Source organism: Ruegeria sp. CDSB114 (assembly GCF_059611025.1).
In genome coordinates this window covers 848327-963669 of the sequence record NZ_JBXWOT010000001.1, presented here as the reverse complement: position 1 = coordinate 963669, position 115343 = coordinate 848327, and the positions used below count along the sequence as shown (strand labels likewise).

98 protein-coding genes (2 of these 98 running past the window's edge) are annotated in these 115343 nt (G+C 57.0%); 41 read left to right on the top strand and 57 right to left on the bottom strand.

Going from position 1 to position 115343, the window contains the following annotated elements; all coding sequences use genetic code 11:
• Both AC2FIP_RS04735 and AC2FIP_RS04730 read left to right on the top strand, forming a co-directional pair.
• A protein-coding gene (locus AC2FIP_RS04735) for a hypothetical protein (RefSeq protein WP_496785349.1) crosses the window boundary here: on the top strand, window positions 1-7435 show its 3' portion. Its footprint begins 134 nt before the window's first position; the window shows 7435 of its 7569 coding nt (coding positions 135-7569); its start codon lies off the left edge, out of view; its stop codon occupies window positions 7433-7435.
• A 192-nt stretch (window positions 7436-7627) separates the two neighbouring features.
• Complete coding sequence (locus tag AC2FIP_RS04730; RefSeq protein WP_496785348.1) at window positions 7628-8785, top strand: MFS transporter; 1158 nt, start codon at window positions 7628-7630, stop codon at window positions 8783-8785.
• A 44-nt stretch (window positions 8786-8829) separates the two neighbouring features.
• Here AC2FIP_RS04730 and AC2FIP_RS04725 read toward each other — a convergent pair whose 3' ends face one another.
• Window positions 8830-9096 carry a hypothetical protein gene (locus AC2FIP_RS04725; RefSeq protein WP_496703642.1) on the bottom strand — a complete coding sequence of 89 codons (267 nt, stop codon included), beginning with the start codon at window positions 9094-9096 and terminating at the stop codon, window positions 8830-8832.
• A gap of 545 nt (window positions 9097-9641) precedes the next feature.
• Between AC2FIP_RS04725 and AC2FIP_RS04720 the strand changes: the two genes are divergently transcribed.
• The 5 genes from AC2FIP_RS04720 to AC2FIP_RS04700 all read left to right on the top strand — a co-directional run bounded on the left by AC2FIP_RS04720 (window position 9642) and on the right by AC2FIP_RS04700 (window position 15784).
• Window positions 9642-10667 (top strand): AraC family transcriptional regulator, encoded by a 1026-nt coding sequence (locus tag AC2FIP_RS04720; RefSeq protein ID WP_496785346.1) that lies wholly within the window; start codon window positions 9642-9644, stop codon window positions 10665-10667.
• Between the two features lie 11 nt (window positions 10668-10678).
• Window positions 10679-12082, top strand: a complete 1404-nt coding sequence (locus AC2FIP_RS04715) for a 3-hydroxyacyl-CoA dehydrogenase (protein WP_496785345.1) — start codon at window positions 10679-10681, stop codon at window positions 12080-12082.
• The gene (locus AC2FIP_RS04710; protein ID WP_496785344.1) at window positions 12079-13263 is read left to right on the top strand and encodes an acetyl-CoA C-acyltransferase; all 1185 of its coding nucleotides are present in this window, start codon (window positions 12079-12081) and stop codon (window positions 13261-13263) included. Before AC2FIP_RS04715 ends, AC2FIP_RS04710 begins: the two co-directional genes overlap by 4 nt.
• A gap of 128 nt (window positions 13264-13391) precedes the next feature.
• A complete protein-coding gene (locus AC2FIP_RS04705) occupies window positions 13392-14411 on the top strand; it encodes an AraC family transcriptional regulator (RefSeq protein WP_496785342.1) in 1020 nt (339 codons plus the stop codon).
• Window positions 14412-14605: 194 nt separating this feature from the next.
• Entirely contained in the window at window positions 14606-15784 is a 1179-nt protein-coding gene (locus AC2FIP_RS04700; protein WP_496785341.1) for an acyl-CoA dehydrogenase family protein, read from the top strand.
• A gap of 178 nt (window positions 15785-15962) precedes the next feature.
• Here the strand turns inward: AC2FIP_RS04700 and AC2FIP_RS04695 are convergent, their stop codons facing one another.
• The 3 genes from AC2FIP_RS04695 to AC2FIP_RS04685 all read right to left on the bottom strand — a co-directional run bounded on the left by AC2FIP_RS04695 (window position 15963) and on the right by AC2FIP_RS04685 (window position 19116).
• A complete protein-coding gene (locus AC2FIP_RS04695) occupies window positions 15963-17783 on the bottom strand; it encodes a M3 family oligoendopeptidase (protein WP_281994761.1) in 1821 nt (606 codons plus the stop codon).
• Window positions 17784-17884: 101 nt separating this feature from the next.
• Complete coding sequence (locus tag AC2FIP_RS04690; RefSeq protein WP_496785339.1) at window positions 17885-18826, bottom strand: alpha/beta fold hydrolase; 942 nt, start codon at window positions 18824-18826, stop codon at window positions 17885-17887.
• Window positions 18826-19116: an SCP2 sterol-binding domain-containing protein gene (locus AC2FIP_RS04685; RefSeq protein WP_142634424.1), complete on the bottom strand. Its 291-nt coding sequence runs from the start codon at window positions 19114-19116 to the stop codon at window positions 18826-18828. The genes AC2FIP_RS04690 and AC2FIP_RS04685 overlap by 1 nt, the downstream gene beginning before the upstream one ends.
• Before the next feature lie 69 nt (window positions 19117-19185).
• Between AC2FIP_RS04685 and AC2FIP_RS04680 the strand changes: the two genes are divergently transcribed.
• From AC2FIP_RS04680 to AC2FIP_RS04660, 5 genes are all read left to right on the top strand, one after another.
• Entirely contained in the window at window positions 19186-19755 is a 570-nt protein-coding gene (locus AC2FIP_RS04680) for a tetratricopeptide repeat protein (RefSeq protein ID WP_416383904.1), read from the top strand.
• A gap of 22 nt (window positions 19756-19777) precedes the next feature.
• The gene (locus tag AC2FIP_RS04675) at window positions 19778-22597 is read left to right on the top strand and encodes a helicase-related protein (protein ID WP_496785337.1); all 2820 of its coding nucleotides are present in this window, start codon (window positions 19778-19780) and stop codon (window positions 22595-22597) included.
• Window positions 22598-22603: 6 nt separating this feature from the next.
• Window positions 22604-22969, top strand: coding sequence for an RNA-binding S4 domain-containing protein (locus AC2FIP_RS04670; RefSeq protein ID WP_271946509.1), 366 nt, complete (start codon window positions 22604-22606; stop codon window positions 22967-22969).
• Window positions 22970-23035: 66 nt separating this feature from the next.
• Window positions 23036-23374, top strand: a complete 339-nt coding sequence (fdxA, locus tag AC2FIP_RS04665) for a ferredoxin FdxA (RefSeq protein ID WP_085821728.1) — start codon at window positions 23036-23038, stop codon at window positions 23372-23374.
• Window positions 23375-23656: 282 nt separating this feature from the next.
• Window positions 23657-24175, top strand: a complete 519-nt coding sequence (locus AC2FIP_RS04660; RefSeq protein ID WP_142634416.1) for a CarD family transcriptional regulator — start codon at window positions 23657-23659, stop codon at window positions 24173-24175.
• An 83-nt stretch (window positions 24176-24258) separates the two neighbouring features.
• Here the strand turns inward: AC2FIP_RS04660 and cobS are convergent, their stop codons facing one another.
• Entirely contained in the window at window positions 24259-25071 is an 813-nt protein-coding gene (gene cobS, locus AC2FIP_RS04655; RefSeq protein WP_496785336.1) for an adenosylcobinamide-GDP ribazoletransferase, read from the bottom strand.
• Between the two features lie 31 nt (window positions 25072-25102).
• On the opposite strand from cobS, the gene cobT reads away from it, so the two are divergent.
• Window positions 25103-26116 (top strand): nicotinate-nucleotide--dimethylbenzimidazole phosphoribosyltransferase, encoded by a 1014-nt coding sequence (gene cobT / locus AC2FIP_RS04650; protein ID WP_496785333.1) that lies wholly within the window; start codon window positions 25103-25105, stop codon window positions 26114-26116.
• Window positions 26117-26144: 28 nt separating this feature from the next.
• On the opposite strand, the gene AC2FIP_RS04645 is transcribed toward cobT, so the two are convergent.
• Window positions 26145-28025 carry a monovalent cation:proton antiporter-2 (CPA2) family protein gene (locus tag AC2FIP_RS04645; protein WP_496785331.1) on the bottom strand — a complete coding sequence of 627 codons (1881 nt, stop codon included), beginning with the start codon at window positions 28023-28025 and terminating at the stop codon, window positions 26145-26147.
• A gap of 19 nt (window positions 28026-28044) precedes the next feature.
• Complete coding sequence (locus tag AC2FIP_RS04640) at window positions 28045-28500, bottom strand: Lrp/AsnC family transcriptional regulator (protein WP_142634408.1); 456 nt, start codon at window positions 28498-28500, stop codon at window positions 28045-28047.
• Between the two features lie 146 nt (window positions 28501-28646).
• On the opposite strand from AC2FIP_RS04640, the gene hppD reads away from it, so the two are divergent.
• Window positions 28647-29744, top strand: a complete 1098-nt coding sequence (gene hppD / locus AC2FIP_RS04635) for a 4-hydroxyphenylpyruvate dioxygenase (RefSeq protein ID WP_496785330.1) — start codon at window positions 28647-28649, stop codon at window positions 29742-29744.
• Window positions 29745-29787: 43 nt separating this feature from the next.
• Here the strand turns inward: hppD and AC2FIP_RS04630 are convergent, their stop codons facing one another.
• A complete protein-coding gene (locus AC2FIP_RS04630) occupies window positions 29788-31665 on the bottom strand; it encodes a hypothetical protein (protein WP_496785328.1) in 1878 nt (625 codons plus the stop codon).
• Window positions 31666-31829: 164 nt separating this feature from the next.
• Between AC2FIP_RS04630 and AC2FIP_RS04625 the strand changes: the two genes are divergently transcribed.
• Complete coding sequence (locus AC2FIP_RS04625; RefSeq protein WP_496785327.1) at window positions 31830-32525, top strand: SIMPL domain-containing protein; 696 nt, start codon at window positions 31830-31832, stop codon at window positions 32523-32525.
• Here the strand turns inward: AC2FIP_RS04625 and AC2FIP_RS04620 are convergent.
• The 3 genes from AC2FIP_RS04620 to AC2FIP_RS04610 all read right to left on the bottom strand — a co-directional run bounded on the left by AC2FIP_RS04620 (window position 32522) and on the right by AC2FIP_RS04610 (window position 35602).
• Complete coding sequence (locus AC2FIP_RS04620; RefSeq protein WP_496785326.1) at window positions 32522-33238, bottom strand: GNAT family N-acetyltransferase; 717 nt, start codon at window positions 33236-33238, stop codon at window positions 32522-32524. The genes AC2FIP_RS04625 and AC2FIP_RS04620 overlap by 4 nt on opposite strands.
• Before the next feature lie 3 nt (window positions 33239-33241).
• Window positions 33242-34534 (bottom strand): O-acetylhomoserine aminocarboxypropyltransferase/cysteine synthase family protein, encoded by a 1293-nt coding sequence (locus AC2FIP_RS04615; RefSeq protein WP_271946534.1) that lies wholly within the window; start codon window positions 34532-34534, stop codon window positions 33242-33244.
• A gap of 72 nt (window positions 34535-34606) precedes the next feature.
• Window positions 34607-35602, bottom strand: coding sequence for a GT-B fold glycosyltransferase domain-containing protein (locus AC2FIP_RS04610; protein ID WP_496690721.1), 996 nt, complete (start codon window positions 35600-35602; stop codon window positions 34607-34609).
• Between the two features lie 171 nt (window positions 35603-35773).
• Between AC2FIP_RS04610 and AC2FIP_RS04605 the strand changes: the two genes are divergently transcribed.
• From AC2FIP_RS04605 to preA, 3 genes are all read left to right on the top strand, one after another.
• Window positions 35774-36406, top strand: coding sequence for a cupin domain-containing protein (locus AC2FIP_RS04605; RefSeq protein WP_496700762.1), 633 nt, complete (start codon window positions 35774-35776; stop codon window positions 36404-36406).
• Between the two features lie 157 nt (window positions 36407-36563).
• The gene (locus AC2FIP_RS04600; protein WP_496785325.1) at window positions 36564-37898 is read left to right on the top strand and encodes an NAD(P)-dependent oxidoreductase; all 1335 of its coding nucleotides are present in this window, start codon (window positions 36564-36566) and stop codon (window positions 37896-37898) included.
• A gap of 45 nt (window positions 37899-37943) precedes the next feature.
• Window positions 37944-39248, top strand: a complete 1305-nt coding sequence (preA, locus tag AC2FIP_RS04595) for an NAD-dependent dihydropyrimidine dehydrogenase subunit PreA (protein WP_496695114.1) — start codon at window positions 37944-37946, stop codon at window positions 39246-39248.
• 252 nt (window positions 39249-39500) lie between these two features.
• On the opposite strand, the gene AC2FIP_RS04590 is transcribed toward preA, so the two are convergent.
• Window positions 39501-40109, bottom strand: coding sequence for a TetR family transcriptional regulator C-terminal domain-containing protein (locus AC2FIP_RS04590; RefSeq protein ID WP_142634388.1), 609 nt, complete (start codon window positions 40107-40109; stop codon window positions 39501-39503).
• Window positions 40110-40278: 169 nt separating this feature from the next.
• Here AC2FIP_RS04590 and AC2FIP_RS04585 point away from each other — a divergent pair, with 169 nt between their 5' ends.
• The 9 genes from AC2FIP_RS04585 to AC2FIP_RS04545 all read left to right on the top strand — a co-directional run bounded on the left by AC2FIP_RS04585 (window position 40279) and on the right by AC2FIP_RS04545 (window position 49171).
• Window positions 40279-41529, top strand: a complete 1251-nt coding sequence (locus AC2FIP_RS04585; RefSeq protein WP_496785323.1) for a Zn-dependent hydrolase — start codon at window positions 40279-40281, stop codon at window positions 41527-41529.
• Between the two features lie 93 nt (window positions 41530-41622).
• Window positions 41623-43077 (top strand): dihydropyrimidinase, encoded by a 1455-nt coding sequence (gene hydA, locus AC2FIP_RS04580; protein ID WP_496785321.1) that lies wholly within the window; start codon window positions 41623-41625, stop codon window positions 43075-43077.
• A gap of 54 nt (window positions 43078-43131) precedes the next feature.
• Window positions 43132-43926: an ABC transporter ATP-binding protein gene (locus tag AC2FIP_RS04575; protein ID WP_496785319.1), complete on the top strand. Its 795-nt coding sequence runs from the start codon at window positions 43132-43134 to the stop codon at window positions 43924-43926.
• Window positions 43919-44851, top strand: coding sequence for an ABC transporter permease (locus AC2FIP_RS04570; protein ID WP_142634380.1), 933 nt, complete (start codon window positions 43919-43921; stop codon window positions 44849-44851). Before AC2FIP_RS04575 ends, AC2FIP_RS04570 begins: the two co-directional genes overlap by 8 nt.
• Window positions 44848-45693 carry an ABC transporter permease gene (locus tag AC2FIP_RS04565; RefSeq protein ID WP_496687640.1) on the top strand — a complete coding sequence of 282 codons (846 nt, stop codon included), beginning with the start codon at window positions 44848-44850 and terminating at the stop codon, window positions 45691-45693. The genes AC2FIP_RS04570 and AC2FIP_RS04565 overlap by 4 nt, the downstream gene beginning before the upstream one ends.
• Window positions 45694-45753: 60 nt before the next feature.
• The gene (locus AC2FIP_RS04560) at window positions 45754-46743 is read left to right on the top strand and encodes an ABC transporter substrate-binding protein (protein WP_271946556.1); all 990 of its coding nucleotides are present in this window, start codon (window positions 45754-45756) and stop codon (window positions 46741-46743) included.
• Between the two features lie 153 nt (window positions 46744-46896).
• A complete protein-coding gene (locus tag AC2FIP_RS04555; RefSeq protein ID WP_496785318.1) occupies window positions 46897-47610 on the top strand; it encodes an ABC transporter permease in 714 nt (237 codons plus the stop codon).
• The gene (locus tag AC2FIP_RS04550; RefSeq protein ID WP_496785317.1) at window positions 47603-48337 is read left to right on the top strand and encodes an ATP-binding cassette domain-containing protein; all 735 of its coding nucleotides are present in this window, start codon (window positions 47603-47605) and stop codon (window positions 48335-48337) included. Before AC2FIP_RS04555 ends, AC2FIP_RS04550 begins: the two co-directional genes overlap by 8 nt.
• Before the next feature lie 18 nt (window positions 48338-48355).
• A complete protein-coding gene (locus tag AC2FIP_RS04545) occupies window positions 48356-49171 on the top strand; it encodes an ABC transporter substrate-binding protein (protein ID WP_496785315.1) in 816 nt (271 codons plus the stop codon).
• A gap of 2 nt (window positions 49172-49173) precedes the next feature.
• Here AC2FIP_RS04545 and AC2FIP_RS04540 read toward each other — a convergent pair whose 3' ends face one another.
• The 10 genes from AC2FIP_RS04540 to AC2FIP_RS04495 form a co-directional block, all read right to left on the bottom strand.
• Window positions 49174-50046, bottom strand: coding sequence for a substrate-binding domain-containing protein (locus AC2FIP_RS04540; protein WP_281972249.1), 873 nt, complete (start codon window positions 50044-50046; stop codon window positions 49174-49176).
• Complete coding sequence (locus AC2FIP_RS04535) at window positions 50047-50172, bottom strand: hypothetical protein (RefSeq protein ID WP_271946568.1); 126 nt, start codon at window positions 50170-50172, stop codon at window positions 50047-50049.
• Between the two features lie 13 nt (window positions 50173-50185).
• Window positions 50186-51448: a c-type cytochrome gene (locus tag AC2FIP_RS04530; protein WP_496785314.1), complete on the bottom strand. Its 1263-nt coding sequence runs from the start codon at window positions 51446-51448 to the stop codon at window positions 50186-50188.
• Window positions 51449-52630 (bottom strand): formate dehydrogenase subunit gamma, encoded by a 1182-nt coding sequence (locus tag AC2FIP_RS04525; protein WP_496785313.1) that lies wholly within the window; start codon window positions 52628-52630, stop codon window positions 51449-51451. It abuts the gene before it with no gap.
• A gap of 119 nt (window positions 52631-52749) precedes the next feature.
• Entirely contained in the window at window positions 52750-53343 is a 594-nt protein-coding gene (gene fdh3B, locus AC2FIP_RS04520; protein ID WP_085821701.1) for a formate dehydrogenase FDH3 subunit beta, read from the bottom strand.
• 11 nt (window positions 53344-53354) lie between these two features.
• A complete protein-coding gene (locus tag AC2FIP_RS04515) occupies window positions 53355-56249 on the bottom strand; it encodes a formate dehydrogenase subunit alpha (protein WP_496785311.1) in 2895 nt (964 codons plus the stop codon).
• Between the two features lie 107 nt (window positions 56250-56356).
• Window positions 56357-56545: a ubiquinol-cytochrome c reductase iron-sulfur subunit N-terminal domain-containing protein gene (locus tag AC2FIP_RS04510; RefSeq protein WP_142634359.1), complete on the bottom strand. Its 189-nt coding sequence runs from the start codon at window positions 56543-56545 to the stop codon at window positions 56357-56359.
• Between the two features lie 59 nt (window positions 56546-56604).
• A complete protein-coding gene (locus tag AC2FIP_RS04505; protein ID WP_271946579.1) occupies window positions 56605-57216 on the bottom strand; it encodes a TorD/DmsD family molecular chaperone in 612 nt (203 codons plus the stop codon).
• Window positions 57217-57220: 4 nt separating this feature from the next.
• Window positions 57221-57802: a DUF3306 domain-containing protein gene (locus tag AC2FIP_RS04500; RefSeq protein ID WP_496785309.1), complete on the bottom strand. Its 582-nt coding sequence runs from the start codon at window positions 57800-57802 to the stop codon at window positions 57221-57223.
• Window positions 57799-58353: a DUF3305 domain-containing protein gene (locus AC2FIP_RS04495; protein ID WP_142634353.1), complete on the bottom strand. Its 555-nt coding sequence runs from the start codon at window positions 58351-58353 to the stop codon at window positions 57799-57801. The genes AC2FIP_RS04500 and AC2FIP_RS04495 overlap by 4 nt, the downstream gene beginning before the upstream one ends.
• A gap of 230 nt (window positions 58354-58583) precedes the next feature.
• Here AC2FIP_RS04495 and AC2FIP_RS04490 point away from each other — a divergent pair, with 230 nt between their 5' ends.
• Window positions 58584-60536 (top strand): 4Fe-4S binding protein, encoded by a 1953-nt coding sequence (locus AC2FIP_RS04490; RefSeq protein ID WP_496785308.1) that lies wholly within the window; start codon window positions 58584-58586, stop codon window positions 60534-60536.
• Here the strand turns inward: AC2FIP_RS04490 and AC2FIP_RS04485 are convergent.
• A complete protein-coding gene (locus AC2FIP_RS04485) occupies window positions 60530-61258 on the bottom strand; it encodes a hypothetical protein (RefSeq protein WP_496785307.1) in 729 nt (242 codons plus the stop codon). The two genes, AC2FIP_RS04490 and AC2FIP_RS04485, sit on opposite strands and share 7 nt — an antisense overlap.
• A gap of 110 nt (window positions 61259-61368) precedes the next feature.
• On the opposite strand from AC2FIP_RS04485, the gene AC2FIP_RS04480 reads away from it, so the two are divergent.
• The 3 genes from AC2FIP_RS04480 to AC2FIP_RS04470 are packed head-to-tail and all read left to right on the top strand — an operon-like array spanning window position 61369 to window position 63601.
• The gene (locus AC2FIP_RS04480; protein ID WP_496785305.1) at window positions 61369-62430 is read left to right on the top strand and encodes an Mrp/NBP35 family ATP-binding protein; all 1062 of its coding nucleotides are present in this window, start codon (window positions 61369-61371) and stop codon (window positions 62428-62430) included.
• On the top strand, window positions 62427-63122 hold the full coding sequence (locus AC2FIP_RS04475) for a biotin/lipoate--protein ligase family protein (RefSeq protein ID WP_496785304.1): 696 nt from the start codon (window positions 62427-62429) through the stop codon (window positions 63120-63122). Before AC2FIP_RS04480 ends, AC2FIP_RS04475 begins: the two co-directional genes overlap by 4 nt.
• Window positions 63122-63601, top strand: a complete 480-nt coding sequence (locus tag AC2FIP_RS04470) for a DUF6505 family protein (RefSeq protein WP_496785303.1) — start codon at window positions 63122-63124, stop codon at window positions 63599-63601. The genes AC2FIP_RS04475 and AC2FIP_RS04470 overlap by 1 nt, the downstream gene beginning before the upstream one ends.
• Window positions 63602-63604: 3 nt before the next feature.
• On the opposite strand, the gene AC2FIP_RS04465 is transcribed toward AC2FIP_RS04470, so the two are convergent.
• From AC2FIP_RS04465 to acs, 8 genes are all read right to left on the bottom strand, one after another.
• Window positions 63605-64105 (bottom strand): flavin reductase family protein, encoded by a 501-nt coding sequence (locus AC2FIP_RS04465; protein WP_281994740.1) that lies wholly within the window; start codon window positions 64103-64105, stop codon window positions 63605-63607.
• 88 nt (window positions 64106-64193) lie between these two features.
• Window positions 64194-65606: a 3'-5' exonuclease gene (locus AC2FIP_RS04460; protein ID WP_142634338.1), complete on the bottom strand. Its 1413-nt coding sequence runs from the start codon at window positions 65604-65606 to the stop codon at window positions 64194-64196.
• 1 nt (window position 65607) lies between these two features.
• On the bottom strand, window positions 65608-66126 hold the full coding sequence (locus tag AC2FIP_RS04455) for a hypothetical protein (RefSeq protein WP_142634335.1): 519 nt from the start codon (window positions 66124-66126) through the stop codon (window positions 65608-65610).
• Window positions 66127-66152: 26 nt separating this feature from the next.
• Complete coding sequence (locus AC2FIP_RS04450) at window positions 66153-67976, bottom strand: DUF294 nucleotidyltransferase-like domain-containing protein (RefSeq protein ID WP_496785301.1); 1824 nt, start codon at window positions 67974-67976, stop codon at window positions 66153-66155.
• 111 nt (window positions 67977-68087) lie between these two features.
• Window positions 68088-69872 carry a sodium:solute symporter family protein gene (locus AC2FIP_RS04445; RefSeq protein ID WP_496749083.1) on the bottom strand — a complete coding sequence of 595 codons (1785 nt, stop codon included), beginning with the start codon at window positions 69870-69872 and terminating at the stop codon, window positions 68088-68090.
• A gap of 6 nt (window positions 69873-69878) precedes the next feature.
• The gene (locus AC2FIP_RS04440) at window positions 69879-70163 is read right to left on the bottom strand and encodes a DUF4212 domain-containing protein (protein WP_142634329.1); all 285 of its coding nucleotides are present in this window, start codon (window positions 70161-70163) and stop codon (window positions 69879-69881) included.
• A gap of 184 nt (window positions 70164-70347) precedes the next feature.
• On the bottom strand, window positions 70348-71031 hold the full coding sequence (locus tag AC2FIP_RS04435) for an adenylate kinase (protein WP_496749082.1): 684 nt from the start codon (window positions 71029-71031) through the stop codon (window positions 70348-70350).
• 7 nt (window positions 71032-71038) lie between these two features.
• Entirely contained in the window at window positions 71039-73003 is a 1965-nt protein-coding gene (gene acs, locus AC2FIP_RS04430; RefSeq protein WP_496785299.1) for an acetate--CoA ligase, read from the bottom strand.
• A 428-nt stretch (window positions 73004-73431) separates the two neighbouring features.
• Between acs and AC2FIP_RS04425 the strand changes: the two genes are divergently transcribed.
• The 3 genes from AC2FIP_RS04425 (at window position 73432) to AC2FIP_RS04415 (ending at window position 76550) form a co-directional block, all read left to right on the top strand.
• On the top strand, window positions 73432-74448 hold the full coding sequence (locus AC2FIP_RS04425; protein ID WP_496695146.1) for a C4-dicarboxylate TRAP transporter substrate-binding protein: 1017 nt from the start codon (window positions 73432-73434) through the stop codon (window positions 74446-74448).
• Window positions 74449-74513: 65 nt separating this feature from the next.
• On the top strand, window positions 74514-75143 hold the full coding sequence (locus AC2FIP_RS04420) for a TRAP transporter small permease subunit (protein WP_142634321.1): 630 nt from the start codon (window positions 74514-74516) through the stop codon (window positions 75141-75143).
• 3 nt (window positions 75144-75146) lie between these two features.
• Window positions 75147-76550 carry a TRAP transporter large permease gene (locus tag AC2FIP_RS04415; protein WP_496690699.1) on the top strand — a complete coding sequence of 468 codons (1404 nt, stop codon included), beginning with the start codon at window positions 75147-75149 and terminating at the stop codon, window positions 76548-76550.
• Window positions 76551-76620: 70 nt separating this feature from the next.
• On the opposite strand, the gene ocd is transcribed toward AC2FIP_RS04415, so the two are convergent.
• Genes ocd through rocF form a run of 3 tightly spaced genes read right to left on the bottom strand, consistent with a single transcriptional unit; the run spans window position 76621 to window position 79511 of the window.
• Window positions 76621-77661, bottom strand: coding sequence for an ornithine cyclodeaminase (gene ocd, locus AC2FIP_RS04410; RefSeq protein WP_142634317.1), 1041 nt, complete (start codon window positions 77659-77661; stop codon window positions 76621-76623).
• A gap of 9 nt (window positions 77662-77670) precedes the next feature.
• On the bottom strand, window positions 77671-78591 hold the full coding sequence (ctlX, locus tag AC2FIP_RS04405) for a citrulline utilization hydrolase CtlX (protein ID WP_496785297.1): 921 nt from the start codon (window positions 78589-78591) through the stop codon (window positions 77671-77673).
• Entirely contained in the window at window positions 78591-79511 is a 921-nt protein-coding gene (rocF, locus tag AC2FIP_RS04400) for an arginase (protein WP_282027450.1), read from the bottom strand. Before rocF ends, ctlX begins: the two co-directional genes overlap by 1 nt.
• A gap of 86 nt (window positions 79512-79597) precedes the next feature.
• Here rocF and AC2FIP_RS04395 point away from each other — a divergent pair, with 86 nt between their 5' ends.
• Window positions 79598-80026 (top strand): Lrp/AsnC family transcriptional regulator, encoded by a 429-nt coding sequence (locus tag AC2FIP_RS04395; protein WP_142634311.1) that lies wholly within the window; start codon window positions 79598-79600, stop codon window positions 80024-80026.
• 98 nt (window positions 80027-80124) lie between these two features.
• The gene (mprF, locus tag AC2FIP_RS04390) at window positions 80125-82734 is read left to right on the top strand and encodes a bifunctional lysylphosphatidylglycerol flippase/synthetase MprF (protein WP_496785296.1); all 2610 of its coding nucleotides are present in this window, start codon (window positions 80125-80127) and stop codon (window positions 82732-82734) included.
• Window positions 82735-82737: 3 nt separating this feature from the next.
• Here the strand turns inward: mprF and AC2FIP_RS04385 are convergent, their stop codons facing one another.
• The 6 genes from AC2FIP_RS04385 to AC2FIP_RS04360 form a co-directional block, all read right to left on the bottom strand.
• Complete coding sequence (locus AC2FIP_RS04385) at window positions 82738-84300, bottom strand: efflux transporter outer membrane subunit (protein ID WP_496785294.1); 1563 nt, start codon at window positions 84298-84300, stop codon at window positions 82738-82740.
• Between the two features lie 11 nt (window positions 84301-84311).
• Window positions 84312-85457 carry an HlyD family secretion protein gene (locus tag AC2FIP_RS04380; RefSeq protein WP_142634305.1) on the bottom strand — a complete coding sequence of 382 codons (1146 nt, stop codon included), beginning with the start codon at window positions 85455-85457 and terminating at the stop codon, window positions 84312-84314.
• Between the two features lie 21 nt (window positions 85458-85478).
• Complete coding sequence (locus AC2FIP_RS04375; protein WP_496690695.1) at window positions 85479-85841, bottom strand: DUF3302 domain-containing protein; 363 nt, start codon at window positions 85839-85841, stop codon at window positions 85479-85481.
• 34 nt (window positions 85842-85875) lie between these two features.
• Window positions 85876-86445: a disulfide bond formation protein B gene (locus tag AC2FIP_RS04370; RefSeq protein WP_496731702.1), complete on the bottom strand. Its 570-nt coding sequence runs from the start codon at window positions 86443-86445 to the stop codon at window positions 85876-85878.
• A gap of 9 nt (window positions 86446-86454) precedes the next feature.
• Window positions 86455-86610 carry a DUF5993 family protein gene (locus tag AC2FIP_RS04365; protein ID WP_271946630.1) on the bottom strand — a complete coding sequence of 52 codons (156 nt, stop codon included), beginning with the start codon at window positions 86608-86610 and terminating at the stop codon, window positions 86455-86457.
• 97 nt (window positions 86611-86707) lie between these two features.
• Window positions 86708-87490 (bottom strand): DeoR/GlpR family DNA-binding transcription regulator, encoded by a 783-nt coding sequence (locus AC2FIP_RS04360; protein ID WP_496785292.1) that lies wholly within the window; start codon window positions 87488-87490, stop codon window positions 86708-86710.
• Window positions 87491-87693: 203 nt separating this feature from the next.
• Here AC2FIP_RS04360 and glpD point away from each other — a divergent pair, with 203 nt between their 5' ends.
• Window positions 87694-89271: a glycerol-3-phosphate dehydrogenase gene (gene glpD / locus AC2FIP_RS04355; RefSeq protein WP_496700155.1), complete on the top strand. Its 1578-nt coding sequence runs from the start codon at window positions 87694-87696 to the stop codon at window positions 89269-89271.
• 37 nt (window positions 89272-89308) lie between these two features.
• Here glpD and AC2FIP_RS04350 read toward each other — a convergent pair whose 3' ends face one another.
• The 3 genes from AC2FIP_RS04350 to metG form a co-directional block, all read right to left on the bottom strand.
• Window positions 89309-92446 (bottom strand): efflux RND transporter permease subunit, encoded by a 3138-nt coding sequence (locus AC2FIP_RS04350; protein ID WP_496690692.1) that lies wholly within the window; start codon window positions 92444-92446, stop codon window positions 89309-89311.
• 3 nt (window positions 92447-92449) lie between these two features.
• Entirely contained in the window at window positions 92450-93628 is a 1179-nt protein-coding gene (locus AC2FIP_RS04345; protein WP_281972227.1) for an efflux RND transporter periplasmic adaptor subunit, read from the bottom strand.
• A gap of 288 nt (window positions 93629-93916) precedes the next feature.
• Window positions 93917-95635 carry a methionine--tRNA ligase gene (metG, locus tag AC2FIP_RS04340; RefSeq protein ID WP_496785290.1) on the bottom strand — a complete coding sequence of 573 codons (1719 nt, stop codon included), beginning with the start codon at window positions 95633-95635 and terminating at the stop codon, window positions 93917-93919.
• 256 nt (window positions 95636-95891) lie between these two features.
• Between metG and AC2FIP_RS04335 the strand changes: the two genes are divergently transcribed.
• Both AC2FIP_RS04335 and AC2FIP_RS04330 read left to right on the top strand, forming a co-directional pair.
• Window positions 95892-96608, top strand: a complete 717-nt coding sequence (locus AC2FIP_RS04335; protein ID WP_496785289.1) for an OB-fold-containig protein — start codon at window positions 95892-95894, stop codon at window positions 96606-96608.
• Between the two features lie 34 nt (window positions 96609-96642).
• Complete coding sequence (locus AC2FIP_RS04330) at window positions 96643-98313, top strand: flotillin family protein (RefSeq protein WP_496785288.1); 1671 nt, start codon at window positions 96643-96645, stop codon at window positions 98311-98313.
• 33 nt (window positions 98314-98346) lie between these two features.
• Here AC2FIP_RS04330 and AC2FIP_RS04325 read toward each other — a convergent pair whose 3' ends face one another.
• From AC2FIP_RS04325 to AC2FIP_RS04295, 7 genes are all read right to left on the bottom strand, one after another.
• A complete protein-coding gene (locus AC2FIP_RS04325) occupies window positions 98347-99570 on the bottom strand; it encodes an MFS transporter (protein WP_496785287.1) in 1224 nt (407 codons plus the stop codon).
• A 70-nt stretch (window positions 99571-99640) separates the two neighbouring features.
• Complete coding sequence (locus AC2FIP_RS04320) at window positions 99641-100237, bottom strand: YceI family protein (RefSeq protein WP_496785285.1); 597 nt, start codon at window positions 100235-100237, stop codon at window positions 99641-99643.
• A complete protein-coding gene (locus AC2FIP_RS04315) occupies window positions 100234-101448 on the bottom strand; it encodes an MFS transporter (protein ID WP_496695173.1) in 1215 nt (404 codons plus the stop codon). Before AC2FIP_RS04315 ends, AC2FIP_RS04320 begins: the two co-directional genes overlap by 4 nt.
• Window positions 101449-101509: 61 nt before the next feature.
• Entirely contained in the window at window positions 101510-102136 is a 627-nt protein-coding gene (locus tag AC2FIP_RS04310) for an ImuA family protein (protein ID WP_496704785.1), read from the bottom strand.
• A gap of 48 nt (window positions 102137-102184) precedes the next feature.
• Window positions 102185-102766, bottom strand: coding sequence for a retropepsin-like aspartic protease family protein (locus tag AC2FIP_RS04305; protein ID WP_142634277.1), 582 nt, complete (start codon window positions 102764-102766; stop codon window positions 102185-102187).
• Between the two features lie 40 nt (window positions 102767-102806).
• Window positions 102807-103427, bottom strand: coding sequence for a MarC family protein (locus AC2FIP_RS04300; RefSeq protein ID WP_496785283.1), 621 nt, complete (start codon window positions 103425-103427; stop codon window positions 102807-102809).
• Window positions 103424-105277: an ABC-F family ATP-binding cassette domain-containing protein gene (locus AC2FIP_RS04295; RefSeq protein ID WP_496785282.1), complete on the bottom strand. Its 1854-nt coding sequence runs from the start codon at window positions 105275-105277 to the stop codon at window positions 103424-103426. The genes AC2FIP_RS04300 and AC2FIP_RS04295 overlap by 4 nt, the downstream gene beginning before the upstream one ends.
• A gap of 106 nt (window positions 105278-105383) precedes the next feature.
• Between AC2FIP_RS04295 and AC2FIP_RS04290 the strand changes: the two genes are divergently transcribed.
• Window positions 105384-106586: a multidrug effflux MFS transporter gene (locus AC2FIP_RS04290; protein WP_496695179.1), complete on the top strand. Its 1203-nt coding sequence runs from the start codon at window positions 105384-105386 to the stop codon at window positions 106584-106586.
• A gap of 116 nt (window positions 106587-106702) precedes the next feature.
• On the top strand, window positions 106703-107125 hold the full coding sequence (gene ndk / locus AC2FIP_RS04285) for a nucleoside-diphosphate kinase (protein ID WP_142634270.1): 423 nt from the start codon (window positions 106703-106705) through the stop codon (window positions 107123-107125).
• 54 nt (window positions 107126-107179) lie between these two features.
• Here the strand turns inward: ndk and AC2FIP_RS04280 are convergent, their stop codons facing one another.
• The 7 genes from AC2FIP_RS04280 to AC2FIP_RS04250 all read right to left on the bottom strand — a co-directional run.
• Complete coding sequence (locus AC2FIP_RS04280; RefSeq protein WP_496687709.1) at window positions 107180-107527, bottom strand: TfoX/Sxy family protein; 348 nt, start codon at window positions 107525-107527, stop codon at window positions 107180-107182.
• Between the two features lie 74 nt (window positions 107528-107601).
• Window positions 107602-108972: a sensor histidine kinase gene (locus AC2FIP_RS04275; RefSeq protein ID WP_496785280.1), complete on the bottom strand. Its 1371-nt coding sequence runs from the start codon at window positions 108970-108972 to the stop codon at window positions 107602-107604.
• Complete coding sequence (locus AC2FIP_RS04270; RefSeq protein ID WP_142634264.1) at window positions 108965-109645, bottom strand: response regulator transcription factor; 681 nt, start codon at window positions 109643-109645, stop codon at window positions 108965-108967. The genes AC2FIP_RS04275 and AC2FIP_RS04270 overlap by 8 nt, the downstream gene beginning before the upstream one ends.
• A 183-nt stretch (window positions 109646-109828) precedes the next feature.
• Window positions 109829-111265 (bottom strand): Do family serine endopeptidase, encoded by a 1437-nt coding sequence (locus AC2FIP_RS04265; RefSeq protein ID WP_496785278.1) that lies wholly within the window; start codon window positions 111263-111265, stop codon window positions 109829-109831.
• A gap of 753 nt (window positions 111266-112018) precedes the next feature.
• Complete coding sequence (locus AC2FIP_RS04260; RefSeq protein ID WP_496785277.1) at window positions 112019-112618, bottom strand: nucleotidyltransferase family protein; 600 nt, start codon at window positions 112616-112618, stop codon at window positions 112019-112021.
• Window positions 112619-112649: 31 nt separating this feature from the next.
• Window positions 112650-115067 (bottom strand): GcvT family protein, encoded by a 2418-nt coding sequence (locus tag AC2FIP_RS04255; protein ID WP_496785276.1) that lies wholly within the window; start codon window positions 115065-115067, stop codon window positions 112650-112652.
• 93 nt (window positions 115068-115160) lie between these two features.
• Window positions 115161-115343: the 3' portion of an HlyC/CorC family transporter gene (locus tag AC2FIP_RS04250; protein ID WP_142634257.1), read on the bottom strand. The gene runs 1125 nt beyond the window's last position; only the last 183 of its 1308 coding nucleotides appear in the window; the start codon falls outside the window, past its right edge — the gene reads right to left on this strand; it ends in the stop codon at window positions 115161-115163.

Below are 115343 nucleotides of genomic sequence, written 5' to 3'. Positions count from 1 at the left end.
CTGGCGGTGTCAGGGCGATCTCACTTCGTTCAAAGAAGAAGATACGGACGGATCCGATACGGCAGGCGGTGACTACTATGGTATTCATATGGATCAGCAGACGGATTTCCTGACCAATGAATCAGACAGTGTGAACTATGGCCTCTGGTTTACGTCCACAGGCAAAGAAGGTGAGAACCACACTGACGACAGTACGAGCGGTCGCGAACTTGAGATCGTCGTTGACGGTCAAAACGGTGACGAGACTTATGGCATACAAGTGACCGGGAGCGTCGTTTACTCGACCAGCACAGGTGGAAAAGGGCACAGCGGAAACGACAATGGCAGCGACACCTCGACCTCAACTCATGAAGGTGGCGATGGACGCGACGGTGGAGCCGGTGGCCCGGTTTTGTTGTATTGGGATTCTGGTCTCATGTCGGGCACCGACGTTACCCTCGGGACCTATGGCGGAGATGGTGGAGAAGGCGGTTCGGGAAAGTCTGATCTAGGTAACGGCCATGGCGGTGAGGGTGGAGCCGGGGGAAGTGGTGAATCGATCACGCTCAGCATTGGAAAAACACAAGGCGTTGATACCGATATTCAACTTTTGTCGGTGACTGGCCAAGGTGGTGAAGGCGGCCATGGCGGTGAAGGCTTTAGCGTGTTAAAGACCGCAACCGGAGGTAAAGGCGGCGTCGGTGGGGCCGGTGCCGACATCGATTTCACGCTCTACAATTACCTGAACAACGAACAAACTGGTACGCAGACCTTTCTGGCCTTTTCATCCATCGGCGGCGAGGGTGGCCATGGTGGCAACGCAAGTGGTGATCTGGATGATAGCAAGGCTGGAAATGGTGGAACCGGTGGCGATGGCGGTGACATCAATTTCGATGCAAGCCAGGGGTATATCATATGGAATGATCACTATTCTGTTGAGCCGACTTTTCTCTTTAAGTCGCAGGCCGGGCACGGTGGGTCTGGTGGCGATGGAAGCAATGGTTACAAAGCTAGCGGAGGCGACGGAGCCGAGGGTGGTGTCGGCGGAAATGTGATTGTTGATCTAAGCAATAGCGGCAACCAAATTGAAAACTACCATCAACCAGTCATTGTGTTGCAATCATTGGGTGGCAGCGGCGGCGATGGGGGCGATGGCAGTGGCGGATTGTCGAGTGGGAAATCCGGTGGTGGCGGCGGCGGCGGCGGTGCCGGCAATGTCAGCCTGGATTTCAACGGATATCTAGGTGCTGGTTCCTCGGACAGCGAGGTCTATGGTTTGGTCTTGCAATCGGTCGGCGGGCTTGGTGGGGTAGGCGGCTCAAGCTCTGGCCTAGACACTTATGGAGCTAGCGGGCAGGCAGGAGGAGCATCCGCCGGAGCGAGTTTGACCCTCTATGATGAAGCGAACATTGTCACGAATTCTGACTATGGCGTTGCTGCTTATGTTCAATCGGTTGGCGGCGGAGGTGGCATCGGCGGCTCGGCCGACGGGATTGTCGCGCTAGGTGGCGATGGATCAGCTGGCGGTGACGGTGGCGCGGTGTCCTTCACCGGTCGTGGTGCCGTAAACACCAATGGTGACAACGCGGATGCGATAGTCTTGCAAAGCCAAGGCGGCTCCGGTGGAGCATCGGGATCTTCAACCGGACTTGTTGCCATTGGCGGCGATGCGGGTTCCGCCGGTGATGGCGGCGCGGTCACTATAGATCTTAACGGAACGATCGGGACCATAGGTGCATATTCTGATGCTTTGCACGCCCAGACAATCGGCGGCGGCGGTGGTCGAGGCCATTCTACCAGCGGAATGACCTCAATTGGCGGTACTGGCGGCGACGGTGGTAATGGTGGCACCATTAATGCCACCCTAAACATGGCCGTGGGGTCATCCGGTGGAGCGACTATCTCTTCCCAAGGCGAGGATTCCGACGGAATCTTTTTGCAGAGTGCCGGCGGTGGCGGCGGATCAGGGTCGAATTCGATCTCGGTCGGCGCAGAGTTCTCCTCTGCGATTGGTGGCAATGGCGGAGCTGGTGGCGATGGCGGGGCCATCGCCGTGGTCGGTACGGGAACCGGTGCTGTTGAAACCCAGGGTGACCACTCCACCGGCATTTACATGCAATCGATTGGCGGTGGCGGCGGAGATGGCGGATACGGCATTTCGGCCAGCGCAGGTGCAGTGATTGATATGTCCGTAGGTGCCGGTGGCGATGCCTCAGCTGGCGGTGACGGCGCTGCGGTGTCCTTTACCGGGGCGAATGGTGCCTCGGCCATGACAAGCGTGACAACTGCAGGAGATCATTCTGCAGGAATCCATGCCCAATCGGTCGGCGGTGGCGGCGGCACTGGTGGAATGTCCATTTCTTCTGCAAATTCTTCAAACATTGCGGCCAGTACGTCTATTGGCGGTGAGGGCGGAACCGGCGGTGACGCCAGCGCTGTGACGGTGAGCAGTGCCGGTAATGTGGCCACGTCCGGAGACAATTCCACCGGCGTAAAGGCACAGTCTGTAGGCGGCGGTGGTGGGTCGTCCGGCATCTCGATTGATGCCAATGCCGTTTCGGACATCAGCCTCTCAGCAGCAGTTGGACGTGCCGCAGGTAGTGGTGGATCTGCTGACACGGTTTCCGTGGATATCACTGGAACAGCTGCAATTTCATCCACGGGTGACGCCTCGGATGGTGTTTTCGCACAAAGTGTTGGCGGCAATGGCGGCAATGCGGCGCTCGTTGTCGCAGCAACTGGTTCGTCGACAGCTGATGCGGACTTGTCTATCGGCGGAGCCGGTGGCGCAGGTGGCGATGCTGGCAGTGTTTCGGTTTCCATGGATGATACCACTGCGGTTAGCACAGAAGGAAGTTCTGCAATCGGGATCAACGCGCAATCAATCGGTGGCGGTGGCGGCCACGGTTCGATGACAATTGCGGGATCCTTAACGAGTTCGGGTGCAGTGAACCTTGCGGTTGGAGGAACAGGTGGCGGCGGTGGCGATGCTGCGGATGTGACTTTGGGAATAGCCAGCACGGTCTCTACAGCTGGAGACAATTCCATTGGGATCCTGGCTAAGTCGGTTGGCGGCAGCGGAGGCAGCGGCGGTATCTCGATCGCAGGAGACGGTACATCGACCGGAGCAGCCACAGTATCAGTCTCAGGAAACGGTGGCGGAGGGCACAAGGCTGGGAATGTCTCTGTCTCCACGGACAACCTCGTGCAGACTGCAGGAGATCATGCAACTGCTGTCAAGGCTATGAGCGTTGGCGGCGGCGGTGGTAGCGCTACTGCCGCGATCTCGGGCACGACATCCTCGATGGGGCAGGCTCAGGTCACAGTTGGTGGTGAAGGTGGCGGCGGCGGAACCGGCGGAGATGTCTCGGTTGAACAGTCGGGCCAAGTGCTAACTTCAGGTGACTATGCGGATGCAATCATGGCTATGAGCCTTGGCGGCAGCGGTGGCCATGGTGCGTTCTCCGCGGCAGGTAGCCTGAGCGCGGGAGAATACTCTGCGCAAACCGGCGTTACTATTGGCGGTGCCGGTGGGGGCGGTGGTTCGTCAGGTACCGTTACGGTCGCAACTTCTACATCTACGGTAAACTCGTCGAACCTGATTACGACCTACGGCTATGCTTCACGGGGTATTCTTGCCTCGAGCGTTGGTGGAAATGGTGGATTCGGTGGTTCGTCCTATTCGGGTGCACTCACGCTCAGCTCTGACGCTGGAATGCAAGCCGATGTCACAGTTGGCGGGGACGGAGGATCAGGCGGCGTTGGCGATGATGTGAGCGTTGAAAACACGATCTCGATTGTCACCGCTGGCGCTTATTCTGACGGGATCATGGCAACTTCAATTGGTGGTGACGGCGGTTATGGTGGGAATGCTGTTGCTGCTGCGATCCAAATGGCCGAGAGCAGTAGCGCAAACTTTGAAGCTGCCGTAGGCGGGTCGGGTGCAGGGGGCGGAACTGCAGGTGACGTTTCCGTAACGAATTCGGCCGCCGTGACAACAAATGGTGTAGAGTCGCACGGCCTCTATGCCCAATCCGTCGGTGGCGGAGGCGGCCGCGCTGGAAACGCAGGGACTGCTATTTTCGATTATACCTCAAGCCAACAAGGCACCACCGACAAGACGGGTAGCGTCAATGTTGGGATCTCGGTTGGCGGCAAAGGAGGAAGTGGTAACCATGGCGGTGATGTCACGGTCAACAATACCGGCAGCATCAAAGTGGGTTACGAAGAATATGACGATGACGGTAACAAGGTGGCGGACCGCATTTCTTACGGTATTTTCGCGCAATCCGTTGGAGGTGGGGGCGGTGACGGAGGCTCCGTTTCGGGTTACAATCAAAGTGTTGTAGGGGCCTGCACCTTCGACAAGGCGGTGCTGCCAAGCTCGGTCACGTGTGCCTCCTCAACCGATGAGGATTCACCCAAAACAACCTATTCGGCATCAGCCAGTGTCGAGATCGGTGGCAACGGATCAAACGGCGGCGATGGTGGCGCGGTTGTCGTAGACAACGCTGCAACGATCGAGACAGAGGGCACTGAAAGCTACGGCATCTTTGCACAATCGATTGGCGGCGGCGGCGGCAATGGCGGCGGTGGTTCGCTCGGCCTTGAGTACGTTCTACCGGATGCCACGGCAGACGAAGTTCTCGGGTATATCTCGGCTGCAGCAGGTCAAGGCTTTAGCAACGTCCGTTCTTTCAGATCCGTTTCCGCGATAGTTGGTGGCCAAGGGGAAAGCGGTGGTGATGGTGACGCCGTTACTGTGACCAATTCCGGTTCGATCTCGACCGCAGGATTTGCAGCAGATGCAATCCTTGCGCAATCCATCGGCGGAGGCGGCGGCAATGGCGGCACCGCGTCGACGGGTGCGGGTAGTATTGGTGAGTTCGCCGTTGGTGGAACCGGTGGAAATGGCGGAAATGGCCATACGGTCGAGGTTGAGTCGACAGGTTACATCGCTACCACAGGAATTGATGCAATGGGCGTCTTCGCTCAGTCTGTAGGTGGCGGAGGCGGTCGCGCAGGCGCTGTTGCGCGTGCGTTGACTGGTGAATTTGGCGTTGATCTGAACGTTGGTATTGCCGTGGGGACAGCTTTGGTCGCGGGCGACGGTGGCGACGGCGGTGAAGTCGACGTTACAATTGGAAATGCAAGCAACGGGTCTGGGGGAATATCCACGACCGGCATTCGCGGACATGGCGTTTGGGCTCAATCGATTGGCGGTGGTGGCGGTGCGTCAAGCTGGGGCGGCTTGATTACCGATGCTGAAAGCGAAGCCATATCTTGGGCCGGTGGTGGAGCAGACAATGGTGCAGGCGGTGATGTGAATGTCACGGTGAATGCACCTATATCGGTCTCGGGTGCCGGTGCTGTGGGTGTTTTTGCTCAAAGTGCCAGCGGAGCGGATGTTGATGCCGGCTCCGCTGGTGGTCAGGATGCAGGTGATGTGACCTTGATCGTGAATAGCGATATCACCGCGACCGGAGTGGATGGCCGTGGCGTATTTCTGCAAAGCGATGGCTATGATGGCGATGGCGCGATCTCGTTAACGGTCAACGAGGGGGGATCGATCACCGCCAGCGAAGACACGACAGAAGCCATTCTTTGGGGAATGGGGAACAGTGACAACAGTCTTGTCAACCATGGCACCATAAAGCGGTCAGAAACATTTTCCTCGGAGGGTGTTACATATGGCTATGCGTTGAAGAACCATGATGGCGAAATGGCTGTGGACAACTACGGCATCTGGGAGGGCTCAGTATCGCTGGTTGCGACAAAGGGAAATGGTTCTGCCACCGAGAATGCGTTTAACAACTATGAGGACGCATCGCTTGGTCTTGGAATTGTTTTCGATTTAGGGACAAGCACGTCACAATTGACCAACGACGGCACTATGTCAGCCGGGTCAATCGGTAGCGTGGGAGGAACCCTGGGCGATGTGGCCACCACTCAGCTAACCGGTTCAATCACACAATCTGATACGGGATCTCTTTGGGTTGATTTCGACTTTGACAGCAACTCTGGCGATTTGATCTCTATTCAGGATGGCCCTGCGACCCTTGCAGGGACTGTCGTGGCCAACCCGGTTGATCATTTGCCTATCAATAGCGCGACAGGAAGCATTGAGATTGTCCACGGAGCAACTACTGTGGAAACCACCGATCTGACTGTTAGTGACACCGCTATTGTCACCTATAGTCTGGCAAAGACTACCAGCAATGGGGAAGATATTCTTTCGCTAAATTATGATGTTAACTATGCGGCCTGGGAATCTGAGCCGATAAGTTCTGGGGTGAATGACACCCGAGATACTACGCGTTCTCAGCCCAGCGTTTATGCCTCCAATCCAAACCTAAATTCGGTTGCAGGATACCTAGGTAGACTGGCAGACGCACGAAACACCGCTGTCGCGTCGGGCAGCGATGAGTTCGCAAATGTGGATGCATTTGTTTTCCCGTTACTTGCCGTCGAAACAGTTGAGGAAGTGGTCGAGATTTACGAGCATGTCGCCAGTGCAGATGTCTTACGTTTGTCGGACGCGTCATTGCGAAGCTCATACCGGTTTTCAGAGCGTCTGATGTCTTGCCCAGAAGCAAATGAAGACGGGCAGATTTCCTATTCGCATGAGGGAACTTGTTCATGGTTTTCCTTTGGTGGCCTGACGCGAAATGCGGACGCAAACAATGGCGATCTTTCATTTGATGAAAACACTTGGAGTATCGCAGGGGGTGCTCAGATTGAGGTCTCGGATGGATGGTTCTTGGGCGGTGCGTTGTCCTACGAAGGCGTGAACTACAGCACATCAATTTCTTCTGGCGATGGCGACCGATACAACGTCGGTGCGGTCCTCAAACGCGAAAACAAAAATCGTACCTATGCACTTTCGCTGTCAGGTGGACGGGGCGACTATAGCCTGACCCGAAATGGTCTAGACAGCTTCAGCGTGTCGCCGACTGAAAACGATATCTCCAATAGCTGGCTGGCGCTACATGGGCGTGTTTCGCAGCTCTTTGAACGGTCTGGTGGCTCATTCATCGAACCTTACTTCGACCTTGGCGTGACGTGGGTAGGACAAGATGGGAGCGAAATCGGTGGATCGCTGCCGTTCAGTCTTGATATTGGTTCTTCATCGACAACCAAGTACTCGATAGACCCAGGTGTCGAATTCGGATGGGATCTTGAAACCAAAAACGGCCCGATGGATATGCGCTTTGGCGTTGGCTACCTGGGCATTTTTGGCGATGACTTTGAAAGCGACGTCTCGGCAGTTGATCACGCCGCAACTGCGGGGACCTTCAGGTCGACATCGAATTATGACGATCAGTTCTTTGAGCTAAAGGCACGCATTGCAGGCCGGATTGGCAAGCAGACAACTCTGAAACTCTCGGTTGGCGCACTATTGGGTGAGAATGAACAAACATATGGTGGTGACTTGAGGCTTTCATACCTGTTCTGACTTGCTGATAGAGTATTGCGCCTTTTTCCGTCTGGGTGGATTGGAAAGGTATAAGGTGATCTTCGATCGTCTCGGCCATGAAGGAGTGCTACGAAAAGCACATGCTTACAACGAAAGCACTTGAACCAGTTATGCCTAGAGTTGAAGGTTGAGGGCGGTGGTTTTCGCATTTTCCAAAGAGTTTTGCTGCTTATGGTCGGATTGATTCAGCTCGCAGAGACGCGCCCTGCAATTGTTGCATTCGTAGCCCAAGGTATGTTGTGGGGAGCAATTGCGGCGATGGTACCCGGATTTGTCGAACTGACGGATCCTACGGACACCGAACTTGGGATCGCGTTTTTGATATCAGCCATTGGCGGTGTGGTTGGGATGCTGGCGGCACCTTTGGTCGATCAGAGGCTCAGAGCCTATTCCATGTCCATCACAACATGCTTGGCGGCACTGCTCCTGCTTATTCCCGGTCTGCTGACTTCGATATGGTGGCTGGCTGCAACGTTTTTCTTCATATCATTTTGGATTGGCCAAAGTGATGTGCTGTCGAACGCGCGTGTTTCCGAAGTTGAAGCACGTCGCGAGCAACCACTTATGGCGATGACCTGGTCATTCTATTCCTTTTCGTACGCAGTCGCCGCCTTCATGGCTGGTCTGGCTCGCGAAGCAGGGTATTCGACTTTTTCCATCTTGTTCGGGATTTGCGTTCTCATGTTAGCTTTGTCCTTTTGGATGCGCGCAGAACCTGCGAAAAAGATCAAGGATAGTGTGATTGGCCGTTCAAGGTTGGGACTTGTATTCGCAATGGCGTCAGCGATCATCTTTATTGAATACCTTGCCGGACAACCCACTAGCGACTGGTCAGCATTGTTTATTGAGCGGGATCTGGGCGGCGACCCAGGTGAAGGATCTTATGCTCCAGCACTGGCTGCTTTGGCCAACGGTATTGTACTGCTTACCGGGAATTGGCTAGCGCAACGAATAAAGTCGATTATCGTACTTGCTACCGCGGCTACTGCAGCGGCAATAGGCCTCGCGATCGCAGCAACCGCCTCTGTACCCACTCAAGCCTATGTTGGTTTTACGATGGCGTCACTTTCTCTTGCATTGATTTCACCCTTTGCACTTACCATCCTCGGGCAATACGTGTCCGACAATCACCGTGTCTTCGCGATTACCCGAGCTTCTGCAATAGGGAACATAGCTTATGTTGTTGGTCCAATACTCATTGGCTTCACATCTGACAGCATCAATCTAGCCTCGGCATTCTTGGGAATTGCAGGGCTGGTCACGCTCATCCCCTGCATCTTGGTTCCCTGCATAGCGCTGGGCGCAAAGACATCATCGCGGCAAGTGTAGTATTTTGGGCTATTAAAAGGCTCGAATGTGATGTTGAACTGCAGTCAAGACGTAGTCTCTGGCAACTCAAAACAGTTTTTTTCGGAATTGATATAGGCAACGGCCTCGTTAATCATCGCTTGCGCGTGCTCGGCACTCTTTGGCTCTACAATCAAAGTACCTGATATGTACTGGGCAAGCTGCGCCTCTAATTGATCTATCAGATCAGCTGCCAGCCAAATTGGATAGGCCTTAGGATCAGTTAAATCCAGGATGCCTAAGTTGTGCAACTCAACCGCGTGTTGCCGCAACCAATAGGTTGTTTCAGGCATGCATGGTTCTCCTACTTATGCACAAGCGGCTGCGGCTACAGTTGTGCGGTGTCTCCGGGATTCTCTAAGCTTCTTTTTTCACTGATTAACAAACGCACTGACCATCAAGCTTTTCACCCGGAGACAAGAAACATGTAGTGTAGTGCTATCGTGAATTCTTTGGAATCGTGGTCAATTTCTTTGCTGCTGTTGTCAGATTAGTTGACTGAAAATGGGATAGCTCCAATTCCAAGCGTTGACGATTTGAATGGTTTGCGCTGGACTACGGACTCCCGTGAAACAAAGAACAACCTAGTGAACATAGGGTAGGTCCGTTCCGGCCCGAGTTCATTGTCATCGGGTCTCAATCTTCGCAAATTCAAGATCTGGATGCCTCATTTTAGCGTTTTGCTCCTCGACTATTGTCTCCATTCGAAACAAGGATGGAACCGGGTTTGCCCAGCGGTGGCAGCCGAAGCGGGAATGAAAAAGCAGCTTATGTGCACTTAAGTAGGGAGGCTGCACCTTAGATGGATTTTTAGCGTTATGAGGTTTCGAGTCTAGAAATGGTAGCATCCCGACTTGATCAAGTACCTAGCTTTGGTGTGATCAGCATCGCAAAGAGCCTTAAGAACCGATCTGGCGATGTAAGTGCGGCGCTGGCAGCAGCGAAACTGCCGGATGATCTGCTGCAGTCTCCTCCGGCCTCTGTAAGTGTTTCCAGCGAAGCTACGCTGCTGGATATCGGAATGCAGCAGACCAAAGATGTGCTGTTTGCAGCTCGTTGTGGAAGTGACTTTCAATCTCGAAGTACAACACTCACCAGTCACATCGTGCACAACTCCGCAACTCTGAAGGAAGCATTGTCTAATGCTGTACGCTTTGCGCGCCTGATGCGCCCGAATGCAAAGCTCGTTGAGAAGTCAGACCACCTTGGGCACATGCTCGAAATCGGAACGGTTTCTTCAGAAGTACCTTTTCTGTCTTCGCATGCGGAATTTGTTCTCGCAGCGCTCGTTGCGACCATGAACTCACTCTCAATAGTATCAGCAATAAAGGTAGTGCGCTTCTCCCACGAACGACCCACAGAAACTGCTACAGGGTTGGCTAGTTTGCTGGGACACAAATTGCAAATGTCTTGTTCATCAACTGGTATTCTATTCGACTACTCAGCGCTGGCTTCGCCGATCCCTCAAGCTGATGCAACGCTACTACCCCATCTTACAATGCATGCCGACAGGCTTTTGCAGGAGTTGCCCGCTGTTTCCGGGGTGGTCAGTTCGCAGGTTCAGGAATTGATCTATCAAAACCTCAGAAACAACACATTTACGATCGACGCCGCCGCGGTAGAGCTTGGAATGAGCGTAAGCACACTTAGTCGGCGCCTCCGACAAGAGAGCAGCAGCTTCGGTCAGTTGGCTGAGAAAATACGCGTGAAAGAGGCGGATCGCTACCTCTTGGAAACCGGTTTAAGCATTGCAGAGATTGCTCACCGGCTCGGATACTCGGATCACTCGACGTTTTCTACCGCTTACCGGCGCTGGACAAATCAAACACCACGTACAACAAGAGCAAAACTCAAAACAGGTTGATCCTACATTCGATGTTCAAAGCGAGATGTTCGTTTCGTATTGTAAGTCATTCAAGAATAATCAACATCCTGTTTGGTCTATCAGCTTGGTTCGTAGTTCAGAATCCTACTTGGGTCGCTCAACTCGGTGAGCCTTGCTTCTCCGAGCCTACCCGTGCTGACCAACCACGTAGCATTTCATCGGTCGCCGTGATCGGTGCCGGAACAATGGGGCGCGGCATTGCCATCGCCTTTCTGCAGGCGGGGTATCCGGTCACGCTTCTGGAATCCACACAAACTGCGCTGGAACAGGGGCTGGAAAAGGTCCGGGAGCATTTCCAGCGTGCTGCTCAAAAAGGGCGGCTCAGTGCCGATCGGGCAGAGGCAATCTCCGCCAACGCCACCGGGACGCTCAGCTATGCAGGCCTTGCGAAGGCTGACCTGATCATTGAAGCGGCGTTTGAAAGCATGAATGTCAAACGCCAGATTTTCGAAGCGTTAGACCTACACGCCAAACCTGGCGCAATACTGGCTTCAAACACATCGACGTTGGATCTTGATGAAATCGCCACGGTCACGTCCCGCCCGGAGGATGTGATTGGTCTCCATTTCTTTAGCCCGGCGAACGTCATGCGCTTGCTAGAGGTGGTGCGGGGCGCCAAGACCGCTCCCGATGTCATTGCAACGGCAATCACGGTCGCAAAGAAGATCCGAAAGCTCCCTGTCACGGTTGGCGTGTGCTACGGCTTTGTTGGAAACCGGATGCTGGAACCATACTTCCGCGAAGGATCCCGTCTGCTTCTAGAGGGGGCGACGCCGAAACAGGTGGATGACGTCCTTGAAGGCTTCGGCATGGCCATGGGCATTCACGCGATGGCGGATCTGGCTGGGGCCGATGTGGGCGCCCGCGTGCGTCAGGAGCGGCGAAGTGAAATCGCGCATGACCCCACATACCAGGCCGTGCAGGACATGTTGTTTGAACTGGGCCGACTGGGTCAGAAAACCGGGCGAGGAAGCTATGTCTACGAGGGGCGGACACGGGTCGAAGACCCAGAGATGGTTCAAATCAGTTCCGAGCTGGCGGACCTGCATGGCGTGAAGCGCAGGGACATCGACGATCAGGAAATCCTTGAGCGTTGTCTGTTCCCCCTGATCAACGAGGGCTTCTTGATCCTTGAAGAGGGAATTGCAACGCGCCCGGGTGATTGCGACCTGATCTGGGTCAATGGCTATGGCTTCCCAAACTGGCGCGGCGGCCCAATGCACTATGCTGACGAGATTGGATTAAGTCAGATTATGGAACGCATGACCCACTATCGGCAGTCGCTAGGTGCCTATGGTGAGATGTGGTTCACGCCTGCGCCTTTGCTGGAACAACTTGCAACCTCGGGCGTGACACTTGACGCACATTTTGATGCCAAAAAGGAAAAATCATGAGAGAAGCCGTTATCGTCTCAACCGCACGAACCCCCATTGGGGTTGCCTTCAAAGGTGCGCTGAACAACATCAAGTCCCCTACCATGATGGGGCACGCCATGCAGCACGCGGTTGAACGTGCAGGCGTGGACCCCGGTTTGATCGAAGATGTTGTCATCGGATCGGTCCTGACTGCGGGAACAGCAGGCATGAATGTCGCTCGTTTGTCGGCGCTGGCTGCGGGCCTTCCCAATACGGTGGCAGGACAGACGATCGACAGGCAATGCTCCTCCGGGTTGATGGCCATTGCGACGGCTGCAAAGCAGATCATCGTGGATGGTCAGAACGTTGCCGTGGCTGGCGGGCAGGAGAATATTTCCGCCCTGCAGAATGCCTATCTGAAATGGGCGGGCGATGAGAAAGATCCAAACGTTATCGCCCAATCTGAGCATGCCTACATGCCGATGCTGATGACGGCGGAAAATGTGGCGCGGACCTATGGGATCAGCCGCGACGTCCAGGATGAATACGCCGCACTTTCGCAAGGTCGGACCGCCCGGGCTCAGGCGGCTGGCGCGTTTGAAGATGAGATCGTCCCGATCACTGCGATTAAGCGGGTCAAGAACCGCGAAACCGGAGAGGAAAACCTGGACGAGGTGACCTTGTCAAAAGACGAAGGCAACCGGCCGGGCACGACGGCCGAAACTCTTGGCCAGTTGAACCCGGTTGTCGAAGGAGGCGTGATTACTGCCGGAAACGCAAGCCAACTCTCTGACGGGGCCTCGGCTTGTGTGCTCATGGAAGGCAAAGTGGCTGAGCAGCAGGGCCTCACACCGCTAGGTATCTATCGCGGCATGGCTGTTGCAGGAAACGCACCGGAAGAGATGGGGGTCGGCCCGATCTTTGCAATTCCAAAGCTGCTGAAGAATGCAGGTCTTCGCATCGAAGACATCGGCCTTTGGGAGCTTAACGAAGCCTTTGCCTGCCAGGTTCTCTATTGCCGCGACCATCTTGGGATTGATCCCGAAATCTACAACGTGAACGGCGGTGCGATATCGATTGGCCACCCCTACGGCATGACAGGTGCGAGACAAGTCGGGCACGCTCTGCTTGAGGGGAGGCGTCGTGGCGTAAAATACGTGGTGACCTCCATGTGTGTTGGCGGAGGCATGGGCGCCGCAGCACTGTTCGAAGTCGCCTGACCACACTGAAATGAGTTCAAGCAGAGCGTTATCTGGTTGAGACATTGACATTCTGTCATCTGCGAAAGCCGCCATCTGCAAGCCTGCATTTCATGTCGACCGGAATTGGTGATACCTCCTGAGGCGTTATGACCAATGTCGCGCCAACGATCCTTTCCACGGTTTCCAGCCAGTTTGTCGATGACTGGCTGGCGGCGCTGCGTGCCCTGTGCCCAGAGGCGCAGATGGTGTCGCTGCTGAGCCGGTCCGGTCTGAACGCGGATACGCGCTCGCCGAATGGTCGCGTCACGCTGGATCAGATCGTTTGCCTCTATCAACTTGCTGCAGTTGAGACCGGCGATGAGATGATGGGGCTTTGGAGCAGGCCCGTGCGACCGCGTGCCCTGCAACACCTTCTGACGACAGTGCGCGAAGCCACATCCTTGCCATCTGCACTTTACCGGTTTTCGACCTTCTGGAATTTGCTGCTGGATGACTATCAGTTTGATCTGGATGACACTGACAGCGCCCTCACACTGAGCCTGAACCCGCAAACAGATGCGCCTGTACAACGGTTTGGCCACATGCTGATCCTCAAACTTGCCCACGGGCTCATGTCTTGGCTGGCAGGGCATGAGGTTCCGGTTAAAGCCGTTGATTTCGCGTTTGATCGCCCGGACTTTAATCAGGATTACGCGATTATCTTTCCCGCACCCTTTCAGTTTGGCCAACCCGCCACTGCGATCTCCTTCTCCCCGAACGCTCTGGGCCCTGTGCAAGCGCGTAGCACATCTGATCTTGACCGGTTTTTGCAAAACGCGCCCCGGGACTGGATTTTCACCTCTTCGCGCGAGCACACCCAATCGCTGCGGGTGCGCACTTATCTGGGCCAAACGGGATGGGACGCGGCGACCCTGACCCAGACAGCATCCGCAATGCACATGACCCCGCGCACCCTGATCCGCAGGTTGCAAGCGGATGGGACCTCGTTTCAGGCGATCAAGGATGCCCTGCGGCGCGACATCGCGATCCGCGACCTGCAGGCGGGACGCAAAAGCGTCGAGGCCATCGCACATGATGTCGGCTTTTCCTCTGCTGCCAATTTTCACCGGGCCTTTCAACGCTGGACCGGCAGCACCCCCAGTTCGTATCGCAGGACGAATATCTGAGACGCACTTTTTGTCACTTTTGGACAATACCCTGTCACCACGCGAGATAGAGCGAAGAAGTTTCTCCTGCTAAATCTTGCGCAATACATGGCGTTCTCACCTGGTTCTCCTCTAGAAGCTTGACCCGCTGCCTGCTCAGCAGGTTCTGAAGTGTGGCGTCATGTGAAAATAGCCGCTCACAAAAGGACCGACCAATGTCAGACAAACTCGCCACCATACTCCAAGCCGCACGCGACCACGCCGAGCAGGTCATCCTGCCCAATGTGGACGCCTGGAACGCCGCGAAGACATGGCCCCGTGATGCGTCGGACAAAGCCGGGGCCGCTGGCCTGACGGGGCTCTACGCCCCCGAAGAGTTTGGCGGCCAAGGCTTGCCCCTTTCAGAGGGCATTCAGGTCTACGAACAACTGGGACTGGGCGATGGTGCCTATGCCTTTGCCCTGTCGATGCATAACATCTGCACCTTCGCGGGCTGCGGTTATGGCACAGATGCCTTCAAGGAAAAATGGGCACGGGACCTGACGTCTGGCCGCAAACTGGCGAACTTTGCACTGACTGAACCGCAATCCGGATCGGACGCAACAAACATGTATTCGCGGGCCATGATCAATGACGACGGCACATGGACGATCAGCGGTGCGAAGGCTTGGGTTAGCCTGGCGGGTGAGGCCGATATCTATTTCACCGTGGTCAAGACTAGCGACGCACCCGGCCACAAGGATATGGCGATGGTCGCCATTCCCGCCGACGCGCCGGGTCTCAGCTTTGGACCGCTCTATGATACCCCGTCCTACAACTTCCTGCCTCTGGCCGAGATGTACATGGACAAGGTCGTGGTGAGTGAAGACAACATCATCCTGCCGATCGGTCAGGGCCTGCAAGGCTCACTCATGGCGATCGATATCGCCCGCGTCTCAATCGCATCGGGTTGCTGTGGATTGATGCAGTCGGCCCTGGATACGGCGCTGTCCTATTCCAAGAACCGCAAGATGTTTGGTGGCAAGAATCTCGATCTGGACGGAATCCAATGGATGCTGGGCGAAGTTGCGACCGATCTTGAAGCCTCCAAGCTGCTTTATCGCAAAGCGGCGGAAGCCCTTGGCACGTCTGAGGGCCCACTGATGGCCGCCCATGCCAAGCGGTTTGTGCCAGATGCCGCAGTGAAGGCCGCAAATACCTGTACGCAAGTGTTGGGCGGCATGGGGCTGTTGCAGCCTTATGGTCTGGATCGTTTGTCCCGCCTCGCGCAAATGCTGCGGATTGTGGACGGGACAACTGAAATCAGCCGTGTAGTTATCGGGCGTGCCCTGCAAAAACGAGCGGCAACCTTGCCTGATCTGCCAGTACCGAAAGGATTTGATGAGACCGGCTGAACATTCCAACCCGCCGGAGAAACGGAATCGACCTGAAAATCTCCTCAGAGATCGGTAAAATTGAAAGACCAGCCGCGCATATGCGGCCGGTTACTCGATATTGCAAACCTTGGTGCAAACGCAGCGAATTCACCCTTTGTCCGCGAAGCAGACATCACCGTCTCCGCTTCAGGCGGCTTCAGCCCTCCATCGCCTCCAACTCGTCAATAAAGCCCGAGATCATCGACAGGCCTTTGTCCCAGAACTTGGGATCGCTAGCATCCAGACCGAACGGGGCCAGCAGCTCTTTGTGGTGTTTTGATCCACCGGCGCGCAGCATGTCGAAATACTTGTCCTCGAACCCGTCCGCGCCGCTTTCGTAGACGGAATAGAGCGCGTTCACGAGTCCATCACCAAAGGCATAGGCGTAGACGTAGAAGGGCGAGTGCACGAAATGTGGGATATAGGCCCAGAACGTCTCATACCCTTCCATGAATTCAAATGCGGGGCCGAGGCTTTCGGCCTGAACGCTCATCCACAGGGCGTTGATGTCGTCCGGGGTCAACTCGCCCTCGCGGCGTGCGGCGTGCAATTTGCATTCGAAGTCATAGAAGGCGATTTGGCGCACGACCGTGTTGATCATGTCCTCAACCTTGCCAGCCAGCAGAATCTTGCGCTGCTCAGGGGTTTCGGCCTTGTCCAGCATTTTGCGGAAGGTCAGCATTTCACCAAAAACCGAAGCGGTTTCGGCCAGCGTCAGCGGGGTGGATGACAGCATCTCGCCCTGATCGGCGGCCAGCACCTGATGAACGCCATGGCCCAGCTCATGCGCCAGGGTCATCACATCGCGCGGCTTACCCAGATAGTTCAGCATCACATAGGGGTGGACGTCAGTTACGGTGGGATGCGCAAAGGCGCCCGGCGCCTTGCCCGGTTTCACCGCGGCATCAATCCAACCCTTCGAGAAGAACGGCGCGGCGATCTCACCCATACGCGGATCAAAGGCCTCATAGGCATCCATCACGGTTTTCTCGGCGTCATCCCAGCCGACAATCTGCGTGTCTTCCATCGGCAGGGGTGCGTTGCGATCCCAGACCTGCATCACGTCCAGACCCAGCCATTTGCGTTTCAGCTCGTAATAGCGGTGGCTCAGCTTGGGGTAGGCGGCCACGACCGCCTCGCGCAGGGCCTCGACGACCTCGGGTTCGACGTCATTCGACAGATGGCGACCAGTCTGCGCGGTCGGCATATTACGCCAGCGGTCGACGATTTCCTTTTCCTTGGCCTGCGTGTTGTGAACGCGCGCGAAGGTCTTGACGTTGTCCTGAAACACGCGGGCCAATTCGCGAGAAGCCGCTTCGCGTTTGCTGCGGTCCTGCTCGGTCAGCAGGTTGAGCGTGCCTTCGATGTTCAACTCTTCTCCGTCAACATCAAAGGTCAAGCCCGCGATGGTCTCGTCGAACAGGCGTTCCCAGGCATCGCCAACAACACCCAGATCGTGCAGGAATTTTTCAAGCTCGTCAGATAGCTGATAGGGTTTCATCGCGCGGATGCGGCGAAATACGGGCTCGTAACGGGCCAGATCGGTGTTGGCGTCGAAATGCGCTTTTAGCGCGTCGTCGTCGAGGCGATTGATTTCCAGCGTGAAGAACACCAGCGGCGTGGTAAAGACAGTGATCTTTTCCTGCATGTCCGAGAGGAACTTGGCGCGCTCGGCGTCGGTTGTCAGCTGATAATAGCGCAGTCCGGCAAAGGACATGATACGCCCGGCGATCGAGTTGATCTTTTCGTTCCGCAACACGCAGGTCAGCAAACCCTGGGCATCAAGATCCGCCAAATTGCCTTCGTAATCTGCGGCAAAGGCGGCGCATTCGGTTTCCAACCAGTCCAGGTCACGCGCAAGCTCGGCCGCGTCTTCCGAAGCATAGAGATCCGTCAGATCCCATTCCGGCAGGTTGCCAAGATTATCGGCCCCGCCGACCGCGTTTGCGTCACGTACTGGAAAAGGAAGGTCGCGCATGGATCACCTCGAAAATCTGCTTTGGCAAACATCTAGGCGCGACCGACGAGGATCACAAGCGGACAGTCAAAGGGAAAGCGCCGGTTCCAGGGGTGATCCGTCTATGCAGCTTTGAAATGCGCGACGATTTGGTCAAATGCAGGGTCGCGCACCTCTGGCGGTTCCATCAGGACTTCGTGTTCACCGTCTGGAATTTCGATCAACGTGCTGTTCGGCCAGTTTGCCATGCGTGCGCGGATGGCCTTGCGGTCCACAATCTGCTCGTGGGAGCCAAGATATGTCAGGCATGGGATGGCTGGGGCAGTCTGCACCATCAACCAGTCGCATTCATCTAATGCCTCGCGCAGCCAGATCGTCGACGGTGCACCAAGGGACAGTTCGGGATACTTGGCCAGATGATCCTGCATCATTTTGTACATGGCAGGATCGCGCGTCAGGCTATTGCCTTCGAAAGGCTGTGTCAGAACATAGCTGTCCAGTGATGTGGTCGGGGGCGTCTTTTCGCCAAACCCCAGTCGTGGGGCCCAATTTGCGGTCAACCGGCTGATGGGTTTCATAAGGGGCGTAAAGAAAATCCCCCACATCGGACCGGTAAAAACACAGGTAGCAAAACAATCGTTTTCCAAAACTGCCCGCAATCCAATGGCACCGCCCATAGAGTGGCCGATAACATGCCAGGGCCTGGGCAGATCAAGCTTTGTGGCCAGCTCCAGCGACACATCTACGTCTTGCTGATAGTCAGTGAATTTATCGACATGGCCAACCCGAGGATCGTCAAGCAACCGGTCTGCCAATCCCTGACCCCGCCAGTCGATCACCAGCACGGCAAAGCCACGCTTGACGAATTCACTCGCCGCATCACCGTATTTTTCGATGTATTCAGTGCGACCGGGAAACAGCATGACAGTCCCGTTCGCTGTACCTTCGGGGCGCCAATGCGCCACGCGAATTCGGGTACCGTCGGCGGTGTTCAACCAATGAGCAACACCGCCAGCGGGGCCGCCAGCCACGTCTTCGAACAAAGGGGCCGACGGGTATTCCATCAGGCCAGGGCCGAGGCGAGTTTCATTGCCGCGCCCATGTCGCCGTCAATGCTCAGTTTTCCGGCCATGAAGGCGCTTGTCGGGTCCAGATCACCATTGAGAATTTGCTCGAACGTGTCCGCATCAGCGTTCAAAGTCACGTCCGTTTCTTCATCGCTGATGCGCGCGCCGCTTGCATCAACTACGATCGCGCCCAAATCCGCGATGGCAAATTTAGCCGATGCGTCGAAATCGCCGCCCGACAGTTTCTCATTCAGCACTGCTGCGGCTTTTTCCAATGAATCGCTCATGATCTTCCTCATTTTGTTAGTACGCCGTGAATGGACATCCTCGGTCGCAACGCTACACTGACACTTGTTATGAGCAATGCAATCAACAATCTCAAAGGTACCGTTGCGGCACTTTTTGTCCTAGTCATGTTTTCCTCCACTTGCCTTGCGCAGCAGGAGGATTCCCGCGACGAGGCCGAGTTGTTGCAGAACCTTGCACAGGCCACACCGGACCAGGCGACTGGAATCGACCGCCAGTTACGGGCGCTCTGGTCGCAATCGGGTTCGGCCTCGGCCGACCTGCTGCTGGAGCGTGGTCGCGAAGCACTGGATGATGGTGACACCTATGCCGCGATCGAGCATTTGACGGCCCTGACAGACCACGCGCCTGATTTCGCCGAAGGCTGGCACGCGCGGGCCTCTGCGTTTTTTGGGATCGAAAGGTTCGGGATGGCTGCCGCAGATCTGGAACATGCCCTGACGCTGAACCCGAACAACTATGAGGCCATCTACGGGCTTGGATTGATATTTGAGATTCTGGGTCAGCCCGAAAAGGCATTTGCGGCCTATTCCCATGCCTTGGCTATACATCCCCATTACGAAGAAGTAACCAATGCAGTGAATCGACTGAAAGCCCAGGTCGAGGGCTCGGCCCTCTGAGAACCGGGGGCAGGGGGCAAAGGTGAGCGGGTCATCCCGAATCGTGGCCGTACTTGGCCCGACCAATACAGGCAAAACCCATTACGCAATCGAACGTATGCTGGGGTACCGCACGGGGGTGATCGGCCTGCCGCTGCGCCTGCTTGCGCGCGAGGTATACGACAAAATCGTCGCCATTCGCGGACCGTCGGTAGTGGCACTGATCACCGGGGAAGAACGTATCTTACCGCCGCGTGCGAAATATTGGGTCTGTACGGTCGAGGCGATGCCCGAAGGCATGGGTGCCGATTTTGTGGCTATCGACGAAATCCAACTCTGCGCCGACCCGGAACGCGGCCACGTCTTCACCGACAGGTTGCTGCGCGCGCGCGGCACCAATGAAACCCTGTTTCTGGGATCCGATACCATGCGCGGCCCCATCGCGGCACTTGTGCCCGAAGCACAATTCGTCCGGCGAGAGCGGATGTCGCAACTGGTCTATGCCGGTTCCAAGAAAATCAGCCGCATGCCACCGCGCAGCGCCATCGTCGGGTTTTCGGTCGACAACGTCTATGCCATCGCCGAGCTGCTACGCCGTCAAAAGGGTGGGGCAGCTGTGGTCATGGGGGCGCTTAGCCCGCGTACACGGAATGCGCAGGTTGAGCTCTATCAGAATGGTGAGGTCGACTATTTGGTTGCCACCGATGCCATCGGGATGGGGTTGAACCTGGATGTGAACCATGTTGCGTTCTCGTCCCTGACCAAATTCGATGGCCGGCGGATGCGGCCCCTGGCCCCGAATGAACTTGCCCAAATTGCTGGCCGCGCAGGGCGCGGTATGTCCGATGGAACCTTCGGCGTGACCGGCGAGGCGCCGCCTCTGGACGACGGTGTCGCGCAGGCCATTATGGACAGCCGCTTTGCGCCGATGAAAAAACTGAACTGGCGGAATGCCGCCTTGCAGTTTGGTTCGATTGACGCTCTGATCCACACGCTCGAGATTAGCCCGGATAGCGAACACCTGATCAAAGCCCGTCCGGCAGATGATCTGAATGTGCTTAAATCCTTGTCGCAAGTTGCCGAAATTGCGGCCCGTGCCAGTGATCCGCAATCTGTTCGTTTGTTATGGGATGTTTGCCGAATCCCCGATTTTCGCGGCATCAGCCATGCCGAACATGCCAGCCTGCTCGAAGTTATATTTGGCCACCTGCATGAAGGTGGTTCGATCCCAGATGACTTTATGGCGCGGCAAATCCGCCGGATCGACCGAACAGATGGCGATATAGATGCACTGTCAAAAAGGTTGGCATATATTCGCACCTGGACTTACGTTGCGCAACGAAATGGTTGGGTGCGTGACGAATCCCATTGGCGTGATGAGACGCGCATTGTAGAAGACAGGCTGTCAGACGCTCTGCATGACCGTTTGACTCAGAGATTTGTGGACCGGCGCACATCCGTTTTGTTGCGCCGGCTCAAACAGAAGGAGGCCCTTTTGGCCGAAGTAAATGACAAGGGTGAAGTGACCGTCGAAGGTGAATTCGTCGGTCGTCTGGAAGGGTTCCGGTTCAGTCCGGACAAAAGCGCGCAAGGAGCCGAGGCGAAAGCCTTGAAATCGGCGTCCTTGCAAGCCCTCGCGCCGCAATTCCATCTGCGTGCCGATCGCTTCTATAATGCACCCGATACCGAAATTGATTTTACCGATCAGGGTGGCCTGATGTGGGGTGAATATGCCGTTGGCAAGCTGGTTGCCGGGGCAGAGCCTCTCAAGCCGCTGGTCGAGGTTTTTGTGGACGAGGCCGCGGGCCCCGATGTTGAACAGAAAGTTCAGCGTCGCCTGCAGCATTTCATCGACCGTAAAGTGGCCGCACTGTTCGAGCCGCTGCTGAACCTGTCGCGCGATGAAGAACTCAATGGGCTGGCCAGGGGCTTTGCCTTCCGCATGGTTGAGGCGCTGGGCGTATTGCCGCGCGCAGGTGTCGCGCAAGACGTCAAGGATCTGGATCAGGACGCCCGTGGCGCGCTGCGCAAACACGGTATCCGCTTTGGTCAGTTCACCATTTTCATGCCGCTGCTGCTGAAACCGGCCCCAACGCGCCTGCGTCTTGTTCTGTGGGCATTGGCAAATGGCCTGCAGGAATTTCCCGACGCGCCGCCTCCGGGTCTTGTTACTGTGCCCATCGCCAAGGGCGCACCTGACGGTTATGACACTATGTGTGGTTATCGCGATGCGGGCGAACGCTCGATCCGGATCGACATGCTGGAACGTCTGGCCGACATGTTGCGCGCTGAAGACAGCCGTGGTGGGTTCGAGGCCAAGCCTGACATGCTGTCGATCACCGGTATGACGCTGGAACAATTCGCTGACCTGATGCAGGGGCTGGGCTACAAGGCCGAACGCGCCGAGCGTGAAAAGGTTAAGCCCGCACCGGCAGAGCTACCTGCCGCAGAGGCCACGGAAGCAGCTGCCTCCGAGGAAGTACCCGCACCAGAGGGAACCCCCGAAGAGGTCGCCGCACCCACCGAGGCGTCAGCCGAGGCCACCGAAAGCACCGAGGCAGCAGCCGAGGTCGCCGCGCCGACAGCCGCAACAGATGAACCCGAAGTTGAGGTCTTTTATACCTTCACCTGGGGCCGTCAGCGTCAGGCCAACCAAGGCCCACGCCGCGAACAGCGACAGGGGCAGGGCAAAGGTAAGCCGCGCGGTAAGCCTCAGGATGGCCGGGGCAAGCCGCAGGGCAAGAAAGGTGGCAAGCCGCAGGGTGCCAAGACCTTCTCGTCTCGTCCGCCCAGGAAAGAAAAGCCCATTGATCCCGATAACCCGTTCGCGGCCGCGCTTATGGGTTTGAAGGAAGGCAACTAAAGCCTGATGACCGAGGCCCGGCTTCGGATCGATAAATGGCTGTGGCAGGCTCGGTTCTTCAAGACCCGAAGCCTGTCCGCCAAACAGGTCAGTGGCGGCCATGTCCGTGTCAACGGAAACCGGATCCTGAAACCGGCGCAGCCTGTGGCCCCCGGTGATGTTCTGACCTTCCCTCAGGGGCGGATTGTGCGCGTTGTGCGTATCGAAAAACTGGGTGATCGGCGTGGTCCGGCAACCGAGGCGCAGACACTATATACCGATTTGACCGAAAAGCAGGACACGCAGCCGCGAAATCCAGGGTTTGAGGGAAAAGGTCGTCCCACCAAGAAGGATCGGCGTCTACTTGATCTTTCTCGCAATCAAGATAGCTGAACATATCTTGAAGCTGACGCCATACTGATTTAGCTAGACGCCCAAACCGCAAACGGGAAACTCACCATGACCTATGTTGTCACTGAAAACTGCATCGCCTGCAAATACACCGACTGTGTCGAAGTGTGTCCGGTGGATTGTTTCTACGAAGGTGAGAATACACTGGTCATCCATCCCGATGAATGCATCGACTGCGGTGTTTGCGAACCGGAATGTCCCGCTGATGCGATCCGTCCGGATACTGAGCCGGGCATGGATCAATGGGTCGAGTTTAATCGTAAGTTCTCTGAGCAGTGGCCGGTGATCGTGACCAAGAAAGACCCGCTGCCCGACGCAGAAGAGCGTGATGGCGAAGAGGGTAAGATGGAGAAATACTTCTCTGAGGCCCCCGGCGAAGGCGGCTAAGCGATTCGCGCTCTGAACTTGTCAGTTCAGCAGTGGGATGGCGCCTTATCTATCTGTTTCTTAACATCTTTCTTTCATGTGGAAAGGGGCAGCCTTTCGAGTGTCTCAATTTTGTGATATACTCGGAAATTGAACGTTGATTGAGATGGGGATGACTCCGTAAGTATGCTCGCTTTGGAGTTCTGATTAGTTGAAAACACAGCAACCTGACCGGGCCGTACTGGCACGGGGTGGGTCGTTTTGTTGTCTGTCCCGCGCTCTCGTAACCAAGGAAGAACCTGTATGTCTAAGTCGAAGAAGCTTGAGTTTCGCCCCAACGACTATGTTGTTTACCCGGCCCATGGTGTCGGTCAGATCATTTCGATCGAAGAGCAGGAAGTTGCCGGATACTCGCTCGAGCTGTTCGTCATTTCCTTTGAGAAAGACAAAATGACCCTGCGCGTGCCGACCAACAAAGCGACCGAGTCTGGTCTGCGATCGCTCAGCTCGCCGGATGTCATCAGCCAGGCGATGAAAACGCTGAAGGGCAAGGCCAAGGTCAAGCGTGCCATGTGGTCCCGCCGGGCACAGGAATATGAACAAAAGATCAACTCGGGTGATCTGATCTCGATTGCCGAAGTTGTCCGCGATCTACACCGCACCGATGATCAGCGCGAACAGAGCTATTCCGAACGTCAGCTTTATGAAGCCGCGCTTGAGCGTCTGACCCGCGAAGTCGCGGCAGTATCCGGCGCAGGCGAAGTGTCTGCGGCAAGGCAGGTGGATGAGGTTCTGACCTCGCGCGCGGCAGCGGCGGCCTGAACCTGCTGAAATCAAAATTTTAGGGCCATCCCCGCAAGGAGGTGGCCTTTTTATATTGCAGTCACCAGATGAAATCGGGGCCACTAAACCTGCGTAGCTACGGCCATAAGAAACCCTATCTCGGCCAGTTGTTGAGTGGCGCCCAGTATATCACCGGTCTGACCCTCGATCTTGGCCTTGGCTAGCATCGCCATTGCCACCGCAGACAAAGCGGCAATCAGCGTAGGGAAAACCACCTGCAACCCGATCATTGGCAGAGTGAGCAGCAGCGCCATGGCCCCGCCGAGTATCACCGCGGTCGATCCGGGTGCGCCCACTGAATGGCTAAGGCCTGATTGGCGGGCATTTGGAAGGACGGACATAACAACAGGCATCATAGCCCGCGAAACGATGCATGCGGCCAATATGGTGGTAAAACCCGCATTCGAAAGGATCGCAGTAATCAACGACACGCGCAGCAATTGCGAAGAAATCAGGGCAAGGACGCCATAGGTGCCGATGTGGCTGTCCTTCATAATCTCTAGCCGCCGTTCAGGAGTGAAGCCGCCCCACAGCCCGTCGGCGGTATCTGCAAGCCCATCCTCGTGCATCGCGCCGGTGGCGATGGTCAGGACAAGAACGACAAGTATGGCACACGCTATCGACGGCAGCCCCATAGCCGTCGCCATCCATCCCACGGCACAGGCCAACAGGCCGACAACAAGCCCCGCCAATGGAAAGGCCCAAACGGCGCTGGCCTGACGCGAGAACACTCTGTCAGGCAGCCGCGGCACGGGCAAACGCGTCAACAGGACCAAAGCCAGCGGAATATCCCAGGCAGAAATGAGCTTGGTGTCGTTTTTTAGCACTCCTGCGCCTTTCAGGGTCTTGTCGGTTTGATCGCTTCGGTTAAACACGCAGGACCACTCTGATGCAACGAGGCTTTGGATGCTGCCCGAAATTAACAATCTGAATTCTTTCCGCGAAGCTGTCCGGCAAGCCTCCGGGCCCGATGATGCCGCTGCGCAAGGGGCGACTGACCGTAATGGGCAGCTGACCAAACCTCCGGGCGCGCTTGGTCGGTTGGAAGACCTGGCAATCTGGTATGCAGGCTGGCGCGGGGATGCCCGCCCGCAGATCACCTCGCCGCAGGTTATCGTGTTTGCCGGAAACCACGGTGTCACAGCACAGGGTGTTTCGGCCTTTCCGCCGGAAGTGACCGTGCAGATGGTGTTGAACTTTGAACATGGCGGGGCGGCCATCAACCAGCTGGCCGAGGCGGCTGGGGCAACGATGGATGTCCACGCGCTGGAGCTTGAACGACCGACCGCGGATTTCACATCAGGTCCAGCTATGTCAGAGGACGACCTGTTGCAGGCGCTGCGCACCGGGTGGACTGCGGTCAGACCAGACGCCGATCTTCTTGTTGTTGGTGAAATGGGTATCGGCAACACGACCCCCGCAGCGGCGATTGCTTGCGCCTTGTTCGGAGGTGAGGCGGGCGATTGGACTGGTCGCGGAACAGGTGTCGATGATGCGGGATTGGCAAACAAAACCCGTGTGGTGGCCGAAGGTGTTACGCTACATGGCGGTTCGGGCGATGGGCTAGAGATTCTGCGCCGTCTGGGCGGACGCGAGATCGCCGCTATGGCCGGAGCCATTGCCGCCGCACGCGCGCTGCACATTCCGGTTATTCTGGATGGCTTTATCTGCTCAGCGGCCGCCGCGTGCCTGTCTGACCTTTCAGAGCGCGCGCTGGATCACACGATCGCCGGGCACCAGAGCGCGGAAGGTGCGCATGGCGCTGTGTTGGCCAAGCTCGGAAAAGAGCCTTTGCTGAAGCTGGGGCTGCGACTGGGTGAGGGCTCTGGCGGGGCGCTGGCGATCAATATCCTCAAAAGCGCTGTTGCCTGTCATTCCGGCATGGCGACCTTTGCCGAAGCTGGCGTCTCGGACGGTTGATCCGCGCGGCCTGACCGTCAGTTGAAGGTCAGGCCGATTTTTTGTCGTTTTCTTCCGCCAATTCCAGCAGTTCGGTCTCAAGGTCTTTTTCCAGCTGCTGCGCGCGCTCGATGTATTTCTTGTTCTCGGCGGTGGGCAAGCCGGGAATCCACAGTTCGGCCAGTTCCCGAACCGACATGCGATCATGGTGGTAGAAAGTCTGTTCGGCCTGCGCTGCCTCGTATTCGCTGAGACCCACATTCTCGAGCACATATCGCCCGGCCCGTAATGAGCCATCGAATGTCTCGCGCACAATGTCGTTCGCGCCGGCTTGATACAGCTCGTACACATGGGTCCGATCCCGTGCCCGCGCGACGATGTGTAGGTCTGGGCGCTGGCGGCGCGCATAGCCGACAAGACGCGTCACCTTCTTGCGATCATCCATCGCAGCCACCAGAACAGATGCTTTTTCAAGGCCGGCCGCGCGCAACAGTTCCGGTCGGGTCGGATCCCCCAGGAACCCTTTTACGCCAAAGCGACGCATCAGCTGGATGGTTTCGATGTTATGGTCAAGAACGATGGTTTTGAACCCGCTTGCCTGCACCAGACGATTGACGATCTGACCAAATCGCCCGATCCCGGCGATGATGACCGGGCCTTTCTCGTCGATCTCATCCGGTTCGGGTGCCGGTGTGCCATCCCCCATCCGGCGCGAGAGAAGATCATAAATGATGAACAAAAGCGGCGTGATCAGCATGGTCAGCGCAATGATCATCAGAAGTTTTTGTGACAGATCCCCTGGAATCACATTCTGCTGGGTCGAAAACGCCAGCAGGACAAAGCCGAACTCACCCGCTTGCGCCAGCCCCAGTGTAAACAGCCAGTGATCGCGCCCGCGCAGTTTAAAGGCGCGGCCAACCAGGAACAGAATGATCCCTTTGACCAAGATTACCAACAGGGCCAGTCCGATCAGGTCGAAGGGGTCGTCAAAGAAATAGGCGACATCGATGCCTGCGCCAACGGTGATGAAAAACAGACCAAGGAAAAGGCCTTTGAACGGCTCTAGGTCGCTCTCCATTTCATGCCGGAACTCGGAACTGGCCAGCACCACACCTGCAAGAAACGCGCCCAGAGCGGGTGACAGGCCAACCAGCGTCATCAGGAAGGAAATGCCAACCACAATCATCAACGCCAGCGCCGTATACATCTCGCGGAGGCGGGTCGCATGAATAAAGCGGAACAAGGGCCTGGTCAGGTACACTCCGGCAAGAATGACGAAACCGATCGCGGCAATGGTGACAAGCGTTACCGCCCACCCTGGCAACCCCTCGACCAATGACAAGCTATGATGCGCCGCGCCGTGGTGCCCCGAGGATATGCGGTTGATAGATCCGTCATTTGCAATCTGGGGAATGGCAGGCAGAGCCAGCAGTGGAAGCAGTGCCAGGATTGGTATGACTGCGATGTCCTGAGTCAGCAGTACTGAAAAGGTCGCCCGTCCTCCATTCGTTTTCATCAAGCCCTTTTCCGACAGGGTCTGCAAAACAATCGCAGTTGATGACAGGGAAAGCGTCAACCCCACTGCCAGGGCTACGGACCACGGATGATTTGCATACATGGCGACACTGGCGATCACTGCGGTCGATAAAAGCACCTGGAGGCCGCCAAGCCCCAAAAGCCTGTCCCGCATATCCCAAAGAGCGCGCGGTTCCAGTTCAAGTCCGATCAGGAACAGCATCATGACTACGCCGAATTCAGCCACATGCTGCAGGTTTTCCGTTTCCGCACCCACCAATCCGAACAACGGCCCTATGACAAGGCCCGCGGCCAGATATCCCAGTACAGAGCCCAGTCCCAGACGCGCCGAAAGCGGCACGGCGATCACAGCCGCAGCCAGATAGATCGTCGCCTGGTAAAGGAAGTTGTCCATGATCGTCCTTTCAATGCGCTCAGGTGGGCAGGGGGGCGTCGCGTTTGAGCTGATCCATAACGATTTGGCTTTGTATCCGAGCCACTGCAGGATGTGGAAGGATTACCTGATGAAGCAAGCGATTAAGCGCGGATAGATCGTCGCAATAGACATGTAGTAAATAATCGGCCTCACCTGTCATTGTCCATGCGCTGGTGATTTCGGCGCGTGTTTCGACCATACGGGCAAAGCCTTCAGATTGCTCGGGGCCGTGCGTACTCAGATGAACCTGAACAAAACCCTGCACCTGCAACCCTAACTTTAGAGGATCGAGGCGTGCGACATAGCTGGTGATATACCCTTCAGCTTCCAGCCGTTGGCGCCGGCGACCAGCCTGACTGGGCGACAGGTTCAACATCTCTCCAAGTTGATGTGCTGTTAGGTGGGCGTTTTTCTGCAGCGCTGACAGCAGGCGCGTATCAGTGGAATCAAGCATATGCGGAAAAACTCCGTGATTGGCCAATCTTATGCGCAAATTACGCGCGCCCTTTTAAGTTATTGAAAAACTATGCGCGAAAAAAGTGCCGATTAAGACGTATTTTGAAATCAGCAAATAAATTCCTGTATTAACGGAGACGCGCCATGGGTCCTTTCCCTCACAACGCCCCGAAATCAATCATATCGGATGAAAACCCCGCCGGAACCGATGGGTTCGAGTTTGTCGAGTTCGCACATCCCGAGCCGCAAGAGCTGCGCGATCTGTTCGCAAAGATGGGATTCGCGCTGGTAGGTCACCACAAGGACGAGCCTGCGATTGAGTTGTGGCAACAGGGTGATGTGACTTACATCCTGAATGCAGATCCCGACAGCTATTCTGCCCGGTTCGTGGGCGAGCATGGCCCTTGTGCTCCGGCGATGGGATGGCGCGTCGTGGATGCGCAGAAAGCCTATGAGCACGCTGTAGCGAAAGGGGCTGAACCTTATGACGCGGCAGACAAGACACTGAATGTGCCTGCAATCAAGGGGATTGGCGGATCGTTGATCTATTTCATTGATCAATATTACGAAACATCGCCCTATAATCAGGAATTCACATGGACCGAACAGTCCAAGCCCCGGGGGGATGGGTTCTATTATCTCGATCACCTGACCCACAATGTTTACAAGGGCAATATGGACAAGTGGTTCAAGTTCTATGGTGATTTGTTCAACTTCCGTGAAATCCGTTTTTTTGACATTCAGGGCAAATTCACCGGTCTTTTTAGCCGCGCGCTGACGTCTCCATGCGGGCGTATCCGCATTCCGATCAACGAAGATCGCGGCGAAACCGGGCAGATCGTTTCCTACTTGAAGAAATACAAGGGCGAGGGCATCCAGCATATCGCTGTGGGCAGCGAGGATATCTATGCCTCGACCGATGCGATTGCCGAAAAGGGGCTGAAGTTCATGCCCGGCCCGAACGAAGCCTATTATGAGTTGTCTAAAACCCGCGTGGTCGATCATGAAGAGCCGTTGGACCGGATGATGAAGCACGGTATTCTGATTGATGGAGAGGGCGTTCTGGACGGTGGTGAGACCCGGATTCTGCTGCAAATCTTCTCGAAAACGGTCATCGGACCGATTTTCTTCGAGTTCATTCAGCGCAAAGGCGACGATGGGTTTGGCGAGGGTAACTTTAAGGCGCTGTTCGAATCCATCGAGCGAGAGCAGATTGAAAGTGGAGAAATTTCAGCAGCTTGATGCAAGAAGGTAATCCTGCGTGGTGACCCGCGCAGGCCGCCTCTTAACCACGTGGCATCTTGAGAACTACGTTTCGCCCGCGTTTCTGATAGCGCAATTCATTGTCGCTGATAGCAATGACATTGCCGCCGTCAAGCCTGTCCCCGATCTTGAGCTTTTTGTACCTGCCGCTGGGCAGCCGAACCAATGCGCGGCGATTGGTTGGGCTGCCGTAAACCCCGATCAGGTTCAGTTTCCGCAGGTTGATTGCATTGTCGATTGTGGCCTGCCGTGCAACCGAAGCCGAGGATGGGATTTTGGGCGCTGTGGTTTTGGGCTGGAACGTTCCGACCTCATTGTTGAGCTGTTCAATTCCAGCTGCCGAACCCAAAGTCGCAGTACCTGCACTGGCCTGCCGGGTCAGTCCGGCCGGTCGGAGTTTGGGGCGCGGCACCCTCATTTCCGCAAGGGGCTCAGTCGATTCCGGGGGCGGCGGGGCACGCAACAGGGATTCCGGGCGCGGTTTCGGGCGAATTCCAGACAATTCCTTCAATGTACGCCCTTGAAGCCGCTGCCGTTCAAAATTTTCGGCCAGGTTCTCGGGCCTTGGTTTCGGTCGCAATGTCGCCAGCCTGTTGTCGACCACTTCCTCAACAGGTGCCTTTTCCAGCCGGACCAAAGCCGATGGAGGGGGAGTTTTAGAAGGTGTTCCCAAATAGACAACCACTCCGTCCGGGTTCAAGACGCCTTCTTTGGTTGGTATTACCAGCCCGCGCTCATCAAGGTTGAACCTAGCCCCGGCAGCGGTTGAAAGTGGTTCGAAATCAAATGGCAGGTCGGTGTCGTATGTGTGTACTGGCGGCAATGCGATTGCATCACGCGACAGATTCGAGTCGTCTTTGGATGCCAGATACAGCTCAATTTGCGGATCCTGCGCTGGCGCTATCAAAAGGCCCGGTGACGTGATTTCGATCTCCGGCTGTGTCGGAACTAACTGAGGTTCAGGCTCAAGCTCGATTTCGTCTACCAACGCGGGCGCAACGTTCAGCGCCTCAAGAATGGCCTGGTCGGTTGCAGACAGCTCGGGCTCTGATTCAGAGGTCGGTGCCATTTCTGGCTCTGCGGTCTCAGGCACTGTGACTTCGGCCTGTGCTGCGGGTGTCTCTGCAGGCTCGACAGGTCCAGAACTCGGTTCGGGTTGGGATATTGTTTCGTCCAGCAGGGCCAGTTCTGAATCGGCAGGGGCAGGGCTGTCTTCTCCGAAAAGGCTCCATATGCCACCGGCCACCAACATCAAAGCCACCGCCGCTGCAATTCGCACTGATGGCAGAGAGGCCCAGTTAGGTGCGGCCACTTTTTGGACAGGCCAAAAGCTGGTCGGAGCGGTAGAATCGGCGATCGCGTGAACAACCGGACTATCCTGCGCGGGGTCTGTGGCGATCACTTTGGGCGCGTTTGTCGTCGCAGGCGCGTCCCCAAGCGGGAAAAACGGTTCGGTCGGAAAGTCATCCGTTTCATATGCAGCGCTGAACGCGACCGGAACGAATCCGTATCCCAGCACAAACCCCCGAGCTTCCTCCAGTGTATCGCGTGGAACGACGGCGACGCATGTGGTCGCCCCGTCATCTGCCGTGACATATACCAGCTCTGTCAGGTCATAAGGGGTGGCATCGGATACAGCGTTTTGCACAGCCTGTTCGGTGTCTTCGAAGGATGATCCGGCGGTATCGAATTTGATGAATTTGACCTGATCCCTTGGGATGACGACCTTGCAACTCAGGTCATTTTCAAGCGCAAACCCCTTGTCCCGAAGCACTTTCAACTGCTCTTCCAAGTTGGAGGCATCCAACGACACCTCACCTATGGCGAACCAGTCGCCATCGGAATTGTGATGCAAAGAAATTCCGGTTGTAGAAATGGACAGCGCAAAAGCGGGTTTCATAATCCGGAAGAACCATAATTGTCAGTTGCAATGCAAACGATGCCTCGTCCGCAGACCGACATTAAAGCAGGATCTCGCCGAGGGAAAGAAAAAGCCTGCGTCTCCTCTTGCCCCGTGACCCGGTGCAGCCCCATGTTGAAATCAGGATAATTGGAGGGAAGATATTGAAGAAAATCGCTTTTCTGGCCGCTGTGCTGGCCATGACGTCGGTAGGGATGGCAACTGCGGAAGAACGTCGCATCATTGTTGATGCGGTAGGCATGGTGCATGCGGCCCCGGATATGGCCACCATTACCCTGGGTGTAACAAACGAAGATGCACAGGCATCAAATGCGATGCAGGCGACTTCGGACGCGGTGACCAAAATTCTGACTCGACTGGATGAGATGGGGATCGAAACCCGTGATGTGCAAACACGTGATCTGTCTTTGTCGCCGGTATGGTCTGGGCGGAACAGTTCTAGCGGAGAGCGGCCCGAGATTTCCGGCTTTGTCGCATCCAACAGCGTCGTGGTGCGTGTTCGCGATCTGTCGCAGTTGGGTACCATCATGGATGCGGTCATTGACGACGGGGCCAACAATTTCGGCGGGCTGAGTTTCGGAATTCAGGATTCTGCACCGCTCGAGGCACAGGCGCGGGCCAAAGCTGTCGGTGAGGCGCGGGCAAAGGCCAACCAACTGGCACAGGCGGCCGAAGTCACGCTGGGTCCGGTTCAGATGATCCGCGAACAGGCCGGAGGGTTCAATCCCATGCCTCAAATGCGTGCAATGAACATGGCGGCTGAGGGCGGCGTTCCGGTTTCCGGGGGCGAAATTTCGGTCTCGGTCAACGTGTCGATGGAATTTCTGATTTCCGACTAGGATGTGTCGCTGGTTCGGGCCATCAGGGATTGCCGCTGCTGGCCCGACTGATCAAAATTATCTGGTGAAAGCCAGGCATTGAAAGCAGAGCGGATGCGCGGCCATTCTGTATCGAGGATCGAGTACCAGGCCGTATCGCGGTTGCGCCCCTTATAATGGGTGGCCTGCCGAAAGATGCCCTCGAAGGTAAAGCCCAGCCTTTGGGCCGCGCTGCAGGACGGGGCATTCAGCGCGTCACATTTCCATTCATAACGGCGATATCCCAGTTCATCGAACACGCGGCGCATCATCAGGTACATCGTCTCGGTGGATTTCGGGCTGCGTTGCAATAGCGGTGAGAAATGGATGTGCCCAACCTCGACCACACCGGCCGCAGGTTCTATCCGCAGGAACGAGGCCATGCCAATCGGGGTGCCATCACCGTCTAGCACTGTGTGGAACATGGGATCGGCATCCATACAGGACGCGCGGGTCCAGGCGGCGAAATCTTCTTCGCTGTCGAATGGGCCATAGGGCAGATAAGTCCAGTTCCGCCCATCAGTGTCATTGGCAAACGCCCGGTGCAGACCGGGCGCATGCCTGTTCACATCAAGGGGCACGACCGAGCAATAGCGGCCTTCCATCGGCGTATATGGCGGCGTCGGGCGCGGAAAACTGCCCGAAACCGGCCGGCCGACGGGTTGGCCAAGATCGTTGGTATCGTGCCCAGCCATTTGTCAGGCCGTCGCCTTGGCCAGCGCCTGATCCAGATCGGCAATCAGATCGTTGGCGTCTTCGATGCCAATGGAAACCCGAACAACGCCGGGACCGGCGCCTGCGGCCTCTTGCTGTTCCGGGGTCAGCTGACGGTGGGTGGTCGAGGCCGAATGAATGATCAGCGACCGCGCATCGCCCAGGTTGGCCACATGGCTGAAGATCTCCAGCGCGTTCACCAGTTTGACACAGGCGTCATAGCCGCCTTTGACCGCAAACGTGAATAGCGCACCGGCCCCTTTGGGGTAATGCGTCTTGACCCTGTCGTGATAGGGCGAGGACGGCAAGCCCGCATAGGTCACATATTCCACGCGGTCATCGGCCTCTAGCCAGGCTGCGATCTTTTGCGCGTTCTCTACATGACGCTCCATTCGCAAAGACAGGGTCTCGATCCCCATCAGCGTGTAATGCGCCGCCTGTGGGTTCATCGTCATGCCCAGATCACGCAGGCCGATGGCGATGCCGTGGAATGTGAAGGCCAGCGGACCGAATGTCTCGTGGAATTTCAGCCCGTGATAGGCCGGTTCCGGCTGGCTGAGCGAGGAAAATTTGTCATTCGCGGACCAGTCGAACTTGCCCGAATCCACGATACAGCCGCCGGTGACAGTGCCGTTGCCGGTCAGGTATTTGGTGGTTGAATGCACAACCAGCGTCGCGCCGTGCTCAATCGGGCGGCACAGATAGGGTGTGGCCGAGGTGTTGTCGACGATCAGCGGAATGCCGGCGCCATCCGTCACATCCGCCAGTGCGCGGATATCGGTGACATAGCCGCCCGGGTTGGCGATGGATTCGCAGAACACCGCTCGTGTATTTTCGTCGATCGCGTCCTTCACAGCATCCAGATCGTCAGTATCCACAAACTTGGCAGACCAGCCGAACCGTTTGATCGTCTGGCTAAACTGAGTGATCGTGCCGCCATACAGCCGGGTCGAGGCCACCACGTTGCAGCCAGGTCCCATCAGCGGGAACAGTGCCATGATTTGGGCGGCATGACCGGACGAGCAGCAAACTGCTCCAACGCCACCCTCAAGCGTTGCCACGCGTTCTTGCAGAACCGCCACGGTGGGATTGGTCAGGCGGGAATAGATAAAGCCGACTTCCTGCAGGTTGAACAGAGCCGCCGCGTGGTCTGCATCGCGAAACACATATGCCGTTGTTTGATAAATCGGCGTCTGACGCGCACCTGTTGCCGGGTCAGGGCGTGCGCCTGCGTGAATTTGAAGCGTGTCGAAACCGTAGGTGGGGCCGTCAGACATGGTGAAAATCTCCTGTTGGGCTATGTGTTGCAGAATCTCTAGGCGATTGGACGCGTGCGCACAACATTGCTGTCAGCGCATCCATAGACCTTTGCTTTTGATCTTGTTGCGAATGACCTGCTCGCGCTGAGGCAGGTTTTCGCGATCGAACATCTCGCGTATTTTGTGCCCTTTGCGCTGGAGCACCAGTTTCTTTATTGGGTCATAGCCCTTGAGCACTTTCTTGAACTTGTTGGGCGCAACCACGGTTTCCAGAACCTCGATCACATGGTCGCTTTCGCGGGCATACAGCAGAGGAAACAGACGGTAGTGGCACGTGACCGACCCGTCCAGCAGGCCAGTGGGCAGTGCGTCGCGGCCGCCGCCAAGGGCATGGATAATCAGCGGTAATGCGACCTGATCCAGCCATGGGTCCAGTGTTTGGCCCGCGAGTTCCGGGATATCCTCATCCCGGATGGTACAGGCATATTCCAGGAACCGTTCGCCGAACTGGCGTGGGCATCTGTAAAAGAAATAACCCGCATTGAAATACAGGTAGCGCCGCCAGTATTCGGCTGGTTGGGCCTTGTCCAATGAGCTGTCGAAATCCAGTTCGAACCGCTCATACAGGGCGCGCCAGATACCGTCATACCCCGGACCATACAGGGTCGGGCGCGGCCATGTTCCCTCGACTTTCAGCGAGGCACCGGGGCGGTCAAAATCGAAGGGCACACTATTCAGGTCTCCGGTGACAAGCGTATCGCTGTCGAAAAAGACAAACGGTTCCCCCTCGGGCAGGGCCAAGAGCGCCTCGATCTTGTTTCCATAGGGATAGCTTCCACCGAAAGCCCGGTTTTCAAACGGTAGAATTTCGGCCCCAAGCTGATGTAGCGCTTTCAGGACATCCTCATCCTGAATGCTGGGATCCTGTGACCATCGGGCCCCCGGTTGAGGAACGGCTACAAACAGGCGGCCAGCGAAATCGGGACAGCTGTGTCGTAACGAGGCTGCAAACAGCAGTGCCTCGTATTGCAGCCGATTGTTTTGGCCGATGACCACGATATTGAATTTATTGTTGGCGGTCTGCATCGGGCGTCTCTCGGGTTCGTGGCGTTGGGCCAGCACTGCTCGAATTTTGGTTGGGCGTACACTAGGTAGAGACGTGGCACAAAACCAGATGTGATCATAGATCATACATCTGAATTTTGAATTCAGGACTTGCGCAACCATCTAGAGACCAGACCAAACAGGAGAAGCCGCATGAGAGTTAACGCAGATTTCACAAAACGTGTTGCTGTGCATTTCGACCGGAATGACTGGATTGCGTCACCTGCCGCAGGGGTCGAGCGCAAGATGTTGGACCGGATCGGGGAAGAGGTCGCCCGCGCCACCACGATTGTCCGCTTTGCCCCAGGAAGCGCCTTTGCCGCCCATACGCATGATGGAGGAGAGGAGTATCTGGTGCTGGACGGTGTGTTTCAGGACGAGACCGGTGATTTTCCTGCAGGTAGTTATGTGCGCAATCCTCCGACATCTTCCCATACGCCTTCGGCAAAAGAAGGCGCGACGATACTAGTCAAACTGCACCAGTTTGACCCTGAGGACAGGACCGAAATTCGTCGGTCGATTACCGGGGATTCGAATCTTCAGCTTTTCAAGGACGCACGCGAAGATGTTCGCGTATTGAATCTGTCACCTGGCGAAAAGCTGGATCTGGATGCAGTCGATGGGTTGGAGTTGTTTGTCATCGCAGGTTCGGTGCAGGAATCCGACGAAGAATTTTCGGTCTGGGACTGGTTGAGATTACCGCCAGGTGCGCGTTCCACTGCTTTGGCCGGAGCAGAGGGCGCGCGAATTTGGATCAAATCCGGGCACCTGTCACAGATGATCTGAGCGGTTCCGGCCCAAAAAACCAGCAATGCACAGCAAAAAACCGGGTGTTTCGGCCTGGTTATTCATTTTTTGACCATTTGGCAAAATTTACCATTTGATAAAAAATCAGATTGTGCCAAGCTGAGGCCATAACAACATATCTACAGGGAGTAGAGCGATGGCACAGGGCCAGATGGTCCCCGGCATAGTCTCCGGGAGGCTTTCCAGCGATGAGCTGACCTCGAATTTTACGGATCTGCATCCACCACTTGCCCCGCATGAGGCCGCCGTGGCCGCGGATCGGTGCTATTTCTGCTATGACGCGCCGTGTGTGACGGCCTGTCCGACCGACATCGATATTCCGTTGTTCATGCGCCAAATCCAGGCCGGACAACCCGAAGCGGCGGGTGAGACCATCCTTGCCCAGAACATTCTGGGGGGCATGTGCGCCCGTGTATGCCCGACCGAAACTCTGTGTGAGGAAGTCTGCGTACGCGAAACCGCCGAAGGATCGCCAGTCGAGATCGGGCGTTTGCAGCGCTATGCGACCGACAGCGTTATGGCCTCGGACGATCATCCGTTCCAGCGCGCTGCAGTCACCGGCAAAACGGTGGCCGTGATCGGGGCAGGGCCCGCAGGTCTGGCCTGCGCGCATCGGCTGGCGATGCTGGGGCATAACGTGGTCATTCACGAAAGACGCCCCAAACCGGGCGGTCTGAATGAATATGGAATCGCTGCCTATAAATCGACCAATGATTTCGCTCAGGCTGAGATCGATTGGTTGCTGAGGATCGGTGGCATCACCATTGAGACCGGATCGGTTCTGGGCGAGGGCCTGTCGCTGGATGGCCTTGTTGACAACTATGATGCGGTTTTCCTGTCCATCGGTCTGACAGGTGTGAATGCATTGCGGGCGGGCGGCGAGGATCTGACCGGCGTGCGCGACGCGGTCGACTTTATCTCGGATGTACGTCAGGCGGCCGATCTGGCTGAGCTGCCCGTTGGGCGGAATGTCGTCGTCATCGGAGGCGGCATGACCGCGGTTGACGCAGCTGTAAAGTCGAAATTGCTGGGCGCGGAAAACGTCACCATCGCCTACCGGCGCGGACGCGAGGCGATGGGTGCCAGCCGCTATGAGCAGGATCTGGCCGCATCGCACGGCGTCAGGATCATGACCAATGTTCAGCCCGTAGCCGTACACGGCAACGGGGCAGCCGCCGAGATCGAATTGGAGTATACTGCCAGCCATGACGGTCAGTTGAAGGGCACCGGCGAGAAAACCCGCCTGCCTGCCGATCAGGTGCTGAAGGCAATAGGTCAGACGCTGGAAGGAGCGCCCGAAGGGCTGACGTTGGACGGGAACAAGATCGCCGTCACGGGCGCCGGGCGCACATCGGTACAAGCGGTCTGGGCCGGAGGCGACTGCGCCGCAGGCGGGGATGACCTGACCGTGACCGCAGTGGCCGAGGGGCGCGATGCCGCGATGGATATCCACGCAAGTCTGATTGCGTGAAACTCAATGATCAAGATGCCTGCAAGCATCAGGGAGGCCGGATAAATGGCTGATTTGAAATCGAACTTTCTGGGAATTGAAAGCCCCAACCCATATTGGCTGGCATCTGCGCCGCCGACGGACAAGGAATATAACGTCCGCCGTGCCTTTGAGGCCGGATGGGGGGGGGTCGTGTGGAAAACACTCGGGTCCGAAGGTCCACCGGTCGTCAATGTTAATGGCCCGCGGTATGGGGCGATCTACGGCGCAGACCGTCGGTTGTTGGGTCTGAACAACATCGAGCTGATTACAGACCGCCCATTAGAGGTAAACCTTGAAGAAATGGCGCGGGTTAAGTCTGATTATCCAGATCGCGCCCTGATCGCCTCGATCATGGTGCCGTGCGAGGAAGAAGCCTGGAAGGCTATCCTGCCGCGTGTTGCCGAAACCGGTGCCGACGGGATCGAACTGAACTTTGGCTGTCCACACGGAATGAGCGAGCGCGGGATGGGGGCGGCCGTAGGGCAGGTGCCGGAATATATCGAGATGGTGACGCGCTGGTGCAAGAAATACTATGACCGACCGGTCATCGTGAAACTGACGCCGAATATCACTGATATCCGCAAGCCGGCAGAAGCCGCAAAGAATGGTGGTGCGGATGCGGTATCGCTGATCAACACGATTAACTCGATTACCAGTGTCAATCTGGATAGCTTCAGCCCTGAACCCTCGATTGACGGCAAAGGCAGCCACGGCGGCTATTGTGGCCCTGCGGTGAAACCGATTGCCCTGTCGATGGTGTCCGAGATTTCGCGTGGACAGGCAACGAACGGAATGCCGATCTCGGGTATTGGCGGTGTGACTACCTGGCGCGATGCAGCAGAGTTTATGGCATTGGGTTGCGGCAATGTTCAGGTCTGCACGGCGGCGATGACCTATGGGTTCAAGATCATTGACGAACTGACGGCGGGTCTGTCGAAATGGATGGATGAAAAAGGGTATCAGGACGTCTCGGAAATTGTCGGTCTTGCGGTTCCGAACGTGACCGACTGGCAATATCTGAACCTGAATTATGTCGCCAAAGCCAAGATTGATCAGGATCAGTGCATCAAGTGTGGTCGTTGCTATGCCGCCTGCGAAGACACCAGCCACCAGGCCATTTCAATGTCCGAAGAGCGCGTGTTCGAGGTTATGGATGACGAATGTGTGGCCTGTAACCTGTGCGTGGATGTGTGCCCGGTCGAGGGATGTATTTCCATGGTGCCGATGGACGCTGGCGAAATCGACCCGCGCACGGGACAGGAAGTGCAGCCCGAATATAGCAACTGGACAACCCATCCCAACAATCCAATGGCGAAAGCCGCCGAGTAGTCCAAGAAAATTCGTCGAATCTTCTTAGAACAGGATGTCGATGGGGGGCGTTGTGGCAGTTTGCGACATATTGGGTGGCGGTGCGGATCAGATGATATCCGCGCCTCCTCACTTAGTCTTGGAACGCCTTATGTCCCACTTCTCGCTCTACCCACCCAACGAAAGCCTTACCACGGCACGTGTGTGTGGACAGGGAAGAAAAGAGTAGCGTCATCCTAGGCTCAGGGTGAGCGGGTTCCGGCTAACGAAAACCTAAGGCGCCAGCAATTTGCGGTAGAGCGTGTCGATAAACGGTTCAGCACCCTCATATGGGTCTTCGTCGCCAAGAATGGCCCGAACCTGGACATCGAAATCCGCATAATGCTGTGTCAAAGCCCAGATGGAGAAAATAAGGTGGTAGGGATGGAGGCGCGCGATTTTACCCTGTTCCATCCAGGCCGTAAGGATTGCGGTCTTCTCATCCATCAAAGTTTTGAGATCATTGGACAATGCATCGTGTATGCGTGGCGCACCCTGGACCAGTTCATTGGCAAACAGACGGCTTTCGCGCGGAAGTTCCCGGCTCATTTGCAGTTTGCGATGGATATAAGCGCGTATCTCTTCCAATGGGTCCCCGTCGGCGTCGAGATCATGGAGGGGGGCCAGCCAAATCTCGAGAAGGCCAGATAGAAGGGCCGTGTGAATCGCTTCTTTTGAGGGGAAATAATACAGAAGATTCGGCTTGCTCAACCCGGCCTCGGCAGCAATCTGGTCGACGGTGGCACCGCGGAAACCGTAGGCAGAAAACACGTTCAAAGCGGCTTCTAGAATTGCAGCGCGGTTTTTTTTCTGAATTCGTGTTGGTGCGCGATCTTTGGACATGTCTTTGCCTGTCTGATTTTTGGGCTCGCAAGTGCGGAATATGCCAAAAATTCCCACCGAGCTCTGCTATTTCTTGACTGATGTCGAACCCGTGATAGCGTGAGTTTGACCAGATGGTCAAATCAAGACACCAAAAGCGAGCAAATCGCAAGCAACAGGGAAGACTAGGATGGCAGCTCCGGCGCAGAACCTCAGGATCAATGGCGACAGGTTGTGGGACAGCCTGATGGAGATGGCCAAGATTGGCCCGGGTGTTGCGGGGGGCAATAATCGTCAGACCCTGACGGATGAAGATGCGGCAGGCCGCGCGCTGTTTCAGAAATGGTGCAAAGAGGCTGGGTGCACCATGGGGCTGGACCAAATGGGCAATATGTTTGCGCATCGAGAGGGCACGGACCCCGAGGCATTGCCGGTCTATGTGGGTTCACATCTGGATACGCAGCCGACAGGCGGCAAATATGACGGTGTTCTGGGTGTATTGGGCGGGTTGGAAATCATCCGCACGCTCAATGATTTGGGAATCAAGACCAAACATCCAATCGTTGCGACCAACTGGACGAATGAAGAAGGCACGCGCTATGCACCTGCGATGCTGTCCTCGGGGGTTTTTGCCGGGATGCATACGCAGGATTGGGCTTATGACCGTGAGGATGCCGATGGTAAGAAGTTCGGAGATGAGCTGAGCCGCATTGGCTGGCGCGGTGACGAAGAGGTTGGTGCCCGAAAGATGCACGCCTTTTTTGAGCTGCATATCGAACAGGGCCCCATTCTTGAGGCCGAGGGGAAGGATATCGGCGTTGTCACCCATGGTCAGGGTCTCAGCTGGACCCAGATTACAGTTACCGGAAAGGACGCCCATACCGGGTCTACGCCGATGCCGATGCGCAAGAATGCCGGATTGGCGATGGCGCGTATCCTTGAAAAGGTTGACGAGATTGCTTGGTCCCATGCGCCCCACGCGGTGGGTGCGGCGGGGCATATTGATGTGTTTCCGAATTCGCGTAACGTGATCCCGGGGAAAGTTGTGTTTACTGTCGATCTCCGTTCGCCCGATCTGGACGTGATCACCGATATGGAAAATCGTCTGCGCGTAGCGGCCGAAGATATCGTGGATGAGATGGGCCTACAGATCGAATTCGAGAAGGTCGGCGGATTTGATCCGGTGCAATTTGATGAAGGCTGCGTGGCAGCCGTGCGCGATGCGGCTGAACGGTTGGGTTATTCTCATACAGATATCATTTCGGGCGCCGGTCATGATGCCTGCTGGATCAACCGGGTTGCACCAACAGCGATGGTGATGTGCCCTTGTGTGGATGGGCTAAGCCATAACGAAGCCGAAGAAATCAGCAAGGATTGGGCTGCCGCCGGGGCGGATGTTCTGTTTCATGCGGTCGTAGAGACGGCTGGAATTGTGGAATAGGGGGCTCTGCCCCCGTCGTCCGTTGGGCGACTCCCCCCGAGGTATTTGTAGCCAGATGAAGCAAGCGGCGCAGACCGCATCAGGGAGATTGATATGAGCACTGTTATCAAGAACGGGACCGTCGTAACCGCGGATTTGTCTTACCATGCGGATGTGAGGGTCGAGCATGGGGTGATCACCGAGATTGGGCCGGGCCTGAAAGGTGACACGGAACTGGATGCGACAGGCTGCTATGTGATGCCTGGCGGGATCGACCCGCATACGCATTTGGAAATGCCGTTCATGGGCACCTATTCCAGCGATGATTTTGAGAGCGGAACCCGGGCGGCATTGGCCGGAGGAACCACGATGGTGGTTGATTTCGCTCTGCCCAACCCAGGTGAAAGCCTGTTGGATGCGCTCAAGCGCTGGGATAACAAGTCGACACGTGCAAATTGCGACTATTCTTTCCACATGGCGGTGACCTGGTGGGGCGAGCAGGTGTTTGATGACCTCAAGACGGTGATCGAGACACGCGGTATCAACACGTTCAAGCATTTCATGGCTTATAAGGGCGCGTTGATGGTCAATGACGATGAAATGTATGCTTCGTTCAAGCGTCTTGCCGAGCTGGGTGGAACGGCCATGGTGCATGCCGAGAATGGCGATGTTGTTGCCGAGCTCAGCGCCAAGCTGTTGGCCGAAGGCAATACAGGCCCCGAGGCACATGCCTATTCCCGCCCGCCGCAGGTCGAGGGCGAAGCGACCAACCGCGCGATCATGATCGCGGATATGGCCGGAGTGCCGCTGTATGTGGTGCACACATCGTGCGAAGAGGCGCATGAGGCCATTCGGCGTGCCAAGATGCAGGGCAAGCGGGTGTGGGGGGAACCTTTGATCCAGCATCTGACCTTGGATGAGAGCGAGTATTTCAACCAGGATTGGGACCACGCGGCGCGGCGGGTCATGAGCCCTCCGTTCCGAAACAAGCAGCATCAGGATAGCCTGTGGAACGGATTACAATCTGGTTCGTTGAGTGTCGTGGCCACCGACCATTGCGCCTTTACGACGGATCAGAAACGCTTTGGCGTGGGGGATTTCACCAAGATCCCGAACGGTACCGGAGGGTTGGAAGACCGGATGCCGATGCTGTGGACTCATGGGGTGAACACTGGTCGGCTGACGCCAAATGAATTTGTGGCAGTCACTTCAACAAATATCGCCAAGATATTGAATTGTTATCCAAAAAAGGGCGCAATTCTTGTAGGTGCCGATGCCGATTTGGTGGTGTGGGATCCTGAGAAAGGCAAGACGATCAGCGCGAAATCTCAGCAATCTTCGATCGACTACAACGTGTTTGAGGGCAAAGAGGTCAAAGGCTTGCCGCGCTTTACTCTGACCCGTGGGCAGGTTGCAGTGCATGACGGAGAGATCAGGACTCAGGAAGGCCATGGCCAATTTGTTGAACGCGAGGCCAATACAACCGTCAACAAGGCGCTGAGTACTTGGAAAGAGCTGACTGCGCCGCGACCGGTGGTACGCACGGGTATTCCAGCAACCGGTGTATGACAGAATATGTGGCAGATATCACGCCTTATTACGGTTTAAGTTCAAGGGGATGGAATGAATATTGAAACCGCTGCACCGCCTGTAATCGAGGCGCGGCAACTGGATCTGACCTTTCAGACCAATGACGGGCCGGTCCACGCGCTGAAGAATGTGAACCTGACCATCGAAAAGGGAGAATTCGTCAGCTTCATCGGACCTTCCGGCTGTGGTAAGACCACCTTTTTGCGGTGCATCGCTGCGTTGGAAACTCCGACTGGCGGGACATTGACCGTCAACAGTATGACCCCGGATGAAGCGCGGCGGAAACGGGCCTATGGTTATGTATTTCAGGCCGCGGGTCTGTACCCTTGGCGCACCATTTCCAAGAACATAAAGCTCCCGCTTGAAATCATGGGGTTTACAGCTGCCGAGCAGGAAGAATGCGTAAACAAGGTTTTGGAACTTGTTGATCTTGAAGGGTTTGGCGGAAAGTTTCCTTGGCAGTTATCGGGTGGAATGCAGCAACGGGCCAGCATTGCACGGGCGCTGGCCTTTGATGCAGATATCCTGCTTATGGACGAACCTTTTGGCGCGTTGGATGAGATTGTCCGCGATCACCTGAACGAGCAGCTTCTGGCACTTTGGGCGCGGACTGAAAAGACCATTGGGTTTGTCACCCATTCCATCCCTGAGGCCGTCTATCTGAGCACCAAGATCGTTGTAATGAGCCCTCGGCCCGGACGGATCACTGACGTGATCGACAGTCCGTTGCCGAAAGAGCGGCCGCTCGATATTCGCGACACGCCGGAATTCATCGAAGTTGCCCATAGGGTGCGAGAAGGGTTGCGCGCGGGGCATTCGGATGAATAGCAGCGGGTTCAAGGCATTCTGGGCTGTATTGACGGTACTGGCCGTCATAGTAGCCTTTTGGTACGCCGCTTGTATTCCGATGAATATCAAAGGCGTTCTGACCGAACAAGAACGGGCCGGCGCAACTGTTCAGCCACCTTCGGCAAAAGATCGTCGCGATCTGTCCGAATTCAGCCTGGTTCTGGACAATAGCTTTGCCATTCCAGCCACGTGGGAACAGGATCGTCCGCGGTTGCCCGCTCCGCATCAGGTGGCCGTTGAGATATGGAAGACAACAGTTCAGAAGAAAATCACCTCAAAGCGCTCGCTGGTTTATCACGGCTGGGTGACGCTGAGTGCGACGATACTGGGTTTTGCCATTGGCACCGGTCTGGGAATTCTGCTGGCTGTTGGGATCGTACATAGCCGGGTCATGGACCTGTCGGTCATGCCCTGGGCGATAGTCAGCCAGACCATCCCGATCATCGCTCTGGCCCCGATGATCATTGTGGTCCTATATTCCGTTGGCGTGCAGGGGATTATCCCCAAGGCGGTCATATCGGCCTATCTCAGCTTTTTTCCTGTCGTGGTCGGCATGGTCAAAGGTTTGCGCAGCCCTGATGCGATGCAACTGGATTTGCTGCGTACCTATAGCGCGAGCCACGCGCAGGGGTTCTGGAAGCTGCGTTTGCCGGCCTCGATGCCGTATCTGTTCACATCGCTGAAGATAGGCATTGCGGCTTCATTGGTAGGGGCCATCGTGGGGGAATTGCCCACCGGGGCAGTTGCGGGACTGGGCGCGCGCCTGCTGGCAGGCAGCTATTATGGTCAGACCGTGCAAATCTGGTCGGCCCTGTTTGCGGCGGCGATTCTGGCGGCCTGTCTTGTGGGGCTTCTGGGGCTGATTGAAAAGTCGGTCCTGAAACGGATGGGGATTGCGCAATGATACCAATTCTGGGCGCACTCGGTGTGTGGCTGTTGGGATGGTGGTTGAACAGCCGCTTGGCCAGCGGGCCTTATGCTGATACGCGGATGGTCCGGTTTCTGGCTCCGCTGATCTTTGGTCTGACTATCATCGTCATCTGGGAGCTTTTAGTGCGCGGCCTTGAGGTGTCTTTGGTCATTCTGCCCGCTCCATCGGTTATCTGGATTCGGTTCTGGGACAGTTTGCCAACGCTTTGGATGGATTTCGTGCAAACCATCATCAAGGGTGCGCTGAGCGGTTACATCATCGGCTGTGGAGCCGCCTTCCTGATGGCGATTGCAGTGGACCGGTGGGATTTTCTGCGCCTTGGGCTTTTGCCCGTGGGCAACTTCGTGGCCGCTCTGCCGATTGTTGGCACCGCGCCGATTCTGGTCATGTGGTTCGGGTTCGACTGGCACTCCAAAGCGGCGGTGGTTGTCGTGATGGTCTTTTTCCCAATGCTGGTGAACACCGTCGCCGGGCTGCGCGAGGCGACAGCAATGCAGCGCGACCTGATGGAGACCTATGCCGCCACCTATTGGCAAAGCTTTCTGAAGCTGCGCTTGCCTGCCGCGATGCCATTTGTTTTCAATGGTCTCAAGATATCCACCACCCTTGCATTGATCGGCGCTATCGTGGCCGAGTTCTTTGGCTCACCGACGCTTGGCATGGGGTTTCGGATATCAACCAGCGTGGGGCAGCTCTCACTGGATATGGTCTGGGCCGAGATCGTAGTGGCGGCTTTGGCCGGGACATCGTTTTATGGTCTGGTGGCCATGATCGAAAAGGCGGTGACCTTCTGGCACCCATCGCAGCGCGGATAAAAATTCAACAGACCCCAAAAATGAAAAATGGGGCGCCAACTGAAACTAGGAGATGTGAAGATGAAAAAGATACTCAGCGGGGCGGTTGCCGCCTTTAGCCTGGCCGCCAGTGCAGCCTGGTCAGCGGATGAGGTGACATTGCAGTTGAAATGGGTCACGCAAGCTCAGTTCGCAGGTTATTACGTGGCCAAAGACAAAGGGTTCTACGAAGAAGAAGGTCTTGATGTCACCATTCTGCCAGGCGGCCCGGACATAGCGCCGACACAGGTCATTGCCGGTGGCGGCGCTGACGTGACGGTCGAGTGGATGCCAGCTGCGTTGGCCGCGCGCGAAAAGGGCCTGCCGCTGGTGAATATTGCCCAGCCTTTCAAAAGCTCGGGTATGATGCTGACCTGCTGGAAAGATGCCGGTATTTCCGCACCAGAAGACCTTAAGAACCGGACACTGGGCGTCTGGTTCTTTGGCAACGAATTCCCCTTCATGAGCTGGATGAGCCAGCTGGGCATTGATACCGGTGGAAAGAGCGAAAATGGCGTCGAGGTTTTGAAGCAGGGCTTTAATGTCGACCCGCTGCTGCAGCGTCAGGCTGATTGCATCAGCACCATGACCTATAACGAATACTGGCAGGTCATAGATTCCGGCGTCAGCCCCGACGAACTGGTCACATTCAAATACGAAGATCAGGGCGTCGCGACGCTGGAAGACGGCCTGTACGTTCTTGAAGAGAACCTGAGCGACGCGGCATTTGTCGACAAGATGGAACGTTTCGTGCGGGCGTCGATGAAGGGGTGGAAATATGCCGAAGAGAACCCAGATGAAGCGGCCGATATCGTGCTTGAAAATGACGCGACTGGCGCCCAGACCGAAGCGCATCAGAAACGTATGATGGGTGAGATTGCCAAGCTGACTGCGGGCTCAAACGGATCGCTTGATCCGGCGGATTTTGAGCGCACTGTAGGGACGCTGCTTGCCGGTGGTTCTGATCCCGTTATCACCAAACAACCCGAAGGTGCCTGGACGCATCAGATTTCGGATGCAGCACTGAACTGAGTCAGGTTCACGATGGAATATGGCGCGGTCCCAAACGGGGCCGCGTTTTTTGTTGGAAGCGTCGAAAATGTGACTGCACTTGTAGGGCGTTTGTCATAGTAATTAACTGTAAAATATAGCAAACTGTTCAACATGGGGGATACTGGGTAGATAATGCAGGATTTTACAACAGAATTCAGGTCGGCGCTTGCTTTGATCCTTCATTGGGATCCGGAGCTGTGGGCGATTGTTCTGTTGTCCCTGAAAGTCTCTGTTTTTGCCGTTCTGATTTCTGCCGTTATCGGGATGCCCATGGGCGCGGCTTTGGCCGTTGCGCGTTTTCCAGGGCGGCGGATTCTAATCGTCTTGATGAATGCCTTGATGGGCTTGCCCCCGGTTGTGGTAGGTTTGCTGGTCTATCTGATGCTATCGCGTTCCGGCCCGTTGGGGGTCCTTGAATTACTCTACACACCAACGGCGATGATTATTGCTCAGGTCGTTCTGGTGACCCCGATCGTTGCCGCACTGACACGTCAAGTGGTCGAAATGCTGGCCGAGGAATATTCCGAGCAACTCCGCTCACTCGGCCTGTCGCGGATGGCATCGATTCCGGTGCTATTGTGGGATGCGCGGCTGTCTCTTGTTACGGCATTGCTGGCGGGGTTTGGCCGTGCGATTGCCGAAGTTGGAGCGGTTATTATCGTTGGCGGCAATATCAACCACGTCACGCGGGTGATGACGACGACGATCGCCCTTGAAACGTCCAAGGGAAATTTGGCGTTGGCGCTTGCGCTTGGGGCCATCCTGATTGCCATAGCCATCGCAGTAAACGCCATGGTCTGCACGCTTAGCCTGCGGGCCGAGAAGGAAGGGTTGCGCCATGCGTGATCTGGTGCCCGAGATTGTGAAATGTCTTTCTGTTCACAGTTTACAGATTTCCCGCAAAGGAAAGACACTGCTTCAAGTGCCAGAGCTATCCCTGATGGGGCTGGGACCAACTTTGATCCTTGGGCCGAACGGAGCGGGCAAGAGCCTGCTTTTGCGCTGTTTACACGGGCTTATCGTCCCGGATAGCGGCAAGGTTCAGCAGGACGGGATTGCCCTGAATGCGTATCACAAATCACGACAGGCGATGGTGTTTCAAAGACCGGTTCTGTTGCGCCGGTCCGTGTCAGCCAATCTTGATTTTGTGCTAAAGCGTCAGGGCATGTCCCGTGCAACTCGCAAATCCCGGATCGACGAATTGCTGGCCGAAGGTGGGCTAGAGGGTAAGGCGCGCCAGTCCGCCAGATCGCTGTCCGGGGGCGAAGCGCAACGGCTGGCCATCCTGCGCGCGCTGGCGCTGGACCCGGAGACTTTGTTCCTGGACGAACCAACCAGTTCGCTTGATCCCGGTGCTACGCAGATGATCGAACGGATGATCTTGCGCGCTTCGAACCGAGGGGTGCGCATTGTCATGGTATCCCACGATATCGGTCAGGCACGCCGTCTGGCAGCGGATATCGTCATGATGCAGTCCGGACACGTGGTCGAACACGGTGCTGCCAAACAAGTGCTGGATGCCCCGACAAGTGACGCCGCGCGCCGGTTTGTTGCCGGTGGTCTGGTAACCTAATCAGAATATGGAGTTCAAATGATCCGCAAATTCGTCGGGGCTGCAGTAATAGCGCTTGGCCTGAACACTACAGCCGCATTGACCGAAACCCCATTTATTGTAGTCCAATCAACCACGTCGACGCAGAATTCGGGCTTGTTCGACCATATCCTGCCAGGCTTTGAAGCCGAAAGCGGGATTGATGTCCGCGTGGTGGCTGTTGGTACAGGGCAGGCGATCCGCAATGCGATCAACGGTGACGGGGACGTCTTGCTGGTTCACGCCAAACCTGCCGAAGAGAAGTTTGTGGCAGATGGTTGGGGTGTTGAGCGGTCGGACGTGATGTACAATGATTTTGTCCTTGTAGGGCCAAAATCCGATCCCGCCAAAGTGAAAGGTGGGACTGACATTATCGCGGCGCTGACCGCCGTGGCTAAGGCGAAGGCGCCCTTCGCCTCGCGCGGGGATGACAGTGGGACGCATAAGGCAGAATTGGGCCATTGGGCCTCGTCCGGTATCGACCCGACCGACGCTTCGGGCACTTGGTACCGGGAAACTGGATCCGGGATGGGGGCGACACTGAACGTGGCTAGTGGGATGGTTGCCTATGCGCTGACGGATCGGGCGACCTGGCAGAGCTTTGGCAACAAGGGAAACCTTGAGGTCATGGTTGAGGGCGATCCACTCCTGTTCAATCAATATGGGATTATTCTTGTGAACCCTGACAAGCATCCCAAAGTGCGGGCGGCCTCGGGGCAGCGCTTTATTGACTGGTTGACCGGGCCCGAAGGGCAGGCGGCCATCGCATCTTACACGCTCGACGGCCAGCAGCTGTTCTTTCCCAACGCCCAATAGGGTTAGCCGCTGGCTCCATTGTGATGGATGGTTCCCAGATCCGACAAGTCATACCCGCCGAATTCTTCTGCCCGGGTGGCAAAGCGGTCGGATTGCACAAAGCCGAGCAACCGAAGCATCGGGCCATCGAAATAGGCGCGCCTCCAGATGGCAAGGTCCAGGCGTTCGGTATGGGTCGGGGCAAAGCCCAGATTGTACAGCCCCGCAAGCGCACCCAGGCCGAATCCGGCATCGGCTTTGCTGTCATGCAGGGCTATGGCCAGCTCTTCTTCGGTACGTGCGCAGGTCGGCAGGGTATCCAGATCGTCTCGGTTCAGGCCGTGCGCCTGCAGTTGCGTGTCGAACAACCGTTGACTGGCGGCACTGTCCTGACGAAGAAGAATGCGACGGCCCCTGAGGTCAGAAAAGTCCGATATCCCAGTCACACCGGGGGCCATCAGTAGCCCACGCTGGCGTTTTGCTAGTTCGAACAGAATGACGGGTGCCTCTCCCAGATGGTCCTGCAGAGATTGCGTGTTGAATCCGTCTGTCTCGTGGATATGCAGCGCCGCAGCCTGCGCTGATCGTTCTTTCAGACGATTCAAGCCGTCAAATGAGCCGTCATAATAAGTTGCCAGGCCCGACCCGCTTTCCCGCAGAGCCCAATCCAACAGCGGATCATGACTGCCCGCCACGATCGGCGGCAGCGACGGTTCTGCGACCTGCGGTCCGCTACGCGATGCGTTCAGCCAGGCAATGACTTCGGCCCTTGGAAACAAGAGTTTGCCCATGGCACGGACACAGGGGACCTCGCCGGATGAGGCAAGGTCATAGGCTTTACGCTCGCCAATGCGCAGCAGGTCCGCCAGTTCTTTGGTGGTCAGGTATTCTGACATTCAGTCGAGGCGCACGGCCGAACCCGCGCTGGCATTCGCCGCGCTGAATCCGAATTGGCCTAAGGCAAACGGCGCAGCGACGGCAATTACAGCCATCGTGGCAACTGCGGCTAGAAAGGCTTTCATATTTACCTCCGGTTCAGTTTTCCGGTGCCGTGACGCGGCGCAGAAAGGCGATCAAATCTTTGCGGTCATCCGCTTGTGTAATCCGTTGCATGGGCATCTTCGATCCCGGAATGTAATGGTCTGGTCCTTGGTCGAAAAGGGCATTTATCGTCTCGTCATTCCAAATGATATCAGAGTCTTGCAGCGTGTCCGAGTAGAAATATCCCGGTAAGCTGCCCGCCCGGCGACCAAACACACCAGAGAGCGTAGGTCCAGCACGTCTGTGCCCGTCCGCCGTCAGGCTGTGACAGATCGAGCATTTGCGCACGAATTGGCGTTCGCCATTATTCATCTGGTCAGGGTTCTTCAGAAAACTTGGTTCAGTCGCGGCCATCCGTTGTTGATCATTTAGGTCAGATACCGGCCAGCTATACATCGCCTCATCTATACCACCTGCATAGATGTTTTTACCATCGGTTGAGAAGGCCAGCGCCCAGACCGGGCCGCGGAGTGTGGACCGGAAATCCTGCGCGATGCGCCAGTCGATGGTATCGACCAACATGATATGACCCTCACCATCCCCCACCGCCAGCAGGCGGCGGTCCGGGCTGAGAGCCAGCGCAAGGATTGGACGGCGGTCCAGGGTGAAATCATGCTCGTCGCCTGTAGTCAGATCACGAATGCGCGTGACGCCATCGACGGCCCCATAGGCAATCCAGTTTTCATGGGGATTCAGGACCAGTTCGTTGATGCCGAACCCGTTATCAACCAGTCGCAGTTTTTCCTGACCGGTTGCGACATCCCAAAGACGAACCGCCCCATCAACCCCGCCGGTATACAGCGCATCCCCGTTTGGTGTGAACACAACAGCATTCACACCGCTGCCTGTGGGCCCCAATATCCTTGGCTCTGACCCGTCAAGCGGCCAAACCCCTATCGTGCCGTCCCAACTGGCAGTGGCGATGTAGGAGTCTGAAACAGCAATATCGACGATCTTGCCTTTGTGCCGCCCGAGGATTTGGCCATCCGGCCACCGGCGCAGGGTAAAGTCGTCACCAGCAGAATAGATCGCTGTGTCGCCAAAGGCGACGCTGTTCACGGCAGCCTCGTGCCCTTCAAGCCATTGCGGCGTGCGGTCTGACCACAGGCCGACGGAGTTGTCGAAGCTGGCCGTCGCAATCCGGCCGTCCGGCGCGGCGGCAATCCCCATGATCGGTCCTCCATGACCTTTGAGCGTAAAGAACTCGGCCATTGCGGGCAGGGGGGTCAACACCAGTGCAAGGATTAGACCGCGCATCTATTCCGCAGGCGAGGCCGCTGCCTTATTGGCCTCTTTTTCCTGGACCTCTTCCAGCCAAAGCGAGTGGTGCTCACGCGCCCATTGTTCCTCGACCTCGCCGGTGCCCATCGCGTCGAAAGCGCCCTCCATGCCCACCGAGCCCAGGTAGATATGCGCGATGATGATGGCGATGAAGACATAGGCGACCATCACGTGCCAAACCTGAGCATATTGCATCTCTTCTTGGGGGGACATCTGCACCGGAAGGTTCAGACCCAACATCTGCGGGATGCCGGTGGCATTTGCGATTGAGAAGGTCTTAGCAAACAGCGGCATCTCAAACGGGAACAGCAGAGACAGGCCAGACAGGCTGATCGATACGCCCAGCAGGATACAGGCCCAGAAGATGATCTTTTGACCCGCGTTGAATTTTTTGGCCGGGGGATGGCTGCCTTTCGTGAACAACCCGCCGCCGGCGGCCAGCCATTTCAGGTCGGTGCGGTTGGGGATGTTGTGGGCGATCCAGTTCACAGTGACCATGATCAAACCAAGCATGAAGGCCCAGGCGAGGTTGTTATGCAGCCATTTGCAGCCCTGCGCTATGGCTGCAAAACCTTCTTTCCCGAAGATCGGGATCAGAAAGTCTCGACCATAAAGGGTCAGCAAACCGGTCAGGCCAAGGATCAGGAAAGAGCCCGCGAACAGCCAATGTCCGAACCGCTCAAAGCCCGAGAAACGCGTAACCGTGCGTCCCGTCTTTTCACCATCAATGCGGATTTTACCCCGGATCAAGAAGAACAGCAGCAGAATGCCAAGCATCCCGGCCAGAATATACGTGCCGTAATCGCGCAATGGGCCTGTTCGGAAATTCAACCACCACATGCCACCGTCCTGTATCAAGACGCTGGCCGCAGGACCGTTCGACGAAACCGTCACATCCGCCGAGCCATAGCGCAAAGCGCGATAGACGTCGCTGTCAGACGCCACGCCACGTGTGCCCAACTGGCCCATCAGACCTTCGGCGTTGCCTTGACCGGTGTTACCTGAGCGATAACCGTTATCGACCGTCTCGCCACGCTGCCGGGCCAAGATATCCTCGAGCGTGGTCGCACCACCCGTCGAATTGCGATCCGGAGCATCCTGAGCAAGGGCAGGAACAGTCAAAACAATGAGACAGAACAGAAGTCGCAGGAAAATCATATGAACCTCGTGACGCGGTCATTGGCGTAGGCCCGATTGCGGGCGGGCAGAGATTTTTCGTCGAAAAATCTTAGTGCTCCCCGGCACGCGGTACGCGCCGGGGAAAGTTCAGCTATGGATCAGCCGTCTTTTTGGTCGTAGGCCGTGCCCCAACCCCAGGCGCCAGACCCGAAACCGCGCGCCACGACGCGTTCGCGATAAATGGCCGATACCACGTCGCCGTCACCGGCAAGCAGGGCCTTGGTGGAACACATCTCGGCGCAGATGGGCAGTTTGCCTTCTGCGATCCGGTTGCGACCGTATTTGGCGAACTCTGCGGTCGAGTGCGTTTCCTCGGGGCCACCGGCGCAGAAGGTACATTTGTCCATCTTGCCACGTGATCCGAAGTTGCCCGCCTGCGGGTATTGCGGCGCGCCGAACGGGCACGCATAGAAGCAATAGCCGCAGCCAATGCACAGGTCCTTGGAGTGCAGGACGACCCCTTCTTCGTTCTGATAGAAGCAGTCAACCGGGCACACCGCCATACAAGGCGCATCCGAGCAATGCATACAGGCAACCGATATCGAGCGTTCGCCCGGGTCGCCGTCATTGATCGTCACCACTCTGCGGCGGTTGATGCCCCAAGGCACCTCGTGCTCGTTCTTACACGCGGTTACGCAGGCGTTGCATTCGATGCAGCGTTCAGCGTCGCAGAGAAACTTTGCTCTAGCCATTGTCGTCCTCCTTACGCTGCTGAGATCTTGCAGAGAGTCGCTTTGGTCTCCTGCATCTGGGTTACTGAATCATAGCCATAGGTCTGGGCGGTGTTCGAACTTTCTCCCAGCACATAGGGATCAGCGCCTGAGGGGTATTTGTCCCGCAGATCCTGACCCTGGAAATGGCCGCCAAAGTGGAATGGCATAAAGGCCACGCCGGCACCAACCCTGTTGGTCAGCATCGCCATCACCTTGACCTTGCCGCCCTCAGGCCCTTCGACCCAGACCTGAGCCCCATCGCGAATGCCCAGATTGTTGGCATCACGGGGGTTGATCTCGACAAACATGTCCTGTTGCAACTCGGCCAGCCAGGGGTTCGACCGGGATTCCTCGCCGCCACCCTCATACTCGACCAGACGACCAGACGTCAGGATTATCGGGTAATCCTTTGAAAAGTCGTTCTTCTGGATCGAGGCATACAGGGTTGGCAGGCGATAGGACTGACGATCCTCATAGGTCGGATAGTCTTCTACCAGATCGCGCCGGTTGGTATAAAGCGGCTCGCGATGCAACGGGATCGGGTCCGGGAAAGTCCAGACCACGGTGCGGGCCTTGGCGTTGCCAAAGGGCGCACAGCCATGTGCAATCGCAACCCTCTGGATGCCGCCTGACAGGTCGGTTTTCCAGTTGGTCTTTGGCCCCGCAACGGCGTCAATGGCCGCACGTTCTTCGGCCGTCAGATCGCCGTCCCAACCAAGATCCATCAGCATCTGCATCGTAAACTCAGGGTATCCGTCCTGAATTTCCGACCCAACGCTATAGACCCCTTCGGCCAGCAGGTTGTCACCATCACGTTCCACGCCAAAGCGCGCGCGGAAGGTCAGGCCACCTTCGGCCACCGGTTTGGACATGTCATAGAGGTTTGGTGTCCCCGTATGACCCATCTCTGGCGTTCCCCAGCACGGCCAGGGCAGACCGTAGTATTCGCCGTCGTTTGGTCCACCTATAGCTTGCAGCGTGGTTCTGTCGAACGTGTGCTGATTGGCCATGTGGCTTTTCAAACGCTCTGGCGACTGGCCGGTATAGCCGATGGTCCAGAGGCCCGAGTTGAACTCACGCGTGATGCTTTCAACATTCGGGGTTTCGGCATCCTCCATCTCGATATTGCGGAAGAACCGATCCGCCCAGCCGAATTTGTTGGCGAACTTGGCCATGATGACCTCGTCCGGCAGGCTTTCGAACAGCGGTTCGACCACCTTGTCGCGCCACTGCAACGAGCGGTTCGAGGCCGTGACCGAGCCACGGGTTTCGAACTGCGTACAGGCCGGCAGTAGGTAAACGCCATCGGTCCGATCATGCAGAACGGCGGAAACGGTGGGATACGGGTCGATCACGACCAGCATGTCCAGCTTTTCCATCGCCGTCTTCATTTCCGGCCCGCGGGTTTGCGAGTTCGGTGCATGGCCCCACAAAACCATGGCGCGGACATTGTTGTCCTGATCCATGTTGGCGGGGTCTTCCAGAACACCGTCGATCCAACGAGAGACCGGGATGCCGCGCTCGTTCTGCAGCGGTTTATCCTTACCGTCCTTGTCTTTGATCGAGGCGAACTGGCCGGACAGCCATTCAGGGTCTTCACCCCAAACGCGCGCCCAGTGGCCCCATGCCCCTGCGGACAGCCCATAATAGCCGGGTAGGGTGTGGGACAGAACACCAAGGTCCGTCGCACCCTGCACGTTGTCGTGGCCACGGAAGATGTTGGTGCCACCGCCCGACGTTCCCATGTTGCCCAACGCCAGCTGCAGCACGCAATAGGCGCGTGTGTTGTTGTTGCCATTGGTATGCTGGGTGCCGCCCATGCACCAGATCACCGTGCCAGGACGGTTGTTGGCCATGGTGCGCGCCACGCGCTTAAGCTGTGATCCGGGTACGCCGGTCACACGCTCAGTTTCTTCCGGGTTCCAGTTGGCGACCTCTTCACGGATCTGATCCATGCCCCAGACACGGGTGCGGATGAACTCCTTGTCCTCCCAGCCGTTGTCGAAGATGTGCCAGAGGATACCCCAGATCAGAGCCACGTCAGAGCCGGGGCGGAACCGGACATACTCATCCGCATGCGCTGCGGTGCGCGTAAAGCGCGGGTCGCAGACGATCAGCGGCGCGTTGTTCTGTTCTTTTGCGCGCAGAACATGCAGCAGAGAGACAGGGTGTGCCTCGGCCGGGTTGCCACCGATGATGAAGATAGCCTTGGAGTTGTGGATGTCGTTATAGCTGTTGGTCATGGCGCCGTAGCCCCATGTATTCGCAACACCTGCAACAGTGGTCGAGTGGCAGATACGGGCCTGATGGTCCACGTTGTTCGTGCCCCAATAGGCGGCGAACTTGCGGAACAGATAGGCCTGTTCGTTGTTATGTTTCGCGGAACCAAGCCAGTACACACTGTCCGGTCCGGATTCTTCGCGGATGTTCATCATGCCGTCGCCGATCTCGTTGATCGCCTCTTCCCAGCTGATGCGCTTCCACTCGCCACCTTCCTTTTTCATCGGATATTTCAGGCGGCGTTCACCATGGGCGTGCTCACGGACCGAGGCCCCCTTGGCGCAGTGCGCACCCAGGTTGAAAGGGCTGTCCCAGCCGGGTTCTTGCCCGATCCAGACGCCGTTCTGCACCTCGGCCACAACGGTACAGCCGACCGAGCAATGCGTGCATATGGATTTAATGTTTTCGACGGCTTGATTGGCCGCTGACTGGGCACTGGCTGGCGTCACGGTTCCACCCGTGGCGCTGATCGCGGCCAACCCGCCGATCGTCAGGCCCGATCCGCGCAGGAATGCGCGGCGATCGACGGTTTTCTCGCCGACCTGGGACAGGATACTTGTCCGCTGGGAGCGTCTCGCAACCCCGTTGGTCTTTTTCCTAAGCATTTCTTTCCTCCCTTGCTGGCCATGTTTTCCATGGCTGGCTTGGTCCTGTTGGTGCCGACGTCAGGGCCAATCGCAACCGTCAGTCGGGTGGTGACATCGTCCGGGGCTCAGAACCGGGCGCTGTCCAGATATGCGCGCGTATGCGCGGTGTCCTGCATGCGGGTTTCATCCGTTGGCAGCTCGGCTGCCTCGGCTTGTCCGCTCAGGCTGGCGGCGGCGACTGCAGCGGGCGCTGCGGTTCCGGCCAGTTTCAAGAAGTCACGGCGCGTGGCGCCTTCTTCCTTGGTTTTGCTCATGGGATCCTCCTTTCCCAATTGCGATCTAGCGCCTATTGGGGCGCTGGCGAATGGCGGGATCATCCCGCCGTCATTCGAAAGGCTTCACGCTCGATTTCCATGAAAACCCGACCGGCGGTGCCGACCGAGGCATAGAAAACCGAGTTTTCCGCAGCTTCCAAATCTGAATAGAAATGTGCGGCCCAGGGGCCGATGTGTTTGTTCCAGAACGCTTTTTGATCTTCCAATGAGGCGGGCGCGCCAAAGCGACCGACGATCATACCCGCCATCATCTCCATCAACGAGGCGATATTGTCTTCGGGTTCAAACACGTTCTGCGCCCGTGTGATCTGACGAACCGCCATGTCGTTGCGCAGTTGCGCCAGCGGTTTTTCGTTCAGGAAACCAGTCAGGTAGAAACTGGCATAGGGCAGCAGTTCTCCGCGTCCTAGCCCGATGAACAGGGCATTGAATTCGCGTTCGGCAGCCGCGGGTTTGGTCACCTTGGCGACCCGCGACATGGCCTTGATAGCCTGACCCAGATCGGTTTCATCGCCGGTCAGACCAGTAACCTGAGACAGCAGCATCTGATCCGGAGGCGCCGCAAGCAGCAGCCCAAGGAAGTTATAGAAATCCGCGCGCAGACGATCCTCGGCTGAGACGTCCAGGTTTTGCGCGTTGCTTGCGGTCATACGGTTATCCTTCGTATTCAAACTTCATGCGGCGTGGGGCAGGCGTAAGCTCTGCCTCTTCCGGGTCGTCGATTTCAGAAATCATTACGGGTCCTGCCGAGTGTACCTCGGGCGTTTCGGGCAACTCAGGCTCAGGCTCTGGTGTTGGGTCTTCAACCTCAGGCGCTGCGTCTTCCTCTTCGGTCTGAGCGGCCAAAGCTTCGATATGGGCCAGCATTCCCTTGCCGACCTGATAGGCGGTCTGGATATTTTCGATCACGCAGGCGGCGTCGGTATAGTCCTCGCCGTAATCCACCAGCCCATCGACATTGGCCAGAACCGGGTTTAGGCGCCAGAGCTGCCGAAGGGCGCGGCGGCGCAATCGGTCAGGCACTGCCTTGGCCATAAAACCCGAGACGTCGTCACCAACTTGCAACTGATCAGGGTCGGGCAAATTGAATTCCGCCAGAATTTCAGCGTCAGTCTTTTCTTCCAGCTCGCCCCGCTGTTCAGCGAAAGCCTGTTCTTGTGCTGCTACAACCTCAGCTTTGGCCTCAGCCTGAACGGCGGCCTTGCGGCGCGACCAGAAATCGCGGGTTTCGGTCATTGCACGATCCTCCGCGGGGCGCGGAAAACATCCGAGTCCTGCCGGATGCGTACATCCCCTTTGCCGTCCTCAACCAGATCGGTGCGTTTCTTATCACGGCGGCGCTTGACGAAGACTTCGTTGCGATGGTGTTCCAGAGCAAAGTCACGTACCCAAGCGATCAGCCCATCAGTCATTGGGATTTTCTCGACAAGCTCTTCGCCGGTATCGGCGTAGTCCTGTCCTTCGAAGGGTGAGGCGGTCACCAGCACAGCGTCCATCGGTTGTGTTCCATCCAGCGCATCGCGCAGGACCAGATAGATCGAGGGTTGCCCGTCCGACAGGTTGACCATGTAGGCTTCGGCCTCATCTGACCACAGGGTCAGCGGCAGGGTGGCCGCGTGGTATTCGACCGCTTCACCCTCGCGCCGCATCTCCAACCAATCGGCCGGTCCAGCGCCGGGCAGCACGGCGACGGCGCGCCAGTTCCATTGCGCCCAGCGTGTAACCCCGGGTGTTTTGCGCACGACGACGCCGATTGGCATTTCAATCTGGCTGGCGGCCTTGGCCACTAAGTCCTCCCTGGAAAGCTCTCCCCTGCCTTCCTCAGGGTCTACTATGGTACACAAAGTAGCTTCCTGCCAAGTCCTTGGGTGGTCGAATATGCACCCTTCACCGATTGTTTACGGTCCTCGCGGCTCTTATCGGGCTTTGTTCCGGCGATCCGGCCCCCACGGGCATTGCTACTTTCTTCAGAGGTTCTAAGCTGACCTTGGACTGGGGAGGACATCCGGGGGAGGTTATGGGTACGAGATTGCTGCTATGTGACTGTGCGGGAACGCAAACCATTGACGCTGAGAAGCTATCGTCAGCTTGCGATGTCGCCTGCTCCAGAATTCACACCGCATTATGTACGAAAGAACTGGAATCCGCCGCCAAGCCGCTGCAAGAGGGCAACGTCGTAATTGCCTGTATGCAAGAGCAGGATGTTTTCCTGGCATTGGCCGATGAGTTAGGTGTCGAGGCGCCGGGCTTTGTCGATCTGCGCGATCGGGCCGGGTGGTCTGAACAAGGGCAGGATGCCGCCCCCAAAATGGCCGCGCTAGCTGCTGAGGCGGTATTGCCTCAGCCGATCACACGCAGCGTGGATGTGGTCAGTGAAGGGACATGCTTTATCGTCGGGCCCGGCGCGCTGAGCTTTGAAGTGGCAGAACGCCTGTCGGACCAGTTGGCCGTGACGGTCTTGGCTACTGATGACATGGACCCCATGTCGCGCAGCTTTGATGTGGTGCGCGGGCGCGTTCGTACTGTGAAAGGTGCGCTGGGCGGGTTTTCGATAAAGCTGGATGCGTTGCAACAGCTTGAACCCGGTGGGCGCGGGGCCTTTGGCTGGACCGAACCGCGCGATGGGGCGAACTCCTCATGCGATATGGTTGTGGATCTGACCGGCGGCACGCCTCTGGTTCAGGCCCCAGCCAAGCGCGAAGGGTATTTGCGAGCTGATCCCAAAGATGCGGTCGCTGTCGAACGGCTGGCGTTTGAGGCCATGCAACTGGTCGGGACATTTGAAAAACCTCTCTATGTCCGGTTGGAAGAATCCCTCTGTGCGCATTCCCGTGCCGAACAGGTCGGGTGTACGAATTGCCTGGATATCTGCCCGACGGGGGCGATCACCCCTGCGGGCGAACATGTAGCCATCGACCCTATGGTTTGCGCGGGATGCGGAGAATGCGCGGCGGTGTGCCCTTCGACTGCGATCACATACGAGGATCCGCCCGTTTCTGCGCTGCTGTCACGGATGCACATTCTGTCGCGAACCTACCGGCGTGCAGGCGGGCAAGCACCCCGACTGTTGGTGCATGACGCGCATGGGGCCGAAATGATCCGTCTGTCCGCCCGTTTCGGACGCGGGATTCCAGCGGATGTGATCCCGCTAGAACTGAACGTGATCTCGGGCTTTGGCCATGCCGAGATGCTGGCCGCGCTGGCGCATGGGTTTGCGCGGGTTGATGTGCTGCTGGCCCCAACAACCGAAAGGGATGCCTTGGACCGCGAACTGGCGCTGGCGCAGGCTATCGCTGGGACTACAGGGTTGGCACTGATCGACGAGGCAGACCCCGATGCTCTGTCCGACCTGCTATATGCGCAGGACGTGCCGCCCCCCTCGGCTGACACGGTTCTGCCGCTGGGAAATCGCAGGCAGATTACGCGACTGGCCGCACAGGCGCTGAACCCGCAGGCCGCAGCCCCGTTGCCCTTGCCCGAGAATGCACCCTATGGGGCCATCGCGGTGGATACGGATGCCTGTACATTGTGCCTCAGCTGCGTGTCCCTTTGTCCGTCAGGCGCTTTGGCCGACAACCCGGATATGCCGCAGTTGAATTTCCAGCAGGACGCCTGTCTGCAATGTGGTCTGTGCCGGACAATCTGTCCCGAGAATGCAATAACTCTGGTTCCGCAACTGGATTTAAGTGATGCGGCCTTGTCTCAGGACGTGTTGAACGAAGAAGACCCTTTTGCATGTGTGGAATGCGGTGCCCTCTTTGGTGTCAAATCGACCGTCGAACGTATCATGGAAAAGCTGTCTGGTACGCATCCGATGTTTGCGACATCCGAGCAGGCGCGCATGATCCAGATGTGTGACAACTGTCGTGTGAACGCGCAGTTCCAACACAAGGACAACCCGTTTCAGTCAAACCCGAAACCCAAAGTCGTCACGACCGAGGACTATTTCTCGAAAAGAAAGGATCATTGAAGCTGTAGCGGCGCGCCCAGATCTGCTGCCTTGATGGCCGAGACAAAGGCCAGAATGGCCTCTAACTCCTCTAGCGTCATCTCGACCGGGTGGATTGGAGGGGGACGCAGAGGATCGAAGGGTGGGGTTATGTCCTCAATCTGCGTGAAAGCGGGATGAGGGTTCAGGGCAAAGAAGGCCTCGAACCGTTCGGACCAGTCCGGCATAGCCCGCAGCACGGCAAAAGAGGGGGTGGAGCCAAGCCCGTTCATTTGGTTCTCTGGACCGATCACATGGCACCGCCCGCAATGGGTCATCGACAATTCCGCACCCAGGACAGCGTCGCCTTCGATCTTCGGACCCTCTGTTGCGGCTTCGACAGTGAAACTGGCCGAATAGGACGGGCCGCTTTCGGGGTTAAAGCTTTCAACGGTGCGTTTGCCGATGTCAGAAAGCAGCCACTCCCGAAACCGAATCTGCCTTGGGTCGTCCACAATGCGCAGGTGATAGGTGACGCCATGACGCTCGAATACCGGATCACCTGGCGGTGAACCGCCCAAAGCCATAGCGCCGGAATCGTCTGCAACGACGCGTATCCCGGTCTTGAGAGAAAAACGCGGAAGAATATGTTGCAACAGACCAGAGTCTGTAACCTCATCCGGGGCGGCAAGCCCCAGCGCCTCTTGCGACCAAGAGGGGGTAGCAGAGAGCAGCAAGCTCAGGCAAAAGAAGGTAACCCGCATGAAGGCAGCTTATCGGCCTGCGCCCGAATGCGTCAAATGAACGAAAAAAAGACGGAGACACATGCAATGAAACGTATCCCAACGACCGGGCAAACCAAAAGGGTAATGGCATGAGTGTTCGTGACGCGGTTCTGGCGAACCTGAAGAAAATCACCGATCCGGTTTCAGGCCAGGATATCGTCAGCGCCGGAGTTGTCCGCGCGTTGAATGTCGATGGCGATACAGTGCGGTTTGTGCTTGAGATTGATCCGAAACAGGCAGAGCGGATGGAGCCGGTGCGCGCCGCCGCCGAGCAGGCTGCGCAGTTGGTGGAGGGGGTCGACAAGGTTTCCGCCATGATGACCGCGCATTCCGAAAAGGCCCCGCCCGAGCTTAAGCCCAAGCCGAAACCGTCGGAGACCGGGCCGCAGGCGGTTCCGGGCGTGGATCGGATCATCGCTGTGGCCTCCGGTAAGGGCGGCGTTGGCAAATCTACCGTATCCGCAAATCTGGCCTGTGCTCTGGCAGCGGAAGGGCGTCGTGTTGGTCTGTTGGACGCGGATGTCTATGGCCCCTCACAGCCCCGGATGCTGGGTGTGTCGGGCCGTCCGGCCAGCCCAGATGGCAAGACGATCCTGCCGCTGCGCAATCACGGCGTCACGATGATGTCGATGGGGCTGATGACCAACGAAGGTCAGGCGGTCGTCTGGCGCGGCCCGATGTTGATGGGGGCGCTGCAGCAGATGATGGGGCAGGTGCAATGGGGCGCATTGGATGTATTGATTGTCGACCTACCGCCGGGCACCGGCGATGTGCAACTGACGCTCAGCCAGAAGTTCAAGGTGGACGGGGCCATCGTGGTGTCGACCCCGCAGGACGTGGCCCTGATCGACGCGCGCAAAGGGATCGATATGTTCAATCAGCTCAAGACGCCGATTATTGGGATGATCGAGAATATGTCGACCCATATCTGTTCCAGCTGCGGGCATGAGGAACATGTGTTCGGACATGGCGGCGTCGCCGCTGAGGCCGAGGCGCTGGGCATTCCGCTGCTTGGTGAGATTCCGCTGCATCTGGATATCCGGGTTGCGGCGGATGGGGGAGCGCCCATCGTTGTCAGCAAGCCGGACAGCGCACAGGCCGAAGCTTTCCGCAAGATTGCCCGCGACATGATCACCAAGGGCAATGCATGACCCAGCCGGTCTTTCCTCCGTTGCTGACTGGACATGCCGTTCAGGGCGGGGAAGACCCGTTCGAACGCGCCCAGGCGATGGCTGCGCTGGGCTGTGATGCCGGAACGGTGGTCTACAACATTCAGGCCAACCGTTTGCGCGTTGCCATTGTATTTGCACCTGAGGTTCCATTGCAGGACGCCATGGTGATGTTGCCGCTGTGCGGAGTTGGGTTTCAGAATGCGCTGGGCGCTCTGGCCCCGCCCGAGGTTGCCGTTCATCTGGACTGGGGCGGCCCTATCTGTGTGAATGGTGCGACCTGCGGCAAGTTTCAGGTTGCTGCGTCGACTTCAGACCCTCAGATTGAGCCTGACTGGTTGATTGTCGGCTGGGGGCTGGCCTTGCTACAGACCAGCACTGCGCCAGGCCAGACCCCGGATATCACAGCGCTCTATGATGAAGGGTGTGCCGAGGTCCAGCCTGTCCAGCTGGTCGAAAGCTGGTCGCGCCACATGCTGACATGGCTCAACCGCTGGCAAGAAGACGGTAATGCGCCCCTGCACAGCGAATGGTTGGGTTTGTTGCGTGGTGTTGGCGAACCCTATGGCGAGATCGGGGTCTTTTTGGGCACTGATGAACGGTTTGGTATGCTTATCCGCAATGGTGCGGACACCCGCCTGCACCCGCTGACTAACTTACTGGAGAACGGATAATGAAATTGGCCCGTGCGATCCATTTCGATGAAAGCGACATGAATGTGTTTCATTCTCCGGCGAGAACGGGTGAGTGGTGCATTTCCGGCGGGTTCGAGTTTTCGAATTGGGGCGAAGGCGATTTGGAGGGTAAAGCCCGCCAGGCCTTTGCGAATGGTTGGTTGGGGGTTGAGACATTCGGCCGGGCGACCTTTGTAGCGGTGACGCAGGTTGAACAGGCCGAGATAGACCAGATTGCCCGGAATTTGGCGGAACATTTCGTGCAATTCTACGGAGCCCCATCGGTCGAGGCCGCCATGGGTGTTGCGCAGGAAGAGATCGCGCATATGGCAGAGCTATGCGATGATCACGCCGCCAATACCTTGCTGACGGTCGCCCGTGAGCTGTCTGAAACCGGGGTGCTTGAGGCGTTTCGCATCATCACACCGCAGGAAACCCAGCTTGAGGCGCTGGCCGTCCACGGATCGCTGGACGAATAGGGCTTAAAGAAGATCGGCAAACCCGCCGAACTGACCGCGTTTGAAGATCAGACCTTTGCCGGTGCGGTACATGGCCTGTTCTACTTCACCCACGATGATCAGATGATCCCCTGCCTCGTGCCGGGCATGAAGCTGGCAGTCGAACCGTGCCAGACAATCCGCCAGACGAGGGCGACCACGGTGATCTGCGGCCCAGTTGGCATGTGAAAAATCCGCACCCTCGCGCGCGAATTTTAGGGCCTGTTCCTGCTGTTCCTCAGCCATCACATGGATCGAATAGTGATCGCAGTCTTTGAAAGCGTCGAACCGGTTTGAATCCTTCGCCAGGCACCACAGCACCAGCGGAGGCGTCAGCGAGACCGAGGAAAACGAATTGACCGTGATTGCGCGGGGCCCCAGCGCTGTTTCGGTGGTGACAACGGTGACGCCGGTTCCGAAACACCCCAATGCCTCGCGAAACGCGGTGCTGTTGTCCGGGGTTGGGGTGAAGGTGCGGTCCGTCATCTCACGCTCATTCTGTGGCCGCGCCTCAGGTGCCACGGCAAGTCGGGATTGTCCATGAAAAGCTGCGCCTGAGGTGCATATTTCGCCCTCAGTTCAGGTCCTCAAGCAGACGACCGTGCCGGCGGGTTGCTTCGATGACCTCGCCAAACGTATTCATCCCGCGCGCTTGCAGCATTGGAAGCATCCGAACCAGCGCCTCGGCGGTGGCAACTGCATCACCCAATGCCGTATGGCGCAGCTCATGCGGAATTGTAATGTCCAGCCGTTCGCACAGCGCGTCCAAAGTGTGCGTGTCGCTGGCGCCGAACAGGACCGCAGATAGCAGGACCGTATCCAGTACGGGATGCGTCCACTCAACTTTCATACGGTCAGCGTGGCGTCGTAGAAACGCCATATCAAAAGGTGCATTATGCGCCACGATTACAGCATTTCGCGCGAATTCGTGAAAGATACGCCCGGCTTCGGCGATTTCCGGCGCGCCTTCGACCATTCGATCCGTGATCTTGTGAACCTTGGTCGAGGCGGCAGGGATCGGCATGACCGGGTTCACCAGCATATCCAACCTTTCGCCTTCGACCATCCGTCCATTTACCACACGGACTGCGCCGATCTGGACGATCTCGTCTTTGTGCGGCAGCAGGCCTGTGGTTTCGGTGTCGAAGACAACAAAACAAAGCTCGCGCAGAGGCAATGTCTCGAATGATTGGTCGGTGGATGTGTTCAGCAAACCAAAGTCATAGACCAGAGGTCTGGCAGCCTCAGGCGCTATATTGGCGGCGCTGTCATCTAGGATTAGCATATAGCCGGAAGTTTCCCCCAGCGGTTTCATGCGGGCTGAATAGGTCTGCGCCCCATCAATGCTGGTCAGCGAACAGGATGCCTCCATCCCGGTCTTGGCCAGTTTGGCATAGGCTTTCTGCAGCGCGTCTGGCTGGAAGTAATCGAACAGTGGCGCATTCAGGCGTGGATGCGAAATCTGTGCCAGAACCTCGGCCGCCTGTCCGTCATACAAAACGAGCCTGTGAGAGGGGCTAGCCAGCAATATGGCTACAGGAATTTCAGTCAAAAGCGCCCTAAGCCTTTGCTGTTCCACAGCCAGATGCTCGGTTTCAGCAGCGACAGCCTCTGCCACGCCCATGGTCTTGTCGGACAGTTGGTTGGCCAGACCGGCAGCCGCAGGGGCCAAGTCGCCAAGATACCGCGCGGCTTGCAGATCGAGGTCGCGGCTGACACCGGCATGCGCTCGTGCGCGCAGTTCAGCGGAAAGCCTTTCGATCGGCTTGGCGACATTATCATCGAACAATAGCCAGACAGCGGCGATCAGGGCCAGCAGACCGAACCCGATGACGATCTCTGCAAAGATGAACGCGTCAAAAAGGGCCGGATCCGCCGCCCGCCTGTAGCTGACCCAAAGCGCAACCGAGCTGACGGCAACCCCGCCGACCGCCAGTAGGCAGAAGAAGAGGAAAATCCGCAGGCGCAGGCTTAATCGGGTCAGCATGTTACACTCCGCAAGTGGCCTCGATGATCGGATCGTTGGTAGAACCTGTTACCCAATCGGCGTTCAGCAACTGGCCGTTGTCACCAAACTCTGCCCCATCCGCCAGATTGGCGCGTTGGTTCTTGTCGCAATCCACAGCGACCGGCAATTTTGAAACCGGTGCCCAACGGCCAAAGAAATACAGTTCAACGAGGCGCTGTTCAGGCACTTGGTCATTGGTGCGCACAGATAGGGTGTCGATTGCGGCAAAACGATCAACAAAGGGCATCGCATAAGTCCAGGGACGGTACAAAGCGCGGCTTTCGACCTCTTGAATGATGATCAGACCATCTGGAAGCGTATCGCGCGTGCGGTCAAACCATGAATACTCGCTGTTGATCGTCATCCCGATCATGCCAATGCCCGCCGCGACTGGTGCGGACCAACGAGGCAGGCGTCCACCTGTCAGTTTATTGATCACCATCACGATGCCGGCTAGGGCGACGCCTGCAAATATCGTGCCGATCAGTTCTAAGAACATGAATACTCTCCAAGGTTCCTGAGGGTTTAGCCCAGCATTCCTTTACCGTGGCCGACCGCCGATTGCATTGTTTTTACCACGACAAAGGCATCTCGCAGATGACTTCGCTCAAAGTCCGAAAGATCGGAAGGGGGCAGGAAATTGTCCGGCTTCTTGTTGCTTTTCACCAGGTGGGCCTGATGGTCCAGCCGCGTTTCGGCGATCAGATCGTAAGCGTCCAGCAGGTCGCGGGTACCTGAGGCGCTGAGGACGCCTGCCGCCCCAGCTGCTTTCAGGCGGGCACGTGTATTGGCCTGGGACAGTTGCCCCTGAAGGCTGTATATCCGGGCCAGGTCAACCACAGGCACAACGCCATTATGCTTTAGATCCAGCGTGTTGCGATGTTCACCCGAGCGTACCGTGGCAAACCCGCGTAACAGGCCCAGCGGCGGCGTGTGCTTTAACGAGTTCGAGATCATATGCGCCACAAAGATTGAATTCGCTTGGGCCGCGGCCAGCGTTTCGGCCTGCAGGTCATCGAACAGGTGAAATGCGCCGCCAATGGGGCGCAGGTCGAACATGACCGAGGCCAGCATCTGCGCCTCGGGGTTTGGTTTGGCGATCCACCCGCGAAAATAATCACGCCAGACACTTACCGGTTGGCACCAGCGTGGATTTGTCGCCATCATGTCGCCCGGGCAATAAAAGTACCCACATTTATCCAGCCCGTCCGACACGATTTTTGCCAGTGTCTGGAAATATGACATGTCGTCATCGGTTACTTTGTCATCCAGCATCAAGCAGTTGTCCTGATCCGACACCCCGGTTTGTTCCTGTCGTCCCTGCGATCCGCAGGCCAGCCATAGGTAAGGCACAGGTGGTGGTCCAAGCTGTTTTTCCGCCATTGCCAGCAAACGTCTGGTGGCTGTGTCGGCGATATCGGTAATCAGGCGTGTAACGATCTCGTGGCGATTTCCGGCAGCGACAAGCTGGACCAGAAGCCGGGGAATCTCTTCGGTCACTTCTGCCATCTGCTGCGCGGTTTGCGCAGTTGCTATCCGGCGCACCAACTCGGCGGAATTGACCGCCTGATAGTGGGTCAGGTCTGTCTGGGTGACAATTCCGACCAGACGCCCAGCTTCGGATACCGGAATATGGCCGATGCCGCGCTCCATCATGATGTGAAGAACATCCGATCCGATATCAGACGGCGACAGCGTCACCGGGTTTGCCGTCATTATTGCCGAGACAGGCGTATCCACAGACATCCCATCGGCAACGTATTTGCCCGAGATATCTCGTAAGGTGGCGATCCCCAAAAGAATGTCCCCCTCGGTGATGCAGAGAGAGGAAATATGTTTGTCCCTCATCATCTGCGCCGCTTCGCGAACGGTGGTATTAGGGGGGCAGGTTGCCGGGTTATGTGCCATCAGAACGTCGATAGCGCTGGTTGCAAGGCTTTGGGGGCTGGAGCGTTCCGTGCGGGTCCGATCAAAGAATTTGGCGACGATTTCATGTTCGTCAATGAGGTCTCGGATCAGGTTGGGCGGGATCACCAGAAAAACCGAGTTTGCGTGTGCCTGCGCTTTGGTCGCGGCTTTACCGTCTTTCAGTAAACCGCGTTCCCCGAAAGAATTGCGCAGTCCCAGATGAGAGACAATCGCGCCGTTCCTGTCAGTGATTTCAACCTGTCCTTCGTAAATGACGAATACGCCGGGCAGGGGCGCGCCCAGTTGATACACCGGGGATCCTTCTTCGACCTCCCAAACTTCGATCTGATCAGACAGCGTTGCCAGATCATCGGCGGGCAGGGCGTCATAAGGGTGAACGGATTTCAGAAACCGCGTGATCTCGGCTTGGGGCAGGGGCATCGGATACTCCTCGGTTTCTATTCGAAAAATCCCGCCCGGTGGAATGCCGGGCGGGAGTAGTCAGTCGAAAGACACGGCCTTTGGCAAGGTGCTCAGGGGCCGCATCTCTACTCAGTGATCCTGAGCGGCACCCGCGCCACGGGGAATGCGGACGCTTTCGACCAGATCCTTGATCTCTTGCGGGGTTTCCTTGGTCATGCCAGCCACCACATAGGCGACAGTGAAGTTGACCAATGCACCGATCGCACCGAACGAAGTCGACTTGATCGTACCCAACAGAGGATCAGCATCCGTGAACGAGTTGGTATCCGGAATGAACAACCAGCCCTTGTGCAGGAAGATGTAGACCAGGGTCACAGTCAGACCAGCCAGCATACCAGCAACCGCACCGGTGTTGTTGATGCGGGTCGAGAAGATCCCCATCATCAGCGCCGGGAAGATCGAGGCAGCTGCCAGACCAAACGCCAGGGCAACGGTCTGCGCTGCAAAACCCGGAGGGTTCAGGCCCAGATATGTCGCCACAACAATGGCCACGCCCATTGCGATCCGCGCCGACAGAAGCTCGGATTTTTCCGAAATCTGCGGGTTGATCGCGCCTTTGATCAGGTCGTGTGACACCGCGGACGAGATCGCCAGCAACAGGCCCGCAGCGGTCGACAGAGCAGCCGCAAGACCACCGGCAGCGACCAGACCGATCACCCAACCCGGCAGGTTGGCAATCTCGGGGTTGGCCAGAACCAGGATGTCACGGTTGAACTTGGTCAGCTCGTTTCCGACCCAGCCCTTCTCTTCCGCAAGCACCTGCATGTCGGCATTCTTGTCGTTATAGTACTGGATCTTGCCGTCGCCGTTCTTGTCTTCCCAGTCCAGCAGGCCGGTTTTCTTCCATGTGGCCATCCAGTCATAACGGGCGTCGTTGTCGATATCTTCGACGGATACGGCGCCACCTTCGATGCCGCCATTTGGCCACATCATGTCACTGATGTTTAGACGGGCCATTGCGCCAACCGCAGGGGCGGTCAGGTACAGCAGTGCGATGAACACCAGCGCCCAACCGGCAGACCAGCGGGCATCAGCCACTTTCGGCACGGTGAAGAAACGCATGATAACGTGCGGCAGACCGGCCGTACCGATCATCAGCGACAGCGTGAACAGCACCATGTTCAGCGTGTCCGAGTGGTGGGCGGTGTATTCGTTAAAGCCCAACTCGGTCACGATCGCATCCAGCTTGGTCAGCAGCGGTTCACCGCTGGCGGTATCACCAAACAGACCCAGAGCCGGAACCGGATTGCCAGTCAGTTGCAGGGAAATAAAGATGGCTGGGATTGTGTAGGCGGTGATCAGCACGCAGTACTGAGCGACCTGTGTGTAGGTCACGCCCTTCATCCCCCCAAACACCGCGTAGGCGAACACAACGGTTGCACCAATTAACAACCCGGTGGTGTTTGACACTTCAAGGAAGCGGCCAAAAGCTACGCCAACGCCGGTCATCTGGCCGATCACGTAGGTCACAGACGCTACGATCAGACAGATCACCGCCACGATACGCGCGGTCTGGCTGTAAAAGCGGTCGCCGATGAACTCTGACACGGTGAACTTGCCGAACTTACGCAGGTAAGGGGCAAGAAGCAGCGCCAGCAGCACATAACCACCGGTCCAACCCATCAGGAAGGATGAGTTGTCATAGCCGGTAAAGGCGATGAGGCCCGCCATCGAGATGAACGAGGCCGCAGACATCCAGTCTGCCGCTGTCGCCATACCGTTGGTGACCGGGTGAACGCCGCGACCGGCGGCGTAGAATTCTGATGTGGACCCAGCACGGGCCCAGATCGCGATGCCGATGTAAAGCGCAAAGGACGCGCCCACAAACAGCAGGTTGATGGTAAACTGGTCCATAGGGCCTTACTCCTCCTCAACGCCGTATTCAGCGTCTAGCTTGTTCATCCGCCAGGCATAGTTGAAGATCAGCAGCAGAAAGACCAAGATGGATCCCTGCTGAGCGAACCAAAAGCCGAGATCGGTTCCGCCGACGGAAATGCCGGACAGAAGTGGACGCAGCAAAATGCCGAATCCAAACGACACCAGCGCCCAGATTACCAGGCTGATGTAGATAAGACGCAGGTTGGCCTGCCAATAGCCCTTATCGGCTTCGGCAGTCTGCGCGGAGTGTGTTGATTGATCCGCCATCGCGGGTTCCTCCTTCGCTTCCTCTTTGAGCGGCCCGTTGTCCTAACCCTCCAGCGCGCGGGGCCACTTTTCGATATGCTTGATGCCAGGTGGCATCAGGCAAGACTTCTCTGGTCCGCCAGAGCGGGTCCTTTGAAGTTTTCCTTTAGGAATTCGGCCCTTATTGAGGGCGGGCCATATTCCCCTAGTTCATTGTGTCGCTGACGATCCGTTCCAGATTGCCGGCGATGTCTTCGATATTGCCCATTGCGTTCAGACCTTTCAGAACGCCGTGGTCTTGGTAATAAGTGATCAGCGGCGCGGTCTGCGCGTGATAGGCAGCCAGCCGTGAGGCGACGGTTTCAGCATTGTCATCTGCGCGGCGCTTGAACTCGGTCTTGCCGCATTTGTCGCATTTGCCTTCGACTGCGGGCGTTTTGAACCGATCATGGAACCCTTCGCCACATCCGGCACATGTGTAACGGCCGGAAATACGGATCACCATTTCAGCGTCTTCAACCTCAAGACTGATGGCTGCGTTGATCTTCTGACCGGTCTCTGACAGCAGCGCGTCCAGCGCCTGTGCCTGAACCGTGGTGCGGGGGAAGCCGTCCAGAATGACGCCCTTGGCGCAGTCCGGTTCGGCCAGACGATCCCGCAGGATTGCAATTACGATATCGTCACTGACCAGATCACCTGCCTCCATGACAGCTTTGGCGGCTTTTCCGGCTTCGGTTCCCGCGGCAACTGCCGCCCGTAACAGGTCACCCGTGCTGAGTTGGACAAGCCCGAACTTGTCTTCGAGCATACGGGCCTGTGTACCCTTCCCGGCGCCCGGGGGGCCGAGAAGGATCAGTACGGTGGGTGTAGTGATCGTGGCAGCGTCCATCACATCCTCACTTGCTTGCGCGGTTTTCGATCAAGTTGTCGACCACGGACGGATCAGCCAGGGTCGATGTGTCACCGAGCGATCCAAAATCATTCTCGGCGATCTTACGCAGGATACGGCGCATGATCTTGCCCGAGCGGGTTTTTGGCAGGCCAGGAGCCCATTGGATCACATCCGGGCTGGCAATCGGTCCGATCTCGGTCCGAACCCAGGTGCGCAGCTCTTTCACAAGCTCGTCCGAGGGTTCGCGATCATTCATCAAGGTGACATAGCAATAGATGCCTTGCCCTTTGATATCATGGGGATAGCCCACAACCGCGGCCTCGGCCACGGCAGCATGTGCCACCAGAGCGCTTTCGACCTCGGCCGTACCCATGCGGTGCCCCGAGACGTTGATCACATCGTCCACACGTCCGGTGATCCAGTAATCGCCATCCTCGTCCCGGCGGCAGCCATCACCGGTGAAGTAGTAGCCTTTGTAGTCCGAGAAATAAGTCTTCTCGAACCGTTCATGATCGCCCCAGACCGTACGCATCTGGCCGGGCCAGCTGTCCTTGATGCACAGCACGCCTTCGACGCCGTTGCCGTCGATCTCGACCCCGGATTGCGGGTCCAGAACCACAGGCTGGATGCCAAAGAACGGCTTCATGGCCGAGCCGGGCTTCATCGCGTGGGCACCGGGCAGGGGGGTCATCAGGTGACCACCGGTTTCGGTTTGCCACCAGGTGTCCACGATCGGGCAGCGCCCACCGCCGACAACGTCATTGTACCAGTTCCACGCTTCCGGGTTGATCGGCTCACCCACAGTGCCCAGCGTGCGCAGATCGCTCAGATCGCATTTCTCGACCCATTCATTGCCTTGCCCCATCAGGGCGCGCAAAGCGGTAGGGGCCGTGTAGAATTGATTGACCTTGTGCTTTTCACAGACCTGCCAAAAGCGGGATGCATCCGGATAGGTCGGAACACCTTCGAACATCAGCGTGGTCGCGCCATTGGCCAGCGGGCCATAGACGATATAGCTGTGGCCGGTCACCCAGCCGACATCGGCGGTACACCAATAGACGTCGCCTTCATGGTAATCGAAGGTGATCTCATGCGTCATTGCAGCATAGACCAGATATCCGCCGGTCGTGTGCACGACACCCTTCGGCTGACCGGTCGAACCGGAGGTATACAGAATGAACAGAGGATCTTCGGCGTCCATTTCCGCAGGCGTGCAATAGTCATCCGCCTCGAGCGCCATCTCGTTATAGTCGTAGTCGCGCCCGTCGATCCATGTGGTCTGGCCGTTGGTACGCTTGACAACCAAGCATTTCACCGTGTCCTTGCAGTGCAGCAGGGCCGCATCTGCGTTTGACTTCAACGGTGTCTTACGGCCGCCGCGAGGGGCCTCATCAGCTGTAATCAGAACCTTGGCGTCGCATCCGTTGACGCGTGCAGCCAGGGCATCGGGGGAAAACCCTGCAAAAACAATCGAGTGGATTGCGCCGATACGTGCGCACGCCAGCATGGCATATGCAGCCTCGGGGATCATCGGAAGATAAATGACCACACGGTCGCCTTTGCGCACGCCCATGGAAACCAGGATATTTGCCATCCGGCAGGTACGGCGGTGCAGCTCGGCATAGGTGATGTGTTGGGCGGGTTCATTCGGGTCATCAGGTTCCCAGATGATCGCAGTCTGATCGCCGCGTGTATTCAGATGACGATCCAGGCAGTTGGCTGAAACGTTCAGAGTGCCATCCGCATACCAGTTGATCCCGACCGAGCCCAAATCATAGCTGACGTCTTTCACTTGGGTATAGGGTTTGATCCAGTCAACGCGTTTGCCTTGTTCGCCCCAGAATGCAACGGGGTCGTTTATAGAAGCCGTGTACATTTCGCCGTATTTCTTGGCATCGACATGCGCACGCGCTGAAATTTCTGCGGATGGCGGATAAACTTTGGCATCTGCCTGAGCAGCGGTTGTCATTCTGAGGTTCCTCCCTCTGGACTTAAATTCACTGGGACAATCTTGCCCGCTGAACAGGCAATGTCGACCTGTTTCCTCCCGATGCAGGATAATACGGAGATCAGAAAACAAAGAAATAAATTACAGAAATAGCAGGGTTTATTTGTTAATAAATTTCATTCCGTCTGGGGGATTTGTAAAGGAAATCGTAATATAGTAAAAAAATATATTTAAAACAGGAGTATAGATGTTAACCACATTTCAACTGTTTTCAAAGTGCTCGCCCGTGAAATTTACACATTTCATATACACCTTATGATTGTTAGCGCTGGCGGGCGGATTGCAGATTTTGGTGGGTGGTCTGGCAGGGGTTGGCACATATCGATGTTGGCGCTAGCTTTACGCGCAAGCGACCCAAAAAAGGGGGCGCATCAATGGGAGAAATCACTATGACTAAAATGTTGAGCGGTGCCGCCGTCGCCGCCCTGACTGTTGCATTCGTTACCGAAGCTGCAGCAACAGAATGGAATGCTTCGGTCTGGGGCAAACGCCGGGCCTTTACCGAACATGTCGAGAAACTGGCTGAACTGGTCAGCGAAAAAACCGGTGGCGAATTCACGATCAATGTCAGCTATGGCGGGCTGTCAAAGCCGAAAGAGAATCTGGACGGGATTGAGATCGGTGCATTCGAAATGGCGCAGTTCTGCGCAGGCTATCACCGCGACAAAAATCGGGCGATCACTGTACTTGAACTGCCGTTCCTGGGTGTGAACAATTTGGAAGAAGAGGTGGCCGTCAGCCACGCTGTATATGATCATCCCGCCGTTAAGGATGAGATGGCTCAGTGGAATGCCCGGATCATCATGACGTCGCCAATGCCCCAGTATAATATCGTTGGAACCGGTGATCCGCGCTCAACGCTTGCCGATTTTGACGGCATGCGTGTACGTGCGACTGGCGGGCTGGGCAAGGCGTTTGAGGCCGTTGGCGGTGTTCCAACATCGGTGCCCGCGACCGAGGCGTTTAATGCGATGGAATCCGGTGTAGTTGATACAGTGGCCTTTGCTCAGCACGCACATTTGTCTTTCGGCACCATCAACGAAGCCGACTGGTGGACAGCCAACCTGAACCCCGGCACTGTAAACTGTCCGGTTGTGGTCAATATCGACGCCTACGAAGCGCTGCCTGCAGAACATCGTGAAGCGCTTAACAGTTCTGTCGACGAGGCCATTGCCCATTATCTCGCCAATTACGGCGGTCTGCTGGAGCAGTGGGATGGTGTGTTGACCGAAAAAGGCGTGCAGAAAGTTCAGATCGACGAGGCCGTGCTGGAGGAATTCCGCACCAAGGCTGCTGATCCGATCCGCGAGCAATGGATCGCTGACATGTCCGCGCAGGGTCTGCCTGCGCAGGATCTATATGATCTTGTTCAACTGACGCTGAAACAACAGCGTGGCGGGAACTGATCACGCGTTCCGGGTACCCAGCGCGGTACCCGGACACTGATTCCAATACAGAAAGGGCCAGCGGAATGGCAGGACAGGCGACGGTGCTTGCGGATGATAGCCGTCTGAGCAGGCTGGACCAGCTGCTGTTAAGGGCCGAGCGTACGCTTGCACTGATCAGCGGAATTGCCGTGTTCGGGTTAATGGTGCTGGCAGTTGTCTCGGTGAGCGGGCGCAACGCCTATAACGCGCCATTGCCGGGCTATGTCGATTGGATCGAGCAAGCCATGCCTTTGATTGCGTTTCTAGGTATCTCTTACGTACAACGCGATGGGGGCCATATCCGGATGGATATTGTCATTTCGCGGCTACACGGACGGGCTTTGTGGCTGTTCGAGTTGATTTCGGTCGTTCTCATCCTGGTGCTCATGTTGGCATTGGTCTGGGGCAGCTGGTCCCATTTCGACAGATCATTCGACTTTGGCGCACCTCTGTGGAGCCGGGACAGCTCGATCGACATTGGCATCCCGCTCTGGCCTGCCAAGTTACTGGCACCTATTGCGTTTTCGGTACTTTGCTTGCGGCTTGTGCTGCAAATCTGGGGTTATGGACGGGCCTTTGTGCTGGGCCTACAAAACCCAGTTGCGGTGCCGATGATACAGGACGCTGCTGCGCAGGCTGCCGCTGAAGCCGAACAATTCGAAGGGCAGGACTAGTAAATGGACTCGATTGAGATTGGCCTCTGGGTCACCGGTGGCCTGCTGGTTCTGGTTATCACCGGAATGCGTGTGGCTTTTGCCGCGGCTTTGGCGGGGCTGATCGGTCTGGTTTGGATATTCTGGGCCAAATTCGGATATGATCCTGACCGATTTGGCAAGGCGCTGACCGTTGCGGTAAAAACCGCAGGGCAAGTGCCGCATTCCAAGGTTGCAGCCCATACGCTCAGCCTGATCCCGACCTTTATCCTGATCGGTTACCTTGCCTACTACGCAGGCCTGACGCGCGCGCTGTTCGAGGCGGCCAAGCGCTGGGTGGCCTGGGTTCCGGGTGGGCTTGCGGTCGCAACCGTGTTTGCCACCGCTGGTTTTGCTGCAGTCTCGGGGGCATCGGTCGCGACATCTGCGGTATTTGCCCGGATCGCGATCCCGGAAATGCTGAAGGTCGGGTACAACAAACAATTTGCGGCGGGCGTAGTTGCTGCAGGCGGCACGTTGGCCTCGCTGATCCCACCTTCTGCGATCCTTGTGATTTATGCGATCATCGTAGAGCAGGATGTGGGCAAACTGCTGCTCGCCGGGTTCATACCGGGAGCCTTTTCGGCGGTTATTTACGGGTTGCTGATCGTCGGTATCGCGGTGGTGTTCAAGAATGTCGGCCCACCGGTCACTGGCTTTACCTGGAAACAGCGTTTTGCTTCTTTGCCTGGCGCTCTGCCGATTGTGGCGGTGATCCTGATCATCATCTGTTTTGTCTATAACCCCTTTGGTGAGAAAGCCTGGGGCACACCAACCGAGGGCGGCGCAATAGGTGCCTTCATCGTATTCTGTTTCGCCTTGTTCCACGGCATGAGATGGGCAGAGTTGAAATCCGCACTGCTCGAGACAGCCAAATTGACCGCAATGATCTTTTCGATCATCTGGGGTGTGCTGATCTATGTCAGGTTCCTGGGATTCGCCGATTTGCCGAACGCGTTTTCCGATTGGATCACATCGCTGACCATGTCACCCATGCTGATCCTGATCTGCATCCTGCTGGCCTATGCGGTGCTCGGCATGTTCATGGATGCCATCGGGATGCTGCTGCTGACTCTGCCGGTTGTCTATCCGGCAGTTATGGCGCTGAACGGGGGCGAGGCCGTCACCGCTGCGGAAAGTACGTTTGGGATGTCCGGTCCGATGTGCGCCATCTGGTTTGGTATTTTGGTAGTGAAAATGGCCGAGTTCTGCCTGATCACACCACCGATCGGTTTGAATTGCTTTGTCGTTGCCGGCGTCCGCCCTGATCTGAGCGTTCAGGACGTGTTCAAGGGCGTGACGCCGTTTTTCATCGCCGACGCCGTGACGATTGCGCTGCTGGTCGCCTTTCCGGGCATCGTTCTGTACCTGCCTTCGCTGGCCGGGTAATTGGTGGCATCTGGCAAAGTCAATCTTTGGTGATACCTGCCCCCGGCTGGCGCACGGGGGCAGGGTATCTCTATTTCGCTCGCATCAGCATTCCGTACAGATCGCGCGGGTCGTCAGGGTCTGCCAGCATGTCCAGGGGTTCGTAGTAATCTGTGCCCCGGACTGCGGACTGGATGTAGCGCAGGGCTGAAAAATCCTCGATCGCGAAGCCTACGCTGTCAAACAACGTGATCTGACGATCATCTTTGCGACCCTCGGCCTGTCCCGTCATGACCTGCCACAACTCGGTGACGGGATGATCGTCTTCAAGGGCCTGAATCTCGCCCTCAATACGGGTTTGTTCCGGGTATTCGACGAATATTTCAGAGCGTAGCAGGATATCTCTGTGCAGTTCGGTTTTGCCAGGACAGTCGCCGCCGATCGCGTTGATGTGGACGCCTGGGCCGACCAAGTTATCGGTCAGGATCGTGGCATTTTTCTTGTCCGCTGTGCAGGTCGTGATGATATGCGCGCCTTCGATGGCGTCCTCAGGGGATTTGCATTTCACGACCGAGAGGCCAGAGCCCGCCAAGTTGGCCGCACATTTTTCGGTGGCAGCCGCGTCGGTGTCGTACAAGCGAACAGTATCAATCCCGCACATGGCCTTGAAGGCGAGGCACTGAAATTCGGATTGCGCGCCATTCCCGATCATTGCCATGGTCGAGGCCGATTTGGGCGCAAGATAGCTGCCGACCAGGGCAGAGGTTGCTGCGGTGCGCAATGCAGTCAGCATGGTCATTTCGGTCAGCAGGGTCGGATAGCCTGTGTAGACGTCTGCCAACAATCCAAATGCGGTAACGGTCTGTAGGCCCTCGGAGGTGTTCTTGGGGTGGCCGTTGACGTATTTAAACCCATAGGCCTCACCGTCTGAGGTTGGCATCAGTTCAATCACCCCATGCGGCGAGTGGGCAGGGATGCGGGGTGTTTTGTCAAAGCTTTCCCACCGTTTGAAATCAGCTTCGATTTGCGCCGCAATATCGGTGATCATACGTTCGACGCCGATGTGGTGGACCAGTCTCATCATATTGTCGACAGACACAAACGGCACCAGGGCCTTTTCAGATGGTTGCATTAGGGGCTCCTATCGGCGGGACAGGTGGATGCCTGCAATCATGCAGCGCACGGATCCACCGGCAGTTTCAATGGTGGGAATCGAAAGCGGCAGAGGTGTCGCGCTGGCTTCGATTGTAACGATTTGTTCCGGGGTCAGGGCGGCAAGTGCCCTGCTGGACAGCGCCAGCACGGGACCATTCAGGCCGCTCAGTTCGATGGCGTTGCCAGCAAATTCAGCGATCTGATCATGGGTCAGGTCAATGACCGTGCGACCGGATTCTTCCAGCCTGGCTTTCACTGTCGCGCGGCGTTCGGGGTCCGCGATCATATCAAGACAGATCAGCGCGTATTTGGAGCCGATGCCCATCAGAACATTCGTGTGATAGACATCACGTCCTGCGGCATCATGCGCCTCGAATGCGATGGGCTCATAGTTGAAATGGGTGCAGAAACGCTCCAACAGAACGGGGTCGGCGCGGTTGGATTTGACCGTGTAGGCCACGCGGCCAATGTGGTCCAGAACCATCGCTCCGGTGCCTTCCAGCGCCAGTCTGTCCTGTTCAAGCCCGGAATAATCGATCACGTCCTGAACACGATACTCCTGTTTCAACATTTCTATGACGTCGGCGCGACGTTCGCGCCTGCGCGACGGCACAAACATCGGATAAATTGCCACATGTCCGCCGGGATGGGTCGAGAACCAGTTGTTCGGAAATACGCTGTCTGGTGTGTCGAGGTCTCCGAAATCGTCGAAGACATGAACCTTAATACCCGCATCGCGCAGCAGCGCCACCGCCTGATCATGTTCATCGCGTGCTTGGACAGACGTGGCCGCTGCTGAGCGGTTGGCCAAGGTCTGGAACGCATTGTCGTCGCGTGTCTCGGGGTTCGAAGCAAATGCATGGGGCCGGATCATCACAACGGCTGGTGGGGCTTGTAGAGATTGCATCAGAAGCTCCGGGTGGGGCGGTCAAAGATGCGGCGACCCAGCAATGAGGCGGCCAGATCGACCATCAGCTTTGCAGTGCGGCCGCGTTCGTCCAGAAACGGGTTCAATTCTACCAGATCCAGCGAGCAGACAAGACCGCTTTCGTGTAGCAGTTCCATCACTAGATGGGCCTCGCGTTCGGTCGCGCCACCTGGAACTGTTGTGCCAACTGCAGGAGCAATGGACGGATCAAGGAAATCCACATCCAGCGAAACATGAAGGATGCCATCCGCTGCCCGGACCCGCTCCAGAAAGGCCATCAGCGGTGCTTTGATGCCGTTTTCGTCGATGCTTCGCATATCGGCCAGCATTGCGCGATCCTGTTCCAGCCGAGCCCGTTCGGCTGGGTCGACCGAGCGCAGACCGATCATGCCGACCCGGTCGGTCGGAACTGGCGATGAAACCGGTGGGAAGTCGTCAAATCCGGGCTGTCCGGTGAAATAGGCTACGGGTGTCCCGTGCAGGTTGCCGCTATCGGTGCTCTCGGGTGTGTGGAAATCGCTATGCGCGTCCAGCCAGAGAACGAACAGTGGGCGTTCGATCCGCTCGGCGTGCTGTGCCATACCCAAAACCGTGCCCATCGAAAGTGCATGATCGCCGCCCATGAAAATTGGCAGGCCTTGTGGGGCGACATCCTGCGCAACACGGCTGAGAGCCTTGGTCCAGCCGACACACTCGGGCAGGGCGAAGAGATGCGAATGTTCGGACATATCCGGAATGTCAGGTGTGATATCGCCGAGATCCCGTAGGTGAAGGCCGAGATCAGAAAGAGCTGATTGAAGCCCCGCAACCCGATAGGCATCGGGGCCCATCCGGCAGCCTTGTCGACGCTTGCCCGAATCCATCGGGGCGCCAACCAGAATTACGTTGTTTGTATCCATATGGAATACTACTCCGGCAATGTGGCTTGCGGATAGGGATCAAAATGCTCAAAATGGAACCGCAAGTGACATAACGGAAGTATTGAATGGACGATTTGGATGGCAAGCTTCTCAGCGCTCTGCACCGGGATGCCCGTGCTTCACTCTCGGAACTGGCTGAAACACTGGGGGTCACACGCACAACAGTGCGCAGCCGTCTGCAACGTTTGAAGCAATCCGGCGAGATTGTGGGCTTTACGGTTCTGACACGGCAGGATGTGGCGCAAAGCCCGGTCAGAGGGTTGATGATGCTGGAAATCGAAGGGCGCGGCACCGAGCGCACCATGGCCCAAATTGCCGCCATGCCACAGGTGCGGGCTGTCCATTCGACAAATGGCGGTTGGGACTTGATTGCCGAGATTGGGACCGAGACCCTGGCCGAACTGGATGAAATCCTGTTTCGCATCCGCAGGATCGAGGGGATTACGCGATCCGAAACCAACTTACTTCTTTCTACTCGGAAAGGCCGCGTCTGATTGCTGTAGTGCTTTGAGCAGCAATGAATATGTGTAAAAGTTGCGATGCGTTCGCCACCCGCGCAAAGGCAGCTGCAAACCTGAAACAGGGAAATCACATGACTGATCAGGATACAGGCAAAGAACTCTGGGCCATCCGACTTGCCGAAAGAGTATCCGGTTTTCTGGAACGACCCCTGGTCAGAATCGCCATTCCCGTAATTGTCATGCTGGTCGCCCTGACCGTGCTGCATGAACTGTCTGCACATGTGAAATGGTCATCCGTTCAGACGGATGTGGCGAACACCTCTTGGACGCTGTTGTTCATCGCCTTGTGCTGGACCGCTTTTAGCTTTGTTTCCCTGTCTTTATACGACGTCTTTGCAGTCCAGAGCGTTGCCGACGGTGAGGTCCCTTTGCCGGTTGCAGGCATGGCCGGGGCCTGTGGTTATGCGGTGTCAAACTGCCTTGGGTTTTCCTACATCACGGGCACGGCGATCCGGTATCGGATCTACGCATCTTTGGGGCTGGATCTGGGGCGTGTCGCTGGGGTTATTGCGACCTCGTGGATCGCTTTCTGGTCTGGCATGACCTTGCTGTTGGGGGCTTTGCTGACCTTTCATCCCGACGGGATATCGAAGGTTTTGCCAATCAGCGATACGGTCGAGACGGTCATAGGATTGGGCCTTTTGATCGCTCTGGCAACGCTGTTCATCTGGCTGTCGAAAGGCGGGCGCAGGCTGGCCTATGGCGGGGTTGGATTTAACCTTCCCGGCGGCAAACTGGCCGGGTTGCTGACGCTGGCGGCCTTGGGCGATGTGTTTGGTGCGTCGATGGTTCTGTATGTGCTGCTGCCGACAGACCTTGGGATCGGCTACCCCTATTTCTTCACCATCTATATTGGCGCGATTGCGGTCGGCATCCTCAGCCATGCGCCGGGCGGAATTGGCGCCTTCGAGGCGACTATGATCGCGGGACTTGGCGCGTCAGGCCGGTCGGATGTCATTGCCGCGCTGCTGCTGTACCGCCTGGTCTATACGTTTCTTCCCTTCCTCATCGCCACGCTTTCAATCGCTGTGGCATCAGCGCTGAGCCACCGGCGACATATTACTGGTGCAGCCACTTGGGTTTATCGAGTGATCCGTCCGATCGTGCCCATGGTGGCCGCAGGCGTGGCCGCAGTGGCCGGTGTGATACTTCTGGTCTCCGGCGCGTTGCCTGCAAGCAGCGGTAACCTGGGTGTGCTACGGGATTTCCTGCCCCTTTCCTTTGTCGAAGCGTCCCACCTGGCCGGAAGTGCGGTAGGGGTCTTGCTGATCCTTGTGTCACGGGGGCTGTTTCGCAAGCTTTACCGGGCTTGGGTTGTGGCCATGCTGTTGATGCTGGCCGGTTTTGTCGCTTCGCTGACCAAAGGGCTGGATACGCACGAAGCGCTCAGCATGGTGGGTAGCATCGTTCTGCTGGCCATGTTCCGGGATGCTTTCTATCGGGTTAGCGGCGCGTCGATCTTCAGGTTGAACATACCTTGGCTGGTCAGCGTTCTTGCATTGCTTGCCGTGATCTTTTGGGTGGGTCTGTTTGCTTATTCCCATGTCGAATATCAAAATGCCCTGTGGTGGGAGTTTGCCTGGAACGGCGACGCCTCGCGGTTCCTACGATCCAGCCTTGTGGTTGCGGTCATCCTTGGGGTGGTTGCCGTTAGCTCACTGTTCGGGCGCGAGATTCCTGTTCCAGTCCGCACAGAAATCCCCGAAGTAGTCGAGCGTCTGGTGATGGAAAGCGAAGACACAGAATCCCAGATATCTTTGACCGGGGACAAACAATTCCTGATCGCGCCGGATGAAACCGCTTTTCTGGCCTATGCCGATACCGGCAACGCACTGGTCACCAAAGGTGAGCCAGTAGGGGATGAAACCGCCGGTAAACAGCTGATATGGCAGCTGCGCGAGATGGCGGACCGTGAGGGTAAACTTTGTGCCTTCTACAGCGTTTCCACCAAATACCTGCCGACCTTTCTAGACCTTGGCCTGTCGATCCTGAAAATTGGCGAAGTAGCGCGGGTGCCGTTGAAAGATTTCTCGCTGGACGGAAAATCCCGCAAGCGGTTCCGTCAGGCCAAGAACCGTGCCGAACGCGAAGGGTATGTTTTCGAGATTATCCCAAAAACGGAACTAACCCCGATCCTGCCCGAGTTGCGCAAGATTTCGGATGACTGGCTGGCGCAAAAGGCTGGGGCCGAGAAAGGTTTTGCGCTTGGCGGATTTGATGAAACCTATCTGTCCTATTTCGACCACGCGGTGCTGCGGAATGGCGAAACAGGTGAGATCGTCGCGTTTGCTAACCTGTTTCAGGGCGGGCAAAAATCAGAACTGTCGCTGGATCTGATGCGGTATGAACCAGATAGCCCAAGTTTTGTTATGGATGCGCTGTTTGCCGAGATGATGTCATGGGGCGCCGAGCAGGGGTTCCACTGGTTCTCGCTGGGGGCGGCACCGTTTTCCGGGATCGAAAACCGGCAACTGGCATCGCTGTGGAACCGCATTGGCGGCTTTGTCTATGAACATGGCGAACAGTTTTATCACTTTGAGGGGCTGCGCTCGTTCAAGCAGAAATTCGAACCGGAATGGAGCCCGAACTATTTGGCCAGCCCCGGAGGGCTGGCTGCGCCGCGTATCCTGTACGAGGTCAACATTCTGATTTCGGGCGGCTTGCGCGGTCTGGCGAAATAGCGCTCAGTTCAGGCTGGCTTGGGTCGGAGCCTGTTGCAGCAGGTCTCCCCAATCGGTGCGATAGGCCATTTCGGCCAGCACGGTTTCCGGCAGGAACTCCTGATTTTGCCGGATTTGCCAACCACCGCCTAAACCTTTGTAGACTGCAACCAGATTGCTCGAAACCTGCTGGCGGGCTTCGATCAGGTTGGCCTGTGATCGCAGCAATGCGGTTTGCGTGTTCAGAACGCGGGAATAGCTGGCGATGCCATCCCGGTATTGGTTCACCGCGATCTCGGCAGCTTTGCGCGATGCGGTGACGCTGTTTTGGTAGAATGTCACCTGTTTGCGTGATTGCGTATAGGCGACCATAGAACTTTCGACCTCGGAATAGGCGGTCAGGACGGTGTTTTGATAGTTCGCAATCAAAGCCTGATAAGCTGCGTCCTGGGCGCGGACATTATTCTTGATCCGCCCATAATTCAGCACATTCCAGACCACTCCGGCACTGGCCAGACCAGTATTGCTGGCGGATGAAAACAGGTCCTGACTGCCCGAGGCCTGCAGGCCGATCGAACCGGACAGGATGAACTGGGGATACAGGTCAGCAATCGCGATCCCAACTTGCGCAGACTGTGTGGCAGCGGCCAGTTCTGCGGCGCGTACATCCGGGCGTCGGCGCAGCAATTCCGCTGGTACTCCAACGGCGACGTTGGATCGGGCCGAAGGGATACGACCGGAATTACCCAGCAACCCGGCCATGCGCGAGGGTGTTGTTCCCAGTAAAACAGCCAAAGCATTCTTGGTCTGCTGAAGATCGCTTTCAATCTCCGGCACTAGCGCCATGGTATTGTTCAGCAGGGCGGTGGCCTCTTGCACATCCAGTTCAGTGGTGACGCCGTTGTTGAAACGCAGTTGCGTCAGATCAACCGATTCCTGTTGCAGCTTGATATTCTCTCGTGCCACGAACAGAGTTTCTTGCAGCGCGCGGAAGCTTACATATAACGCTGCTACATCGCCGGTCAGCGTGACCAAAGCGTCATCGTAATTAGCGACCTGAAGTGCCAGATTGGATCGTGCGGCCTGCACACCCCGGCGTTGCTGCCCCCACACATCCAGTTCCCATTGGGCGTCGAAGCCAACCTGCGAGGTCGAGAATTCGGTATCCAGAGGGATGATCCGATTGATATCGGAAATCGGCCCGATATTATCGCTGATCTGGCGCCGCTCGATCGAACCTCCGATGGCCTGCGATTGGGGGTAAAGCTCACCAAAGGCAATCCCAAGCTGTGCGCGGGCCTGTAATACGCGCGCACCGGCCACCTGTAGCGCCAGGTTCTGGGCATAGGCTTCGGCGATCAAACGGTTCAAAGTGGCGTCGTTGAAGGTCTCCCACCATTTTGCCACAGGGGCACTACGCGAGGTGAGGCCGCTGGGACCGACTGAGGGGTTGTTTACCTCGATCCATTCCTTCACGACCGGAGAGTTCGGTCGCACAAAATCAGGACCGACAGGTGCGCATCCCACCAGCAGCGCGGCACACAGGGCTGTGCCCATCAAACTGCGGTTTAGCCTGGCCCGTGTCATACAGCGTGTCCTTAAATGTCCAGTGGTCGGATGAAGTTTGCGAAGGAATAGAGGCGGATATTGATGCGCCGCAGGAACTCAAAGCTTTTGCCCTGGCCGGTATAGATTGCCACCGCGGCATGTCCACCGGCGGGAAAGACGTGGCCATCTGGAATATCGACCGAAATCTGCACGGCAATATGTCCAGGAATTTTTGGCAGTTCAAATCCGGGCAGGCGGCCTGATGGCAGATATTGACCCTGGCGGGTTGCCCACCAGATTGCCTCGACTTTGCCGGTCAGGATTTCTCCGGGATATAAGTCCAGCGCGACCTCAACCTGTTGCCCGGGTTTCACAAATTTCAGGTTCTGCTGCCGGTAAGTGGCGAGAATATAGGGGTTTTCCTTGGTCACAAAGCTGGCGATTGCGCCCAATCGGATATCACCGACAACCAGACCCGGGCGTGCCTGTTGTGAAACGATCATACCATCTTCGGGCGCGTAGATCGTAGTATTGTCCAGAAAGTACCGGGCCTTTTCCAACTGAGCCTGAGCTTGAACGATTCCGGTATTGACCCCGTCGATCTGCGAATCCAGCGCCAGCTTTGCCTTTTCCAGATTGGCTTCGGCCTCTTTTATCTTGGCCTGATCTTCCGTGACCTGCTCGTTCCAGCGATCCAGCTCATCCTCTCGGGCACCACCCGCAGGGACAAGGTTTTCATACCGTGCCTGCTGGGTCAGTGCATATGCCAGTTGCGCGTTTGCTCGCTCGACGGCTTCACCCGCGACGATCACATCCTGTTCCAGAATTTTGGCGTTCTGCTGGGCTGCAACCAACTGTGCGGATGCCTCTTCGAATTCAAGCGCAAAGACGGTGTCGTCGAACCGATACAGCGGATCCCCTTTCTTCACCTCTGTATTCGGCTCGACCAGAACCTCGGAAAGGATGGTTGGTTCAGTCAGGCGCGGTACGATCTGTATGGTTGAGCGGACCACGTGGCTGTCGATCGAAAACGGCTGGAAGAACCGCAGCGCAACCATAAAGATCAATAACAGATGAGCACCCACCCAGAAGGAAACGATGCCCCAGGCGATACTGAACTTAAGCCATTGCAGTTTGAAGAAGATCAGCCAGACAAAAATGATGTAGAAAAGCGTAATGCCAAGAGCGACAAACATATTGTGGGACTTCCTTTAGCCTTAGCTTTTTTGTGTTTCGTCCGGGTCCAGCGGATCGCGATATTCTTCAGTCAGTTCACCGCCCAACCGTTTGATATCCTTGCGTATCGCATCGCGTTCATCGTCGGGCAAACGGCGGATATCGACTGTGGCTGCATCGTGGAAAGCCCACATAAAGGCGTGAATCCAGGGAACGACGGCCAGAAACCCCATCCAGCCCATGATCTTGACTGCCTCGGCATGGGGATGGTTGCGTTTGATTGCGATGCGGCCGGGCAGTCCCATTATGAACAGAAACAGCGCCATTACAGCGGCCAGCAGCAGTATAAGTGCGATAAATGTCAGATAGTCATAATAGCCTAGCGGCTGCCCCAGTAGTCCCATTCCGATGCCTCCATGAGGGAAGGTTTATCCATCCTCAGTTGTTGGTGTCCAGTTCGTCAATCAATTTGTATCTTGTCGGCGGGTCAGCGCAGATACCTGGTCCACATTCCAACAAGGTCGACCCCGCATTCAGCGCGGCCAGCCCTAGCATCACAAAGAACGCGGTTTTGGCCAGCGTATTGCCCCCGAACCGTGGTTGATCGACGGTTGTGTCCTGATATTGACGGTCGAAAAGCAGCATGATTGCCGTGCCCAGCAGGATCAGAAAAAAGCAGATCGCGGCCCATGTGTAGTAGTGATACCCAAAAACAGGCGAACCATAGTGGCCCGTACCCGGTACGATATGCAGCAAGATCTGGCGAACTGAAACGCTGATCCCAAACAGTGCCGCAAGCAACATCAACGCATAATGCTGCGGCCGGGCTCCGTATAGCAGGTTCAGGCCCAAACCAACGCCCACCGCTACGAACCCGACCCGTTGCAATAAGCAAAGCGGGCAGGGCAGTTCGTTCAGCGCCAGCTGGTATCCGAAGGCCAGCACAAGAACGAGGCTGACCGCCAGGGTTCCCAACGCGTTCAGGGTGCGGGAAAGCTCGGGTGTCATTGTGGCCTCCTACAGCTGAATGGTCAGTTGGCTGGTGGCATGAAACTTCAGCCAGTAAACACTTAGGGCCATGGTGATGAAGAACACAACATTGGCCGCTTTGGTTTTTCTATAATAATTCAGCCCCATAGTGGCTGTGAGTAACGCAAATAAAAGCGCGATCATGGCCCGGATCTCCCCCTTGCCGTGCACTGATTGCAATATGTTGCGATACTGTCAGGGCCGGTCGCCTATGACAAGAACCACGTTTGGAATTACGCGTTTAATGCGAATCTCCGGTGGTTCGGCCGCTGTATACGACCCGCGTTCCCCATACCTTGCATTTACGTGCAAGCCCACTTGGAAGAGGTTGATCTGTAAAGAAAACGTCAACTTCGGACATTGAGGCAATACGGGCAGGGGCCGAGCGCTGAAATTTCGAATGATCGGCAACCAGAAAGCTGTGTCTGGCCTGTGCAATGATAGTCTGGCTGACACGGACTTCTTGGAAATCGAAATCGAGAAGATCACCATCGGCGTCCAGTGCGGAACACCCGATTACCGCATAATCGAACTTGAATTGTTCAATCGTTGAATTGGTCAGGTTGCCGATCAGACCACCGTCCGACCGGCGCAGAACACCACCGGCGACGACGATCTGGCAGTTCGTGTTTTCCACCAGGATACGCGCGACATTCATGTTATTTGTCACCACCATAAGATCTTTGTGGTTTAGCAACTGATGCGCGACAGCCTCGGTCGATGTACCGATGTTCAAAAAAAGCGATGCACCATCCGGTATGTTGGCAGCGCAAACCTGTGCGATACGGGTCTTGATTTCAGCATTCAGGGCGCGCCGGTCCTCGTAACCGATATTCGAAACGCCGGATCGCAGGACCGCGCCGCCATGAACCCGGTCCAGCTTGCCCAGTTCCGCAAGCTCGGAAAGATCACGCCGGATCGTTTGGACCGTGACACCAAACTGCAACGCCAGATCCTCGACCATGACGCGACCATTCTGCTTGGCGATTTCTATGATGTCTGACTGGCGGAACGAAAGAGACAAGGGAAGCTCCGGTTATTGGGTTCTTTCGTTTTTGTTCCTTTTTTCGCAATATTGCAACCGGCAGAAAACAAACATCGTTTGGACAACAACAAAAAATCGCTATTCTTGTTCGTTACGCGAAAAAAAACGAAAATCCACATTGACGAACCGAGTATCGAACGGGTTAATTGCCGCACGTTTTCAGCAAAAGGACTGACCTGCAAATGGCACAGCAGACTGGCCAGGTTACTGACCTATTCATCATCGGTGGCGGTATTAACGGTTGCGGGATCGCGCGTGATGCGGCCGGGCGGGGATTGTCGGTGACATTGGCCGAGATGAACGACTTGGCATCGGCGACGTCCTCTGCCTCGACCAAACTGTTCCATGGCGGCCTGCGGTATCTTGAGTACTTTGAATTCCGACTGGTCCGCGAGGCGCTGATCGAGCGTGAGACCTTGCTGCGGGCAATGCCGCATATCAGTTGGCCGATGCGCTTTGTGCTTCCGTACCACGATGGGATGCGCTTTGACTCGGACACGCCGACATCGCGCCTGCTGAGCATGGTGATGCCCTGGATGCGCGGTCGTCGCCCGGCCTGGCTGATCCGTCTGGGCCTGTTCATGTATGACCACCTCGGGGGGCGGAAAATTCTGCCGGGAACTTCGTCGCTGAATCTACGGTCTGCGCCCGAAGGCGGCCCGCTGCAGAACAGGTTCGAAACTGCCTATGAATATTCCGACTGCTGGATTGAGGATTCCCGTCTGGTGGTTCTGAACGCCCGTGATGCCGAGGCCAGAGGTGCCGAAATTCTGGTCCGGACAGAGGTTCTGTCTGCCGAAAGGGTCGATGACCTGTGGCATGTCACGATCCGCGACAAGCAGAGTGATGAAACGCGCGTCGTCCAGGCCAAGATGCTGATCAATGCCGGTGGCCCTTGGGTCGGGGACATTATTCAGGACAAAATCCACGTGAACTCGCGTGAAGGCGTTCGGTTGGTTCGCGGCAGCCATATCGTAACCCACAGGTTATTCAACCATGACAAATGCTATTTCTTTCAGGGCGAAGACGGGCGCATCATCTTTGCCATTCCCTATGAGAGAGATTTCACCCTTATTGGAACAACTGATCAGGATCACCCAGATCCATCGGTTCCTCCAGTCTGTACTGAGTCTGAACAGGAATATCTGTGTGCATTTGCGTCAAAATATTTTGAGCAGCCTGTGACCCACGAAGACATCGTTTGGACTTATTCCGGTGTGCGCCCTCTGTATGACGATGGGGCCAGCAGCGCAACGGCCGCGACCAGAGACTATACTCTGAAGGTCAATGGGCTTGGCGGCGCTCCGGTTTTGAATGTTTTCGGCGGCAAGATTACGACCTATCGCAGATTGGCCGAAAGTGCGCTTGAGAAAATCGCTGAGTACTTCCCGGATTTGCCCGGTCCATGGACCGCTGGTGTTTCTTTGCCGGGTGGCGATTTCCCCGTTAGCGCAGTGCAAGACCTTATTGCCGGTCTGGAATTCGACTATGCCTTTTTGAATCGCACATGGGCGGAACGGCTGGTGCGCGCCTATGGAACCGAGGCGCGCGCTATTCTGGCCGATGCAAAGACCGCTGAGGATCTGGGGGAAGAGTTCGGGGCGACTCTGACCGAACGCGAAATGGAATGGCTGGTCACCAAGGAATATGTGCGCTGCGCTGAAGATGCCATCTGGCGCAGAAACAAGCTGGGCCTAAGACTTGATGCCGATCAGATCGCTGCCATCCAGCGCTGGATCGAAAAGCGCCTGGCCCATTAAAGAAAAGCCCCGCGTTTTTGGCGGGGCTTTTTTTGATTTATGCGGCTTCTTCCGAAGGGTCGGGGTCGTTCTTTGTCCCTTTGAGCCATTCCCTCAGCCCCTGCATCAGGGCGTAAAGTACCGGCACAAGGATAACGCCAACCAGAGTTGCCGCCAGCATTCCGCCAAAGACGGCGACACCGATGGCCTTCTGGCTAGCCGCTCCCGCGCCGTTCGCGGCAAGCAACGGTACAACACCCAACAGGAAGGAGAGGGCAGTCATCATCACCGCGCGGAAACGTTGATGGGCGGCTTCGGCTGCAGCATCTTTGATCGAAAGGCCATTGGCACGCTGTTCCATTGCGAATTCAACGATGAGGATACCGTTCTTCGACGCAAGCCCCACCAGCATGATCATCCCGATCTGCGTGTACAGGTTTATGTCGCTGCCCACGATGGCCACTGCCGCAACCGCCCCGAACAGGGCAACAATAACCGATAGAAGAATAGACACCGGCATCGACCAGCTTTCGTATTGCCCCACCAGGAACAAATAAGCGAACAGGACAGCAAGCCCGAGGATAATGATCACAAGGCTGCCGGATGCAAGCTGCTGTTGCGCGGTACCTGTCCATTCAAACGCGTATCCCGAGGGTAGGGCGTTGGCGGATTCTTCTGTCATCACAGTGATAGCGTCGCCACTGGACAGCCCTGGCGCAGGTACAGCTGTAACAGTTGCCGAACGAAACAGGTTATGCCGTTTTAACAGGACTGGCCCCAACACGTTTTCCACGTCGATCAACGTACCCAATGGAACCATATCGCCCTTGGTCGAGCGCACATACAGGTTCGAAATATCTTCGACCTTGTTCCGATAGCTCCCCTCGGCCTGAATCATCACGCGGTAGACGCGGCCAAACAGGTTGAAATCGTTCACATAGTACGAGCCTAGTTGGGCTTGCATCGTCTGAAAAATCTCAGCAACAGACACTTCCAGGGTTTTCGCTTTCTCACGGTCCAGATCGACAAATAGCTGAGGAACATTGGCCCGGAATGTTGTATAGGCCTGACCAATCTCGGGTCGCTGGTTTGCAGCATAGACGAAGGACCCAACGGCCGAGGCCAGATCCTGAGGCGTACCGCCCCCGACTTGCTGAACCTCCATTTCCACACCGGCTGACATGCCGAGGCCCTGAATCGGTGGCGGGTTGAAGGCCACGATCGAAGCTGCGGATTCGCCATTTGCAATCGCCAGAACCTTGCCCAGAATGGCATCGGCAGACAGGTCGGGATCTTGCCGCTCGTCCCAGTTGTCGAGGTTCACAAAAACGGTCGCTCCATTTGTGGTTGTGCCGTTCAGCAGCGAAAATCCGTTGATCAGAACCGTACTGGCGACCCCCGAGATATCGCGGATCTGGTCGTCGACCCGACCTGCGATAGTCTCGGTGCGTTCCAGCGTTGCCGCATCTGGCAACTGGATGTCCACAAAGAGATAGCCGTTGTCTTCAAGCGGAATAAAACCGCTTGATGTGTTCGACATGATCGTCCCTGTACCCATTGCCAGAACAACGATGACGCCCAGTCCGGCGACTGGCAGAATTAACAGTTTGCGCACAATGACGACATAACCGTCGCGCAGCGTTCCGATGAAACGCTCAAACAGGGCCAGAATACCCTTGGGCGGACCCGAGCGTGCGCGCAGAACCAATCCGCAAAGCGCCGGAGACAAGGTCAAAGCGTTGATTGAAGAAATCACGACCGCAGTCGAGATGGTGACTGCAAACTGAGAATACAGTCGCCCCGAGATGCCAGGCATAAAGGTTACGGGCACAAAAACGGCCAGCAGAACCAGTGTGGTTGCTATGACGGGTCCGGTGATTTGGCCCATTGCTTTCCGTGTCGCCTCAGGCGGGGACAACCCTTCGTCGGCGATAATGCGTTCAACGTTTTCAACCACCACGATGGCATCATCGACCACGATCCCGATGGCCAGTACAAGCGCGAACAAAGAAATTGTGTTCAGGGACATCCCAAACGCCAGCAGGAACGCGAACGTCCCGATCAGCGAAACAGGAATAGCAACCGCCGGAATGATCGTGGCACGCCAACTGCCCAAAAAGACAAATACGACCGAAATCACCAAAACGAACGTCAGCATCAGGGTGGAAACCACGTCGTTCAGAGATTGTTCCACGAAGTCTGTCGTGTTGAAGGGTACCTGATATTCAACATCTGTTGGGAACGAACGCGACAGCCGGTCCAATTCGGCCTGAACACGATCAGAAACAGCCAACGCATTGGCACCGGGGGCTTGATAGATACCGATAACCGTTGCGGGTTCTGCCTGGAAATAGCCCGAAGCCGAGTAGAACTGCGCTCCAAGTTCGGTTCTGGCAATGTCCCTTATGCGTACGATTGCCCCTGCATCACCAGTACGGATGACAATATTGCCAAATTCAGCGGCCGAGGTCAGCCGGCCCTTGGTCTTGATCGTATATTGAAATGTCTGCCCCTCAGGGACCGGCGGCGAGCCTATTGAACCGGCAGACACTTCGATATTCTGTTCGCGGATAGCGTCTATGACATCACCCGGTGAAATCGACAGGGCGGTCATCTTGTCGGGATCCATCCAGATCCGCATTGCATATTCAAGGTTAGTCAGAACATCGGCTTTACCAACACCCTGTACGCGCGCCAACGCATCTTTCAGGTTGATCGAAGCGTAGTTCGACAAGAATACACTGTCATAGGTGCTTTTGGGTGAGGTCAGCGTGACCAGCATCAGCATATTGGTCGATGCCTTCTGCGTAACGACACCCGACGAAGTCACCTCTGACGGAAGCGAAGACATGGCCTGCGCAACGCGGTTCTGCACGTTGACGGATGCAATGTCGGGATCGGTGCCGACTTCGAAGGTAATATTCAACGAATACGAGCCGTTATCCGAAGAGGTGGACGTCATGTAGATCATGTCATCCACGCCGTTGACCTGCGCCTCGATCGGCGCGGCGACGGTGTTCTCGACCGTTTCGGCATTGGCACCGGTATAGGTGGCGGAAACGCTGACGACCGGTGGCGTAATATCAGGAAACTGGGCGACCGGCAGAACCATATAGCCGATCCCGCCCATGATCGTCAGGACAAGCGAAATAACTAGAGCCAGCTTGGGCCGGCTGATGAACAGGGATGAGAACATCTGTTACTCTCCCGGCTGCTCGGATGCGGTGACAGCATCCACTGCCACACCCGGGCGCACGCGCTGGAGGCCCTCGACGATCACGCTTTCCCCTTCGCGCAGGCCGTCCAGAACGATCACAGCAGTTCCGACATTGTCGCCGGTGGTGATATAGCGCTGTTCGACCATTTGCTTATCGTTAACGACCAGAACGAAATCACCGCGCTGATCACGTGACAAGGCCGCCTGCGGGATCAGAACCTGCAAGGTCGGCTCCAGCGCTTCGATATGAACGCTCAGAAACTGACCATCGAGGATCAGCCGGTCGGCATTTGTGAATTCGGCCCGCATTGCAATCGTTCCAGTTAGCGGGTCGATACGGTTGTCAACGAAAACAATCGAACCTGTTTCGCCCAAGTCCGATCCATTGGGCAGTGTTACATGCACATTCGGGCTTTTGGGGCTTTCGGCCAGCGACGATGCATTCTCGCCATATTGTTCAAGAACCGAGGTAAACTGTTTCTCGTTCAACGAGAAATTCACATACACTGGTGCCTCGCTGACGATATTCACCAATGGTGGGTTGTTCGGGCCGACAACGTCCCCGACGCTGATAGCGACCCGCCCGATACGGCCGGTGAACGGTGCGTGGACCTTAGTATAGCTCAGATCAAGTTCGGCCTGTTGGATTGCGGCTTTCGCGGCTTTGACTTCGGCAATGGCCACAAGTTCGTTGGCACGGGCGATATCCCGTTCGCTTTCCGGAGTGGCATCGCGTTTGTAAAGTTCTTCTTTACGGGCCAGGTCAACTTTGGCGAGCTCAAGATTTGCTTCGGCACGGTCCAGATCGGCATTCCGTGCATCTAGTGTTGCCTGATACAGGTCCGGCTCAATCGTGAACATAAGGTCGCCTTCATTCACCATCGCGCCGTCTTCAACATTCTGACTGTCCAGAAAACCGCTGACCCGGGCGACGATATCGGCCTTGTTCAGCGCCTCAGCTCGACCGATGAAAGTCGCCTCGTCCGTGATTTCTTGTGTATAGGCCGCAGCGATGGACACTTTCGGCGGTGGGGCGTCACTTTTATCCTGCGCGGCAGCTGGCACCACCAACCCACACAGGGCCAAAGCTGCGGCATACCAAACGGATTTGGCTATGGGGTCGTTCGGTCGAAAGCTGAAAAGTGTTGATGCAAGGATCATGGCAGAAGCCCCATTGAAACAAAAACTGGACACAACTCGGGTCGCCGCCAGCGGTCCGAGTCGCCTAAACTCTTTGTGAGGATGGCTGGTTTTGGTAGGTTTCTCAAGCGTGTTAGCCCGTAAGGCAATCGCTTACCCAAGGATATTTTTCTGTAAGGTGGCAGGTTTACGTAAATCGGCCAGGGCTAGTTTCCTGATCTGGCAAGGGCGTTTCCGGCAATCTGGATCAAATGCAAAATGAAAAAGGGGGCCGTTAAGCCCCCTGTATTTTTTTCCCGGTCGGGTGTCTTAGGTGCGGACACCTGCAAAACGGTCCTGCCAGTCTTCGCGCTGTTCGTCGGTGATCTTGGCGAACAGAACATCGGGAACGGCAAAGTCGTGGCCTGCGGGCAGGGCGGACAGGGCCGCCGCAACATCGTCAGGCCAGGCGGTATCCAGCGTGTTCATCGCGCTCAGCATACGGGCGCTGGTTTCGGGAATGAACGGCGCACTGAGCACGGCATAGAGCCGGATCAAGTTCAGACCCAGACGCACCTGTACCGCGGCCTGTTCGGGATCTTCCTTGAAGGTCGACCAGGGTGCCGCGGATTGAAGATACTCGTTCCCGGCAACCCAGATGGCGCGCAATTCCTGGGCGGATTTGCGAACTTCCATCGCCTCCATGAACCCTTCATAGGCGCGGACGCGGCGGGTCAGCTCCTCGATCAGGGCCTGCTCGCGGTCGCCATAGGTGCCGCCTTGGGGCACCGCCTCGCCGAATTTTGAGCGGCAGAACTTGGTGATCCGGCTGACGAAGTTACCCAACACATCGGCCAGATCCTTGTTCACCGATTGCTGGAAGTTCTCCCAGGTAAATTCGCTATCGCTGCTTTCGGGCGCATGGCTCAGCAGCCACCAGCGCCAGTAATCGGCAGGCAGGATGTCCAGTGCCTGATCCATGAATACGCCGCGACCTTGGCTGGTCGAGAACTGGCCGCCGTCATAGTTCAGGTAGTTGAAGGATTTCAGATGGTCGACCATCTTCCACGGCTCTCCCGAACCTAGAATGGTCGCCGGGAAGGACAGGGTATGGAAAGGCACGTTGTCCTTACCCATGAATTGAACATAGCGCACGTCATCGGCACCTTTGTCAGTGCGCCACCAGCGCTCCCACTCGGTATCCGCTTTTCCGGTCGCATCAGCCCATTCCTTGGCGCAGGCGATGTATTCGATCGGCGCGTCGAACCAGACGTAAAAGACCTTGCCTTCCATACCCGGCCAGTCCTGATCGCCTTTCTTGACCGGCACGCCCCAGTCCAGATCGCGGGTGATGCCGCGATCCTGCAGGCCGTCACCATCATGCAGCCATTTCTTGGCGATGGAGGTGGTCAGGATCGGCCAATCGGTCTTGGAGTCGATCCAGGCGTTTAGTTGATCCTTCATTGATGACTGGCGCAAATACAGGTGCTTGGTTTCGCGAACCTCAAGGTCGGTCGAACCGGAAATGGCAGAACGCGGCTCGATCAGGTCGGTCGGATCCAGTTGCTTGGTGCAGTTTTCGCACTGGTCTCCACGTGCACGGTCGTACCCGCAGTTGGGGCAGGTGCCTTCGATATAGCGGTCAGGAAGAAAGCGCCCATCGGCGTGGGAATAGACCTGTTTCTCGCTCACCTCGCGGATCAGGCCGGCGTCATCCAATTTGCCTGCGAAATGCTGGGTCAGCGCCTTGTTCTGGGGGCTGGATGAGCGGCCGAAGTGATCGAAACTCAGGCCAAAGCGCTGTGCGATATCGGCTTGCACGCCATGCATCTCGGCACAGTAGTCGGCGACCGGCTTGCCTGCCTTGGCGGCGGCCAGCTCGGCCGGGGTGCCGTGTTCGTCGGTGGCGCAGAGAAACATGACCTCATTCCCCCGGCCGCGCTGATACCGCGCATATAGGTCGGCGGGCAGTTGCGAGCCGATCAGATTGCCGAGGTGCTTGATCCCGTTGATGTAGGGGATCGCCGAGGTGATGAGAATCCGAGCCATGTTCCGTTTCCGCGTATGTAACTGCAGGCCCGTCTATCTTATGTCACAGCCCAGCAAAAGCCCGGCTTTTGCACGGATGCAACTTTCCGGCCCCATGCACGGAAAAATCCCCTGAAAACTGATTTCACGACTGCCCCAAAGGCACAGTGTCAATTACCCATAGGTTGAAATATAGGATCACAACCTCTTGAAACTTTGTCATGACTCCCCATATTAACTGCATACCATAGTATACAATAGCGGAGACAGCCCACTGATGTTCAGCTTTCTACTCGAGGGTGCATTTGTGCCCTTTACCATTGCGATTGCGCTGTTGTTTGGCCTTTTGGGGCTGGAACTGGTGGCGCTGATGCTGGGTGGAAGCCTGATGGCGGGTGAGGGCGAGGTTGACCTTGATCTGGTTGACGCTCCGGAATTGGACATTGGTGATTTCGAACTTGATCTGGACGCGGATGTTGATCTGGGTGAGTTCGAGCTGGCCGAGGTTGCGGCGGAAACGCCGGTTGTGACCTCGGACGGTCCTGCAAGCTGGCTGGGCTTTGGCAAAGTACCGTTCATGATCTGGCTGGTGGTTCTGCTGGCTGGTTTCGGCCTGTCGGGCATCGGCCTGCAGCTGGGCCTGCGTGATGTGATGGGCTTTGATCTGCCCTCATGGATTGCTGCGATCCCGGCCGGGGCCTTTGGCATCTGGTTTGCGCGTGGCTTTAGCGCGGTCTTTGCCCGCCTGCTGCCGAAAACCGAGACCGAGGCTATGTCCGAACGGATGCTGGCCCGCCGTCGCGGTTTCATCTCGCAAGGGACAGCATCGCGTGGCCGCCCGGCCGAAGTGCGGGTCATGGATCGCTTTGGCAATGCGCATTACCTGCGCGCTGAGCCCCTGCAGGACAAGGATACGCTGGAACAAGGCACCGAAGTGCTTGTCCTGCGCGACCGACGGCAAGACCGGTTCGTTCTGGTCGGCTTGTCAAACTAACTAAATTTCAAACCCCAATCTCGGAGGAATTTGCATGGAACTTACATTCCTAGCCGTCACAGTTGTGACCATTTTAGCGGTCGTTATGTTCATCGGCCTTGTACTGGCCCGACTATACCGCCGCGCAACCCGCGAGGTCAGCCTGGTGAAAACCGGTGCTGGCGGTAAGAAAGTCATCATGGATGGTGGCGTCATCGTCGTGCCGCTGTTGCATGAGGTCAGCCCGGTCAACATGAAGACCCTGCGTCTTGAGGTGCAGCGCAGCGCCGAGGCCGCTTTGATCACCAAAGACCGGATGCGTGTTGACGTGGGGGTCGAGTTCTATGTCTCGGTCATGGCCACTGAAGAGGGTATCGCACGTGCTGCCCAAACCCTGGGCGCCCGCACATTCGATGTCGAACAGCTGCGGGAAATGATCGAAGGCAAACTGATCGACGGTCTGCGCGCCGTGGCCGCGCAGATGACCATGGACGGTCTGCACGAAAACCGTGCCGACTTTGTGCAAGAGGTGCAGAACGCTGTGTCCGAAGATTTGTTGAAAAACGGTCTGTCGCTGGAATCGGTCTCGCTGACCGCGCTGGACCAGACCCCGTTCGAAGCACTTGATGAAAACAACGCCTTTAACGCCGTGGGTATGCGTAAGCTGGCCGAGGTGATTGCGACCTCGAAAAAAGAGCGGGCGCAGATCGATGCGGATGCCGAGGTGGAAGTGCGCCGTGCAGCGATGGAAGCTCAGCGTCAGAAGCTGTTGATCGACAAGGACGAAGAGCAGGCGCGCATCGAACAGACGCAACAGATCGAAACCCTGCGCGTGGCGCAAGAGGCCGAGATTGCCGCGCGGACCGAGGATTCGGTACGTGAAACCGAGCGTGCCCGGATTGCCCGTGAAGAAGCCATTCGTGGCGCCGACATTGAGCGCGAGCGTAAAATCCGCGAGGCCGAGATCTCGAAAGAGCGCGAGCTGGAGGTTGCCGAGCAAGAGCGTCAGATCATCATCGCGCAGAAATCCGAAGAGGAAAGCCGCGCGCGTGCATCCGCTGATCTGGCCCGTGCCGAGGCGACCAAAGCGACCGAAGCCGTGGTTACCGCCCGCGATGTGGCCGAGGCCGAGCGTCAGAAGCAGATCGTTCTGATCGAAGCGACGCGTGAGGCCGAGCGTCAGGCAACAGCTATCCGTCTGGCCGCCCAAGCCGAGAAAGAGGCCGCCGCTGACCGTGCTGAGGCGCGCCGCGAAGAGGCGCAGGCCGAAGCGGATGCGCTGAACATTCGGGCCGAGGCCAAGAAGAACGACATGCTGGCCGAAGCGGAAGGTAAGCGCGCGATTGTCGAGGCTGACAATGCCCTGTCCGTCGATCAAATCCGTCTGAAGGTTGATCTGGCCCGGATTGAGGCGATGCCGACGATCATTGCGGAAATGGTCAAGCCCGCCGAAAAGATCGACTCGATCAAGATCCATCAGGTTGGCGGGATCGGTGCCGCCGGTAGTGGCGGAGGCGCCAATGGCGACAAGCCGGTGGTGAACCAGGCGCTGGATTCGATCATGGGTATGGCCGTGCAGATGCCCGCGCTGAAAAAGCTGGGCGAAGAGCTGGGCTTATCGATGGAGAACGGTGTGGGCGGTATCGTCAACGGCGCGCTCGAGCCGACGGTTGATCCGGTGGAAGAGGTCGAAGTTGTCGACAAGGAACCACATACCGAACACTAAAGCGAATGGGCCGGGATTTTCCCGGCCCTTTTTCTATCGCCCCTCGCGGGATCGTTTCAGCAAGCGTCCGATGGTAAACGAGGTCCGCGGTGAATAGACATAACTGGTGCGTTCCTCGGGTGTTGGTCGAGACCGCATCCGCGCCAGACCAAAGATGATCAGGAACACGTGGCCAAGCGCTACAAAGGCAAAAAGCGCGCCGGGTCCAAAGGACTGAATAAGTGTGGATGACAGATAGGGAGACGCAATCGCTCCGAGCGCATACCAGAACATCAGGGCGGCCGACAGCTCGACCCTTTGTTCGGTTGTCGCAAAGTCGTTGGCATGCGCAGACGAGACCGAGAATATTGGGAAGGTCGTAAAGCCGAACAAACTTGCAGACAACATAACACCAACGGTACCGGTGTTGCTGGCGGCCATGGTTACGCCACAGCTTAGGACTGCGGCAACCGAAAGCCAGATCAAGACCCAGCGCCTGTCATATTTGTCTGCTAGCCATCCCATAGGATATTGCGCCAGCGCGCCGCCCAGGACAAAGGAAGCCAGGAAGAACGCGATCTGATCGACGCCAAGCCCCACTTCTTGCCCGTAAACAGGACCAACCATCCGAAAGGACGCGGAACTCAACGCGGCAACCACCACCCCGGCCACCGCCAGAGGAGAGCTGTTCCAGGCCAGTTTCGGGCGCAGCCGCGGGGCGTCGGGCGTTTTGGGCTGGCTGGCGCGCGTCAGTGTTAGCGGCAACAGGGCAGCGCAGCACAGGATCGCCAGCAAGTTATACGAGACATATGATGCTGGTGGCAGAACTGCGATGATCAGCTGGGCGCAGAGGGACGCGCCCATATCGACGATGCGATAGGTGCCCATGGCGCGCCCGCGCGTCTCATTCGTGACCTTTGCGTTCAGCCAGGCCTCGATCACTGTGTAGCACCCGGCGACACAGGCGCCTGACGCGATCCGAAGCATCGCCCAGATATAGGGGTCGTCGGTCAGTGTGTGCCCCAGCAACCCCATTGCGCCCAAAGCTGTGCAAACGGCAAATGCCCGCGAATGGCCGACGCTTCCCATCAGGCGCGGGGCCCACCAGCATCCGACAAAGAAGCCAACGAAATGAGCCGAACCCAACAGACCAATCTGCCCAGTGGTGAAATTCAGGGTCAGGCCGGAAATCGCATCCAGCGGGCCAACGCCACCGGTGGACAGTTGAAGCAGAATGACGGAAAGAAATAGGGCGGCAAAGGAAATGATCGTGCGCATGATGGGCTCAGATTGCGATATTTCCAGCGCGGTGCGCGCGGCTTATCGACTTTGTGGCGTCGTTTTTGATCTATCCAGTCTTTTTGATCTTGGCCCGGATATCAAGGCCAACAGTTTCCTTTACGAGGTCGGAATAACCCGAGGCGCCAAATTCGTGACGGTTCAGTGAACCGCTGAGTTGGATGGAGAGGTTATTCAAGTTGTCTCGGGCGCTGCCGGGCGGGCGAAATATATTGGCGCGCAATGTGATTGGTCGCGTTACGCCACGCAAGGTCAGATCTCCTGTGATCTCGGCCCCGTTCGAGATACGCCCACCTTCGCCAAGCTGAATATCGGTCGAGGTGAAATTAATTGTGGGAAATCCTGTGGCGTCCAGAACCCCAGCGCTGAGCATCGGTTTGCGGGCGAAGGGCAGGTTGGTGCGCGCCTTGGCGACGTTTAGCGAGACATCCACCCGGCTGTTGGTCAGGTCGGTCATGTCAATTCGGATATCTGCAGATTGTATCGGCATGGTTCCGGACTGTGTGATGCCGGACAGCTCGAACGTAAAATCTACGGAAGTGCCATTGCGGACCAGTTCATAGGGACGCAACCCGGCCAGAGCCGGGCGCGCAAATGGAAGGGCGCTAAACCCGGACAGTACAGCGCGCCTTGTCAGTTGGGTCATATCATGACCTCCTGCCTGCGGGGCCGCGATCGCCTTAGCAACATCAGCAGGATAGCGATGTTCAGCCCGTTCCAGAGGATGCCATTGATAAAGGCCAGTTGATAATTTCCGGTTAAGTCGTAAATCCACCCGGACATCCATCCGCCCAGTGCCATGCCCATGATGGTCATCATCATGACAAAGCCAACGCGTGCTCCGGCCTCTTGCGGGGGCATATATTCACGTACGACCAGCGCATAGCTGGGTACAATGCCGCCCTGCGCCAGACCGAACATGAGGCTGATAATGTAAAGTGAGGCCATCCCATCATAGGGAAGGAACAGAAATAGGGCGATACATTGCAGGAAAGAGCCGACCAGCAATGTCATCAACCCGCCCAGCTTGTCGGCGACCAACCCCGAGATCACTCGGCTGACCACGCCGCCCAGCAACATCAGCGAGAGCATCTCGGCCCCGACCGCCGGGCCATATCCGAGCCCGACGCAGTAGGACACGATATGGACCTGCGGCATCGACATGGCCACGCAACAGCCAATTCCGGCCAGACCAAGAACGTATTGCAAGCTGCGCGGCGATATTCCCACGCTGCGCGCGTTGATCTGCGCATTGGCGGCGGCGGTCTGATGGGCCTCGATCGGGACTTGCCGGCGCAGCAGCAGAGACAGGGGTATGACAACGAGCAGCGTTATGACCGCCAGCGTCAGATAGACCTGCTGCCATCCCTCACGTGCAAGGATGCCTGACAGAAGCGTTGGCCAGATCGCCCCGGACAGGTAATTTCCGCTGGCAACCAACGCCACCGCAATCCCGCGGCGTTTCATGAACCAGTGTGAGATATCCGCGATCAGAGGGCCAAAACCAACAGCCGTGCCCAACCCCAACAGCAGATGGGCCAGTGACAAGAGCAGCATATTCGGCGCCCATGTTGCCAACAGATAGCTGACCGCGCTCAGAAGGGCGGCACCGATCAGTGCCTTGGTCACGCCCAACCGATCAACCAGTTGCCCCAGCCACATGTTCCCCAGTGCAAACCCGATCATCGACAGGACATAGGGAAATGAGGCTTCGGCCCGACCGGCGCTGAATTGCGCCTCGATCGCGGGCATCACGACGATTACCGCCCACATGCCCACATTCGCCACCGTAGCGATTGCGAGGGTGATCAGAAGGCGAAGCCAAGAATAGCGGCTGTCATGGATTGGATGGCTCATACCGGAACGCTAGGGGTGGATGTAGCACTTGGCTAGTCACAAGTGCCGTGAGCCGCGTAACTTATTCCCCCCAATACACATCTTGGGCCTTGATCCGCGTCAGGTTCAGCCCGGCATGCGTCTTGGTCTGGGTGGCCTGCCAGCTGACCGGGGGCAGGGCGCGGGCGCGACGGCGGGTCAGGGTCCAGCAGGGAACCCCGGCGTGATGATCCGCAGCCATGTGCCAGCGGGTTTCAACCCCCTGTGCGCCGCCATCGCCAGGGGTCAGTAGCAGGCCAAGCGGGGCTGGCCCCATCGTGCCGCCTTGTTCCGCGGCCAGATGCATCCGTCGGACCGGCGTCAGGCCGGGTGCCTCGGGCAGATCGCAGATCACCAGTGGGGTTGCCCCGCTGCGCAACGCTTCTTCCATGCACCACAGCAGGTCCTCGGCATGGTTGGGGCGGGCAAACAGGAACCGAGCAGGATCGGCAAAGGCCATCATCCCGCCTGGGTGCAACTGGCTGGCCTCCCACGCGGGGGAAATCCACAACACCGGCCCCTGTGCCTGACCGGCCAACCACATGGCAAAGCTGCGCCGGGCGGGGCCGCAGGCCTCGTGCACGCGGGCCAGTTGCAGAGTGATCTGCGGATGGAGCTGCAGCCCCGCCATTTGTCGTGCAGGCTTGCGGCCAAGAAGATGTGTGGACATGCTATTACTCTAGCATGTTCTCATTATGTTCTCAATATCGAGAGGGCATCAGCGCGACAGGATCAGACGCCCATCCGCGAATTGAATATTCGAGAACCGGTGCAGGTAATCCATGCCCAGCAAGGACTGATCCAGCGCCCCTTCATTCACCCAGGCCGAGACATTGCGATCCGTGATTGGCCCCAGTTCAAGGCTGTCCAGCCGTATCGGGGCGGTGCGCACCTCGCCATTGGCCGTCAGGGCCCGCCCGAAATAGTTCAGCTGATCGGGGTCAACACCGATGCGTCTGGCATCCGCCTCGTTCAACACAATCTGGCTGGCGCCGGTATCGACCAAAAAGGTGATGGGTTCTCCGTTGACCAGAACCGGTAGATAGTAATGCCCGTCATAGGCGCGCGGCACTTCGATGCTTTCGCCGGTCACTGTCATCTGCGGGGCAGGGCCAACAGTGCTGCGGATATCGCCCCATAGTCCATAGGCGGCAATGATGCCGATAAAAATAAACACCCAGGCCAGAGCCTGTTGCAACGTTTTGTTCAGGCTTTGCCGGTTCTGAGAGATAAACCAGGCCACGACCGCTGCGCCCAGCAATCCAAGATAGGCCAGATTTGCAATGCTGTCGCCGTCCATACCGCTACCTTACTGCGTCACTCGAATCCAATATGGGGATTTATGACGCAAATCCAAAGGCTTTTAGCCCATCCAAGATAAACTGAACTGACAAGGCCGCCAGCAGCATGCCCAACAGGCGGGTCAGCACATTCAGCCCGGTCTTGCCCAGAATTCGTGCCACCGCGCCTGAAGACAAGTAGGTGACGAACACCATCGCCACTACGATCAACATCATGCCGATCACCACGGCCAGACCCTCTATGCCCGGATGCTGCCCGGCCAGCAGGATCATTGTGGCAATCGCGCCGGGTCCTGCAATCAGGGGAATACCCAGCGGAAATACCGAAGGATCAGGATGATCTTCTTCTTCGGCGCTGTTTTCGCGCCGCTTGGTGCGCCGTTCGAACAGCATGTCCAGCGCTGTGAGGAACAACAGAACTCCGCCCGCAACGCGGAACGCCTCCATCGAGATGCCAATAAAGCCCAGAACCGCCTCGCCGAATGCGGCGAACATGGCCAGAATCCCAGCCGCTGTCAGACAGGCGCGCACCGCTATTGTATAGCGCGCATGCCGATCCATGCCTTGTGTCAGGGCCACAAAGATCGGCGTTTGTGCTGGCGGATCAATGACCACAAGCAATGTTGTAAACGAGGTTATGAGAAAGGCTGTATCCATCATGCTGCGGTCTCTGCCTGTTCCAACCGCTCTGCTGCAACCACCCAAAGTGCCTCGGCTTTTTGCATGGCCTTGACCACCTCGGCAAATTTCCGGTTCCAGATTGCCAGGTCGTTGATCTTGTCGTCTTCATACAAACTGGGGTCCGCCAGTTTGGCCGAGAGCTTTTCGTGCATATCCGTCAATTTCTCGATCCGTTCCTCACATTTGCGCAGATCGGCGCGCAGGGTCAGAACCACCTCGCGCGATGGGCGTTTGGGCTTGGCCGTCAGCGGCTTTTCCTTAACAGGTTTGTCGCGGCCCAGCAGAAGGGACCGATAGGATTCCAGATCCCCGTCAAACTGTTTGACGGATCCGTCCGAGACCAGCCAGAGGTGGTCCGCCACCAGCGACAGTAGGTGCATGTCATGACTGACCAGCACTACGGCCCCGAAATAGGCGGTCAATGCCTCAACCAGCGCCTCGCGGCTTTCGATGTCCAGATGGTTGGTCGGTTCGTCCAGAATCAGCATATGCGGGGCGTCGATGGTGGCAAGCAGCAGCGACAGTCGCGCCTTTTGACCGCCGGACAGCCGCCCGACTTTGGTTTCTGCCTGATCGGCATTCAATCCGAACCCGGCCAAACGCGAGCGCCACTTGCCCGGTGCTTCATTCGGGCGCAATCGGCGCAGATGATCCAAGGGCGTCTCGTCCACATGCAGCTCATCCACCTGATGCTGTGCAAAATAGCCGATGCGCAGCTTGGTGCTGCGGCTCATCTTGCCAGCCATCAACGGCAGACGATCAGACAGCAGCTTGGACAGGGTCGATTTGCCCTGACCGTTCTTGCCCAGCAGCGCGATACGGTCATCCTGATCAATGCGCAGGTTCAGTTTGCGCAGCACCTCGGTCTCGCCGTATCCCGTCACACCGCCTTCGATCTGAATGATCGGGGGCGACAGTTCTTCGGGTTCTGGGAAGGAAAAAGCGCGCAGAGCAGCCTCTTGCGGGGTCGAGACCAACTGAATGCGTTCGATCATCTTCAGGCGCGACTGAGCCTGAACTGCTTTGGACGCCTTATAGCGAAAGCGATCCACGAAGCTTTGCAGATGCGCGATGCGCGCCTTGGCCTTGGTGTTTTCCGATTCCGCCTGTGCCAGACGTTCGGCGCGGCGTTCCGCGAATTTATCGTAAGGCACCGCGTAATAGGTCAGCTTGCGGTCTTCCAGATGCAGGATCGACCCCACAGCGCGGTTCAGCAACCCGCGGTCATGGCTGATGATGATCACCGTGTGCGGGTATTTCGCCAGATAGCTTTCCAGCCACAGAGCGCCTTCCAGATCCAGATAGTTGGTCGGTTCGTCCAGCAGCAACAGATCAGGCTGCGAGAACAGCACCGCTGCTAGCGCGACGCGCATGCGCCAGCCGCCGGAAAAGTCCGAACAGGGTTTCAACTGATCCTCGTCATCGAACCCCAACCCCTTGAGGATCGAGGCTGCGCGCGCTTCGGCCGACCAGGCGTCTATATCGGCCAGCCGGGTCTGAATATCGGCGATGCGTCCGGGGTCCGTGGCACTATCGGCTTCAGTCATCAACGCGCTGCGCTCGGTATCGGCGGCCAGAACGGTATTGATCAGCGAGACATCGGACGAGGGCACCTCTTGCGCCACGCCACCAATACGCGCCCGTTTCGGGACTGCGATACTGCCCGATTCCAGCGCCAGTTCCCCCCTGATCAAGCGAAACAGGGTGGTCTTGCCGGTGCCATTGCGCCCCACTAGTCCAACCTTGTGGCCATCGGGGATGGTTGCGCTTGCGCCCTCGAACAAAGGGCGGCCTTCAACGGCATAGGTGATGTCTTGGATCCGTAACATATGCTGCTCTTAGCAGAGCTGTTATGCCGCCACCAGCAGCTTGCATGTTCAACCGGCATTCAATGTGTTAGCGCTGATTTGCCTGAAGTTTTCACACGGTTCCATCATGCATACAGCCCGAACACCTCCGTCGTTGGTCACGCTGGTCTTTGCCACGGCGCTGTCGGTGCTGACGCTGAATATGTTCCTGCCCTCGCTGGCGCATATGAGCGAAGATTTCGCGGTGGATTATGGCGTGATGAATCTGGCGGTTGCGGGATATCTGGCGGTTTCGGCTGTGCTGCAACTGATCATGGGTCCTCTGTCGGATCGATATGGGCGCAGACCGGTCCTGTTGATCTGCATGTCGATCTTCGTGGTCGCATCCATCGGCTGCGTGCTGGCTGGGTCAATCTGGGTGTTTCTGGGTTTTCGCCTCATTCAGGCTGTGGTCGTCGCCGGGTCTGTGCTGTCCAGCGCCTCAATCCGCGACCGCTATCCCCCCAACGAGGCGGCCAGCAAGCTGGGCTATGTCGCAATGGCTATGGCGCTGGCGCCAATGCTAGGACCGATGTTGGGCGGCGCGTTGGACATGCTGTTCGGTTGGCGCTCGGGGTTTATTCTGTATTCCTTACTTGGCACCGGTCTGCTGGCTTTGCTGTGGTTTGATATGGGAGAGACCAATATAAACCGCGCCCCAACATTCGCGGCTCAGCTGAAGGAGTATCCGCATCTGTTCCGCGCCCGAAGGTTTTGGGGTTATGCCCTGTGCGCGGCATTTTCGATCGGCGGCTTTTTCAGTTTTATCACCGGTGCACCGTTGGTTGCAGCTGCTTGGTTTGATCTGAGCCCCGCGATGCTGGGTCTTGGGATCGGCATTATCACCGGCGGGTTCATGGTCGGGAATTTTGTCACTGGCCGATTGGCGGCGCGGACGCAGTTAACAACGATGATCCTGATAGGGCGGAATGTGGCCACGGCAGGGCCGCTTTGCGGGCTGCTTCTGTTTTGGGTCGGGCTTGGTACGGTTTGGGTCTTTTTCGGCTCGGCCATCTGTGTCGGTTTCGGCAATGGACTGACCAACGCCAATGCATCGTCGGGCGTGATGTCGGTTCGTCCCAAACTGGCAGGCAGCGCGGCGGGCCTGTCAGGTGCAATGATCGTTGCGCTGGGGGCGGTTCTGACGACGATCACCGGCGCCTTTGTCAGCCCTGAAAACGGACCTTTTCTTGTGCTTGGCATGATGTGCGGGTGCAGCTTTATCGGCCTTCTGGCCGTGCTCTATGTTCGTAGGATCGACAGTCTGGACCCGTTGCCCGGCACATTGTGACCGGCAAAGCGCCGGAGCAGGGCATCATAACACTTTTCATAAGCTACAGACCATGATACGCGGCCCGCGATGGATTTCGGCGCGGGCCCCGCGCCCAATTTTAAGGAGAGGCCGACATGGCACTGGAACGCACATTCTCGATCATCAAACCCGATGCAACCCGCCGCAACCTGACTGGCAAGATCAACGCCAAGTTTGAAGAGGCCGGTCTGCGCATCGTAGCGCAAAAGCGCATTCACATGACCAAAGCACAAGCTGGCAAGTTCTATGACGTCCATGCCGAGCGCCCGTTCTATGACGAACTGTGCGAATTCATGTCGTCCGAGCCGGTTATTGTACAGGTTCTGGAAGGCGAAGGCGCCATTGCCAAGAACCGCGAAGTCATGGGCGCTACCAACCCCGCAGATGCGGCCCCCGGCACCATCCGCGCCGAGTTCGCTGAATCGGTTGGCGAGAACTCGGTCCACGGTTCAGACGCACCGGAAACCGCAGCGGTTGAGATCGCCTATTTCTTCTCGGGCATCGAACTGGTCGGCTAATCTGTTTTAAGATCAAGCCTATAAAGCCGCTCCCGGGGTCGGGGGCGGCTTTTTCTATGCGGGTTTCAAATCGTCCGAAGATATCCGGACGCCGATCGCATCCAAGTCGGCGATCATCTTCGTTTGCGGCGCAGTGCTGTTGCTGGCTTTGATTGCGTCGAACCTTTGCCGTAGGGCCTTTTTCTCTTCGCCTTTGCAATCGTTCCAGGGGCGGCCTTGCAGCCCCATCACCAAAACATAATAGCCGATGAAATGAGGGCGCGATCCTGCCTGCAAGAGTTTTGCATAGGCCGCGTCGGGGCCTATCTCGCGCAGTTGCTGGGCCGAGTGGATACCGGCACGCGCGCAAGCCTGTTCATAGGCCGGGCCGAGATTACGGATAGTTGAGATCGGGTCAGACATAATCGACGTTTTAACCGGTGTCAGAATTACTGTCACCCGATCCTTTTTTACCTTTGCGGTTCATGATTACCGGATCAGGGTTTGCGCGAAAGACGAATAGTAGCTTCAAGGCCCGGATCACAGTTGCGGGCGTCGAACATGCCTTTGTGCATATGCGATATCGCTGCGACCAATGCCAGGCCCAGACCTGCATTGCGCTCGGTCCGGGCGGGATCGAGTGTCACAAAGGGCATCTGCAGACGGGCCAGATCGTCCTGTGGTACACCGGGGCCGTGATCCCGCACGCTGAGGTTGGTATACAGGCCGTCATCCGCAATATTGATCGTGATGGTCGAACCATCAGGCGCGTATCGCAGAGCATTTTCCAACAGGTTGGACAGTGCCTGAGATAAAAGGGGGCGGTGGCCGGGAAGGGGGGCAGTTGACCCCGTAACTTCAAGTGTTACGCCCTGATCCGTGGCAACCGGATCATAGAGCTCGACCACGTCCGCCACGAGTTGCTTAAGGTCGACATCTTCGAACTGCTCTCGCCCGACACCTGCTTCGGCACGCGAAATCTCAGTCAGTTGGCCCAGAACCCGCAGGACATGATCAACCTCGGTCGTCGCGCGCGCGATGTCGATTTCGCGATCCTGTTCGGATTTGCGGCTATCTGACAGGGATTCGACCCGCTGTTTCAAACGCGACAAAGGAGAGCGTAGATCATGCGCGATCGAATTCGAGGTTGTCCGTAGATTGCTGACCAACTCCTCGATCCGGTCCAGCATCGTATTGAGCGTACCTGAAACCTGATCGAATTCATCACCGGTCCCGCGCAAGGGCATCCTGCGCGACAGGTCGCCTGAAACGATATTTTCTGCGGTCGAGGCGATGTCAGACAGGCGCGAAAAGACGAGCCTGGTAAACAGCCAGCCTGTCAGGACGCTCAGCGCCAGCGCGATTGCCAGCGCGAAGCCGACCGAGCGTAAAAGAACACGGTCAAACTGCTGTCGTGCCAGCGCATCCCGTCCGACAAGCAGGCGCTCTCCACCTGGCAGACGAATGGATGCAGCCGAGATTGGCACCAGCTGTTCGCTGTCCGAGCGTCGCAGCTCAAGTTGGACCCAACCACTTCCGGCAGTGATGTCTTCGGGCCATTGTCTCAGGTTGCCAGCCAATTTCGTCCCGTTGCGGTCGGTCAACAAGTAGAGGGCATCCCGTTCAGAGGCGGTGGGAATACGGCGTTCGATGGCTGTCAGCAAACCGATGAGCCCGCGCCTTTCGTATTCATCGGCCAGACCGGTCAATTCCGCGGAAACCACCGAGCGGGTTTCGCTTTCGATACTGCGATTTGCGGTGACATAGACAAGGGCCAGCACGGTGGCTGTCAGCAATGTGCTCAGAACCATGCTGGCCAGAACCAAACGTGTTCTGGAATTATTGAACGAAAGCCGTAGGTTATCCATCAGATATCATGTAACCTGCGCCCCGGACTGTTTCAATCAACGGGATCTCTCCGCCTTCATCCAATTGGCGGCGCAGTTTCGAGATATGGACGTCAACCACATTGGTGTTCGGGTCGAAATGATAATCCCAGACACCTTCCAGCAACATAGTGCGTGACACTACGCGGTTCTTGCGTCTCAGGAAGAATTCCAAAATCTGAAATTCACGCGGTGTCAGGGTAATCTCTCGCCCGTTGCGGGTAACTTTGCGGGTCAGCAAATCCATATCCAGATCGCGGCAGGTAAGGGTCGGGTTTTCCTCAGATTCCTGCGGGCGTCTTAACAGAGCTTCGATCCGCGCATGCAGTTCCTGAAAAGAGAACGGTTTGACCAGATAATCATCTGCACCGGCCCTCAGGCCTTTGACTCTCTCATCGACCGCGCTCATTGCGGTCAACATCAGAACCGGAGTTTTCAGACCCGCGGCGCGCATGGATTTGATCAGTGACAGGCCGTCTAGACCGGGCAGCATTCGGTCCAGAACGATGGCGTCAAAGCCACCATCTGTGGCGTGATACAGCCCTTCGCGCCCATCCGCGGCCTGTTCGACGACATATCCTTCCTCGCTGAACCCTTTTGCTATGAATTCCCGGGTGTCTTCATCATCTTCAACGATCAACAGGCGTCGGCTCATGATCTGAAATCCTTTCTACCGGAACTTAAACACAATTTTTCAAACAAAGTACAAGATTTGACCGGTTTAGATGCCGGGTGCGTCGTTGCGCACCCGGCTGCTCCGGCAGATTGCGGACAATTCAATCATGCCAGAGAGGCGCCCGCCAGATCTCCCCATCACGTGGCGCGCGCAGGTGTTCGATCAGGCGATTTCCACCGCAACAAAGATCTGGTTGCCGCCACGGTTGATCAGGACAAGCGCGGGATCGGTTTTTTCGCTGTCCAGCGCGTCTTTCAGCGCGTCAGGAGTGGCCGTATCCTGGTTGCCCAGCTTCACGATCACGTCGCCACGCTGAAGACCGGCTTTGGCTGCAGGGCTGTCCGGTTTCAGGTCCGTGACGATCACACCGTCAATATTCTCGGCCACGCCCAGTTCCGCACGGTTGGTTTCTGTTAGCGGTGCAACGGTGACGCCCAGGGCGGTGCCCGAAATGCCTTCATCCACTGACTTGTCCATTTCGGCCGATGCGGACTGATGTTGTCCAATCGTCAACTTTATGTCTTGCTCACTGCCGTTGCGTAAAACTGTAAGCGTGCTTTCTGTTCCAACCTTGGTAGTCCCGACAAGGATCGGCAGGTCGCTGCTGGACGCGACGGGTTCGCCGTTAAAGGTCAGGATGACGTCGCCCTGTTCCAGGATGCCTTCGGCAGGGCTGTTGGCAACAACGTCCGAAACCAACGCGCCGTTTGAGGCATCAATTCCCATCGCCGCAGCGATCTGAGGGCTGACATTCTGGATTGACACACCCAGCCAACCTCGGCTGACTTGGCCATCATCGCGCAGATCCGCGGCAATATGGTCCACAATGTTCGACGTGACGGCAAAACCTAACCCGACCGACCCACCGCTCGGGGAATAGATGGCCGAGTTCACGCCGATAACCTCACCATCCATATTGAACAGCGGGCCACCGGAATTGCCTTTGTTGATGGCCGCATCCGTCTGGATGAACTCGGCATAAGGTCCCTGCGAAATATTGCGGTCCTTGGCCGATACAATCCCGGTCGTCACGGTCGAGCTGAGGCCAAACGGGTTCCCGATGGCGACAACATCCTCGCCCACACGGATCACATCGCTATTGCCAAGCTCTACGGCCTGAAGTGGCTCGCCCGCGTCGATCTTGAGAACCGCGATATCGGTCAACGGGTCGGTACCGATCACCTCAGCCTCAAAAGTTCGGTCATCATTGAGGCGCACGGTCACGGTCGCGGCATCGTCGACCACGTGATGGTTCGTAATGATGTACCCGGCTTCATCCAGTACAAAACCTGACCCCAAACCCTGAGACGGACCACGACGGGGGGCATCGAACCCTTCAGGCACGCCAAAGCGTTTGAAGAACTCACCGAAAGGTTGGCCTTCGAAATCAAACTGCTGTCCGGTTTCCGGGCCCTTGGCGGCGTTTTGTTCCGCGATGATGGTCACGACAGAAGGTGACACGCTCTCAACTAAATCAGCCAGCGCTTCGTCAGCTTTCGAGGGCAGGGCGGTCGTCGCCAACAATGCCGCACTCAGCGCTGAGACGCCTATCCAGTTTGATGTGCGTGGCATAAGAAGAGAGGATTTACGGATGCTCATTTTGGTCTCCTGATTGAAGCACGCGACACTGGCCGCGCCTTGGATCAAGAGATGCTGCATCAGTCTGTGACTTTCCTGATTGGTTGGTTAATAAATCTTAATTTTGCCACAAACGAGAGGCTCTATCCCGGCGTCGGGTGGCAAAGATTCGCGGAAATCTTCCGAATCATAAGGTTAGAATCGGTGGATTGTTGCCTGTTCGGCAGTCAAATGATGATTTTAGTTGAATTAAATCTGTTTGATAAACAAAGCGAGCTCTCAGAAATTGATGGATTTATGACACAGCCACTGGTTGTGAGTGGATCTGGTCTCATAGGCTGAATTTGCCGGAAACATATCATATTATGAACATGTTATATATATGGTCTGTGATAAATGGAGTGTACTTGCTTTTAGATTTTTTCGTACGAACAACCTATAGTAGAAACGCATTGAGGGAGATGTTGCGTAAAAACCAAACTGAAACATCAGAAAATGCAAGTTTAGGCCAATTTTACGTTGTTTGAGAGCATCTGATAGGTGACGATGGTCTTGCCCAAGCGAAGGGAAGTCGGCGGCACTAGGGGGTGCCAACGGCTTGTCACAGTCTCTGGAAGCGCTGAGCGGCATGTTAACGAGGGGGTCTTGTTTAGGTTCGGTTGCGGAATATTCGGAATGCCTAGTGTGTTCTGGACGCGCTTTCAGGATCAGTGAAAAGTGGTAGTCCTTAATTGGGTAACCGGCCCGGTCTCTATTGACCGGGCCGTACTCGTTTTAACTGTTGCGATTTTTTGTCCAGATATCCCATGCTTCGGGCGTGTCCAGATCCAGCACGGCATGTTGGCCGGGGAGCACACATAGATGGACCTTGTCCCGATGGTCCCGAACCACAGATTGTGCGCCTTCGTCTCCGGTCAGGCGGCTGATCTGATCAAACAGGAGACGGCTGAAGATCACAGGGTGGCCAGGCTGTCCTGACGCCGTCGACCCGCGCCAGATCAGCTTATCCGGATACGCCTTAGTCGCCTTGATCAGCGTCTGAAGGTCATCCAGAGTGATTTCAGGCAGGTCAGCTAGCAGAACCATGGCGGCTTCGGCCTCTGGCCCAACAGCAGACAGGGCCCCTCGTAAGCTGGCATTCATACCTTCCTCCGCATCTGCGATTTCGACCAGATGCAGGTCCAGCCCCTGCAACACGTCGTACCTGGGATGAGGCTTGGACGGCAGGGCAACAATAACCGACGATGCGGCCCGTGCTGTCTGGGCGGAACGGAGCAGCAGCGGGCAGCCATCAATCTCTTGCAGCAGCTTATCTGCGCCTCGCATACGTCGGGATTGTCCGGCGGCCAGAAGGATGATGGGTATTTGCGTCATGCGCCGACAATGCAGACGTATGAACGCAGTGTCATCCCCTCATACGCGCGCCATCGGCGTCGAATAACGGTTCTGAGATCACGCGTGCCTTGCACAACTGGCCAAGTATTTCGATTTCTACTTCCAGCCCGTCCACAGCGGGGTCTGTAGGCAGAAACCCCATGGCAATGGACTTGCCTGCATAGTGTGAATAGCCACCCGAAGTGCAGAACCCGGCGACTTTTCCGTCCAGCCAAATCGGCTCATACGCGTTGACATCAGCGTCCTCGGCATCAACCTCGAACGCGACCAGTCGGCGGGCAGGGCCAGAGGCGCGTTCAGCCTCGGCAGCTGCGCGGCCAATGAAATTGGCGTTCTTAGAGAAGGAAATAAACCGATCCAGACCGGTTTCCGCGGCTGTGTAATCAGGCGAGAATTCTCGCATCCAGGAGCCAAAGAACTTGTCCAGACGCAGGCTCATCATCGCGCGCATGCCAAATGGAACGATGCCGCGTTCTTGCCCGGCCTGCCATAAGGTCCACCACAACTGCCTTTGTGCCATGGGATCGCAGTAAATCTCGTACCCCAAATCGCCGGTATAGCTGACGCGCTGGACGATACAGTCGGTCATCCCAACGGTCATACGGCGCAGATCGAGGAACCGAAATCCGCTCAGGTCATCACGGGTGCAGGCCGCCAGAACCTGCGTGGCTTTTGGGCCTGCGATCTGGAACCCGTTCTGCCGATCGCTGATGTTTTCGACAGTCACGCCATTCTGCGCATTTTGCAGGAACCAGCGCATGTGAAACGCCTGAGAGCCGTAGGAGGCGGTCAGGCGGAACTCGGTCTCATCAAGACAGGAAACGGTAAAATCACCGATCAGCTTGCCCTTTGGTGATAGCATCGGGGTTAGCGACACGCGGCCCGGTTTCGGGATTCGGCCCGCCATGATCCGATCCAGCCAATCACGGGCAGCAGGTCCAACAATGCGGTATTTGCCAAAATTGTGCACTTCGTTGATGCCAACACCTGATCGCACGGCCCGAACTTCGCGCCCGGTGGCATCGAATGCGTTGGATCGGCGGAACGAGGGCGTTTCATAGCCTGGTTCATCCCCCTGGGCGAAGTAATTGGGCACCTCAAGCCCGTATTGCTGACCCCACACAGCACCAAGATCGGTAAAGATATCATACATCGGCGTTGTGCGGGCTGGGCGGGCTGCCGGCAATTCCTCGTTCGGATAAGAGACGCTGAACCGCTTCTGATAGTTCTCGATGACCTTTGGACGGGTATAGCCCGGGCTGATCCAATCCCCGAACCGCGCCACGTCCATCGCAAAGACGTCGCGCTCTGGCTCACCCTCAATCATCCATTGCGCCAGTGTCAGACCAACGCCGCCGCCCTGGCTGAACCCGGCCATCACGCCGCAGGCCGACCAATAGTTGCGCAACCCCGGAACCGGCCCGACCAGAGGATTGCCGTCCGGTGCAAAGGTAAACGGCCCGTGGATCACCGATTTCACACCAGCCTCGGCCAGAACAGGAAAGCGGCGATAAGCGAATTCAATACTATCGGTGATCTTGTCGAAATCATCGGGAAGAAGCTCGTGACCGAAATCCCACGGGGTGCCGTCGACAGCCCAGGGCCTGCAGGTTTGTTCATAAAAGCCGATGCACAGACCGCGTCCCTCTTGCCGCAGATAGCTTTCGCCGGCGGGATCCATGACATGGGGATGTTCGCCACCTGCGTCGATAATTGCCTCAATTTGGGGGATCGAGTCGGTGACCAGGTACTGATGTTCCATCGGATGCAGCGGGAAATAGACACCGGCCATGGCGCCAACCTCGCGCGCCCAGAGCCCACCAGCGTTGACCACATGTTCAGCATGAATCGTGCCCTTGTTGGTGACCACATCCCAGGTGCCATCGGGGCGCTGATTTGTTTCGTGCACCATGCAATGGGTTTCGATTGTTGCGCCGCCCATCCGCGCCGCTTTGGCATAGGCATGGGTGGTTCCGGACGGATCAAGATGCCCGTCCAGCGGATCATAGAGCGCGCCGATGATGCCGTCGGTATTGGTGATCGGTGCGATTTTCCTTATCTCTTCAGGGCCTACGATTTCGGTCTCTAACCCCATAAAGCGGTGCTTGGCACGTTCGGCCAGGAGCATGTCAAACCGGTCGCGGTCGTCGGCCAACGTTATGCCGCCAACGTGGTGCAGGCCACAGGACATGCCGGTGATCTCTTCCAGCTCTTTATACAGCCGGATCGTATAGCCTTGCAGTGCGGCCATATTAGTGTCGCCGTTCAATGTGTGGAAACCACCCGCCGCGTGCCAGGTCGAGCCACTGGTCAATTCGGACCGCTCCAGCAGCATCACATCCGACCAGCCCAGCTTGGTCAGGTGATAAAGAACCGAACACCCGACAACGCCGCCACCGATTACAGCTACCTGAGTTGTTGTCTTCACGTCACAGACTCCCCTTGCGATATAGTCAAAGCCTGCAATCGCAGAACCAGGGATACTGTTCCGTTCACGACAAAGGCTGTCGCAGCGAGAGGATCAGAGGGGACGGATCTTCAGCTCTGTGATCCTGTTGCCTTCGCGCGCGACGACTTCGAATCTGAACCCGTGGAACGAGAATACCTGACCCGTGATCGGGATCATCTGCGCTTCGTGGATGACCAGACCGGCCACGGTATTGGCCTCTTCGTCGGGCAAAGACCATTCCATCGCGCGGTTTAC

Excerpts from the sequence above, each read along its gene's own strand:
- AC2FIP_RS04505 (WP_271946579.1), bottom strand. The coding sequence starts at position 57,216 with ATGACCGCAAGCAACGCGCAAAACCTGGACGTCTCAGCCGAGGATCGT.
- AC2FIP_RS04305 (WP_142634277.1), bottom strand. The coding sequence starts at position 102,766 with ATGGACGGCGACAGCATTGCAAATCTGGCCTATCTTGGATTGCTGGGC.
- ndk (WP_142634270.1), top strand. The coding sequence starts at position 106,703 with ATGGCACTGGAACGCACATTCTCGATCATCAAACCCGATGCAACCCGC.
- AC2FIP_RS04660 (WP_142634416.1), top strand. The coding sequence starts at position 23,657 with ATGTCTAAGTCGAAGAAGCTTGAGTTTCGCCCCAACGACTATGTTGTT.
- AC2FIP_RS04435 (WP_496749082.1), bottom strand. The coding sequence starts at position 71,031 with ATGGACGCTGCCACGATCACTACACCCACCGTACTGATCCTTCTCGGC.
- AC2FIP_RS04335 (WP_496785289.1), top strand. The coding sequence starts at position 95,892 with ATGTTCAGCTTTCTACTCGAGGGTGCATTTGTGCCCTTTACCATTGCG.
- AC2FIP_RS04500 (WP_496785309.1), bottom strand. The coding sequence starts at position 57,802 with ATGACCGAAACCCGCGATTTCTGGTCGCGCCGCAAGGCCGCCGTTCAG.
- AC2FIP_RS04485 (WP_496785307.1), bottom strand. The coding sequence starts at position 61,258 with ATGCGGGTTACCTTCTTTTGCCTGAGCTTGCTGCTCTCTGCTACCCCC.
- ctlX (WP_496785297.1), bottom strand. The coding sequence starts at position 78,591 with ATGCAATCTCTACAAGCCCCACCAGCCGTTGTGATGATCCGGCCCCAT.
- AC2FIP_RS04725 (WP_496703642.1), bottom strand. The coding sequence starts at position 9,096 with ATGCCTGAAACAACCTATTGGTTGCGGCAACACGCGGTTGAGTTGCAC.
- AC2FIP_RS04295 (WP_496785282.1), bottom strand. The coding sequence starts at position 105,277 with ATGTTACGGATCCAAGACATCACCTATGCCGTTGAAGGCCGCCCTTTG.
- acs (WP_496785299.1), bottom strand. The coding sequence starts at position 73,003 with ATGACAACCGCTGCTCAGGCAGATGCCAAAGTTTATCCGCCATCCGCA.
- fdh3B (WP_085821701.1), bottom strand. The coding sequence starts at position 53,343 with ATGGCTAGAGCAAAGTTTCTCTGCGACGCTGAACGCTGCATCGAATGC.
- fdxA (WP_085821728.1), top strand. The coding sequence starts at position 23,036 with ATGACCTATGTTGTCACTGAAAACTGCATCGCCTGCAAATACACCGAC.
- AC2FIP_RS04470 (WP_496785303.1), top strand. The coding sequence starts at position 63,122 with ATGAAATTGGCCCGTGCGATCCATTTCGATGAAAGCGACATGAATGTG.
- AC2FIP_RS04610 (WP_496690721.1), bottom strand. The coding sequence starts at position 35,602 with ATGCAGACCGCCAACAATAAATTCAATATCGTGGTCATCGGCCAAAAC.
- mprF (WP_496785296.1), top strand. The coding sequence starts at position 80,125 with ATGACTGATCAGGATACAGGCAAAGAACTCTGGGCCATCCGACTTGCC.
- AC2FIP_RS04700 (WP_496785341.1), top strand. The coding sequence starts at position 14,606 with ATGTCAGACAAACTCGCCACCATACTCCAAGCCGCACGCGACCACGCC.
- glpD (WP_496700155.1), top strand. The coding sequence starts at position 87,694 with ATGGCACAGCAGACTGGCCAGGTTACTGACCTATTCATCATCGGTGGC.
- AC2FIP_RS04560 (WP_271946556.1), top strand. The coding sequence starts at position 45,754 with ATGAAAAAGATACTCAGCGGGGCGGTTGCCGCCTTTAGCCTGGCCGCC.
- AC2FIP_RS04345 (WP_281972227.1), bottom strand. The coding sequence starts at position 93,628 with ATGATCCTTGCATCAACACTTTTCAGCTTTCGACCGAACGACCCCATA.
- AC2FIP_RS04605 (WP_496700762.1), top strand. The coding sequence starts at position 35,774 with ATGAGAGTTAACGCAGATTTCACAAAACGTGTTGCTGTGCATTTCGAC.
- AC2FIP_RS04265 (WP_496785278.1), bottom strand. The coding sequence starts at position 111,265 with ATGAGCATCCGTAAATCCTCTCTTCTTATGCCACGCACATCAAACTGG.
- AC2FIP_RS04490 (WP_496785308.1), top strand. The coding sequence starts at position 58,584 with ATGGGTACGAGATTGCTGCTATGTGACTGTGCGGGAACGCAAACCATT.
- AC2FIP_RS04455 (WP_142634335.1), bottom strand. The coding sequence starts at position 66,126 with ATGTTCTTAGAACTGATCGGCACGATATTTGCAGGCGTCGCCCTAGCC.
- AC2FIP_RS04575 (WP_496785319.1), top strand. The coding sequence starts at position 43,132 with ATGAATATTGAAACCGCTGCACCGCCTGTAATCGAGGCGCGGCAACTG.
- AC2FIP_RS04330 (WP_496785288.1), top strand. The coding sequence starts at position 96,643 with ATGGAACTTACATTCCTAGCCGTCACAGTTGTGACCATTTTAGCGGTC.
- cobT (WP_496785333.1), top strand. The coding sequence starts at position 25,103 with ATGCTGCCCGAAATTAACAATCTGAATTCTTTCCGCGAAGCTGTCCGG.
- AC2FIP_RS04515 (WP_496785311.1), bottom strand. The coding sequence starts at position 56,249 with ATGCTTAGGAAAAAGACCAACGGGGTTGCGAGACGCTCCCAGCGGACA.
- AC2FIP_RS04300 (WP_496785283.1), bottom strand. The coding sequence starts at position 103,427 with ATGATGGATACAGCCTTTCTCATAACCTCGTTTACAACATTGCTTGTG.
- AC2FIP_RS04710 (WP_496785344.1), top strand. The coding sequence starts at position 12,079 with ATGAGAGAAGCCGTTATCGTCTCAACCGCACGAACCCCCATTGGGGTT.
- AC2FIP_RS04280 (WP_496687709.1), bottom strand. The coding sequence starts at position 107,527 with ATGTCTGACCCGATCTCAACTATCCGTAATCTCGGCCCGGCCTATGAA.
- AC2FIP_RS04450 (WP_496785301.1), bottom strand. The coding sequence starts at position 67,976 with ATGCCCCTGCCCCAAGCCGAGATCACGCGGTTTCTGAAATCCGTTCAC.
- AC2FIP_RS04370 (WP_496731702.1), bottom strand. The coding sequence starts at position 86,445 with ATGACACCCGAGCTTTCCCGCACCCTGAACGCGTTGGGAACCCTGGCG.
- AC2FIP_RS04395 (WP_142634311.1), top strand. The coding sequence starts at position 79,598 with ATGGACGATTTGGATGGCAAGCTTCTCAGCGCTCTGCACCGGGATGCC.
- AC2FIP_RS04690 (WP_496785339.1), bottom strand. The coding sequence starts at position 18,826 with ATGGAATACCCGTCGGCCCCTTTGTTCGAAGACGTGGCTGGCGGCCCC.
- AC2FIP_RS04350 (WP_496690692.1), bottom strand. The coding sequence starts at position 92,446 with ATGTTCTCATCCCTGTTCATCAGCCGGCCCAAGCTGGCTCTAGTTATT.
- AC2FIP_RS04385 (WP_496785294.1), bottom strand. The coding sequence starts at position 84,300 with ATGACACGGGCCAGGCTAAACCGCAGTTTGATGGGCACAGCCCTGTGT.
- AC2FIP_RS04380 (WP_142634305.1), bottom strand. The coding sequence starts at position 85,457 with ATGTTTGTCGCTCTTGGCATTACGCTTTTCTACATCATTTTTGTCTGG.
- preA (WP_496695114.1), top strand. The coding sequence starts at position 37,944 with ATGGCTGATTTGAAATCGAACTTTCTGGGAATTGAAAGCCCCAACCCA.
- AC2FIP_RS04415 (WP_496690699.1), top strand. The coding sequence starts at position 75,147 with ATGGACTCGATTGAGATTGGCCTCTGGGTCACCGGTGGCCTGCTGGTT.
- AC2FIP_RS04730 (WP_496785348.1), top strand. The coding sequence starts at position 7,628 with ATGGTCGGATTGATTCAGCTCGCAGAGACGCGCCCTGCAATTGTTGCA.
- AC2FIP_RS04630 (WP_496785328.1), bottom strand. The coding sequence starts at position 31,665 with ATGAAACCCGCTTTTGCGCTGTCCATTTCTACAACCGGAATTTCTTTG.
- metG (WP_496785290.1), bottom strand. The coding sequence starts at position 95,635 with ATGGCTCGGATTCTCATCACCTCGGCGATCCCCTACATCAACGGGATC.
- AC2FIP_RS04545 (WP_496785315.1), top strand. The coding sequence starts at position 48,356 with ATGATCCGCAAATTCGTCGGGGCTGCAGTAATAGCGCTTGGCCTGAAC.
- hppD (WP_496785330.1), top strand. The coding sequence starts at position 28,647 with ATGGGTCCTTTCCCTCACAACGCCCCGAAATCAATCATATCGGATGAA.
- AC2FIP_RS04420 (WP_142634321.1), top strand. The coding sequence starts at position 74,514 with ATGGCAGGACAGGCGACGGTGCTTGCGGATGATAGCCGTCTGAGCAGG.
- AC2FIP_RS04540 (WP_281972249.1), bottom strand. The coding sequence starts at position 50,046 with ATGTCAGAATACCTGACCACCAAAGAACTGGCGGACCTGCTGCGCATT.
- AC2FIP_RS04270 (WP_142634264.1), bottom strand. The coding sequence starts at position 109,645 with ATGAGCCGACGCCTGTTGATCGTTGAAGATGATGAAGACACCCGGGAA.
- AC2FIP_RS04680 (WP_416383904.1), top strand. The coding sequence starts at position 19,186 with ATGAGCAATGCAATCAACAATCTCAAAGGTACCGTTGCGGCACTTTTT.
- AC2FIP_RS04530 (WP_496785314.1), bottom strand. The coding sequence starts at position 51,448 with ATGCGCGGTCTAATCCTTGCACTGGTGTTGACCCCCCTGCCCGCAATG.
- AC2FIP_RS04440 (WP_142634329.1), bottom strand. The coding sequence starts at position 70,163 with ATGGCGGATCAATCAACACACTCCGCGCAGACTGCCGAAGCCGATAAG.
- AC2FIP_RS04445 (WP_496749083.1), bottom strand. The coding sequence starts at position 69,872 with ATGGACCAGTTTACCATCAACCTGCTGTTTGTGGGCGCGTCCTTTGCG.
- AC2FIP_RS04460 (WP_142634338.1), bottom strand. The coding sequence starts at position 65,606 with ATGCTGACCCGATTAAGCCTGCGCCTGCGGATTTTCCTCTTCTTCTGC.
- AC2FIP_RS04475 (WP_496785304.1), top strand. The coding sequence starts at position 62,427 with ATGACCCAGCCGGTCTTTCCTCCGTTGCTGACTGGACATGCCGTTCAG.
- AC2FIP_RS04275 (WP_496785280.1), bottom strand. The coding sequence starts at position 108,972 with ATGGATAACCTACGGCTTTCGTTCAATAATTCCAGAACACGTTTGGTT.
- rocF (WP_282027450.1), bottom strand. The coding sequence starts at position 79,511 with ATGGATACAAACAACGTAATTCTGGTTGGCGCCCCGATGGATTCGGGC.
- AC2FIP_RS04290 (WP_496695179.1), top strand. The coding sequence starts at position 105,384 with ATGCATACAGCCCGAACACCTCCGTCGTTGGTCACGCTGGTCTTTGCC.
- AC2FIP_RS04720 (WP_496785346.1), top strand. The coding sequence starts at position 9,642 with ATGGTAGCATCCCGACTTGATCAAGTACCTAGCTTTGGTGTGATCAGC.
- AC2FIP_RS04600 (WP_496785325.1), top strand. The coding sequence starts at position 36,564 with ATGGCACAGGGCCAGATGGTCCCCGGCATAGTCTCCGGGAGGCTTTCC.
- AC2FIP_RS04425 (WP_496695146.1), top strand. The coding sequence starts at position 73,432 with ATGACTAAAATGTTGAGCGGTGCCGCCGTCGCCGCCCTGACTGTTGCA.
- AC2FIP_RS04715 (WP_496785345.1), top strand. The coding sequence starts at position 10,679 with ATGTTCAAAGCGAGATGTTCGTTTCGTATTGTAAGTCATTCAAGAATA.
- AC2FIP_RS04695 (WP_281994761.1), bottom strand. The coding sequence starts at position 17,783 with ATGCGCGACCTTCCTTTTCCAGTACGTGACGCAAACGCGGTCGGCGGG.
- AC2FIP_RS04555 (WP_496785318.1), top strand. The coding sequence starts at position 46,897 with ATGCAGGATTTTACAACAGAATTCAGGTCGGCGCTTGCTTTGATCCTT.
- AC2FIP_RS04535 (WP_271946568.1), bottom strand. The coding sequence starts at position 50,172 with ATGAAAGCCTTTCTAGCCGCAGTTGCCACGATGGCTGTAATTGCCGTC.
- AC2FIP_RS04550 (WP_496785317.1), top strand. The coding sequence starts at position 47,603 with ATGCGTGATCTGGTGCCCGAGATTGTGAAATGTCTTTCTGTTCACAGT.
- AC2FIP_RS04670 (WP_271946509.1), top strand. The coding sequence starts at position 22,604 with ATGACCGAGGCCCGGCTTCGGATCGATAAATGGCTGTGGCAGGCTCGG.
- AC2FIP_RS04325 (WP_496785287.1), bottom strand. The coding sequence starts at position 99,570 with ATGCGCACGATCATTTCCTTTGCCGCCCTATTTCTTTCCGTCATTCTG.
- hydA (WP_496785321.1), top strand. The coding sequence starts at position 41,623 with ATGAGCACTGTTATCAAGAACGGGACCGTCGTAACCGCGGATTTGTCT.
- AC2FIP_RS04525 (WP_496785313.1), bottom strand. The coding sequence starts at position 52,630 with ATGATTTTCCTGCGACTTCTGTTCTGTCTCATTGTTTTGACTGTTCCT.
- AC2FIP_RS04685 (WP_142634424.1), bottom strand. The coding sequence starts at position 19,116 with ATGAGCGATTCATTGGAAAAAGCCGCAGCAGTGCTGAATGAGAAACTG.
- AC2FIP_RS04565 (WP_496687640.1), top strand. The coding sequence starts at position 44,848 with ATGATACCAATTCTGGGCGCACTCGGTGTGTGGCTGTTGGGATGGTGG.
- AC2FIP_RS04640 (WP_142634408.1), bottom strand. The coding sequence starts at position 28,500 with ATGCTTGATTCCACTGATACGCGCCTGCTGTCAGCGCTGCAGAAAAAC.
- AC2FIP_RS04320 (WP_496785285.1), bottom strand. The coding sequence starts at position 100,237 with ATGACCCAACTGACAAGGCGCGCTGTACTGTCCGGGTTTAGCGCCCTT.
- AC2FIP_RS04585 (WP_496785323.1), top strand. The coding sequence starts at position 40,279 with ATGGCAGCTCCGGCGCAGAACCTCAGGATCAATGGCGACAGGTTGTGG.
- AC2FIP_RS04590 (WP_142634388.1), bottom strand. The coding sequence starts at position 40,109 with ATGTCCAAAGATCGCGCACCAACACGAATTCAGAAAAAAAACCGCGCT.
- AC2FIP_RS04620 (WP_496785326.1), bottom strand. The coding sequence starts at position 33,238 with ATGGCTGGGCACGATACCAACGATCTTGGCCAACCCGTCGGCCGGCCG.
- AC2FIP_RS04615 (WP_271946534.1), bottom strand. The coding sequence starts at position 34,534 with ATGTCTGACGGCCCCACCTACGGTTTCGACACGCTTCAAATTCACGCA.
- AC2FIP_RS04365 (WP_271946630.1), bottom strand. The coding sequence starts at position 86,610 with ATGATCGCGCTTTTATTTGCGTTACTCACAGCCACTATGGGGCTGAAT.
- AC2FIP_RS04465 (WP_281994740.1), bottom strand. The coding sequence starts at position 64,105 with ATGACGGACCGCACCTTCACCCCAACCCCGGACAACAGCACCGCGTTT.
- AC2FIP_RS04315 (WP_496695173.1), bottom strand. The coding sequence starts at position 101,448 with ATGAGCCATCCAATCCATGACAGCCGCTATTCTTGGCTTCGCCTTCTG.
- ocd (WP_142634317.1), bottom strand. The coding sequence starts at position 77,661 with ATGCAACCATCTGAAAAGGCCCTGGTGCCGTTTGTGTCTGTCGACAAT.
- AC2FIP_RS04705 (WP_496785342.1), top strand. The coding sequence starts at position 13,392 with ATGACCAATGTCGCGCCAACGATCCTTTCCACGGTTTCCAGCCAGTTT.
- AC2FIP_RS04480 (WP_496785305.1), top strand. The coding sequence starts at position 61,369 with ATGAGTGTTCGTGACGCGGTTCTGGCGAACCTGAAGAAAATCACCGAT.
- AC2FIP_RS04375 (WP_496690695.1), bottom strand. The coding sequence starts at position 85,841 with ATGGGACTACTGGGGCAGCCGCTAGGCTATTATGACTATCTGACATTT.
- AC2FIP_RS04570 (WP_142634380.1), top strand. The coding sequence starts at position 43,919 with ATGAATAGCAGCGGGTTCAAGGCATTCTGGGCTGTATTGACGGTACTG.
- AC2FIP_RS04310 (WP_496704785.1), bottom strand. The coding sequence starts at position 102,136 with ATGTCCACACATCTTCTTGGCCGCAAGCCTGCACGACAAATGGCGGGG.
- AC2FIP_RS04260 (WP_496785277.1), bottom strand. The coding sequence starts at position 112,618 with ATGACGCAAATACCCATCATCCTTCTGGCCGCCGGACAATCCCGACGT.
- AC2FIP_RS04510 (WP_142634359.1), bottom strand. The coding sequence starts at position 56,545 with ATGAGCAAAACCAAGGAAGAAGGCGCCACGCGCCGTGACTTCTTGAAA.
- AC2FIP_RS04645 (WP_496785331.1), bottom strand. The coding sequence starts at position 28,025 with ATGGACAACTTCCTTTACCAGGCGACGATCTATCTGGCTGCGGCTGTG.